The organism is Actinoalloteichus sp. GBA129-24, assembly GCF_001941645.1.
In the GTDB taxonomy this organism is placed as follows: Bacteria; Actinomycetota; Actinomycetes; order Mycobacteriales; family Pseudonocardiaceae; genus Actinoalloteichus_A; species Actinoalloteichus_A fjordicus.
In genome coordinates, this window is record NZ_CP016077.1 from 5,876,821 (window position 1) to 5,992,163 (window position 115,343).

Here is a 115,343-nt window from a genome sequence, read left to right on the forward strand (position 1 = left end):
AGCCTCCACGGGCCGTGGGCGCACCGTCCGCCGCTCTCCGGCCGCCCGCGACGGGCCATGCGGCGAGCCGACGAACACCGAACGGAACGCGGCCCCGGCTCGGCGCCGCCGCCCCGTGGCGGCCCGCCCGCGCCCGCCGCATCCGGTCGCGAACCCCCGGCGGCTCAGCGGGAGCCGAAGGAGTCCCGCAGCCGCGAGAACAGCCCGCCATTCACCCGTCCATTGCCGTTCGCGGCCAGCTCGGACTCCTCGTCGCGCAGCGCGGCGAGTTCCCGCAGCAGGTCGGTCTGCCTGCCGTCGAGCCTCGTCGGCACCACCACCTCGAGGTGGACGTGCAGATCGCCGCGTCCGCTGACCCGGCCGTTGGATCGCAGCCTCGGCATGCCCTGCCCGGTCAGCAGCAGACGAGTGCCCGGCTGAGTCCCGGGCTCGACCCGGATCTCCTCGGTGCCGTCCAGGGTCTCCAGCGGCAGGACGGTGCCCAGCGCGGCGGAGGTCATCGGGATCATCAGGGTGCAGTGCAGGTCGGAGCCGTCGCGCGTGAAGGTGTCGTGCTCGACCTCGTCGACCTCGACGTAGAGATCGCCTGCGGGCCCGCCGCCGACGCCCACCTCGCCCTGAGCGGAGAGCCGCACCCGCATGCCGTCGGCGACGCCCGCCGGGATCTTCACAGTGATCGTGCGGCGCGAGCGCACCCGGCCTTCGCCGCTGCACTGACCGCAGGGGTCGGTGATGACCTCGCCGTAACCCCGACAGGTCGGGCACGGACGCGCCGTGACGACCTGGCCGAGGAACGAGCGCTGCACCGACTGGACCTCGCCGCGACCGGCGCACGTGTCGCAGACCGACGGCGTGGTGTCCTCCTGGCAGCCGGTTCCGGCACAGGTGTCGCAGAGGATGGCCGTGTCGACGGTGATCTCCCGGCTGACGCCGGTGGCGCAGTCCTCCAGGCTCATGCGCAGCTTGATCAGCGCGTCAGAGCCCTGCTGCATCCGGCTGCGCGGTCCTCGACCCGCCGAGGCGCCAGTGCCGCCGAAGAAGGCGTCCATGATGTCGCCGAGCCCGCCGAAGCCCGAGAACGGGTCCGCACCGCCCGATCGGCCGCCGCCGTTCTCCAGCGGATCACCGCCGAGGTCGACCACCTGCCGCTTCTTGGGGTCGGTGAGCACCTCGTATGCCGTGGTCACCTCGCGAAACCGCTGCTGGGCAGCGGGATCGGGGTTGACGTCGGGGTGCAGCTCGCGTGCCAGCTTCCGATAAGCCCGCTTGAGCTGATCCGCGCTGGCGTCCTTGCTCACGCCGAGCAAGCCGTAGTAGTCCCTGGCCACTTTCTCCGGTCCTCCTGCCGCAGCCCGCCCGCCGAACCGCGGCGTTCATTCGCCCGCGCGCCGTCGGCACGCATTCTCATCGTCGATGTCGGGTCCGAGCGGACCCTGCCCTGCCTACATCATGCTCTCTTCGCCGATCGGGCCTTTAGCGCCCGGCCAGGATCTCCCCCACGTACGCCGCGACCGCCCGCACGGCGGCCATCGTCCCCGGATAGTCCATCCGCGTCGGACCCACGACGCCGATCCCGCCGAAGACCGTGCCCCGCGAGCCGTAACCCACCGAGACCACCGACGTGTCCCGCATCTCCATCGCCTCGTTCTCGACGCCGATGCGCACCAGTACCGTTCCCGGGTCCCGCGCCGCCGCCAGCAGGCGCAGGACCACGACCTGTTCCTCCAACGCCTCCAGCACCTGCCGCAGCGAACCGGGGAAGTCCCCGACGTTCCGCGTCAGGTTGGCCGTGCCGCCCAGCAGCAGTCGCTCTTCCGGATGATCGACGAGCGACTCGATCAGCACGCTGCACACCCTGGTCAGGACGTCGCGAAGTTCCGGAGCCGCCTTCTCCGGCAGCTCGGCGACCGAGGCGGAGGCCTCGGGCAGCCGCTGCTCGATCATGGCCGAGTTCAACAGGCCGCGCAGCCGTGCGACGTCCTCGTCACCGATCACGTCGCCGAGGTCGACGATCCGCTGATCCACCCGACCCGTGTCGGTGATCAACACGAGCATGAGGCGTGCCGGGGTGATCCGGACGATCTCCAGGTGTCGGACCGTGGCGCGGGTGAGCGTCGGATACTGCACCACCGCGACCTGCCTGGTGAGCTGGGCCAACAGCCGCACGCTGCGGCGCAGCACGTCGTCCAGGTCCAATGCGCCCTCGAGGAAGCTGTGAATCGCTCGGCGCTCGGCCCCGGACAGCGGCTTGACCTCGCTGAGCCGGTCGACGAAGAGCCGATAGCCCTTGTCCGTCGGCACGCGGCCTGCGCTGGTGTGCGGCTGGGTGATCAGCCCGTCGTCTTCAAGGGCCGCCATGTCGTTGCGCACCGTGGCGCTGGAGACGCCGAGGTTGTGCCGCTCGACGAGGGCCTTGGACCCCACCGGCTCGTGAGTGGAGACGTAGTCGGCGACGATCGCTCGCAACACCTCGAACCGACGATCGTCGGCACTCACCGTCTGACACCTCCGCTCCTCACTCGACTCAAGCCCGCGCGGGGATCGTCTCGATCTCCGCCACTGTCTTGAGTTTACGGTTCGGATGCCGCATTCCCTACCCGTCCGACTAGTGCGGTGCTGGAGGCGTCTCCCGATCCTCCGTCCACGGCGCGCCCGCCTGCGGGCCCCGAGGTTCCCTCGAACCGGTCTCCGGCGCCGATGGCCGCCGCAGGCTGTCAGATCCGACACAGCGGCGCGGCAGCGACGTCGGGCGCGCGGTGTGACGCCTCTCACGGCTCCCGAGGGCTCTGCGGCGGTCCAGGCTCAGCCGAGCAGGCGGTGGACCAGTCCGTCGGCCAGCAGCCTGCCGCGTCGGGTGAGGACGCAGCGCCCGGCGGCCAGTGCGTCGGCCGCCAGCAGTCCGTCGTCCACCGCGAGGAGGGCGGCGCGGCGGCCTGCCTCGTCAAGGATCTCGGTGGACAGCCCGCCGACCAGCCGCAGTTCCAGCAGGACACGCTCCACCCGGCGGGCGTCGACGTCCAGGACCTCGCGTCCCGCGCCCGGGCTGCGACCCGCCGCCAGCACGGCGTTGTAGCGGGCCGGATGCTTCACGTTCCACCAGCGGACGCCCCCGACGTGGCTGTGGGCACCGGGTCCTAGGCCCCACCAGTCGCCGCCGGACCAGTAGCCGATGTTGTGCCTGCACCAGGCGGCCTCGCCTGCTGCCAGGGATGCCCAGTTGGACACCTCGTACCAGCCGAGTCCCGCCGCCGAGAGCACGTCGTCGATCAGCTCGTACCGTCGAGCCAGCACGTCCTCGTCCGGCGCGGGCAACTCGCCTGCCCGCACCCGTCTGGCCAGCGCGGTGCCGTCCTCGACGATGAGCGAGTAGGCCGAGACATGATCGACCCCGGCGGCCGCCACCGCGTCCAGCGAGGCACGCAGATCGTCGTCGCTCTCCCCCGGCGTCCCGTAGATCAGGTCGAGGTTCACGTGCTCGAAGCCCGCCGCCGTCGCCTCCCTGGCGGCCGCCACCGCCCGGCCGGGCGTGTGCGTTCGGTCGAGTACCGCCAGGACGTGCCGAGAGGCGGACTGCATCCCCAGTGACACGCGGGTGAAGCCTGCGGCACGCAGGTCGGCGAAGAACTGCGGCGAGGTCGACTCCGGGTTGGCCTCCGTGGTCACCTCGGCGTCGTCGGCCAGGCCGAACACGCCGTCGATCTCCGACAGCACGGCGCCGAGGACCTCGGCTCCCACCAGCGAGGGAGTTCCGCCGCCGACGAAGACCGTGTCGACCCTCGGTGGCGCGCCGAGGACCTTCGCGGCCAGCTCCAACTCCCGGCGCACACCCTCGGCCCAGGAGTCCTGACCAGCGCCGGAGCCGAGTTCGCCTGCGGTGTAGGTGTTGAAGTCGCAGTAGCCGCATCGGGTCGCGCAGAACGGGACGTGCACGTAGACGCCGAAGGGTCTGCGGCCGAGGCCGTCGAGGGCGGACGCGGGCAGCGCGCCGTCCGCAGGCATCGGCTCCCCGTCGGGAAGTGAGCTGGGCATTCGTCCAGGGTGCCCTGCCGTCCCTGTCGCCCCCGAGGCCGGGCCGGGCAACGGGTCGCAGTCGCCGGAGACGAGGGCGATCGAGGCCCGGCGATGCCGACCCTCGCCCGGGCGATCGGCCGACCCTCCACCGCGGTCTCCGTCCCGGCCGGACCGGCAGCCGCAGGCTGCGCGGCCCCGGCCTGCGGCTGCGCCAGCCTGTGGCGACTCCGGCGGCGGAGGACGCGGGGCGGCCGAGCGGCGCGGCCCCGGCTGTCGCCCGCGGCGACGTCGACCCGGCAGGCGGCAGCACGCGCAGGGCGGACGCTCCGCCGCCGGACGCCCACCCGCCGGGCACCGCAGCCCGAACCCCGCGCCGCTGTCGCGCCTGCGCTGCCTGCACCGGGGCGTCGTCCCAGATCCGTCGTCCCAGATCCGTCGTCCCAGATCGCGCCAACGACGGCATCGCGTCTACGATGCGAATACCAGTCGGCGGACGGGAACGGCCTGAACTGTGACGATCTTCCGCCGCGCGTCTCAGCATCCGGTCAGACCTGGACCGATCTCGGCGTGGCGTGGCAGGCTCGACGGCATGACAGCGCGGCGCATTCGACTCGTGGCACGGCGTCACGTCGATTACAAGCGCGTCGCCAGCGCGCTGTGCCGAGGCGACCGCTAGCTCCGCCGTCGTGTTCCCACCACACTCGGCGCCGAGCGCGCCGACGGGTCACCCACCCCAGCATCGAAGACGGGTAGTCCCCGACCGCAGCGCGGCGCCTCGAACCTCGGAGGTCGCAGCCGATGACTCCCACGCCGCAGACTCCCACGGTGCGCCGCAGGCGCGGTGAAGGGCAGTGGGCTCTCGGTTACCGCGAACCCCTCAATCCCAACGAACGGTCCAAGAAGGACGACAACCCGCTCAACGTGCGGGCCCGGATCGAGTCGATCTACGCTAAGAACGGCTTCGACTCCATCGACCCCGGCGACCTGCGCGGCCGCTTCCGCTGGTGGGGCCTCTACACCCAGCGGCGGCCCGGAATCGACGGCGGCCGCACCGCGATCCTCGAACCCGAGGAGCTCGACGACGAGTACTTCATGCTGCGGGTGCGCGTCGACGGCGGTCTGCTCACGACCGCCCAGCTCCGCGCGATCGGCGAGATCTCGCAGACCTACGCGCGCGACAGCGCCGATCTGACCGACCGGCAGAACATCCAGCTGCACTGGGTCCGGATCGAGGACATGCCCGCGATCTGGTCCACTCTGGAGGCGGTGGGGCTGTCCACCACCGAGGCCTGCGGCGACTGCCCGCGCGTGGTCCTCGGCTCGCCGGTGGCGGGCGTCGCCGACGACGAGATCATCGACGGCACCCCGGCGATCGAGGAGATCACCCGGCGCTACATCGGCGATCCGACGCTGTCCAATCTGCCACGCAAGTTCAAGTCGGCCATCTCCGGCTCGCCCCGCCAGGACGTGGTGCACGAGACGAACTGCGTGTCCTTCGTCGGCGTGGAGCACCCGGAGCACGGGCCGGGCTTCGACCTCTGGGTCGGCGGCGGGCTGTCCACCAACCCGAAGCTGGCCGTCCGGCTGGGCGCCTGGATACCGCTGGACGAGGTGCCGGACGTCTGGCACGGCATCGCCCAGATCTTTCGGGACTACGGCTATCGCAGGCTGCGGCACCGGGCGCGACTGAAGTTCCTCGTCGCCGACTGGGGCGCCGAGCGGTTCCGCGAGGTCCTGGAGCAGCAGTATCTGCGGCGCAGCCTGCTGGACGGCCCGGAGCCGCCGACGCCGGACGCGCATCGCGATCACCTCGGCATCCACCGGCAGCGGGACGGACAGCACTATGTCGGCTTCGCCTCGGCCGCGGGCCGGGTCTCCGGCTCCACGCTCGTCGGGGTGGCGAAGGCGGCCGAGCGGGTCGGATCACGGCGGGTGCGCACCACGGTGCATCAGAACCTGCTGGTCCTGGACGTCCCGGAGGCCGAACTGGCCTCGCTCCAGGAGGAGATGACGAGTCTGGGGCTGCACAGCGATCCCTCGCCGTGGCGGCGGGGCGTGATGGCGTGCACCGGGCTGGAGTTCTGCAAGCTCGCCATCGTCGAGACCAAGGCGCGCGCGATCCGGCTGGTCGAGGAGCTGGAGCAACGGCTGGCTGACGTGCAGGCGGGCATCACCGATCCGGTCACGGTGAACCTCAACGGCTGCCCGAACGCCTGTGCTCGCACGCAGGTCGCCGACATCGGCCTCAAGGGACAGATCGTCACCGACGCCGACGGCGCGCAGGTCGAGGGCTTCCAGGTGCATCTGGGCGGCGGGCTGGGGCTCGACTCCGGCTTCGGCCGCAAGCTGCGCGGCCACAAGGTCACCTCGGAGGAGCTGACCGACTACGTGGAACGGCTGGTGCGCCGGTATCTGGCCGCGCGCCAGGAGGGTGAGCGCTTCGCGCAGTGGGTGCTGCGCGCGGAGGAGGCCGAACTCCGGTGAGCGCCGACACGCCGTTCGAGGCCGTCGGCGGCCAGGGCCGGGCGGTGCCGTTCCACTGCCCGTACTGCGCGGAGGAGGACCTGATTCCCGAGGAGGAGCCCGCTGGCGCCTGGCTCTGCGCGGGCTGTCGGCGGGTGTTCGTCGTCCGCATGGTGGGTCTGCGGCCGCGCGGCGGCGCGGGTCCCTCGGTCGCCGAACAGGACCGGGACGGCCGCTCGCCGGAACCGACCGACACGACGGTCTCGGCGGCGGGCGACTCCGCCGGGCAGGCAGGCACGAACGACACGGAACCGGACCGAGGACAGGCTCGAAGAGAGGCGAGGTCGTCGGGATGAGTGTGGAGACCGAGAGACGAATCGAGCAGGGCAGGCGACTGGCTGCTGAGGGGGCCGAACTGCTTGCCGGATCGGGCGGCGGAGCAGGCGCCGAGGCGACCGCCGCCGAGGCACTGGCCTGGACGGCGCGGACGTTCGGCGCGGAGTGGATCGTCGCCTCGAACATGCAGGACGCGGTATTGATCGACCTGGCGACCAGGGCCCGCCCCGGCGTCGACGTGCTCTTCCTGGAGACCGGCTACCACTTCGCCGAGACGCTGGGCACCCGGGACGCGGTGGCCTCGGTGTATCCGCTGCGGATCGTGGAGGCCACGGCGAGCAGGACGGTCGCCGAGCAGGACGCCGACGAGGGCCCTCGACTGTTCGCGTCGAACCCGGATCGCTGCTGCGCGCTGCGCAAGGTCGAGCCGCTGCGCCGAACGCTGGCCGGGTATCGGGCCTGGGTCACCGGCGTTCGTCGGGTGGAGGCGCCGACCAGGGCGAACACCCCGCTCGTGACGTTCGACGAGCGGCACGGCCTGGTGAAGGTCAATCCGCTGGCGGCGTGGTCGGACGACGACATGGCGCACTACATCGAGGAGAACGGCGTGCTGGTGAACCCACTGGTGTCGGCGGGCTATCCCTCGATCGGCTGTCAGCCGTGCACGAGCAGGCCCGCGCCCGGTGCCGATCCGCGCAGCGGCCGGTGGGCGGGCAGCACCAAGACCGAGTGCGGATTACACGGATGAGGGGGCAGATGAACACCGCACCGACGACCGGGACGACCGCCGAGCCCGAGACGGTGCACGCTCGGGCGGCGACGCCGAACAGGACGCTCTCCGGGCTGGACACGCTGGAGTCCGAGGCGATTCACGTCTTCCGCGAGGTGGCAGGCGAGTTCGACCGGCCGGTGGTGCTGTTCTCCGGCGGCAAGGACTCCACGGTGCTGGTCCACCTGGCCCGCAAGGCGTTCTGGCCCGCGCCGGTGCCCTTCGCCCTGCTGCATGTGGACACCGGCCACAACTTCCCCGAGGTCATCGAGTTCCGGGACCGGCTGGTCGCCGAGCACGGGCTGCGGCTGGAAGTGGCCCACGTCCAGGACTGGATCGACGACGGCAGGCTGACCGAACGGCCCGACGGCACCCGCAACCCGCTCCAGACGGTGCCGCTGCTGGACAGCATCGCCGAGCAGCGGTTCGACGCCGTCTTCGGCGGCGGGCGGCGCGACGAGGAGCGGGCCAGAGCCAAGGAGCGCATCTTCAGCCTGCGCAACGCCTTCGGCCAGTGGGAGCCGCGCCGACAACGCCCGGAGCTGTGGAACCTCTACAACGGCAGGCATCGGCCCGGTGAGCACGTCCGGGTGTTCCCGCTGTCGAACTGGACCGAGCTCGACGTCTGGAACTACATCGAGCGGGAGGGCATCGAGCTGCCCTCGATCTATTACGCACACCGCCGCGAGGTCCACCTCCGCGACGGGATGCTGCTGGCCGCCGGGCCGTGGGGCGGCCCTCGGGCGGACGAGGAGGTCGTCGAGCGCCTCATCCGCTATCGCACGGTGGGCGACGGCTCCTGCACGGGCGCGGTGGAGTCCTCGGCGAGCACGGTCGCCGAGGTGATCGCCGAGGTGGCTGCGAGCAGGCTCACCGAGCGCGGGGCCACCAGGGCCGACGACCGGATGTCGGAGGCCGCGATGGAGGACCGGAAACGAGAGGGCTACTTCTGATGAGCGCCGGCGAGCAGATCGACTCTCTTCGGCTGGCCACGGCGGGCAGCGTCGACGACGGCAAGTCCACGCTGGTCGGCAGGCTGCTGCACGACACGAAGTCGGTGCTGGCGGATCAGCTCGAGGCGGTCCACCGGGTGAGCACGGCGCGCGGTCTGGCCGAGCCGGATCTGTCGCTGCTGGTCGACGGCCTGCGGGCCGAACGGGAACAGGGCATCACCATCGACGTCGCCTACCGGTACTTCGCCACCCCCCGCCGGTCGTTCGTGCTGGCCGACACCCCAGGCCACGTCCAGTACACGCGGAACACCGTCACCGGGGCGTCCACCGCCCAGCTGGCGATCCTGCTGGTGGACGCCCGCCGGGGCGTGGTCGAGCAGACCCGTCGGCACGCCGCCGTGGTGGCGCTGCTGGGCGTCCCGAGACTGGTGCTGGCCGTGAACAAGATCGACCTGATCGACTACGACGAGGCCGCCTTCCGCACCATCAGCGCCGAGTTCGCCGCCCACGCCGCCGCGCTGGGCTATGCCTCCGACGCGGTGGTGTCGATCCCGGTCTCCGCGCTCGTCGGGGACAACGTGGTGACCGCCTCCACCAGAACACCCTGGTACGCGGGCCCGACGCTGCTCGATCACCTGGAGACGGTGCCAGTGGCGCCGGACCCGCACGACGTGCCGTTCCGATTCGCCGTGCAGTACGTGATCCGCCCCCGCACGGCGGAACATCCCGACTATCGCGGTTATGCGGGCCAGGTCGCGGCGGGCGTCATCCGGCCGGGTGACGAGGTGAGTGTGCAGCCTGCCGGGCTGCGCAGCCGCGTGACCCGCATCGACACCTCGGACGGGCCGCTGGACGAGGCGGTGGCTGGCCGGTCGGTGACGCTGCTGCTCGCCGACGAGCTGGACATCGGCCGGGGCGACCTGATCAGCGACGTCGCCGAGGCGCCGCAGGCGGTGACGGAGATCGACACCACGGTGTGCTGGCTGGCGGAGAAGCCGTTGCGACCCGGCGCGCGGGTGCTCGTCAAGCACGGCGCCCGCACGACGCAGGCGGTGGTCTCGGAGCTGGTCGTCCGCTTCGACGAACAGCGGCTGGTGTCGGTGGCCGCCCCCGAGGAGCTGCGGCTCAACGAGATCGGCCGGGTGTCGCTGCGCACGGCCGATCCGCTGCCGGTGGACGACTACGCGATCAGCAGGCGGACCGGGGCGCTGCTGATCATCGACCCCGCCGAGGGGAACACGCTGGCCGCGGGCCTCGTCGGGGTGCCGCTGCGAGCCCTGCAGGAGACGGCGGACGCCGCCGAGCCTGCCGTGCCGGGGCTCCGCGACGAGCCGGTGACGGGTGCTGAACACGCCGATCGGGCGACTGCGAGCCGCTGACAGACACCACATCGGAGACGTGCTCGCCGCCGAACCGTCGGCGGCGAGCCGATTCCACGCCCCTTCGCCGCGAGGGCGAAGGCTTCAACAGGATCAGGGAAGGCTGACAGATGGACCCGTCTCCTCCAGGCCTGCGCCGCGCGGTCTCCGCCGCGCTGGTGGTGCCGATCGCACTGATCCTGTCCGGGTGTTCGCGGCTCGAGCGGGAACCCGCCGAGCAGACCGCCGGAGCCGCCGATCAAGGTCCGGCGGACGTGGTCAACCTCGGGTACTTCCCGAACATCACCCACTGGTCGGCGCTGATCGGCGTCAGCGAGGGCCGTTTCGAGGAGGCGCTGGGCGACACCCGGCTGGAGACCCACACGTTCAACGCGGGTCCGGACGCCGTCAACGGTCTGCTCGGCGACTCCCTCGACATCCAGTTCATCGGCTCCAATCCGCCGTTGAGCGCCTACGAGCAGTCCGACGGCACGCACACCCGGCTGATCGCGGGCGTCACCTCGGGCGGCGCCCAGCTCGTCGTCGCCCCGGAGATCGAGTCGGTCGACGACCTGCGCGGCGGCACGATCGCCACCCCGCAGCTCGCGAACACTCAGGACGTCGCGGCGAAGAAATGGCTGTTCGACAACGACATCGAGCAGGGACCCGGCGCGGATCAGATCGAGGTCTCCAATGTGGACAACGCGGAGACGCTGGCGCTGTTCCGCGACGGCCAGCTGGACGGCGGCTGGCTGCCGGAGCCGTGGTCGTCCCGCCTCGTCATCGAGGCCGACGCCGAGGTGCTGGTGGACGAGCGGGACGAGTGGCCGGACGGCCGCTTCCCCACCACGGTGATCATCGCCCGGACCGAGTTCCTGCGGGCGCACCCGGAGACGGTCGAGGCGATCCTGCGGGCCCACGTCGAGACCGTCCGGTGGGCGCGGGAGAACCCCGAGGAGGCCAAGAACGCCGCGAACGAGGAGCTGGCGCGGCTGACCGGCAACCCGCTGGAGGAGGCCGTGGTGGACCGGGCCTGGGAGAACATCGAGCCGACCTGGGACCCGGACGCCGCAGGCTTCCCGCAGCTCGCGGAGAACTCCGTCGACGCGGGCCTGCTGGACGAGGCACCCGAGTTGACCGCCTTCAGCGACCTGCGGCCGCTCAACCGAGTCCTGGCCGAACTGGGTGAGGAACCGGTCGACGACGCGGGCCTGGACGACGAGTCCTGATCGGAGAAGGATCGAGGAGCAGGCATGACGGTGACGCTCACGGACGAGACGGACCTCGACGCCCACAGTCGACCGGCGGTCTCGGTGTCGAAGGTGGTCAAGCAGTTCGGGCACGGCCAGGACGCGGTGGTGGCCCTGGACGGGGTCGACCTGACGGTGACGCCGGGCGAGTTCGTCTGCCTGCTGGGCGCCTCGGGGTGCGGCAAGACGACGCTGCTCAACCTGCTCGCGCGGCTCGACCAGCCCACCTCGGGGACGGTCACGATCAACACCTCGCGGCCTGCGGTGATGTTCCAGGAGCCCGCGCTGATGCCGTGGCTGACGGCGCGACGCAACGTGGAGCTGCCGCTGCGGCTGGCGGGGATGCGGGCGGCGCCGAGGCGGGCCCGTGCCTCGGAGCTGCTGGAACTGGTGCGGCTGGGCGGGCAGGGGGACAAGCGCCCGCATGAGCTGTCCGGCGGGATGCGGCAGCGAGTTGCCCTGGCCAGGGCGCTGGCCTCCACGGGCCACGCCCCGGACGGGTCGACCGACGGGGTCGTCCCGACCGGCTCAGCAGGCGGGGGCGCGACCTCGGGCACGCCGAACGGCTCCGGGGCGCCGGGGCGAGCGCAGAGCACGGCGGTTCACCGGGACGGCGTCCGCGGGCGCCGGGCAGGCGCGGCCCCGGCGGGATCGGGCAGCGGCCCGGCCCGCCCAGGCCACGACGCGGGCGCCGCCGAGGTCGCGGCGCATCGGCTGCTTCTGATGGACGAGCCCTTCGGCGCCCTGGACGCCATCACCCGCGACGTGCTTCAGGCGGAGCTGCTCCGCGTGTGGCGAGCCACCGGCACCTCGGTGCTGTTCGTCACGCACGACGTGCGGGAGGCGGTCCGGCTGGCCCAGCGGGTCGTGCTGCTGTCCTCGCGGCCGGGTCGGGTCGTGCAGGAGTGGTCCTCCGACGGCAGCGAGACCCTGGTCGAGGAGATCACCGACCGGCTCCGGGAGGTGATCTCCAGCCATGCCCGAGCCTGACATCGACCAACGGCCGGGCCCGTCGGATCGCTCGCCGGTGGAGACGATCGACCTCGGCCGGGTCGGCGCGGGTCTCGACGCCCTCGACACCCCGGCGGAGCGCCGTCCGCCCGCCTGGCGACGGGCCCTGTCCGGGGTGCTGCCGCCGCTCGTGGCCATCGGCCTGCTGCTGGCGATCTGGCAGGGGTTATGGGCGTTGGCGCTGTGGCCGGAGTTCCGACTGCCCGCTCCCGCTGCGGTCGGTACCGAGATCTGGGGCATGGTGCGGACCGGGGAGATCTTCCCGGTGCTGTGGACCTCGCTGCATCGGGCGATCCTCGGCTTCCTGATCGCCGTCGCGGTGGCGACCCCGCTGGGGCTGCTGGTGGCCAGGGTGCGGGTGGTCCGCGCCGCCGTCGGCCCGGTGATCACCGGCCTGCAGAGCCTGCCCTCGGTGGCCTGGGTGCCCGCCGCCGTGCTCTGGTTCGGGCTGACGCCGACGACGATCTTCGCGGTGGTCCTGCTCGGCTCGGTGCCCTCGGTGATCAACGGCCTGGTCGCGGGCGTCGATCAGGTGCCGCCGATCCTGACCAGGGCCGGTCAGGCGATGGGAGCGGGCCGGATCTCCGGCGCCCGCCACATCCTGCTCCCGGCGGCGCTGCCCGGTTACCTGGCGGGCTGCAAACAGGGCTGGGCGTTCTCCTGGCGCTCGCTGATGGCCGCCGAGCTGATCGCGGCCTCGCCGCAGCTCGGCATCGGCCTCGGCCAGACCCTCGAGCAGGCCCGCTCGTTCAACGACATGCCGGGCGTCCTGGCCGCCATCCTGTTGATCCTGCTCGTGGGCGTGAGCGTGGACCTGCTGGTGTTCCGGCCGCTGGAGCGTCGGATACTGCTCGCCAGGGGCCTGTCGGGGGTGGTGTAGTCGAGGCCGTGCCGTCTGGGGACCGGACGCGGCGGGCTGCCCGGCGCTGACGTGTTCGAGGCGGAGACGGCTCGACAGGGTCGACACCGCCAGGTCCGACGCAGAGAAGTCCGACACCGAGAAGTCCGATGCAGAGAAGGCCGAGGCTTGTGAGTCCGACGCTGGTGGCCGTGGCGCACGGCAGCCGAGATCCTCGTTCGCCCGCGACGATCGACAGCCTCGTGGCGGGTCTGCGCCGAGCACGGCCTTCCATGCCGGTGCTGCCCGCCTACCTCGAACTGTCGGCGCCGCCGCTCGACGAGGTGCTCGACGAGGTCGACACGGAGTCGGTGCTAGTGCCCCTGCTGCTGGGCCACGCCTATCACGCCGGGGTGGACATCCCGACCGCCGTCGAGCGGGCCCGCCGCCGTCGACCGTCGCTGCGGGTGGCGGTCGCCGACGTCCTCGGGCCGGATGAGCGGCTGGAGTCGGCGGCGCTGCGCAGGCTGGCCGAGGCGGGCATCCGGCCGGGCACGCCGGAGGTCGGCGTGGTGCTCGCGGGCGCGGGCTCCTCGCAGGAGCAGTCGAACTCCCTGGTGCGTCGGGTGGCCGAAGACTGGGCACGGCACCACGGCTGGGCAGGAGTGGTGCCCGCATTCGCCTCGGCGACCGGCCCCACCGCCGCCGAGGCCGTCGCCGAGCTGCGCGCGGCCGGTGCCGAACGGATCGCGGTCGCCCCGTGGTTCCTCGCCCCAGGACTGCTGCTGAACCGGGTGATCGAGGGGGTCCGGGCCGATGAGCCTGCCGCCGTGCTCGCCGAGCCGATGGGCGCGGCACCGGAGCTGGTCGACCTGGTCCTGGACCGCTACGCGGCGGCGGCTCGCTCGTCAGGCTGAGGCCGGACGGGTGTCACCGGCTCGGATTCCCGCCGTCGCGGCTGCTCGGGGCGGCTGTCGGCTGTCGGCAGGCTGGAGGGGCTCGACGGCTCGGGCACGGCCGAGCAGTCCGAGGTTCAGGGGTAGGCCGCCCACCACGCCTGCGGAGATCGACGAATCGGCGTCCCCGAGTCGCCACGCACTCCTGCCGAGAGCACGTCCCGGTCGCCTAGGGTCGGCCAGATGACCGAGAACCTCGTGCGGCATCGCGTCGCGGACGGCACGGCGACGATCACCCTGGACTCCCCGCACAACCGCAACGCGCTGTCCGCCCGGCTGCGTCGCGAACTGCGTGACCTGCTGATCGCGGACATCGCCGACGAGTCGGTGCGCGTCATCGTGCTCGACCACACCGGCCCGGTGTTCTGCTCCGGCATGGACCTGCGGGAGTCCAGGGGTGCGGGCGCGGCGGATCAGGGCGTGAACGAGTTCCCGGAGCTGCTGGAGCTGATCTGGACCAGCCCCACGCCGGTCGTCGCCCGACTCGCCGGACCGGCGCGGGCAGGCGGGGTCGGCCTCGTGGCCGCCGCCGACATCGCGGTGGCCGCCGACACGGCGACCTTCGCCTTCTCCGAGGTGCGACTCGGAGTGGTGCCCGCCGTCATCTCGGTGACCGTCCTGCCTCGGCTCGCGGCCAGGGCCGCCCACGAGCTGTTCCTCACCGGCGAGACCTTCGACGCCGCGCGGGCCGTCGACATCGGACTGCTGAACTCGGCCGTGGCCGCCGAGGATCTCGACGCCGAGGTCAGCCGGATGACGCGCATGCTGGCGGCGGGCGGACCGGCGGCGCTGGCCGCGACCAAGGCGATGCTGCGCAGCCCTCGATCGGGCCGGCTCACGGAGGAGTTCGCCGACATGCTGGCGCTCTCGGCACGCCACTTCGCAGGAGCGGAGGGGCAGGAGGGCATGCGGGCCTTCGCCGAGAAGCGCCCGCCGTCCTGGGTGCCCGCCGACGGGCCGCCGGGCTCGGCGGCCGGGCGAGGCTGAGCGCCCCGGCGGGACGGCGGCCGGTCGACTTCCCCGATCGGCGCGAGACCGCCGGGATGCAGGCGGCAAGCGAGACGTCGTCTATCAGTCGCGTTCGTCCCGGCAATGTGATCGACATCGAGACTCATCCGAAGTGAACGAGAATCCGGTTACCCGCCGGTAGACCAGCAGGTCAGCAAGGGTCTTCCCCGCGTACGCGGGGGTGTTCCGCGTCAGAGCCCGTCGTCCAGGGCGTCGGCCACGTCTTCCCCGCGTACGCGGGGGTGTTCCAAGGGGGCGGCGGCGATGGTCGATGCACTCCCAGGTCTTCCCCGCGTACGCGGGGGTGTTCCCACGGTGAGCCCGCGCTGCCCGCCATCGCCGATATCTTCCCCGCGTACGCGGGGGTGTTCCCGGCAGCAGGCCCTCCGGAGCACCGTCGACCGGATCTTCCCCGCGTACGCGGGGGTGTCCCCCGCTGCCGCATCCGAAAGTCCGGGCGGGCGACATCTTCCCGGCGTACGCGAGGGTGTTCCTGCAATCCCTGTTCCCGCTGTGGACACTCGGGGCTTCCTCGTGAACGCCGGGTGATCCGACAGGCCGATCCAACGCGAGCCCCTGACCGGCGCGCACGCACCGTGTCGCACCCAGGAACACCGATCCCGTCGGCTACGCCGATACCCGCCCGCCCGGCTCGCCGCCACCGCCCGCCCGCATGACTCGGCAGGCCCGCTCGGTCTGTCGAACCGCCGTCGTATCGGCCGTGTCTCCTACACTGGGTGTCCTAGCGATGACGGAGGGTGGGGTGGCGATGCGTCAGTCGAGGGATCAGCCGGAGCAGGCCGGGGTCGTCCTCCCGGTCGATCCGTCCGAGACACCGGGGCCGTCGGGCGCCGCCGACCCGTCCGACCCGGCCTACGAGCGGGCGTTCGCCGCCTTCCTCGCACACACCGATCAGAAGCGTCAGATGTGGGCGCATCTGGAGTCGATCGTCGCCGATCTGCCGCGTCACGACGTGCTGATCGACGCAGGGGCAGGCGAGGGCGGCACAACGGCGTGGCTGAGCGGCTCGTTCCGGCGGACCATCGCCGTCGAGCCCAACTCCGTGCTCCGGAAGCGGCTGCACATGGTCTGTCCGACCGCGACGGTGCTGCCGAGCCGAATCCTGGAGACCACGCCGGACGCGCGAGGCGACCTGGTGCTCAACTCCCACGTCCTCTACTACATCCCCCGGCCGGAGTGGCCAGCCGTGCTGGCCAGGCTCGCGTCGTGGATCTCCCGACGCGGTGAGCTGATCGTCGTGTTGCAGAACCCGGACAGCAGCGCCATGGGGATGGTCCGCCACCTGACCGGCCATCGCTTCGACCTCACCTCCGCCGCCGAGGAGTTCATCACCGGCGATGCGGGCGGGCGGTGGGTCGTCCGGGTCGAGACGAGCCCGGCGCGGGTACGCGCTCCGGATCTGGAGACCGCCACGACGATCGCCGAGTTCATCCTGGGCATCACGCCCGTGGAGGCACATCCCGAACGCGCCGCAGTGTCGGAGTACGTGCAGGAACACTTCGTCGCCGCCGACGGCTCCTACACCATCGACTGCACCCAGGACTTCCTGCGGCTCAGACGCCCCTGATCGGGCAGGCTGCGGGTCGCCGAGGTCCACCCGGCGGTTCATGGCACGCACGACGGGACGGCGGCCCTGGCGGATTCGGCAGACTCCGCCCCCCGCCTGGGCGTCGGCGCAGCGCCAGCAGGGTGCGGCGACTCGACAATAGCTCGGCGCTCGGGCCTGATCAGCCGGGCTGACGGCCTTGGTTCGACCGGCGATCCACCGCCCGCGACCGTGCCTGCCCGACGTCAGACGCCCGGCGCCCGACCACGACTTCGGGACGAGGAGGTCCCCGTGTCATCAGAGCAGATCATGAGCACGCTGCCCGCGCTCGATCCGGCGGGCGAGGGCTACCAGGAGGCCTTCGCCGCCTACCTTGCACACAGCGACGAGGCGGCGGTGACCAGGCCCCGGCTGGATCGCATCGTCGCGAGTCTGCCGGAGCGGCTGGAGTTCATCGACGTCGGTGCGGGCTTCGGCCGGACGGTGCGCTGGTTCGTCGACTCCTTCGCGCACGTCGTCGCGATCGAGCCGAATCTCGAGCTGCATCACCGGATCACGCTGGCCGCGCCCGATGCCGAGGTGTTGGGGGGCTCGATCCTCACGGCACAGCCCCGCCTGCCCGCCGACCTGGTGCTCTGCTCTCACATCCTCTATTACGTGCCTCGGCAGGACTGGCAGGCCTGCCTGAACCGAATGGCATCCTGGCTGTCCGAAGAGGGCGAACTGGTCGTGCTGCTGCAGAATCCGGACAGCGACCTGATGCGGCTGCTCCACCGGTTCACCGGCAGGCGTTTCGACCTCGCCGAACTGCTCCCCGCCACGCGCGACTCGGGCTGGTCCGTGGTCCTGGACACGGTGCCGTCGATCCTCGCCGCACCGGATCTCGACACGGCATTGATGATCTTCCGCTTCTTCCTCAGCGGCATCACCAGCGTTCCCACCGACGAACGACGCCCGGCCCGGACCCGCGCGGAGCTGACCAGGCAGCTCGACCGGCATCGGCTCGACGACGGCGGCTACCGGATGAGCTGTACCCAGGACGTCCTGCGCCTCCGACGGCGCTGATCACCGTGGGCCTGGGAGGCCTGCGGCATGGGCGGGGCGGGGCGGGGCTGGGGCGGGGCGGAAGCGACATGCCGGGCTGCTCGAGGACACCGGACGGATCACACCAGGTCCGCCGCTCGTCAGATCTCGGCGCCGAGTGTGAGCCCCGGAACGACGAAGCGTGCTCACGGCAACAGCACCGCGGCGACTCGGCTCAGACCTCGACGAAGACGACGGACAGCTTTCGGTCGCCCGGCTCGTCCTGCTCGACGGCGTCGAGCACCGCACGCCGAATCCGAGGGAAGCCCGCCGGATCACGGTCGGCGTAGCCCGCCGGGTCGACCCAGACGAGCCGGTGCTCGCCCTCTTCGAGCCAGGACAGGTCGGTCAGGCAGTCGTAGAGGGCGTCGAGGTTGTGGCCGAAGGTCTCGGGAAAACCGAGCAGGCGCGCGATCGCGTCGATGACCTCGGCGGAGTCCGCCAGTTCTCGACCGTCCAGGACGTGCGGCCAGGCGCCGTCGGCCTGCGCCTGCTCGATCGCCTCGACGACCAGGTCCCAGCTCATCGCTGCACGAGCCAGGCGACGAGGACCAACAGGATCAGTCCGATCAGGACGAGCGTGATGCGACGGGGAGAGTTCACGCCGGGCCTCCCGACGCTCGACGGACACCCGTGTCGATCACTTCGCGGACGTCGTCGGGCTGCGGCGTCCGGCCGCTGCGCCTGGCGAAGAAGGCGGAGACTCGATCGACGCCACGATCGATCAGGAACGCGGCCAGCCAGCACAGCGGCGCCAGAATCAACATGACCAGCGCGAACTGGAGGACGAACGGCGACTGGACGAGCCACAGTTCGACCCCGTCCCACCACCCGGTCATCGAAGACACCACGCCTGCGAGCCTACGCGGTAGGTTCGAAGCATGTTCGCCGTATACGCCAGTGCGCCCGATGTCGACGACCCGCTCACGGGGCTGACCATCGGGGAACGGCCGGAGCCGTCGGTGCCGGAAGGGTGGGTGCGGGTCGACGTGCGGGCGGCCAGCCTGAACATGCACGACGTCTGGACCCTGCGCGGCGTGGGCATCGCGGCCGAGTCCTTTCCGATGATCCTGGGCTGTGACGGCGCGGGCGTGCTGGCCGACGGTACCGAGGTGCTGATCCACCCGGTGATCAACGCGCCGGGCTGGCGGGGCGACGAGACGCTGGATCCGAAGCGGACACTGCTCACCGAGCGTTATCAGGGCACCTTCGCGGACTCGGTGGTCGTGCCTGCGGGCAACGTGGTCCCCAAACCCGCCGAGTTGTCGTTCGTCGAGGCCGCGACGCTGGGCACCGCCTGGCTCACGGCGTACCGGATGCTCTTCGTGCAGGCAGGCGTGCGGCCGGGCCAGACGGTGCTGGTGCAGGGCGCCTCCGGCGGCGTGTCGACGGCGCTCATCCAGCTCGCGAGCGCGGCAGGCGCCCGCGTCTGGGCGACAGGCCGCACCGAGGAGAAGCGTGCGCTGGCGTCGAGCCTCGGTGCCCACGCGACCTTCGAGACCGGCGTCCGACTCCCCGAACGAGTGGACGCGGTCTTCGAGACCGTCGGCAAGGCCACCTGGTCGCATTCGCTGAAGTCGCTCAAGCCGGGCGGCACCGTGGTGGTCGCAGGCGCCACGTCCGGCCCGGACCCGAGCGCCGACCTCCAGCGGGTCTTCTTCCTCCAGCTCCGCGTCCTGGGTTCGACGATGGGCACCAGACAGGAGCTGGTCGATCTCGTGTCGTTCCTGCGCCTGCACGACGTCCGCCCGCAGATCGGGCTGACGCTGCCGTTGGAACAGGCCACGGCAGGCTTCACGGCCATGCTCGGCGGGGAGACGGCAGGAAAGATCGTGTTCACGAGATGAGTCCGGCGCGCGTCGAGGTGATCCGACTGGACGAGACCGTTCACGCGGTGATCGACCTGGCCAGACGCGCGCAGGCCGCAGTGGGACAGCCGGGGGCCGACCGGGCGGCCGGTCATCTGGCCGGCCTCGAACCCGTGCCCGGCCTGCTCACGATGGGGGCGCATCAGCAGGATCGGCTGGTCGGCGTCCTCGTCGGCTGGCCGTGCGGAGCCCGCCCCCTGTGGGCGGCACTGGTGCAGCCTGCCCTGGCGGCCGCCGGGCACACCTCCTGGCTGACCGGCTCCTTCGAGGTCGCGGAGCTGCACGTCGAACCGGAGTTCCACGGCACGGGCGTCGGCACGATGCTGCTCAGGTCGCTGGGCGAACGGATCGAGCAGGACCGGCTCGTGCTGCAGGCCGACGTCACCAACCGACGGGCCCGCGAGTTCTATCGACGACGGGGATTTCGCGTGCTCACCGGCCCGTTCCGCACGGTGAACCGCCGCAGGGCGCTGGTCCTGGGGACCGTGCTCCCGATGCGCTGACCGCGGACGGACTCGGAGCGGCAGCCGGTCGGCGGGCAACGACGACCGCAGAGCGACGCAGCGACGAACGGCGGCGTGTCAGCGCGCCGCGAGGGCCATGCGGCTTCTGACGTCCTCGGCCCAGGGCTCGGGGAGATCGCCAAGGGCCTGGCGCACGTGATCGTCCAGTTCGCGCTTACGGCCGCGCAGCACGCCGAAGACCTCGGCGACGGTCACGCCGTGGTCGGGGGTGCTCAGGATCTCGATCGGCGCCCCGGCCCACACGGCGCCCGGTTCCTCCACCGCGAAGTAGGCGCCCGGCCGACCGTGTTCGGTGAAGCGCTTGATCAGGCTCTGGGCGGACCAGAAGCCCGCGAAGACCCGGCAGGGGATGCGCGGGCCGGTCACGCGGAGGACGGTCTCGCCCACTCGAACCCGCTGGCCGATCACCAGGTCGTTGACGTCGGCGTCCGCGACGCTCAGGTTCTCGCCCGCGTTGCCCGGCACCAGTTCGCGGCCGATCACCGACGACCAGTGTGCGAGATCGTCGACGCCGAAGGCGTACACGGCCTGATAGGAGGCGCCGTGATTCGCCGTGTCCACCACGGTGTCACCCGTGACGCCGCCGAGGGCGACGTGCACTCGGCCGTCCACCGGACGCTTGTCGATGCCGGTGCGACCCAGTTTCCCGGTCCAGTCGCCGGTCCTGACCACGGCGAGGTTGACTGAGCGCACGGTCCCCATGACGGCAACGCTAAAGAGTCGGCAGCCGCGTTGTACAGGGGATTCCGGATGATCGTCCGTCGTCACACCCCCGAAGCGGCCGCTCAGCCGTCGACCGGGGCCGAGCGACGTTCCCTGCCGTGCGCGGCTGTCTCCCACCGGCCCAACGACCGGGTCGGGCCAGGCGGGCGGGCGCTACACCGTGTCTGCTCAGGCCGAGCGGCCGATCTCCGCTCCCCACGCCGCCACCAGCTCGGCGGCGGGGAGTTCACGGGTCTCGTCCGCGCCAAGGCCCGCCCAGGCGGACATCCGCTCCGGGTCCTCGGCGGCGCCCGCCGCAGCGCGCACCGGGGCGGTCAGGTGATGGATCTCCGGGTAGGCCGCCGGGGCGTGCGCGGTCAGCTCGGTCATCATCTCGTTGACCAGGCCGCGCGCGGGCCTGCCGGTGAACGCCCTCGTCAGCGCCGTCCCCCGGCGCTGGGTGAGCGCCGACCGGTGCGCGGTCTTCGTGCCCGCCTCCGGGCTGCGTAGGAACGCCGTGCCGAACTGTCCTGCGCCGGCCCCGGCCGCGAGCACCTCACGGAGCGCCCGGCCGTCGGTGAGGCCGCCTGCCGCGATCAACGGCAGCGTGGTCTGAGCGCGGACCAGTCCGATCAGGTCGAGCAGCGGGTGGGTCGGGCCGCCCGCCTCGGAGCGGCCGTCGTCCACGAAGACCGCTCGGTGGCCGCCCGCCTCGATGCCCTGAAGGCACAGGCCGTCCGTACCCGCCGCGACCGCCTGTCGCGCCTCGTCCGGGCTGGTCACGGTGACGACCACCTGACTGCCGACCCGCTGAAGTCGTCGCACGTCCTGGGCGGCGGGCACGCCGAAGGTGAAGGAGACCACGGGCACCGGCTCGGCGAGCAGCAGCGCCAGCTTGGCGCGGTAGTCGTCGTCGTCCCAGCGGGGTTCGCCCGGCGCGACGCCGAGGGGACGTCCCTGGTCGGCCACCAGCTCGCGAAACGCCGACAGGTCCGCACCGGAGGGCTCGCCGGGCACGAAGAGGTTCACGCCGAACCGGCATCGGCTGAGGCTGCGGACCCGATGAATCTCGGTTTTCACCCGATCGGGCGAAAGATAGCCGGCAGCGAGGAAGCCGAGTCCGCCCGCCTCGCCCACGGCGACGACCAGTTCCGGCGTGCTCACCCCGCCCGCCATCGGCGCCGCGACGATCGGAACACGCAACTCATTCACCACGTCAGCCACCGTAGTCGCAGTTCGGGGGCCGAGGGACGTGCGACCCGACGAGACCCGGAGCACACTGGACACCTTCCGGACCCGCCTCCATCCATGCGAGGGAGCGGAACATGAGAATGAATCAATACCTGCCGGTCGGGCACCCGCTGAACAAGATCTACCGGGTCGGCGCGGGACTGATCGGCGCCGGGCTCATCGTCTTCGGGCTGCTCGGCTTCATCAACCGCCTGACCTTCTTCTCCATCGAGGGCGACCGCGTCCTGGGCCTGTCCAGCAACGGTCTGCTTTCCTTGATCTCGGTGATCGTGGGCGTGATCCTGATCGGCTCGGCCGTCATCGGCGGCGTCGTCGCCTCCACCACGGCCGTCGTCATCGGGCTGTTGTTCCTGTTGTCCGGCCTGGTGAACCTCGCTCTGCTGGAGACCCCGCTCAATCTGCTCGCCTTCGAGATGCAGAACGTGGTGTTCAGCCTCGTGGTCGGGATGCTGCTGCTCTTCCTGGGCCTCTACGGGCGGCTCAGCGGCGGACTGCGGGAGGACAACCCCTTCGTCCGAGCCCGGCACCACGAGGACCCGAGCGTCGACCACAGCGCGGAGGAGACGGCGGAGCGCAGGCGGCTGGCGGAGATCCAGCCGATCGCCGACGCCGAGTACGCCGTGGCCCAGGGCACCGCGACCCCGGAACAGCAGCGGCTGGTGGCCGCCGACGCGCAGGAGCGTGCCGAGATCGCCCGCCGCGAGGCCTACCGCCGATACGAGGACGAGCATGCGGCGGGCACCGTGCCTGCGCAGGAGGAGCGGAAACGGCAGTCGTCTCGACGCGGGTCACGCGGCCGACACCGCAGGCCGCCGACGATCCGCGCCTGATCGGTGCGGCCCGCAGCACACCGACGCGCAGCACACCGACACAGCGTGCAGCGCGAACCGGCGCTGCGGAGTGCCGTGCAGGCAAGGCTCCGCGGCACCCGTCCGGCGGCGAGAAGCACTCGGCCGGGTTCGGATGCAGCGGGATCGGGCATCGGGTCAGGTCGAGCTCGCAGGGTGACGGCTGGACCGCCGATCCCCGCACCGTCGGCGCCCTCGCCGTCCGCTCCCGGCGGGTGCGTGCCCGTGCGGCGCCGCGCTGTCTGCCGACGGATCTGAGGATCGACAGGTAGCGTCGAGGTCGTGCTGGCGCTGATGCAGACGGACCCCACCGGCCTCTCGTCCACGACCGGTCGCCTGATCATGGCCGCAGGCCTGGCGGCGGCGGTCCTCGTCACCGTGTCGGTGTGGTGGCGGAACCGGAACCGCTGAGGCAACGTCCTCGCTCCCTGCCCTGGGCCTCGATGTCGTGGCGGGCGGAGAGCCGTGGCTGCCGCAAGTGGTCGAGAACGTCGACGACTGACCGGCGACGGACGGCATCGAGCGATGTGCGCGTGGCGCCGTCGGCGTTCGACTGCCCACGGCCACCCTGCGGTGCGACTCGGCGGGCGGGCTACGGTGGTAGGGATGCGACACACCGCCTTCCGCTCCGCGATGGCCCAGGAGTTCGGCCGAGTCCGGGCCGAGATGCTGGCCAGAGACCACGTGTTCTCCGAGCTCGGCGGACGCACCGTCAACCAGGCCTTGGAAGCGGGCGTCGAGCCCCGTCAGGCCTGGCGTGCCGTGTGCGACGCCTTCGACATCCCGGCAGAACGGCGCTGAATCGCGCGGTTCAGCTTGTCCCGATGCACCCCGAAGCCTGAGTCACCTGCGCAGTACGAACCTCCGGCACTGATCCTCGCGTTGACCGCCGGATACGACCTGGATCACGCGGTAGGGAATCGGGGTCAGGCACAGAGAACTCCTAGGTCGGAAAGTGTCGGCGCCGCGCACGCGGGGATGGTTCCGCCCGAATCCACGCCATCGTCACCGGAGACGAGTCGGCCCCCGCGCGGGATGGTTCCGCCGGTGTCGGTCGTCGCCGCGCCGCCTGCCGCGTCGGCCCAGCACACGCGGGGTGGTGATCCGTCATCCGACCCCTGCTTGCGTGACCCCGGATCGACGGCTGGGTCTGCTCCCGCACGGAAGTGATCAGACCAGCAACAGTCGGCAACGCCGGGCGGCACGGCGCGGGCAGCGTCGAGAAGGCAACGACGCCGAAGCACCGCAGCGCTGGCAGAAGTACCCGAGAACCCTCAGGTTCCCGGCTGGATGCTCGCCTCGAAGTAGTCGGCCAGCGCGTCGGCGGTGAACTCCTCGGCCTCGGAGCTGTTGGCGAGCACGAAGCCGACGAGGGGCCGATCCGTCACGGTGAACACCAGGATGCCCCGCCCCTCGCTGACGGCGGACTGGTAGCGGCCGTCGAGACCGTTGCCCGCCCAGCGCGCCTCGACCAGGTCGCCCTCGCTGTGGGACAGCCAGGACTCGGCGGTGGCGCCCGCCGCCTCCACCGAGCCCGCATGGTTGTAGGCGAGGGCGTAGCTCTCCGTCGCATGGCTGAACTGGCAGGTGACGATGCTGCTCTCGCCCGAACCGCTCGACTCGGCGTCGCCAGGTCCGCAGTCGTGCCGATCGGGGACCGTGCCCGCGAGCTGACGCAGGCAGGCGGTGAAGCCGTCCTCGTCCGTCTCGGCGCCCGAGGAGCACTCCGCTGCGGTGGGCAGCGCATCGGAACCGAACAGCATGATTCCGCCGACGACGGCGCCCGCCACGAGCACCGCCACGCCGACGATCGCGGAGACCAGTAGACCGGTCCTACGCCGTGGCGCCGGACCGCCCTGCGCGGCGCTCAGCGCGTAGGTCGGGGGGTAGCTGGTGCCCACGCCGTGTGGTCCGCTGTGGCCCGGACCGGGCCTGCCGGGCACCGGATGGCTCGGCCCGGCCTGACTGAGCGCCGGTTGGCCGCCCGTGCTCGGATAGCCGGTCATCGTCGGTTGGGAAGTCGTGGAGTAGGCAGGCTGCGGCACGGTGAATCCACCGCCGGGGACGGGTCTGCCCTCCGGGGGCGTACCGCCTGCGGCAGGTCGGCCGCCGGCAGGCGTGGCGGGCGACGCGGTGAACTGGTCCGGTTCGAAGTCCTGGGTGCGCATGGTCGCGCCGTCTCGCGGAACGTGGTGCGCCCCGAGCGCCACTGCGGTCTCCGGCTGGTCCAGGCTGGTCGCGACGACCTTGGTCTGCTCCGCGATCAGGGTGGCCACCAGCGGGATCCGGCTGGACCCGCCCACGAGGTAGATGCCCGCCAGCGCCTCCGGGGCGATGCCCGCCGCCCGGATCGTCGCCTTGAGCAGTTCGACGCTGCGCAGCATGCTCGGCCGGATCAGCGCCTCCAGCTCTGATCGGGTGACGAGCACGTCCTGGAAGGGGTCCGGCAGCGGGACGTCGGTCTGCGGATGGCGCGACAACGTCTCCTTCGCCGCCTTGACGTCCTCGCGCAGCGCCCGCTGCGCCCGACGATCGTTGGTCGTCTCGGGGCGGAGCAGCCGCTGCCAGCCGCTCGGATCATGCTGGGACACCTGCCTGCCGACGTGTTCCAACAGCACCTGGTCGACGTCGAGTCCGCCGAGGTCGGGCAGCCCGTTCTCCGCGAGGACCACGAAGCCGTTCTGGGTGGCTCCGACCACGGCACAGTCGAAGGTGCCCGCGCCGAGGTCGTACACCGCCAGTGCCTTGCCCGGCGGCAGCGACCGGTCGGGGAAGGAGGCGAAGTGCGCCGCCGCCGCGACCGGCTCCGGCACGAGCACCAGGTCGTCGCCGAGGCCCGCCAGCCGCGCGGCCGCCAGCAGCACGTTCCGTCGCGTCGCACCCCACTGGGCGGGGTGGGTCAGGCGGACCTCGTCGGGGCGCCCGCCGCCGAGCTGTCTGCTGGTCTCCGCCGCCACTCGCATGAGGACGGCGGACATCGCCTCGGTGACCGAGACGACGCTGGTCCCCAGCAGCAATGAGCCCTCGTCGACCCTGCGCTTGGGGTTCGGCTCGTATCGAGCCGGGTCGAGCCGCGCGCGGCGCTCGGCATCCCGCCCGACGACCAGCGTGCCGTCCTCGTCGGCGAAGACGGCCGAGGGCATGGTGGCGGACCCGTCGACCTCGATGACGCGAGGCTCTCGACCGTGTGCGGACAGCACCGCGACGGTGTTCGACGTACCCAGGTCCACGGACAGGACGCGCACTGCACTCTCCTCGACGCTGTGTCGGTGCCCCCGCTGTCGCCTTCGGCGACGAGACGGCCCGTCGTCGGAGGCTACGAGACGGCCGCCGGGTCCGAAAGGATGTCGCACTCGGCGCCGAGCACGGGTCGGGCGAGCACGGGCGATGCGGGGAGGCCCGGTGGAGATGGTGCCATGCCGTCCCGGCGGATTCGGCGGTTTTGCCCTAACCGCGATCTCACCCGACGTCCGAGCCTCGCACCGAGTCGAAGTCGTCGGTGTGCTGGGTGAGGATGGTCCGATGAGCCCAGGCAGTGGCATCGGCGATCCCGCGGGCGCGGATGCGCAGCGGGGGCTCGAGCTGTTCTCCCCCGCCACTCGCGACTGGTTCGGCACCACCTTCCCCGCTCCGACCTCGGCCCAGACCGGTGCCTGGCGGGCCGCGGCACGGGGCGGACACGCCCTGGTGATCGCGCCGACCGGGGCGGGCAAGACCCTCGCCGCCTTCCTCTGGGCGCTGGACCGACTCGCGGTGACCGGGCCGCCCGCCGAGCCTCGGGCTCGGTGCCGGGTGCTCTACGTCTCACCGATGAAGGCCCTGGCGGTCGACGTGGAGCGGAACCTGCGTGGTCCGCTGGCCGGAATCGGTCGCTCTGCGACGCGACTCGGCCTGCCCGCCCCCGACATCACGGTCGGCATGCGGACGGGCGACACCGACTCGGCGACGCGCCGAGGGTTCAACCGCACCCCGCCCGACGTGCTGGTGACCACGCCGGAGTCGCTGTTCCTGCTGGTGACCTCGGCGGCACGCGAGTCGCTGCGGGGTGTGGCGACGGTGATCGTCGACGAGGTGCATGCGGTGGCGGGTGGGAAACGAGGCGCTCATCTCGCCGTGTCGTTGGAGCGGCTGGACGCGCTCCTGGTCCGCCCGGCACAGCGGATCGGTCTGTCGGCAACGGTTCGGCCGGTGGAGGAGATCACGACGTTCCTGGCCGCCGGGGCGCCGGTGGAGGTCGTTCGGCCTGTCCACCCCAAGGAGGTGGCGGTCCGGGTGGAGGTTCCGGTCGCCGACATGTCGCGGCTCGACGAGCAGCAGGCCGAGCCCGTCCCGCCTGCCGCACCGGCGAATCGGCGGCGCGGCGCCGGGCCGGGGTCGAGTCGGCCTGCTGTGGGCGCCGCCGTCGAGGACGCCGAGGAGTCCGGAGCGACATCGAGCGCGAAGGCCCCGGCGGGCGGCGAGGCGGCCGCGGTGCCTGCCGCCGACTCGGTGCCCAGCGCCTCGATCTGGCCCGCAGTGGAGCGGCGGGTGCTCGACCTGGTCCGCGCCCATCGATCCACCATCGTCTTCGTCAACTCTCGGCGGCTCGCCGAGCGGCTCACCGCGCGGCTGAACGAGCTGGTGGCGGAGGAGACCGCAGCGCAGGACGGCGCGCGCCTCGCCGGTCCGGAGCTGGACGGCGAGGGCTTCGCCAGGGTGGACCTCGACCGGCTGTCGGACCTCGACGGGCGGGCGGGCGCCGGTGCGGCAGCCGATCCAGACGCCGCGCTCGGACCTGCCGAACCCGACGACGCGGCCGAAGGCGACGGATCGGCAGGCCCCTCGGCGGAGACGCCGGACGTCGGCGGAGCCACCGACCAGACCTCGGGCCCGCAGACCGGCCCGCCGACGACGGCGCGGACACCCGGAGCGGCGACGGGCGGCCGGGCAGTCGCCGCGCGCCCCGGGAGCGCCGGAGCCGCCCTGGCGGGCGCGGGCAGGCCCGCCGGGCCGGTCCGCTTCCCGGCGGAGGCGGTCGGGCAGTCCGGCGTCGCCACGGGCGCCCCCTCGGTGATCGCCAAGGCCCACCACGGCTCGATGGCGCGGGCGCAGCGCACCGAGGTGGAGGAGGAGCTGAAGGCGGGGATGCTGCCGTGCGTGGTGGCGACGTCCTCGTTGGAGCTGGGGATCGACATGGGCGCGGTGGACCTGGTGATCCAGGTGGAGGCGCCGCCGAGCGTGGCCGCCGGGCTCCAGCGGGTCGGCCGGGCCGGGCACCACGTCGACGCGGTGTCCACCGGGGTGGTGCTGCCGAAGTTCCGAGGCGACCTGGTGTCCTGCGCGATCGTCGCCGAGCGGATGCGCAGCGGCGCCATCGAGGAGATCCGCTTTCCCCGCAACCCGCTGGACGTCCTGGCTCAGCACATCGTGGCGATGGTCGCGATGGAGCCGTGGTCGGTGGCCGAGCTGGCCGCGCTGGTGCGGCGGGCGGCGCCCTTCACCGGGCTGCCCGACTCGGCACTGCACGCGGTCCTGGACATGCTCGCCGGGCGATATCCCAGCGAGGAGTTCGGCGAACTGCGCGCGCGGATCGTCTGGGATCGGACGGCGGACGTGCTGCATGCCAGGCCCGGCGCGCAGCGACTCGCGGTGACCTCCGGCGGCACCATCCCCGATCGAGGACTGTTCACCGTGACCACCCCCGGCGGCGAAGGCGAGCCGGGCGCGCGGGTGGGCGAACTGGACGAGGAGATGGTCTACGAGTCGCGGGTGGGCGACACCTTCCTGCTGGGCACCAGCTCGTGGCGGGTTCAGGAGATCACCCACGACCGGGTCATCGTGACCCCGGCGCCGGGCCTGCCCGCACGGATGCCGTTCTGGAAGGGCGACTCGCCGGGCAGGCCGCTGGAACTGGGCATCGCGCTGGGCGGTTTCGTCCGCGAGATCGTCGCCGCCGACCCCGACTCGGCACGTCGCCGGGCCGAGGCCGCGGGCCTGGACGTCTGGGCCTGCGACAACCTCCTCGCCTACCTCGCCGAGCAGCGCGCGGCCACCGGCCGGGTGCCCGACGACCGCACGGTGCTCCTCGAACGGTTCCGCGACGAGCTGGGCGACTGGCAGTGGGTCCTGCACTCCCCCTTCGGCGACCGCGTCAACGCGCCGTGGGCGCTGTTGATCGCGGCCCGGCTGCGGGACCGGCTCGGCGTCGACCCGCAGCTGGTGCACTCCGACGACGGCATCGTCCTGCGGCTGCCCGCCGAGCTGGCCGAGGAGCACGGCGAGCACACGGTGGCCGCCGAGGACGTCCTCTTCGAGCCCGACGAGGTGGAGCGGCTGGTCAGTCAGGAGGTCGGCTCCTCCGCGCTGTTCGCGGCCCGCTTTCGAGAGTGCGCGGCGCGGTCGCTGCTGCTGCCGCGCTGGGACCCGCGACGGCGCAGCCCGCTGTGGCGGCAGCGACAGCGGTCCGCGCAGCTGCTGACGGTGGCGGCCCGGTACGACCAGTTCCCGGTGATGCTGGAGACGATGCGCGAGTGCCTGCGCGACGTCTACGACCTGCCGGGTCTGGTCACCGTGTTCCGCGACGCCTCGGCTCGGCGGGTCGAGGTCGTCGAGGTCGAGACACGGGCACCGTCGCCCTTCGCTCGCGCGCTGCTGGTCGGGTACGTGGCGATGTTCCTCTACGGCGAGGACGTCCCGCTGGCCGAGCGCAGGGCGGCCGGGCTCACTCTGGACGCGACGCTGCTCGGCGAGCTGCTTGGCTCCGAGGCCGTCCGGGACCTGCTCGATCCGACCGTGCTGGCCGAGGTCGAGGCCGCGTTGCAGCGCACCGACCCGGAGTACCACGTCACCGATGCGGAGGGCGTCGCCGACCTGCTGCGCTTCCTCGGCGACCTGGGCAGCGAGGAGATCATCGCCAGGGGCGGCCTGCTCGACTGGGTGACCGAGCTGGTCACGGCCGGGCGAGCGATCGAGGTGATCGTGGCGGGCGAGCGTCGCTGGATCGCCGTGGAGGACGCCGCCCGCTATCGGGACGCGCTCGGCACGACGCTGCCCGCCGGGCTGCCCGCCGCGCTGCTGACCGCGACCTCCGATGCGCTCGGGGATCTGCTGATCCGGTTCGCCCGGGGCCGGGGGCCGTTCCGCGCGGCGGAGGCGGCGGCTCGGTTCGGACTCGGCGTCGGGCCGGTGACGGATCGGCTGGACCGCCTGCGGGTCAGCGGCAGGCTGGTGCGGGGCGAGCTGCGGCCGGTCGAGGCCGAGACCGCGATCCCCGGTGGTCTCGGCACGCCGACCGAGTACTGCGACGCCGAGGTGTTGCGCAGACTCCGGCGCGGCTCGCTCGCACGGCTCCGGGCGGAGGTCGAACCCGTGGAACCCGCCGCGCTCGGGCGGTTCCTCCCCGACTGGCATGGAGTGCTGCCCGCGCCGCCGCTCCCGGCAGGGCCCGAGGGAACGGCGCCGGGACTCGACGGCACGTCGGTCGGCGCGGACGATTCCGAGGTCGGGGCCGCGCGCCGGGGCCGAGGTGCGGACGGCGGGGGAACGGCGTCCACCGCCCGTTCCAGGGTCGATGCAGCGAGTCCGGACGAGGTGCTGGCGGTGATCGAGCAGCTCGCCGGGGCGCCGCTGCCCGCGAGCGCGGTGGAGTCGATGATCCTGGGCGCCCGGCTGCCGGATTATCGGCCCGCCGCACTCGACGAGTTGACGGCCGCAGGCGAGGTCGTGTGGTGCGGATGCGGCCCACTGGGCGCGGGCGACGGCTGGCTGGCGCTGGCGCCTGCCGACCTCGCCGAACTGATCCTCCCGCCGCCCGCGGCGGAGGATCCGGTGCTGGACACGGACCTGCACCGGGCGCTGCTCACCGCCCTGGCCTCGGGTGGGCTGTTCTTCCGAGGGCTCGTCGAGCGGATCGCCGCGTGGTCCACGGATCGCGGCGAGCCACGGCAGGCCGAGGGCGACCTGGTCACCGCGCTGTGGCAGCTCGTGTGGGCGGGGCTGGTCACCAATGACACCCTCGCGCCGCTGCGTGCCCTGCTCGGCGGCGGCGCGGCGACGCACCGCCCGCGCAGGCAGGCTCCCCGAGGACGGCGCGCGGGTCTGCGCGTCAGCAGGCACGGCAGGCCGATGCTGGGCGCGAGCGGGCCGCCGACCGTCGCGGGCCGCTGGTCGCTGGTGCCGGTCCGGGAGACCGACCCGACCCGGCGGGCCCACGCGCAGGCCGAGGCCCTCCTCGCCCGGCACGGCGTGCTCACCAGGGGCGCGGTGGAGGGCGAGCGCGTACCGGGCGGCTTCGCGGGCGTGTATCGAGTGCTGCGCGCCATGGAGGAGTCCGGGCGGTGCAGGCGAGGCCTGCTCGTCCGAGGTCCCGGCGGCGCGCAGTTCGCGGTGCCGGGTGCCGTGGACGGCCTGCGGGCCTTCTCGCGGGAGGCGGGCCGGCTCGACGGGCGACCGGCCGCATCGGTGCTGGCGGCAGCCGATCCGGCCCAGCCCTACGGCGCGGCGCTGCCGTGGCCCGCATCGATCGGCGCGGGCGGGCATCGGCCGGGGCGCAAGGCGGGGGCGCTGATCGCGCTGGTCGACGGCGAGCCGGTGCTCTACGTGGAGCGCGGCGGGAAGTCCCTGCTGTCGTTCACCGAGGACGAGACCGCACTGCGAACGGCGACGGCGGCGCTGGTCGACGTCGTGCGCTCCGGCCGGACCGAGCCGCTGGTGCTGTCGCGGGCCGACGGGGAGCAGGCATTGGGCTCCCGACTGGCCGCCGTGCTCCAGCAAGCGGGTTTCCGCGCCACGCCGAAGGGCCTGCGGCTGCGTGGGTGAGCAGGCGGCAGGCGGGCGGCACGCGGGCGGCAGGCGACGGCGGCGAACCTGCGTCGACTCGGCGGGGCCTCGCCGTCGCCGGGTGCCTTCGCGGTTCTCCTCGGCCGAAGCGGGCAGCGGGGAGAACGAGTCGATCCGCCCGGATGCCTCGTCACCTGATCCGAGAACGGCTCGGCCGAAGATCGTCTCGCTAGAACGACGGGGCAGGCGTAGCGGCGTGTCCCGAGGCACGGAAGCCGATGCCTCAGTGCGGCGGTCTGCTGCCCAGCATGCCCAGGGCCTCCCCCGCCGAGCAGTTCAGTTCGCCGGGTTGGAGTTGAACGCGGGCCGGCGTCCAGACGGCCGAGTCACCGGGCGCGACCCGCCCCAGCACACAGTCGTCGCCTGCCCGAAACGCCAGCCCGACGGCGCCGTCCGAGGCGGCGAGGTCGCGGGTGGACTCCTCCCCGGTGGACAGCCCGTCGACCACGGCACGGACCTGTTCCTCCGACACGGCCTCCCTCTCGGCCGCCTCGGCCAGGGCGTCGCTCAGGAGATCGGCGAACTCCTCGGGCAGCTCCGGCGTCGGCGGCAGCGGCGGATAGCTGATCGGCTCCGCGTCGGCAGGACAGTCGACCGGAAGCGCCCGGCCGTCCTCATCGTCGTCGCCTGCGAACACCAGTTCGTAGCAGCGGACGACGGTGGCGACCTGGGTCGTCTGTCCCGGCACGATCTGCGGTCGAGGCGCAGCCTCACCACGTCCCTCGGTCCGGATCACCAGCCGCACCGAGGAGGTCTCGCCGTCGCGGGCCTCGTCGAGGGAAAGCAGATCGACGGACTCCGCCGCCCGCCGCCCGTACTCCGCCGCCCGCGTCGCCGAGGAGTGCCGCAGCTCCACGCCCAGCTCTTGGGCGACGGCGAGGGCGGCGTTCTCGGCCGCCGCGTTCGCCCGCGACTCGACAGAGCAGCCTGCGGCCAGCACCGAGGCGCCGAGCACCAGGGCCGCTGCCGTCGTTCGTCGAATCGCTGCGTGCATGGCCTCAGCATCACCGATCCGAGGCAGTGGACACCCGAGACGGACGGAGATGTGACACGGTCGGCATCGGTGGAATCGGTGCCGGACGGCAGCACCGTTCGTCGCGGCAGCCCGAGGGCAGGGCTGTCGACGGGCCGCGCCGAGCCCGGCTCGGGCGGGATCGCCCGCCGTTGACGCGGCGGTCGGGTCGGGCCGTCACCTCCGCCGTCGCTGCCCGTCGCAGGCAGGCACCCGGCCCGGAGCGGCGGGCTGGAACCGCCGCTCCGGACCAGGGCTTCACCGGGTGGCCACGTTCAACAGCACCCAGAGCTGGGCGAGCGCGTCGGCGTCGCCGTCCAGGGTGACCGCCCAGTCCGGCAGCCTGCCCCAGAGCCAGAGGTAGACGGCGAAGGGATCACCGGAGACCGTCGCGTCGACGTCGGGCACCGCGTCCGCCTGCACCGCCCGCACCGTGGTCCCGGCGGCCCCAGCCTGGGTCAGCCAGACCCGCCCCCCGGTCCGCACGGCCACCGTCGCCGGGCGAGAGGCCGTGATGGCCAACTCGCCGAGCCGGTGATCGAACCACAGGGTGAGGACCTCGTCGACGCCGTCCACCGCGATGTCGGTGTCGACGTGATCGCACCGCAGGCCCGCGGCGGCCTGCACGTCGACCCGGTGCACGATCGTCTCGTGGGTCAGCCGTCGCGCCCAGAAGCCGAAGCTGGCGTCGGCGGGCCACCAGGTCGGGCAGCGCTCCTCCGGCCGATGGGCGGACAGCTCGCCCGCCACCTCGGCCAGCCCGGCCCGCAGGTACTCGGCCAGCCGCCGATCGTCACCCTGCCGGGGAATGTGCACCTCGCGAGGCGGGACGGGCGTCCCGTCCGGCGAGCGGGTCCAGTCGGCTGTGGAGCGGTAGACGTCGCCGAGGCGCCGCACCGTCTCGGCGAGAGTCAGCCCCGGGGAGCCGGGGACCGGGCTGTTCCCCGGCGCGCTGCCCACGCAGGACGCGAGCCGCTCGCCGTCGATGGACAGGACGTCGAGGAAACGCTCGTAGTCGATCGCCGTCACCCGCTTCATCGCCTGCCTCCCCACACTGCCGATTCGGCCAGCGCCAGGAACTGGTGGACCTGACGTTCGAGATCATCGGCGTCGCGGACCGACACGACCCGCAGGACACCGGCCTGCACGGCGGCCCGCCGGGCCGAGCAGGACTCGAAGAAGCCCGCCCATTCGGCGAACTCCGGCGCGGCCTGGGAGAGCAGCCACCACACGCTGCGCGGCCTGCTGAGGCCGGGCGCCGGGCGGGTCCTGGTGGCCAGCACCGCCGCGCCTGCCCGCAGGGCGCTCAGATAGGAGTGCAGGAAGCGGTCGTGGTGGCTCACCGCGCGGCAGGACTCGCCCAGCGCGAAGCGGGCCTGGTCGAGAAGAGCGAGCGCCGAGGAGGAGGGCGCGGGAGCAGGCCGCATCGCCGGGACTGTCCGAAGGGGAAGGACCTGATGGGCGGGCCCGGGGTGAATCACGGCGGAGTCGTACTGAACGGACACGGCGGCCTCCGAAGGGAGCTTGCTCGCGAGGACGAGTCGGACTGCATTCGAACTGATGTTCGAACATCCCCACACTAACCCGAGATGCCGACAACGCGCCAGGCGTGATCTGATGAACGGGTGAGCTCGATCGAGCACCCCGGTGTACGCAAGGTCGCGGCGGCACTGGCCGAGGCAGGCCTGCCCGATGCGGCGGAGGGCATTCGCGTCCTGGACGCCGACGTCCGCACGGCCGCCCAGGCCGCCGAGGCGGTGGGCGTCGACGTCGGCGCCATCGCCAACAGCCTGATCTTCGACGCCGACTCGGCACCGCTGCTGGCCCTGACCTCCGGCGCGCACCGCGCCGACACCGCGCTGCTCGCCTCGGCGATCGGCGTCGAGAAGGTCGGCCGAGCGACGCCCGAGTTCGTGCGCACCCATACCGGCCAGGCCATCGGCGGCGTCTCCCCGGTGGGGCATCCCGCGCCGATCACCACGCTGATCGACGCGAGCCTGGCCGATCACCCGGTGATCTGGGCAGCAGGCGGACATCCCAAAGCACTGTTCCCCATCACCTTTGCCGAGCTGGTCGCACTGACCGGCGGCCGGGTGCTGGCCGTCGCCGAAGCGGGGGGCACCAGCAGGTGAGCGCCGCCGCCGCAGCGGGCTGGGAACGCTTCGTCGAGCTGTCCGCCGAGGAGATGCGGCTCAGGCTCACCGAGGCACTCCAGGTCTACGTCACCGCGATGCGTTATCCCCCCAGCGCCATGCACCATCGGGGCCCGACCTGGCTCTCCCACGCCGTCCGCGAGGGCTGGCGCGGCGTCGCGGCCCTCGATCACCGGGGCGCGATGGTCGGGGTGGCCTACGGCTATCGCGGCGCCCCCGGCCAGTGGTGGTACGAACAGGTGAACCACGGGCTGCTCGACACCGGCCACGCCGCGGGCGCCCAGCACTGGCTGCCCGACTACTTCGAGCTGACCGAACTGCACGTGCTGCCCACGGCGCAGGGACACGGCGTCGGCGAGACGCTGCTGCGGATGCTGCTGGACCAGGCCGAGGGGGCCAACGTGCTGCTCTCCACGCCGGAGGGCCCCAGCCGGGCCTGGCGGCTGTACCGCCGTGTCGGCTTCGAGGACGTCCTGCGCAACTACCGCTTCGCGGGCGACCCCCGCCCCTTCGCGGTACTGGGCCGCACCCTGCCGCTGGACTGACGGGCTCCGCAGCCCGGTCGCTCGGTGATCGACTCGATCGCCGATTCTCGGCCTCCGCAGCTCACGCCGCCACCGTGGGACGGCGCTGCGCGTGCCGGGCAGGCAGGGACGGCAACGAGCCGATCAGGACCAGACCGAGAACGGTCTCGCTGGTGTGGGACGACTCCGCGAGTTCGAGATTCCGCGCCGTCAGCACAGCTTGCGGAACAACCCCGCGTGCGCGGGGAGGACCCCCCGACCACGACGTCACCCCCAACCGCGTACGGAACAGCCCCGCGTGCGCGGGGAGGACTGTCCTTCTCCGGAGGAAAGGACTCCGGGGTGCTGGGAACAGCCCCGCGTGCGCGGGGAGGACCAGTCGCATCTCCTCAACGAGCAGTCCGGCCTGGGAACAGCCCCGCGTACGCGGGGAGGACACTTGCTGACCTGGGATCTTACCGGACGGTAACCGGATTCTCATTCACTCCGGATAGGAGAGGAAACCGATCGGCAGGCACGAGGACCAGCCTAGCCACTCACTCGCAATCGCCGAGCGCCCCGGACCCGGACCCGGACCGTCGCGCCCGGGCGCTGCCGGCGGGCAGCCGATTCAGTCCGGTGGGATCGACGGATCGAACGGCTCCGCAGGGGATCTCGCGATCTTTTCCCGTCCGAAGCGAGCCAGGCCGAGGAGCGACGCGGGGACCGGGCCGAACCGACGGTGGCGGCCGTCGCACCGGAGTTCGGCTCTGCCCGGAACTCGCTCCGCCCGGCGTTCGGCTCTGCGCTCGGCGCCCTCGCGGGCGATGACCACGTTCTGCGCTGGTCACCGCCCGCGAGCAGCCCGACCAAGGCGCCCCGGCGACTCCACAGCCGAGGCGACCCGCCTCACAGCTGCGCCAGCTGCTCCCGAAGGTCGTCCAGGCCGAGCGCGCCCATCTCCAGGGCCTGCCGGTGGAAGGCCTTGATGTCGAAGTCCGCGCCGCCTCGCTTCCTGGCGTCGTCCCTTGCCGCCAGCCAGAGCCGCTCGCCGAGCTTGTAGGAGGGCGCCTGGCCCGGCCAGCCGAGGTAGCGGTCGACCTCGTCGTACACGTGGTCTCGGGCCTCGATGGTCCTGGTGAGCATGAACTCCAGGCCCAGCTCCGGCGTCCAGCGCTCGCCCTCGTGGAAGCCGGTGCCCTTCGGGATCTCCAGCTCCAGGTGCATGCCGATGTCGACGATCACCCTGGCCGCCCGCAGCAGCTGGGCGTTGAGCATGCCCATCAGGTCGCCGTCGTCGGAGAGGTAGCCCAACTCGCGCATCAGCCGCTCGGAGTACAGCGCCCAGCCCTCGCCGTGTCCGGACACCCAGCACAGCAGGCGCTGGAACTTGTTGAGGCGCTCCCGCAGATGCACGGCCGTGGCCACCTGGAGGTGATGGCCCGGCACGCCCTCGTGGTAGACGGTGGTGACCTCACGCCAGGTGGCGAAGTCGGCCTGGCCGGTGTTCACCGACCACCACATGCGGCCCGGTCGGGACATGTCGTCGGCGGGGCCGGTGTAGTAGGCGCCGTTGCCGCCGCCGGGCGGGGCGATCCGGCACTCCAGGCTCATCAGCTCGTCGGGGATCTCGAAGTGCACGCCGCGCAGTTCCCGCAGGGCGGCGTCGGAGAGGTTCTGCATCCACTGCTGGAAGGCGTCCTGCCCGGTCACCTGGTAGCGAGGATCGACGTCCAGGGCGGCGGCGGCCTCGGCGAGCGTGGCGCCGGGGCGCACGACGCGGCCCGCGACCTCCTTCATCTCCGTCTCGATGCGGAAGAACTCCTCCCAGCCCCAGGCGTAGGCCTCGGCCAGGTCCAGGCGCGCGCCGATGAAGTAGCGCGACCACAGCTGGTATGCCTCCGGGCCCACGGCGTCCTTGGTCGGTGCCTTCGGGGCGAGGTCGGCACGGAGGAATCGGGCGAAGTCGGCGTAGGCCTGGGCGGCGGCGTCCGCGCCCGCCTGGAGCTCGGTGCGCAGGGTGGCGTTCACGTCCGCCCGGCCGTCGGCGCCGCCGATCAGCGAGCCGAAGAAGGAGTCGACGTCGCCGCCACCCGACCAGGTGTCGCACTGTCCGGCGACCTTCTCAACCTGCCGCAACGCTGCGCAGCGGCCCGCGGCGGCACCCGCACCCAGCGACACGCGCAGTCCCGCGAGCGCGTCGGGAACGGACCGCAGCCGGGCGGCGATGTTCTCCCAGTGCTCCGTGCTCTCGGTGGGCATCAGGTCGAAGACCTCTCGGATCTCCTGCACCGGGCTGGCGATGACGTTCAACGCCGCGGAGTCCAGCCCTGCCTGATGCAGCTCGCTGTCGAGACCGATCCGCTCCTGGAACACGGCCTTGGCGACCCGCTGCGCCGCATCGGCCGGTTCGGCCGCCGCCATCGCCCGCAACGCCGTCGCGGCCAGCTCTCCCCTGGCCGCGAAGCCTTCCGGCGAGTAGTCGGTCAACTTGTCGTCGTATCCCGAGATGCCGATGAAGGTGGCGTCGCTCGGAGCGAGGGAGACGAAGTCGTCCACGAATCGATCGCTGATCTCGTGGACGCCCTTGGCCGGAGGAGGAGTGGAGGACATGCGGGCACGCTACCTGCTTGCTCGTCGGCGGTCGGCAGGTTTTCGTGACGGCCGACGAAGCGGGCGGCAGGGGTGATGCGCCGCGTCTTCCGGCCGGGAAGGAACCGCATCGCGCAGGCCGACACCGTGCCGCCACGGTTAAGACGTCCGTCGGTGCGGCGACCGCCGTCCGCAGTCCCGTCAGTCTCGCCCGCAGGCGTCGAAGCAAGAGTCCGTGCCGCTTCGAACCGTCGGATCTCGCCCCGACGGGTGGTTCGGCGCGAACCGTCCGCATCGGAAGTCCGGTCCGCGACCAGGGCCCTCCCCCCGTCCAGGAGGTGACCCGAGATCCGGCCTCGCGGTGCCGCCGCCGCGTCCATGGCAGGCAGGCCGGGCAGCCCCGGCGAGCGGCCCGCGCGAGCTCAGACGGGCCTCGACGACAGAAAGCGAGACATACTCATACTCTCGAGTGGACGCCCGCGCATCTCGGGCGAGACGCCGGAATCTCCTGCGAAGATGAGCCGGTGGCCCCGCTGATCCCCGTGACGCCCACTCGTCGAAGGGCGTCGGCACTTGCGCTGATTCTGTCGTTCGTCGCCGTGTTCGCCTGCGGCTGCATGCGGCTCGACATCGTGATGGACATCAACGACCAGGACCGCGTCTCGGGGCGATTCGTCGTCGCCGCGCTGCCCACCCGGCCCGACGACGTCGGCCCCGTGATCCAGGTGCCGCCGGGGATGGACCAGCTCATCACCGTCGAGCCGTATGACTCCGACGGGTACGTCGGCACCCTGCTGACCTTCGACAGCCTGACCTTCGAACAGCTCCAGGAGCTGGTCGGCAACGGACCGCAAGCCAGCCGCTACCGCTTCAGCCTGCGACAGATCGGCGAGAACCTGTCGTTCAACACCACGATGGATCTGAGCCAGGTGACCAAGGAGAACGCCGACATCCGCGTCGCCGTCACCTTCCCCGCCGAGGTGGACAACACCAACGGTCGCGCCGAGGGGCGGACCGTGACCTGGCGGCCGCGCGCGGGCGGGCTGAACACTCTGCAGGCATCGCTCCAGCACGGCGGGGCGGGCGACACCTGGATCTGGGGGGCCGTGACGGTCGGCGCTCTGACCGGCAGCGCCTCGGTGCTGGTCGGCATCCTCGCGCTGAACGCCCATCGGTACAGCCGCCGCCTGATCCACCGCTGATCACGGCCCCGGCGAGCGCACGACGGCAGGCCTGCCGGGACGGCGAAGGCGCGCACCCGAGCAGCCGAGAACCCCCCGGCGGAGGCCCCGGACCAGGCGCGACGCGGCCAGTGCCGAGGCGGCCGATCCAGATCCACCCTCCGCGCTGCGCCGTGCCGACGCCGGGAGCACGAAGCCGACGCAACGGCGACGACCCGATCAGCCTCGAAGGACTCCGCAGGTCCCCCGAGGCCGACGGGTCGCCGTGCCTCGGACAGCCCGCTCAGGGCCGGACCGGAAGCAGCCCGAGCCTGGCGACCACCTCCCGCGTCGCCGTCGCCCGATTGAGCGTGTAGAAGTGCAGCGCGTCGACGCCCTCGGCGAGCAGGTTCGAACACAGCTCCGTCACGATCTCGATGCCCTCCGCGCGGAAGGCCGCCGGGTCGTCGGCATGTCGCTCCAGCCTGCGTGCCAGTGCGACGGGCACGTCCGCGCCGGACAGCTCGACGGTCTTGGTCAGCATGCGCTGAGTGGTCAAGGGCATGACACCGGGCAGCAGCGGCACGTCACATCCCCTGGCGGCGAGTCGGTCCCGCAGTCGAAGAAAGTCGTCCGGTTGGAAGAAGAGCTGGGCGATGGCGAAATCGGCGCCCGCGCGGATCTTGCGCACGAGATGGTCGGCGTCGACCTCCAGATCGGCCGATCGAGGATGACCATAGGGAAAGGCCGCCACCCCGACGCAGAACGGCCCCAGCTCGCGGACCAGCCGCACCAGCTCCTCCGCGTAGGTGATGCCCTCGGGATGCGGCACCCATTCGCCCAGCGGGTCGCCGGGCGGGTCGCCGCGCACCGCCAGCACGTTGTGCACGCCGACGGCCGCGTACCAGCCGATGACGTTGCGCAGCTCCGCCAGCGAGTGGTTCACGCCGGTCAGATGTGCCATCGGCACCAGGGTCGTCTCCTGGGCGATGCGCCCAGTGGTTCGGATGGTGCGATCCCGACTGGATCCCCCCGCCCCATAGGTGATGGACACGAAGGCGGGGTCCAACGGCTCCAGCTCTCGAACCGCACGCCAGAGCCTGCGCTCACTCTCATCGTCGCGTGGCGGGAAGAACTCCACGGAGAACACCGGACGTTGCGCTCTCAATCGATCCACGACGGCCGTCATGATTTCCAGACTAAGGGCGTCCACATCGTGAACGACTGGAGGCGCGGACGATGCACACGCGCTTCTCGACTCGATCACGACCCCGCGTGGAGTGACCACGATTACCTTTCGGAGGATGGGCGTCGTGCATTCCTCCCCCCGATCGTTGCGCACCCCCGACGACGACCTTCCCGACCTGGTACGACACGAACTCGTGTCGTTCTTCGAAACCAGGCAGGCCGTGCAGCGGGCGACGGCAGGCGAGTTCGCCGACGCGACGGACTCGCTGATCGAACTCGTGCTGAGCGGGGGGAAACGCCTGCGACCCACCTTCGCCTGGTGGGGCTGGCGGGCGGCGGGCGGCGACCCGACGGGCGCCCAGGCGGGCGCGGTGATCCGCGCCGCGAGCGCCCTGGAGCTGATCCAGGGCTGCGCGCTGGTCCATGACGACCTGATGGACGACTCGCCCCGGCGCCGAGGCCTGCCGACGGTCCACGTCACCTTCGCCGAACGGCATCGGCAGGCGGGCTGGGCCACGGGATCGAACCGGTTCGGGATGGCTGCGGCGGTGCTGCTCGGCGACCTCTCGCTCGCCTGGGCCGACGACATGCTGCGGGAGTCGGGGCTCTCGGCGGCGGCGGCGACCAGGGCGGCCGAGCCCTGGCAGGCGATGCGCACCGAGATGCTCGCGGGCCAGTATCTCGACATGCTCGCGCAGGTACGCGGGGACGAGGACCCGGAGACCGCACTGCGGGTAAACCGGCTCAAGAGCGCGGCCTACACCGTGGAGCGGCCGTTGCACCTCGGCGCGGCGATCGCCGACGCGCCTGCGGCGGTCGTCGCCGGGCTGCGCGGCTTCGGCACGGCCATCGGGGTGGCCTTCCAGCTTCGTGACGACCAGCTCGGCGTCTTCGGCGATCCCGCCGTCACCGGCAAGCCCGCGGGTGACGACCTTCGCGAGGGCAAGCGGACGCTGCTGCTGTCGATCGGGATGCGCCGAGCCGCTGAACGGGTGAACGATTCGGCCTCGGCGATCCTGCGGGCTGCCGTGGGCAATGCCGAGCTGGACGAGGACGGCGTGTCCGCCGCTCGCGCCGTGTTGATCGACCTCGGTGCTGTGGCGGAGGTCGAGAAGGAGATCGACCGGTTGACCGAGCAGGCGCTGACCGAGTTGGCGGCGACGCCGATCGTGTCGGACGCGCGGGAGGGACTCACCAGGCTGGCGGCCAGCGCCACCCGACGTGACCACTGACCGGAGTACCGAACGCCCTCACCCGTTCAGCCGTAGGGTCGACACCCTCGGTGATCATATCGACACTGATGGACACACGATCATGGAATCAGGACTGCGGCAGGCCGAGTGCGACCGGCGGCCTGTGGGACCATGGGGCCGCGATGCGCAGCCCTGACACCTCCCGTACCGCCGCCGTGACGACTTCGGCAGCAGGCCACACCGCACTCAGCCCCCCGAATCACCCGTCGAGAGAACACGCCGTGAGCAACTCGCCCGATCGACTCCGCCTGTTCCGCAGGCTGGCCGTCTTCCGCAGGCTGGTTCCGCTGCGCATCGTGCTGATCGGCGCGACCGGATCGGTGCTGATCGCCCTCGGCGCGGTCGGCGCGGCGGGCGTGCTCAACCACGATCCGCTCCTGGCGGGCTCCGGACTGAGCTGGGTCCGCTTCGGACACGGGCGCGATCTGGCGACCGGCCTGCTCTATCTCGGGCTCGGCCTGCTCGTCTGGGCCTGGGTTCGGCTGGGCCGCGAGGTGCGGATCGAACGAGTCGGCACCCACGGTGTGCTGGCCGCGATCGGCGGCTGGCTGCTGCCGCTGATGTTCACGCCGCCGCTGTTCAGTCGCGACGCCTACAGCTATCTGGCGCAGGGCAACCTCGCCGCGCACGGCATCGATCCCTACGAGATGGGGCCTGCCGCGCTGCCCGGCCCGCTCGCCGACAACGTGAGCTGGGTCTGGCAGAACACGCCCGCTCCGTATGGTCCGCTGTTCATCCTGGTCGCGAAGACGGTGGTGATGATCACCGGGCAGAACCTGATCCTGGGCGTGCTGCTCATGCGTCTGGTGATGGTCCTCGGCCTGGTGCTGATGTGCTGGGCGCTGCCCGGCCTGGCCCGGCATCTCGGCGGACGCGGCGACCAGGCCCTGTGGATGGCGGCGGCGAACCCGCTGATGCTCGTTCACCTGGTCGGCGGGCCGCACAACGACCTGCTCATGGTGGGTCTGCTGGCGGCCGGGGTGCTGGTCACCCTGAATCGCCGCCATGTCTGGGGAATCGTCCTGATCATGCTGGCCGCCGCGATGAAGGCGACCGCGGTGATCGCGCTGCCGTTCATGGTGTGGATCTGGGCGGCGAGGCTGCACGGCTCGGCCCGGTCGCGCTTCCTGCGCGCGGCGGGGGCGACCACGGCGGTGTCGTTGGCGGTGTTCACCGCGTGCACGCTGGTGGCGGGCGTCGATCTCGGCTGGATCAGCGCACTGCAGACGTCCTCGCTCATCGTCAACTGGCTCTCGGTGCCCACGGCGGTGGCGCAGATCGCGCACCTGGTGGCCGGCTGGTTCGTCACCGCCAGTCTGCCCGGTTTCCTCACCGTCACTCGGCTGCTGGGCTTCGTGGCGTTCGCGGGCGTCGCCGTCTGGCAGTGGTGGAAGGCGCGGCACGGCGGCCCCCAGGCCGTCTATCACGCGACGATCACCCTCTTCGCGCTCGCGCTGCTCTCCCCCGCGACACTGCCCTGGTACTTCAGCTGGCCGCTCGCGCTGGCGGCGGCGCTCAAGTGGCCCGGTTCGGCCACCGTGGCGGCGGTCTGCGGTTCGGTGTGGCTGCTGCTGGTGACCTTCCCGAGCGGGGACACCGCGCTCTACTCGTGGTTCTACCTGCTCGGTGCGCTGGGCGTGTCGGTGCTGGCGGCGGTGTCGCTGGTTCGGCCCGACCCGCTGCGGCTGTCGAGCCGAGATCGGGTGGACCGCCCGGTCGGCCTGCCGCCGTCGTCCGACTGAATCGCACGGGGTCGGGGTCGGGGTCGGCGCCCGGCCCCGTTCCGCGCCGATCGTCGGTGAGGCATCGCGCCGGACTCCGAGCGCGCCGGGGATTCTCCTCGGGGCCGGCTCTTGCCGGGCCCGGCATCACGGTGGCAGGGCCGACGGCGAGTGCGCGTCCGGATATCGGCGCCGGAGACGGGACAGCAGCCGCTCGTCGGTGCACTCGACGTCCCAGCTGGTGCTGTCGAACGCCGTCAGCTCGATCGTGGGCACACCGTCGAGGCAGCCGAGGAACCTGCCGTCGATCACCTGCAGATCCGGCGCGGTCAGGGCGAGCAGCTCCAGCGTGCCGATTGCGGGCCCGCCCGAGGCCGCGAACAGGTCGGCGAGTCGAGGGTGTGCCGTGGCCTCCTCGATCCACAGCTGCCAGGTCAGCGCCAGGCCCCGGTCACCGAGGCACACCAGCAGTTCGGCGAGCGGAACGTATCGACCGTCACGCCATGCGGCGAAGGTGATCATCCTGCTGCCCTCGGCTCAGGAATCGACGGCACGGGGCTCGACTGTGGGGTGCGGGGAGCGCACCGCGCCGGAGGCGCGAAAGGCGATACCGCGCCGGAGGCGCGAAAGGCGACACCACGCCGAAGGCGCGAAGACGACACCACGCCGAAGACACCAAAGAACGCACCCACGCCGGAGGCAGGCGGCCCGCACGCGGCCTGCTCCCGACCGGCGGAGACGAGTCAGTCCAGCTCAGAACGCCATGGCCTGAGCGCGACGCCGCACCTCGCGGCCTCGGTTCTCCCGCAGAGCGGTGACCGGCGTCCCCGGCAGGGAGTCGTCCTCGGTGAACATCCACCGCATGATCTCCTCATGGGAGAAGCCACCGTCCTGGAGGACGGTGACGGTCCCCGGCAGGCCCTTGACGATGGTGTCGTCGGTGAGGAACTCGGCGGGGACGACGGCGACGCCGTTGCGCCGCAGCGCCAGCAACAGCCCGTCTCGCAGCATCTGGTGGACTCGGGTGAACGGAACGCCGAGCCGATCGGCGACGTCCGGCAACGGCAGGACCTCCACCTCGGGGCCGAGCACGTCCGGGGCGGTGGGGAACTCACTCACACCGACAACCCTGCCACAGACCGGCTGCGCCGCCCTCCACCGGTGGAGGTGGTGGTCCTCCGTACGATCGCAGGTGTGAACCGACGGGAGGCGCACGTCATCGGCACGACGCTTGAGGGCAGGTACCGGATCGACTCGGTGGTGGCCACTGGCGGGATGTCGGTCGTGTATCGGGGTGTGGACCTTCGGCTGGATCGACCGGTCGCCGTCAAGGTCATGGATCATCGCTTCTCCGGGGACGTGAGCTTCGTCCGGCGTTTCGAGCTGGAGGCCCGGTCGGCGGCCCGCCTACACCACCCGTCCGTGGTGACGGTGCACGATCAGGGCGTCGACCGCTCCCCGTCCGGTGCTCAGGTCTTCCTGGTGATGGAACTCGTCGACGGCGGCACCCTCCGCGACCTGCTGCGCGAGCGGGGGACGCTGCCGCCGGACGTGGCACTGAGCGTGCTCGAGCCGGTGCTCTCGGCACTGGAGTCGGCGCACCGCAACGGCATCGTCCACCGGGACATCAAGCCGGAGAACATCCTGATCAGCCGGGACGGCGTCGTGAAGGTCGCCGACTTCGGGCTGGTCCGCGCCCTGGCCGATGCCAAGACCACCAGCGACAGCATCATCCTCGGCACGGTGGACTACCTCGCCCCGGAGCAGGTCACCACCGGCGAGACCGATGCCAGAGGCGACGTCTACGCGGCGGGCGTGGTGCTCTACGAGCTGCTCACCGGCGTGCCGCCCTTCGCCGGGGACACCCCCTTCTCGACGGCCTACCGTCACGTCAACGATCGCGTTCCGGCACCGAGCGAGCAGGCCGCCGGGCTGCCCGCCGCGCTGGACGAGCTGGTGCTGCGGGCGACCCGTCGGGAGCAGGACGAACGACCCGCCGACGCGGGCGTGCTGTTGCGCGAGCTGCGGGAGACGCGGACCGCGCTGGGACTCGGGGCCGTCGCGGTGCCCGGCGTGACTCCGGCCGCAGGCACCGGCACCGGCACCGGCACTTCGGGCACGGCCGTCTGGCAGGCTCCCGCCGCCGAGACTCCGCCGTCGGACGAGGCCGCCGCGCACGGTGTCGGGGGAATCGGTCCGGCGGATTCGCCCGCCGACCTGGACGCTCCGACCATCCGCACCGTGCTGCCGCCGAGGGGACCGGCAGGCGGGCCTGCCGGACCGGCGGCCGCTCCGGGCGCGGGCGCAGGCCCGAATCCCCGGGCGACCAGGGCCTTCAATCGAGCCGACCTGCCACCGGGACCACAAGAGACCCCGGATGCCGTGCACGCCGCGAACATGGGCGGTCTCGGCGGCGAACGCGGCGATCGGGGTAGACGGGGACGACGCGGACGACCGGGCAGGGACGGGTCCGCCAAGGGCAGCGGGCTGTTCGGACTGACCTCGAAGCGGATGATCGCGCTGGTCGTCGTGCTCGTCCTCGGACTGCTGCTCTGGTGGTGGAACAGCGCCCAGTGGACCTCGGTGCCCGCGCTGGCGGGCCTGGACTCCGCGCGCGCCGAGTCGGCGCTTCGGGAGGCCGATCTGGAGGTCAGGCTCGATCCGACGCCGCACGACGAGATCGAGTCCGGTGAGGTCATCGAGTCCGTGCCGGGTGAGGGCAGGCGACTTCGGCGGGGTGCCGAGGTCCGGCTGCGCGTCTCCACCGGGCAGCCGATCGTGCCCGAGATCGCGGCGGGCAGCACCCAGGACGAGGCCTTCGCGCAGCTCGAGGAGGCCGGACTCGAACCGGTCGTCGATGAGGAGCTTGCCGAGTTCCACGCCGAGGTCGAGGAGGGAGCGGTGATCCGGGTCGATCCCGAGGCAGGCACCGCCCTGCCCATCGACAGCGAGGTGACGGTGATCCTCAGCAAGGGCCCGCCGCCGGTTCCGGTGCCCGACGTCGCGGGCATGGCGCGAGACGACGCCTTCAACACCCTCCGCGAACAGGGCTTCGAACCGGTCGAGCTGGAGGCGGAGTTCTCCGAGGACCTCGACGGCGGCCAGGTGATCCGCACCGATCCCGCCGCCGAGACCATGATCGATCAGCCGGGCACGCAGGTCGGGGTGGTCCTGTCGAATGCGGTCAGCGCGCCGTACGTCACCGGCAGCACCCTGCGGGAGGCGCGCGAGGCCATCGCGGCGCTGAATCTGGAGATCGAGGTCAATCAGTTCTTCGGCGGGGAGAACGCCAGGGTGATCGGTCAGTTCCCGAACCACGGGGCCCGGTTGGCCCCCGGCGACACGATCACCGTGAACACCCTATGACCACCAGCATGTTCAATCCGGGTAAAAACAGCCTGCGCAGCATCTATGCTCAGGCTGACTGGACGACAGTCGAGGCAGGGAGCGCATGATCGGCAACCGGGGTCGCGTCACAGGAAAGATCGGGCCCGGTCTGGTCGGCGAGGTGATGATCAGTATTCGCGGCGGAGTGGAGGCGTTCTACGCCTATCCTGCCGAGGCAGGTGAGGTCATCGAGCCGGGTGAGCAGATCCTGGTCGTGGATCATCAGCCGCCGCGCAGCGTCTATGTGCAGCGCTGGCTCCCTCTCGGCTGATCGTCTCGGTCGGCGGCGAACCATTCGTCGTCGTCTGTGACGTCTACCATTCTGGGGAGCACCACATGCCAGAGGGACTTCTTCTCGTCGCCATCTCAGTGGTGGCGGGAATCCTCGTCTTCGTCATCCTGCTGCGAATGCTATGGAAGGTCGCCGAGCCGAATGAGGCGCTGATCATCTCCGGCCTCGGCACCGGCTCTACGCCCAAGAGCAGGCCGGACAGCATGGGGTTCAAGATCATCACTGGTAAGGGCACCCTGGTGCTGCCCGGTTTCCAGGTGGCGCGCAGGCTGTCGTTGGACACCAATGGCGCGAATCTTCAGGTCTCCTGTGTCACGCAGCAGGGCCTGCCGGTCACGGTCCGCGCCGTGGTGATCTACAAGGTCGGTGACGATTTCGTCTCGATCGCCAATGCGGCGCGGCGATTCCTTGATCGTCAGGACGGCATGAACAGCACCATTCACGAACTGTTCTCCGGACATCTGCGGTCGATCTGCGGTGGACTCACCATCGAGGACCTGATCCACAATCGGGACGCGCTCACGGGTGCCGTTCGGCAGTCCTCTGCCGACGAGATGAGCAAGCTCGGTCTGGTGATCGACTCGCTGCAGATCCAGGAGATCGACGACGAGTCGGGCTACATCCTCAACCTGGGCAAGCCGCACGCCGCCGCCGTCGCCGCCTCCGCGCGGATCGCCGAGGCCGAGCGGGATCAGGAGGCCACCGAGGCCGAGCAGCAGGCGGCGGCGAAGAAGGCCGCGTCGGTGCGCGAGAGCGAGATCCAGCAGGCCGGCTACCAGGCCGAGATGGATCAGGCGCGGGCCAAGAGCAGCCAGTCGGGTCCGCTCGCCGAGGCCAGCGCCCGCCAGGAGGTCGTGGTCCAGGAGACCAGGGCCGCCGAACTGGAGGCCAACCTCTCCGAGCAGCGACTGCTCTCCGAGATCAGCAAGCCCGCCGACGCCAAGGCGTACGAGACGCGGACCGTCGCCGACGCCGAGCGCGACGCCCGGATCGCCAGGGCCCAGGCCGAGGCGAAGGAGACCGAGCTCAAGGCGGCGGCCGACGCGACCAGGGTGAAGACGGCGGCGCAGGCCGAGGCCGAGGCCACCAAGGCACGTGGTTCCGCAGAGGCCGACGCGACACGGGCCACGGGTGAGGCCGAGGCGGCCGCCGCGCGGGCCAAGGGCATGGCGGAGGCCGACGCGGCCAGGGCGAAGGGACTCGCCGAGGCCGAGGGAATCCGGGCCAGGGCGGCAGCACTGGCCGAGAACCAGGAGGCCGTGGTCGCCCAGCAGTTGGCCGAGAACTGGCCCGAGATCGTCGACGCGGGCGCCAAGGCCTTCAGCAACATCGACAATCTGGTGGTGCTCAACGGCGCCGACGGGATGTCGGAGCTGTTCGGCAAGGCGCTGTCCCTCGGCGGCACCGGTCTCGGCCTCGCCAAGACGCTGATGCAGTCGATGCAGAACGAGACCGCCACGGAGACGGCCACCCAGAACGGAACCGTGCACACGATCCCGGTGGAGCGCGACGAGCAGCCCAGCAAGAACTAAAGGCGCGGCCGGCACCGACCGGCCGGACGACATCGACGCGGCGTTCACCGGTCCGGTGAACGCCGCCTCGGCGTTGGTCCCTCGTCGGCGGCCTCCTCGGCGGCCGGGGCTGGTCGTCGGGAGCCCGAAGTCACCACCGCTCATGCGGCGCGGGACGACGCGTTCTGGTCCGCACGCACCAACCCTCGCAGCCCCGGCGACCCCCTCGGCCCGACATCCCGCGGACGTCGGGCCGCGCGGCCCTGCAACCGCTCCTCGCGGGCGAGAACGCCCCGTCGCGGCCTCAGTGCCCCTCCGGAGGCGGCTCCTCCGGGTCCTCCGGTCGTGCCCGGTAGGCGACGGCCGGGTCGTCGTCGGCGGGCGGCTCCGGATCGCGGGACTCCTCCGCCCGCGTGCTGCGGTTCGCCCTCGTCAGGCCCTCCACCTCACTGCTCAGCTCGTCGTCCAGCCGGGCACCGTGCTTGTCGCTTCCCCGTTGCACCATGGTGGTCTCCTCAGCTCGTCTGCTGTCGGTTCCCCGGACCTCTCCTACGCCGGGTCAGGCCCGGGTGCGGCTCTCGGCCCGCAGGCCCGATCGGGCGCAGCGAAGGTCACCGGGGCATCGGGAATCGGAGCACCGCGCCGACGCCGTCTGGCACGGCACTCACCGGGTCGATGACGAACAGGTGAGCGTCGGTCGCGGCGGCGGCCAGGGCCACGGCGGAGTCGACCCGGCCCACGCCGAGGTCGTCGTCCCCGCCGTCGGTGCGGTGCGCGTCTCGGAAGCGGATGTCGGTGACGTCGTCGCCCACGGTCACCTCGCGGTCCATGCCGTCGGAGGGCAGCAGGATCGTGTCGACCGCGCCTGCCTGGAGCGCGGCCACGACTCGTTCCGGCCCGCTCACGGCCAGGCCCTGCCCGGCGGCCAGCTCCGCCTGGAACCGTTCCACCACCTGGCCGGCCTCGTCAGCCAGGAACTCGGCAGCCAAGCGCTGGATCTCCTCGGCCAAGGCCGTCCGGTCGGACCCGGCAGCGCGGCCGCCGTGCTCGGCCTCCACGGCGATCGATTTGCTCCGTGCAGGCAGCGCGGCGAGCACCTCGGTGCGGGCCTGCACCTCCCCCGCGATCACGATCAGCCTGGTGCCGATCTCGGCGGCGGCTCGGTCCACCTCCCTGGCGATCTCGGCGGCGTTGTGCGCGGCGGTGTTCTCGACCCGGCGCTGCACTCGATTCTGCGACCAGCCCAGACCGCGCACCTTGTGCACCGGGCGATCCTCGCCCTCCACGGTTCGATCGGTGCGCCAGCCGCCGTCTCGGACGTGCACCCCGATGTCGGCGCCGATCCGGTCGACGACGGCGACCACCACCGGCTCCTCGGCCGCGACGGCCGCCACCAGCGGGAAGACGTCGGGGACGCGGGAATAGGCGGTGATCGTGTTCTCGGGCGGCTCGGCAATCAGCCGGTCGAGCAGGACCGTGCCGTTCTGTGCCACCACGGCGCGGCCCGCGCGGCCGACGGCCCAGGGCTCCGACTCCAGCGCCTCGTCCACGGCGGACAGCGTGGCCGCGTCCACTCCCCGATCGGCCAGCTCCTCCTCGATCGCCCGCCTTCGCAGCGCGATCGCGCGATAGGCCTCCTCGGTGTCGCGGGTGACGTCGAGATATGCCACCGCGCACGGACCCGACCTCGTGGCGAGTTCTCGCAGCAGGCCCAACTCCATCTCTTCACACTCCCCATCCGGTCATCGACTCTTCGCTCGGACGTTCCTGCTCACATACCCCGATGGAGCGACCACCACACGTGGCGGCGAAGGCGAGGCCTGCGGGGCGCCGGTACGCGACGAATGGACCGGCATCGCAGGGGGTACCCCCGTCGGATGCAGCCGCCGATCCAGGAGGAGCGCGATGAGCGAACGCCACCAGCCCGAGCTGCCGCAGCCCGGCGCCAGTGACCAGGAGCTCCTGTCGGTGTCGGAGGAGCTGGACGAGGACGAGCTCGACGTCGACCCGCTGGAGAAGGGCGTCGAGCCGCCGGAGCGCTGGTCCAGAACGACCGCGACCGGGGTGACGCCACGCGAGATGGTCGAGGGGGAGACGCTCGATCAGCGCCTCGCGGCCGAACAACCGGAGCGGCCGCGTGACGATGCGCCGGACTGGCCGCCCGCCGACGTCCCGATGGAGGATCTCGACACCTCGGTCGACGACGAATCCGTCGACTACCCGCTTGATCAGGGCACGATCAGTCAGGGTGACGTCGATTTGGAGGAGGGGGTCGAACCGGACGAGGGGATGGAGCTCGAACCCTCCGATGCCGGGCCGACCGGCGAGGCCGCCGAGGACTTCCCGGCGTGGCGGGGCGAGCCGTCCGAGACCGCGGAAGAGTCGTCGATCCACCCCGTCGCCGAGCCGGAGTGACCGACCGGGTCGACCCGCTGATCGGCCCGGCCCGCCAGGCCCGCCACAGGCCCGCCTGCGACGCCGAGGGGGACGGCACCGCAGGCGGGCGGCTCTTGCACGCTTTCGTCGAGGTCAGCTCGTGCGCAGGATCTCGCGGAGGACCTGCGGGTAGTCGGTGATCACGCCGTCGACGCCCAGTTCGACCGCCGCACGCATGTCGGACTCCGCATTGACGGTCCAGACGTTGATCTCCAGCCCGAGTGCATGCACCTGATCGACGAGCGCCTGATCGGTCAGCGTGTAGCGGGGGTTGGCCTGCTGTGCCCAGGTGGCCGCCTCGGCCAGCTCGGCGTCCGTGGGACGGGCGCTGAAGAGCAGCCCGACCGGAACCCTCGGCAGCTCGGTGTGGAACTCGCGGGTCTCATCGTGATCGAAGGACTGCACGACCAGCGAGTCGGTGGCCACCGCACGCCGCAGGTAGCCGGGGATCTCCCGAAGCCCGTCGGCCACCGCCTGGCCGAGCCCCTCCTCGCCCTCGCACACCTTCACCTCGAGCAGCAGGTCCGTGCGCGGCCCCAGCGCCCGGATGCCCTCGCGCAGGGTAGGAATCGGCTCGCCTTCGAACTCCGGCGACAGCCAGGAGCCCGCGTCGAGTCGAGCCAGCTCGTCGGTGGTGAAGTCGCTCAGCGCGTAGGACTCGCGATCGGGGAACACCTCCTCGACGTCGGTCGTCCGCTCCAGCGTGCAGTCGTGCAGGAGTACCAGCTCGCCGTCGGCCGTGCGCTGCACGTCCACCTCGACGGAGTCGGCGCCCTGCGCGCGCGCCGTGGTGATCGCCGCGAGGGTGTTCTCGGGGGCGACGCCGGAGGAGCCTCGGTGGGCGATCACGTCGGGCTGTCCGGAGTCGCCCTTCTCGCCGGCCGCAGCGGTTGCGATCGGCGCGGTCAGGCCCGCGACGAGCAGAGAGATCACCAGGGCCGGTCGTGCCGACCGGGCGGAGAGACGCATGGGGGTTCCTTTCGACGAGCCGTCGCGGCGGGGTGCCACCGGAGGTCACCCTGACAGACGCGTTACCGGATCGACACCCCGAAGTCGATCTCCGCCGTTGATCGGCCGTCCCTCCCCGGTCCGTGGTCCGAGCAGGCTGGATCGACGAATCCGCAGGCAGCAGGCCTTCCGCCGCAGGAAGCGGCCTTGGCGGGCTCGTCGCGGCGGGCGGGCGCGGGTCGACATCAGACGTCTCGCAGAGTTCGCGTTCCGGACGATCGGCGTTGGTCGAACGGACGCCGGGCCACGGCTGATCGGACGCCGTGACACCGGATCGGCTGCCGATGCCTGCGGCCGTCCGACGCCGAGACCGGCACCGTGCTCCGGATGTCGAACCCGCCCGCCGCGACCCCGTGCGGCGCGCGGCCTCGGCGCAACTGCGGCGCGAGCGAGCGCGGCCCACCCGGCAGGATTCGATAGCCGGGATGGCAAGTAAACAGACCGGTGAGTCTCTGCGGCCGCACGACTGCGTCCACAGGGGCCAGCCGGGGTGCGCGTCGGGCTGATCGAGCCGCGCCGGTCAGCCGACGAGCGCGGCGACCCTGGTGCGGATCTCGTCCAGCGTGGGCGCGAAGACGTCACCGGGGCACTGCGTGACCGACCAGTCGCGATGCCCGGAGATGGTCGGCACCGTCCTGGACGCGTCGCCGGTCGGACTCGCATAGTGCGTGGTGCCGGTCGGGTCGAGCCCGCACAGCAGGCACAGCGCGGCGAGCGTCTCCACGAGGGCGTCCACCGCCGCCTCGGCGGGCGGCTCCACGGTGAAGTCACCGAGCAGGCAGACACCGATGTTGCCCGCGTTGTGACTCCCGACGTGCCCGGCGAGGACGGAGCGCGCCGCGCCCACCGAGGGAATGCCGTCGAAGACCGGCATCGTGTCCGAGCCGGAGAACCGGCCCTCGTAGACCTGGCCTTCCGGGTCGATCAGCAGGTGGTATCCGAGATCGCCCCAGGCCCGGTCCACCGCGTGAAACCGATAGATGGCCCGGACCGAGGCAGTCCGGTCCGCTTCGAGTTCGATGGCGGAGTGGTGCACGGTCAGACACTGCACCGGATTGAACGTGGCGGGCCAGGTGCGCAGGGACTCGTCGGCTCCCCAGCCCGCGCGGCTGATGGCCTGGAGCGTCGCACCCGGCATCGGCAGCAGCCGGGGGGCCGAGGTGTCGGCGGCGGCGGGTCCCGCAAGCACGGCCACCGGCTCGAACGGACCGACGCCGTCGTCGATCTCCACCTGGAACCCTGTCGCACCCGAGGGGGCGAGCACCAGATCCGACGCCGAGGCGGGCACGTGGTCGGGGGCCTCGGCCGAGGGGCGCAGCGCCTGCCATGGCCCGAGTCTTCCGTTCGTCTCGAACCGGACCCGGCCGATCGTGGTGCGTCCCGACTCGTCGATCCTGGTTCCGGCGTCGGCGGGGAACAACACGCCGACGTGGTCGAAGGCCTCGGGTCGGATGACGGCGTCGGAGTCGGGTTCGAGCCCGGTCCCCGATGTCTGAGCGTCCGGGGCTCCACCGATCGGTGCGGCAGTGACCGGAGCGGCGGCGAACGCGGCTCCCGGCGACCCGACGACCATCCAGGCTCCGACGCTCAGAGCGGCGGTCAGCATCTCGCGGCGAGTGGGCACGGCTCTCCTTCAGGTCGAGAGGTGAAGGCATGTCGTGGTCAGGAAACCCGCGGCGACAGATCGAATCAACTACGACAATTCCTTGTGAATCAATCTCGACGAAAACCCCCTGTCCGAGTGGCAGATATCCACTCGGACAGGGGGTTTCGGATGTTCAACGAGTATGCAAGCGCCTAGTGGTACTCATCAGAACTCATCAGGCGGGCCGAGGCCAGAACGATGCGGCGCCTCCGTCCTCAGAGGCTAGTTCGCGAACGGAATGCGCAATTCGGAGATGAGCCCCTCCGTCGCCGTCGCGGCCACCCGCAGATCGGTCGGTCCCTGGCCGATGGCGTTCCAGACCTCGATCCGCACCGTTCCCGAGTCCAGATCACCAAGACTGCCGCTCTGACTCACCAGAACAGCGCCGGGGCCGTACTCCTCCCAGCCCGCCACCGGATCGGTGGCGAAGTACCCGTAGGTCTCGGCCCGGTCCTGCGTTCCGTCTCCGTCGAGGTCGTAGCTCACGCGAAGCTGCGTGCCGTTGCCGACGATCGCTCCCGCATCGAGGAACAGGGAGAACTCGGTCCTGCCCCCGTCGAACGCGGCGGTCAGTCCGTCGACCTCGTACACCAGCGGCTGATGCGGCGTTCCATCGTGATTGCCGCCCGCCGCCGAGGCGATGACGTCGGTCGCGGCGCCGGTGCCGGGCGTCCGGTTCAGCCCGTTGCCGCCCAGGTAGAGCCTGCCGTCCACGAGGTCGCCGGGCTCACCGGGCTCTTCGGGCTCTTCGGGCTCTTCCGGTTCCTCTGGCTCCTCGGGGCCGCCCCCGCCGCTGCCGGTGGTGGAGGCGAGGCTGCCTGCGGGCACGTCCAGGGTGGCGCCGTCGGAGAAGGTCACCGTCCTGGCCGAGGAGTCGGGGTTGAAGGCGGTGTAGGTCCGCTGCCCGCCCTCAGCGAAGACGGCGTAGTGCGCCGCGTCCGAGGTCACCGAGGCGTCGACGTTGCCGACCTCGGCCAGCGTCGACACCCACTGGTAGGTGTGTGCCTTGGACGAGCCTGCCTCGGGCTCATAGGTCTGCCACTGCGACTCGAACGCGGCCAGTCCCGAGGCCGGGTCCCCCATCGCCTGGTAGGCCCAGTGGATGTCGCGCCATACCTGGGGTTGGCCGCCGATCCGGTCGACCAGCGACTGGTGCATCGCCTGCACGTGCTCGGGCCGGTGGCCGTGGTAGAGCGAGGAGGCGGTGATCGGCAGGTAGTTGATGCCGTAGTGCTCCTCGTCGGAGCCGTCCCACCAGATCCCGTAGTCGCCGCCGTCGCTCCACACCATGCCGACCACGTCGGCCGCGTAGTCCTCGGGGAAGGTGTCCGAGTCCGCGTTCTGCCAGTACGGCGCGACGGTGCTGGCCTGCGTGGTGTGCAGATAGACGCCGAGGTCGCGGATCTCGTCGTCGCCGGTCAGCGAGCCGAAGAGTGCGACCGCACCCGCGAAGTGCATGCCCTCCGAGGACGACTCCTGGTTGTTTCCGGAGCCGAAGCCCGCGTGACCGGACGCCCAGCCGTGTCCCGCATAGGGAGAGAACGCGCGCAGCAGCGGGAACCGGTCATCGGTCCGATCCCAGTTATTGGCGTCCTTGATGACCAGTTTGACCATGCCGCCCCACTGGTCGTCCTCGGCCCAGGCCGGGTCGTACCGGGCGAGGGTGGCTGCGGCGGTGACGAAGTAGCCGAAGTGGAAGTCGTGGTCGTTGAGCTCCTGATCGGCGCCGAAGCTGGCCGGGTAGCCGGTCAGTGCGCCCCACTCCTCGTCATAGCGGAAGAGCGCCGAGTCGCCGGGGCCGGAGTAGGTGAGCCAGTCCTCCATCTTGCCGCGCACCAGGTCGAGCAGCTGGTCTCGGCCCTCGGCGTAGCCGATGGAGTCGGCGATCGGCACGAGCTGCGACAACCTGCCCAGTGCCTTGCCGACCCAGTAGGTGTCGGTCGAGCCGCGCCACGGGTCCTCGTGGTCGATCTCCTCGTCGATGAGCTGACGAAGGCGGTCGTGGTCGGCGGAGTCCACCGTCGGCAGGCTCGGCAGGATTCCGTTGGCGGGCAGCGCGGTGCTGAAGCCCGTGCCCTCGACCACCCGCATCTCGCCGCGCGGCGAGGCGTAGGTCAGGTCCGTCACGTCGGTCGTCGTGTTCTTCCACTGATGCGGGTACAGCGCGACCAGGGTGCCGGTCTGCGATCCTTCCTTCGCCTCGGTCTGCACCTGGAAGTCGGTGGTCAGCGAGGCGCCTGACTCGTCGTAGTCCCAGTTCACGGTGGTGCCGGTGACGAACGAGTAGGCATAGTCCTGGAAGGTGGGCAGGTCGGCCGGATCGGGCAGCACCGCGACGGAGAAGTAGCCGTCGCCGCCCAGGTCGGCGGTGAAGGCGTTGCCGGACTCGCTCCAGCTGGAGTTCGACGGCGCGAACAGCGCGTAGTGGTTGCCGTTGACCGTGGCCCCGACGACGCCGCCTTCCTGGTGCCAGACCTCGGGAGGCGCGCTGAACTCGACGTCGGCCGGTCCGCCGCTGCCCTCCGCGTACACGAAGGGCAGGCCGTGGCCGATGGTGGTCCGCAGCTCACGGGTGCCGTCCGACCAGTACGGGGTCACGGTCCAGTCGCTGTAGGAGTCCACCCGGGTGTCCGGCGAGGCGAGGCCGGAGAGGCCGAGTCTCAGGTCCTCCTGAAAGCTGTACTCGTATTTCGGGGCGGTCCCCACGATGCTCGACGAGCTCGGGTAGCCCACGGCGAGGCCGTCACCCCAGGCGTGGAACGCCAAGGGGTGCGGGAACATGTTCTCGCCGTGCGGGTTGTCCGGCGCGTATCGCTGGAAGATCAGCGAGGACCACCAGTCGTTGGTCGGCGCGGGCCCGGTGAAGTCGTCGGTGACCTTCGGGGAGACCGGCTGCCCCTGGATGTTCGACGGTCCGAGCGCCCCGGCAGGCAGGTCCGTGGTGTAGCTGCCTGCGCCGATCGACACGGTCTCGGCTGATGCCGTGCCCTGCACGAGCACGAGGATTGAGACGGCTAACGCGGATGTGGTCACCGCTGCCAGCCATTTGGGCAACGTCGCCCTGGCCATGGTCCGACCTCCTGGTCGTCGCGATCCCTCGCGGACGATCGACCGTCACGGCCGGGCGAAGGAGATTCGCCTGCGCATGTGATCGTCCGACGGGTTCTCGGGTCTGACTCGCCACCTGCGCCGGCTCTGTGAGAGCGCTCTCTCAGCGAGGTGGGGAAAGTTAACAACGAGATCACGAGCACGGTCAATGGGCCGAACGGCGTAGCCCTGCAACGCCGAGTACGCCGCCGAGGACAGAAGGCCGCCCGGGGACAAACCTCGCGACCAGGCGATTCGTCGCCGATGACGGTCGCCTGCGACACGAACGGAGCAACGCCGAATCCCGACGCACGAGATCACAGATTCGGACTCTTCGGGCGGAATAGGGGCAGAGACGCTACCGAAGACGCCTGCGCGCCGAGGCCGCCCGACAGGAAAGGCCCGGCCGTCGTCGAGCGTCAGCCGAGCCGATCGGACTTGACGGCACCAAGGAACGCACCGAAGGCGACGCGAGAGACGACGAGCGTGCCGCCCGCCCGATTCTTCGTATCGCGGATACCGAGGACGCCCGGAGCCTGACCGACCTCGACGCAGGAATTGGCTCCCGCGCTGCGGCTGGACTTCCGCCACCGGCCGATGTCGTCTCTGATCACGTCATCCCTCCATCTCGGACAGACGCTGCCTGATGAGGCGCAACGATTCCCGCTCACTGAGCACGGTGGCACTCAGGCTAGCGGCAGCTCGCGCGTAGCCCGCCACCTGCGCGGCATCCACGACGAACATCACGCTCAGAAGGCTGTCCAGCGCGACGAGGGGAACGGCCACCGGGAACTCGAAGAGCTGGAACTTGGCTTCGTTCGCCGGTGTCCAACCGGAGTCGGCAGGGATGATCCTGATCGACACGTTGTCCCAGCGCGCGAGGTTGACAAGGTGGCGAAGCTGCCCACGCAGCACCTCATAGCCGCCGATCGGCTGCCGCAGGACTCCCTCGCCGATGATCGCGGTCAGCTGCACCGGCCTGGCACCCTGAAGCACCTCGGCACGCCCGACCCGTAGTTTCACTCGATAGTCGATCTCCGAGGTGGGGACCTCCGCCGCCGTCATGATCGCCCTGGCGTAGTCACCGGTCTGCAACAGACCCGGAACCATCAACGGCGAGACGTCGACGATCCGGCCGGCGGTCCGCTCGTAGTGCAGCAGCGAGTGGATCTCCTTGTCGACCCCCGGGATGCCGGTGGAGAGCTGGCTCGCCGACTGGGCGTCGTCCAGGACACGAAGGACCCGATCCCGCTCCTCGGCCGGAACACCCAGCACCGTCAGGTAGGCGTTCGCGTCCTTCGCGCTCGGCACCCGAGTTCCCTTCTCCCATCGCGCGATCGCGGTCTGCGGAAGGTCGAGCAGTTCGGCGAGCCGTCGCTGACTCATCTTCGGCACTGCTCTGCGGTGCCTGGCCAGCTCGGCGCCCGCAGCCTGGGCCATCGGGTTCAACAATGCTCGCGCCATGCGTGAACTCTACGGAGTGCGACGGCGGTACGACGCACCGCCACGATGGACGGACACGCCGTCGCGGCGGCCCGCCATCGACGACGGATCACCCGATTGAGCACTGTCTGATTGAGTCAGACTCAGACAGACTAAGTCTGACTCAATCGGAAGGGTTCGACTGAACGGGGTGGAAGCATGTCCGGAATCAGTGTCGATGCGTGGGTGAAGCTGGAAGGCGGCTGTCGTGTCTCCGTCGACATCGTCGGCGACGAGGCACAGATTCGATTCGGCGCGGTGCGATCGGACGGGATCGATCTGATCGCGACGGAGGAGGGCTTGGAACAGCTCGTCGAGACCAGCGCGGCGGCGCTGGCCGAGCTGCGGGCGAAGCTGGACGAGTATGAGAAGGCCGAGGCCGCAGCCGAGTCTCCGGCGGCCTGATCGGGCGAAGATCGTCGAGACCCCGCCTGCGGGACCGGGCTCCGCCGGCCGGTCCGGCAGCAGGCAACGGCGGCCCCTTCCGACCCGAAGGGGCCGCGACGACTGTGATCATCGCCCGGCCGGGCGGTCGATCCGCGCTGGACAGGGCCGCGGACTGAGACCACGTCCACGACCAGAACTGCCGGACGTCCGGGGCGGCCCTCCACGGGCCGCTCTCAGACGGCTCGACGGGGGCCTCGGACACGGCGCTTCGTCACGACGGCGACGCTTCGAGGGGCGGGGCGGCCTCGCCGCAAGCCGAGCCGCCCCGAGACCAACCAGGCCCACCCGGACAAGCAGCCGGACCGGTGTCCTGACTTGCGCACCGAACCAGTGAAAATGCACATTACGTACATGACCAGCGTCGAGATGGCCGTGACTGACGCACGTAACGAACTCGGACCAGTGACGAACCGTGTCAGCTACGGCGGCGAAACGGTGTACTTGACCAAGCATGGCCGCAGGGCGGCAGCTTTGGTGCCGGTCGCCGCAGCTGAACTGCTCGAAGACATCGAGGATCTGCTGGACGGCGAGGCCGTCGAAGCCATCCGACGCCGCTTGGCCGACGGCACCGAAGGCACCGTTCCCTTCGTGCGACGTACGGAGCGCCGGGATTCCTGAGTGTCACAGGAGATCACCTTGACTGCTGCGGCAGACAAGTATTTGAAGAGACTTGAGAAGCAACAACGCAAGCACGCCGAGAACATCGAAGACGCCATCGAGGACCCCTCCGAAGATCCCCGCCCGCATGGCTGCACCGCGCTGTCCAGTTACCTGGCGTTCTCCGTATTCGAGTCGGCGACCATCGCCTCTGCTACACCATCGACGATGGGAAGCTGCTGATCCTGATCATCACCATCAGTACGCGGGCCGACGTCTACCAGCTCGTCCGCCGATACTTCGGCCGATGACCACAGAGTGGTACAGCACCGTCACGACCACTCCTTGCCAGGACGAGACGGTGACCCCGCTCTCGGCCAGGGTCGCCGTCTCGTCCTGAAGTACTCCGTCGTGCCGTGATCACGGCTCGCGAACGGAGCATCCGGTCAGGCCCGCAGCATCTCCGCGACCAGGAAGGCCAGTTCCAGGGACTGCTGCGTGTTCAGTCGGGGGTCGCAGGCGGTCTCGTAACGACCCGCGAGGTCGGAGTCGGTGATGTCCTGGGCGCCGCCGAGGCATTCGGTGACGTCCTCGCCGGTGAGTTCGATGTGGATGCCGCCGGGGTGGGTGCCCAGTCCGCGATGCACCTCGAAGAAGCCCTGCACCTCGTCGACGATCCGGTCGAAGTGGCGGGTCTTGTAGCCGGTGCTCGACTCGTGGGTGTTGCCGTGCATCGGGTCGCACTGCCAGATCACCTTGTGCCCGGAGGCGGTGACCTTCTCGACGATCGGCGGGAGGATGTCCCGCACCTTGGCGTTGCCCATCCGGCTGATCAGGGTCAGCCTGCCGGGGATGCCTTCCGGGTTGAGCCGTTCGACGTACTCGACGGCCAGTTCCGGCGTGGTCGTCGGACCGATCTTGAGTCCGATCGGGTTCGCCAGCAGCTCGGCCAGCGCGATGTGCGCGCCGTCGAGCTGCCGGGTGCGGTCGCCGATCCAGAGGAAGTGCGAGGACAGGTCGTACAGCTTGCCGTCGTCGAGCCGCAGCAGTGCGCGCTCGTAGTCCAGCAGCAGCGCCTCGTGGCTGGCGAACAGCTCCACGGTCTGGAGGTTGGAGTCCTGCACGCCGCAGGCCGCCATGAACCGCAGGCCCCGGTCGATCTCGTTGGCGAGCGCCTCGTACCGCTCACCGGCCGGGGAGTTGAGCACGAAGTCCTTGTTCCAGTCGTGCACCTTGGTCAGCCCGGCCATGCCGCCGCCGGTGAGGGCCCGGACCAGGTTCATCGCCGCGCCCGCGTTCGCGTAGGCGCGGATCATCCGAGAGGGATCGGCGACCCTGGCCTCCGGCGAGGCGACCAGCGAGTTGACGATGTCGCCCCGGTAGGACGGCAGGCCCAGCGCGTCGATGCCTGCGGAACGCGGCTTGGCGTACTGACCCGCGATCCGGCCGAGCTTCACGACCGGCATGCTCGCGCCGTAGGTCAGCACCACGGCCATCTGCAGCAGGGTGCGGATGTTCGCCCGGATATGCGGCTCGTTGTTGCTGGCGAAGGTCTCGGCGCAGTCACCGCCCTGCAGGAGGAAGGCCCGGCCCTCGGCGACCTCGCCGAGCTGGGTGCGCAGCCGATCGACCTCGGCGGGGACGGTGATGGGCGGCACGCTCTCCAGCACGGCGCGCACCTTGCCGACCGCCTCCGGGTCGGGCCATTCGGGCTGTTGGGCGGCAGGCTTCGACAACGCCACGTCCAGCCGGTCCCGAAGCTCTGCGGGAAGCGGGGGCAGCGACGGAAGGGTCTCGACCGGTACGTCGACGGTCCATATCACAAGACCCAGCCTAGCGGTCGGACTCGCCGACCTTCGGCGACCATCGTCGCCGCCCAGGGACCGGCGGAGGGCGGCCCGTCGGGCACATCCGACACGCCCATGCGCGATTTCACCGGCCGAAGAGGCAGCAATGACTGCCCGTAGAGGCAAGGCGTGAAGGCGAACAGCGGATTGGCGCACTGCGGTCCTACCATCCCCGATCACGGTTGATCAGGTGTCGTCGTCAATCAGAAGGTGCGGGTGAGGTGGCGGTTCGCGTGCGAAGGCGGAGTGTGATCGTCCACCTGATCCCCGCCGAAACGGTCGGGACCGATCGAATACACCTCGCCGCTACCCGCGACCGGCGACCACCGGTCCGTCCACGCCCCCGACGACCTGGCGAGTTCGAGGTCATGCCTCGTCGTCTGGTTCCGGGCCAGGGTCCAGATCTGAGCGTCATCTGGATGGAACAGAACGCGACGACGCATGGCGAATTCAAGCGGTGCCAGCCTGACGCAACCCGATCAAGGGCGACCTGGCCTCCCCATTCTGCGGCGGGTCACCGCTTTCCCGCTCGTTTCCCGAGAACGCCCCGGGTGATCGGCATCTGATGACTCGCTGCTCCGACTCGTTCTCCGTGGTAGGGCAGCGACAGCACGCAGACGATATCGAAGACACCTTCCCGGTCCCTGGCGTGGGAGAAGGGGTCCAGCAGAAAATGAGGACGGACGATGAGTAATCCTTTGGTGGCTGATGTGGTGGATTCGACGTCGTCGACGTCGGGTCTGTGGCTGGTGGAGTCGGTGAACTCGACCAACACCGCTATTCAGAACGGGGACTGGCTGGAGGCCGGTCTGGGGGTGGCGGATCTGGTGCTGTCCGCGCTGGACCCGTTCGCGACGATCATCTCCAACGGTGTGGGGTGGCTCATCGAACACGTCGGTCCGCTGTCGGATGCCCTGGACGCGTTGGCGGGGAATCCCGACGAGATCCGCTCCCACGCCGACACCTGGTCCAACGTCGCGGGCGAGGTCAACTCCGTCGCCACCGAACTCGGCAACCTCATCCAATCCGACGTCACCACCTGGACCGGTACGGCCGCCGACGCCTACCGGACTCGGGCCGCCGACACCGCCAACCTGATCCTCGCCGCCGGAGCAGCAGCGGGCGGCGCCGCCGAGGGCATCCAGAGGGCGGGCGAGGTCGTCTCGGCCGTGCGTGACGCGGTCCGTGACATCATCGCCGACGTCGTGGGCTCGATGGTCTCGTGGGCGTTACAGGTCCTGTTCACTCTCGGCATCGGGCTGATCTGGGTGGTTCCCAAGGTCGTCGCCAAGGTCGCTCAGACCGCCGCGACCATCGCGCAGCTCATCACCAAGCTCACCACCTCCCTCAACCGGCTCAAGCCGCTGCTCGGCACACTCGGCGACGACTTCGCCACCGCCGCCCGAGGCCTCAAAGCCATCAAGCCCGGCGACAACCACACCCCCCGCGCACTCGACGCACCCACCACCACCCCGTCCACCGCCCGAAGCACCACCCCCGACACCGGACCACCCATCACCGCCGACAACAACCCCGCAGACAGCCCACGACCCGACATCGACATCTCGGGCAGCAGCCCCGACGGAGCGACCGGCACCCGAGGCGCACCCGACATCAGCCCCACCGGCACCCGAAGCCTGCCCGGCGGCAACACCTCGCGCTCACTCGACGACGGCGCCCACGCACTCAGCCCCAGCGCCGCGCGGAGCTTCGACTTCCCACCCATGGCGGATCGCAACCCGACCACCCCGGGACTGGGCGGCCCCTCCACCGCGCCAAGCTCACGACCAGCCGGGGCGCAGTGGAACCACTTCACCGATGGCTTCGTCCGCAACCCCGCCGACCCCACCGGGCCGCCGTTGAGGCGACGATTCCGCCTCGACACGGTGTACTCGAACACGTTGCGGGACAAAAACGGCCGAGTGCTGGGAATCGGGTTCCCGACAAAACCGGAGGACGCGAGAAACCAGCAGAACTGGGCGAACGCGGACCACGGTCACTGGGACCGGAAGAACCTCGAAATCGCCCGCGACCGTCCCCAAGACCGCCCGACCGGGTACTGGGAGCGTACGGCCCCGTGGGCCAATGAGCCGAGTCCTTCCCGCCCGTTCGTCGCGATGGCTCACTCGGGCGGAAACCAGTTCCAGGTCCAGACTCCGACGGGCCCGAACAACCAGATGGAGAATGTCACGGTCACGCCCGAGTCGTACCACAAGATCGTGACCAGTAACCGGGTCTACCAGGACCGCATGGCAGGAAACACGAACCCGCTCCTCATGGTGTCGTGCAACACGGGTTCGCCGGGGAGGGAAGGGGCGTCGAGGTTCGCCAACGCACTACACGAGAGCGGCGACTACCGGTCCGTCTACGCCCCCAACAGCCTGGCGAGCCACGGGGTCATGCCGGACAACAAGGCCGTCATCGCGGTGGATCGCGTCAACGGGATTCCCGCCGGATACAACCGGTTCTAGTCTGGAACGGCAGCGACGGCCTTATTCGCTTCCGGCGGGGGCAGGCACGGGCGGGCGACTGTGGCGGTTCACCACCCGACTGTGCCGGTTGGGATGATGCCGGTTCGCATGCGCGGTGCCTGCCTGCCGAGCAGGCGAGGCGACCACCGGTGAGGCCTGTCCGCTCGACGGACCGACGAGCATCAGAGAGGGATGGACGATGGGTAATCCTTTAGTGGCTGATGTGGTGGACTCGACGACGTCGACGTCGGGTCTGTCGCTGGTGGAGTCGGTGAACTCCACCAACCAGGCCATCGGCAACGGCGACTGGCTCGAAGCAGGACTCGGCACCGCCGATCTGGTGATGTCCGCGCTCGATCCCTTCGCCACCATCATCTCCAACGGCGTCGGCTGGCTCATCGAACACGTCGGACCCCTCTCCGACGCCCTCGACTCCCTCGCAGGCAACCCCGACGAAATCCGCTCCCACGCCGACACCTGGACCAACGTCGCCGACGAAGTCAACTCCGTCTCCACCGAACTCGGCAACCTCATCCAATCCGACGTCACCACCTGGACCGGCGCCGCAGCGGATGCCTACCGCGACCGCGCCACCGACACCGCCAACCTCATCCTCGCCGCCGGAACAGCCGCAGGCGGCGCCGCCGACGGCATCCACAAAGCAGGCGAAGTCGTCACCGCCGTCCGCGATGCCGTCCGCGACATCATCGCCGACGTCGTCGGCTCCATGGTCTCCTGGGCCTTACAGGTCCTCTTCACCCTCGGCATCGGACTCATCTGGGTCATCCCCAAAGTCGTCGCCAAAGTCGCCCAAACCGCCGCCACCATCGCCCAACTCATCACCAAACTCACCACCTCCATGTCCAAACTCACCCCCCTCCTCAAAAAACTCGGCGACGACTTCAGCACCGCCACCAACGGCCTCAAAAACATCAAAACCAGCAACAACCACAACGCCCGCAGCCTCGACGCACCACCCGTCACCCCCAACGGCACCCGAGGCAGCGGCAGCGGCGACACCGGGCCCCCCATCACACCCAACGGCACAGACGGGCCGACCAACAGAGGCGGCGGCGGAGGCGCACCAGGCGTCTCGCCCAGCAACACCACGCCGGACACCTCCCGAGGCGCCCCCGACATCAACACCTCCGGCAGCGTCAATCAGCCCCGGTCGGCCCCCGGCAGCACGATGCCCGGTCTCGGCGGAAACCCGACCACTCCGGCGGCGCCCACCCCCACGCCCGGCCCCTGGGGGGCCAATCCGCCCACCATCACCGGAAAACCGTCGCTGAGCTTCGGCCTCTTCAGCAAGAACTTCTCCGCCGACAAGGTCACCGAGCACACGATCAAGGACAGGTACGGCCGGCCGCTCGGCGTCGGTTTCCCGTCACAGAAGCAAGACGTGAAATCCGATACGATCTGGGGTGCGAAACCAAATCAGGACTGGAAGTTCAAATACGAACAGAGGCCACACGACTCGAAGAATCCGAACGCCACGAAGCCGGCCCCGTGGGCGATCAACTCCCCACTCGGATCGACACCGTTCCCCGCGCTGGCACATGGCAGCAAGGACAAGTTCATCGTCGAGGCCGCGATCGGGCCCGGCGGGGCGAAGATGGACGTCGAACTCTCCGGCGCCGAATATCACAAGCTCCTCAGCAATCACCAGACGTACAAGAACGCCATGAACGGGAATGAGAACCCGCTTCTCCTGGTGTCCTGTGATACCGGATCAGGCAAGGCAGGCAAGGACTTCGCCGATGCACTCGGCAAGAGCAACGACTCGAAGCACGACGTCTATGCGCCGACGACGACGGCGTGGGCCAACGCGACCGCCAGCGGTCCTGGCGGTGCGACCGATCGTCCGCACGCGACGTCAAGCCTCGAGGTCGACGCCGAGAGCAGCAGCGCGCCGGGACGGTTCAACAGATACCCGCATCAATGACGTCCTTCGGCGACAACACCCCGCAGCCCGCCTGACCTGGATGAAGATCGGAGCACAGCACGGTGACCGACAACGAGCCCGCCACAGGCCTGCAGCACTGGGTGGTTCTTCCTTCCCCCAGCTGGCAGCACGTCGAAGGCGAGTCACCGCCGCCGGACGAGATCGTCGGGGCCTGGCCGTACGACGGGCAGGGCGGTTTCGGCGTCTTCGAGCCGAATCCCGGCTATGTGCCCAGTGGTCCCGAGATCCCGACGGACCCCGCCGACGCGGCGATCCGGCTCGCGCTCGGCGGCGATGAATCGGCCACCGGGGAGATCGTGCCGCTGCTGTGGAACGCGGCCTTGGAGACGCCGGTGGCCGACGACGGCACACCGCTGATCGCGACGTCTCCCGACGGCGTGCCTTGTGTGGTGGTCACCACCGCCGCGATCAACCGAGGCCGCGTCGAGGCTCCGCTCTGGCGGCGGGTGACGGCCGGTGAACTCGTCGAACTCCTTCCCCCCGAGACCGATCTGTTCATCAACCCGGACGGCCCCGCCGCGATGCGGCTGGACGCCGTCGCCTTCCGCGAGGGAGCGCCTGCGGGCGAGCAGGCCGCGGGCCTCGGCTCCGCCGACATGTTCGGTCTGCCGGACGGGCCGCGCAGCAGGGCCGTGCCGCAGGACGGCCGGTTCTGCGAATCCGGCCCGGTGGACGTCGTTACCGGGGACGTGATCCTCAGCCAGACCGATCTCGACCTGCCAGGCTGGCTGCCGGTGGTGCTGACCCGCACCCATGTCTCGTCCTACCGGGCAGGCCGCCTCTTCGGCAGTTCCTGGGCGTCCACCCTGGACCAGCGCCTCGAGCACCACGTCAACGGACTCCGGTACTTCTCCCCCGACGGCATGGTGCTGCACTACCCGACGCTGGAGGCGGGCGTGCCCGCCCTGCCGCTGGCGGGCCCCCGACTGCCGCTGACGCTGACGGACAGCGGTGTCCACGTGTTGGGCGATCGGGCGGAGGGCAGGCTGTCGTACTTCGCCGCGGTGCCCGGCAGCGAGGACCGCCTCCCGTTGATCTCCGTCGAGCACCAGAGCGGGCACCACATCGCGATCGAGCACGACGCCCAGGGCATGCCCGCAGCTCTCCGGCACAGTGCGGGTCAACGCGTGTCGATCGACATCGCCGACGGGCGGATCAGCAGGCTGCGACTGCACGCGAACGACGATGCCGAACCACTGACGATCACCCGCTACGGCTACGACGAGGCGGGCAACCTCACCGAGGTGATCAACTCGGCCGGGTCGGCGTACCGGTTCGCCTACGACGCCGAACAGCGCATCACCGGCAGGCAGGACCGGGCCGCGACCTGGTACCGCTACGAATACGACGCCGAAGGCCGCTGTGTCCGCGCTGCCGGGACCGAAGACAGGGCCAGCGCCGTCTTCCATCACGACCGCAGGCAGATGTTCACCGCCGTCACCAACGCAGCGGGCGCGACGAGGGCTTATCAGTACAACGACCTCGGTCAGGTCGTCGCCGTGACCGACGCTCTCGGCAACGCCACCCGCTTCGAGTGGAACCGCCACGATCAGCTGATCACCGACATCGGCCCGCTCGGAAACATCACCCGCCGGGAATGGGATGCGGACGGCAATCTCGTCGCCGTCCTCCACCCCGACGGAGGACGCACCGAGACCGGCTACGACCAACTCGGCAGGCCGGTCCGCGTCACCCGACCGGACGGGGCGAGCCACCACTGGCAGTACGACGGACTCGGCAGGCTCCTGTCAGAGACCGACGCTGCGGGCGCGACGACCGCCTACGACTACGACGAGGTCGAGCGGGTGACGACCATCCGCAACGCCCTCGGCGGTGTGACCCGTCTGCTCCGCGACGCACGCGGCCTGCTGACCGCACGGATCGACGAACTGGGCAACCGGACGAACTACGAACTGGACGCGCTGGGGCGGGTCGTCTCCGCCACCGACGCCGCGGGGAACGTCACCCGCTACGGATGGACCATGGAGAACCTGGCCGCGTGGGTGACCGAGCCCAACGGCCGAACCGAGCGCTGGAGTCACGACGGCGAGGGCAACTGCGTCGAGCACGTCGATGCCCTCGGCCAGGTTCATCGCGCGGAGTACGGGGCGTTCGGCCTGGTGACGGCTCGGATCGCGCCGGACGGCGCCCGCACCGGCTATGACTACGATTCCGAGCTGCAGCTGGTCTCGGTGACCGACCCGGCAGGCCTGACGTGGACCTATGACTACGACGCAGCCGGGAACCTGGTTGCCGAGACGGACTTCGACGGGCGGACGCTGCACTACGGATTCGACGCGGCGGGCCGGATCGTCGCCAAGGCCAATGCAGTCGGCCAGACGATCACCTATGTCCGGAACGCGGCAGGCGACATCATCGAGGAGGTCGCGGACGGGGTCACCACCGTCTACACCCGGGATGCGGCAGGCCGGGTGATCGGCACCAGCAGCCCCGGCGTGCAGACCTCGTTCGAGTACGACGGCCTCGGCAGGGTGATCTCCCAGACCTGCAACGGCGCGACGAGCACCTTCGGCTACGACGCGGTCGGCCGCCGAGTGCGGCGGACCACCCCGGTGGGTCTCGAGAGCGTCTGGAGCTACGACGCGGCAGGCCGCCCGGCAAGCCTGACCGTCGACGGGCACACGATCTCTTTGGAGCACGACGCTTCGGGCGACCAGACCCGCCGGGCCCTCGGCCCGAACGCCACGCTCACCCAGACCTGGGAGGGGAACCAGCGGCTCCGTTCCCAGGCGTTGACGACGGCGATCCTGGTCGACGGCGTGGCCAGGGGGTCGTCGGTCTCGCAGCGTCGCGCCTATCTGTATCAGGCGGACGGCGGGGTCGTCGCGGTGACCGACCAGCTCTCCGGGCCTCGCGAATTCACCCTCGACACCCGCGGGCGGGTCACGGCCGTCGAGGCCTCGGGCTGGACCGAGGCGTACGCCTACGACCACATCGGCAACATCACCCATGCCGACGTCGCCGACACCGACGAGCGGCCGGACGTCGCCGCCATGACCCGAATGCCCTCGACGACCAGTCAGGGACCTCGCACCTACACCGGCACCTTGATCACCCGCGCGGGAAGCGTCGCCTACGAGCACGATGCGCAGGGTCGCGTGGTGGCGCGGAAGGTGACCCGAGACGGCGAGGTCGTCGAGGAATGGCACTACGCCTGGGACTCCTTCGATCGACTCACCGACGTGCTCACCCCGAAGGACGATCACTGGCGCTACCGCTACGACACCGAGGGCAGGCGCATCCGCAAGGAGCGGCGCAGCGTGGGACTGGACGGCCTGGAAGCGGGTACGGTCCTGGAGCGAGTCGACTTCAGCTGGGACGGCGACCGGATCGTCGAACAGATCCACACCGCCCCGAACTCGGACGGCGAGCTGGTCAGCCTGGTCATCGCCTGGGACTGGGAACCGGGCGGCTTCCGCGTCCTGACCCAGTTCGAACGCACCACCGCCGTCGGGCCGGACGCGGCTGAGCAGGACTGGGTGGGCGAACGGTTCCATCACATCGTCACCGACCTGGCCGGCTCCCCCGCAGAACTCGTCGACGAGGACGGCAGCATCGCCTGGCACGCCCATCACACGCTGTGGGGCAGGCATCTCGGCGGGGACGCCGCACCGCCGACGCCGCTGCGTTTCCCCGGTCAGTACCACGACGACGAGTCCGGCCTGCACTACCACCGGCACCGCTACTACGACCCGACCACCGGCCGCTATCTGAGTAAGAATCCGCGCGGGCTCGGACCGGCGCCCAATCCCTACAGCTACGTCGCCAACCCGGTGGTCGCCAGCGACCCGTCGGGCTTGGCAGGCGATCAACAGGGCGGTGAGAACCCGGCTCCCGTCGGCGACCCCCGTGGGCGCACGGGCAGCGGATCGTCCGGCGGCACGGAGATCGTCAGCCTGCCGCAGCGCGCGCCGTCGGTCGGTCCGGATGCGGGCGGCAGGCCCACTCGGCCCACAGCTCCGCAGCTGCTCTGTCTGCCTGCGCACATCACGTCGGACCCGAAGTACGCAGGCTATCTGGGTGCGAGTCCCGACGTCACGGCGTCGAGCCCGAGCTGAATCCGATGCGGCCCTCCGCGCGGCACGAGGGTCGAGCATGATCGGACAGGACGCGTCCCGCAGTGTCCGGACGGCTCGGGTTGATGCGAGCCGTCCGGCCGCAGGACGTCCGGTGAGCGGAGCCTCCGCGGACGGCGCCAGGGTCGGACGGCGCCATGTCGGTAGGCAACGAGCGAACGGGCAGCGTGGTCTGCCCGTTCGGGCAGCCCTGAGTGCGACTGGGCACGGTGTCTGTCGCCACCGGATTCGGATACGGCAGGATCAGCGGCTGCGGGAGGCCGTCGGCGGCGCTCCTGGAGCCACTGAATCGTCCGAGGCCTCGCACAGTGTCGGAGGGAATTCGATGATCCGGCCGCACGCAGACAGGAGTCGGCCGCCTGCCTCTGCCGGTACGGCGGCGACGGGCTCTGACCAGGACTCGGCAGGGCCGATCCGGTCGGCCGATCCTCGGCTCTCCCGCCCTGTTCTGGTTCTCGCCCGCGTGCCACGAGAACACGCCCGGCACGGCCGCCGAGGGCAGCACAGTCCACCGAGGAAATCCGTGTCGTACCCGGCCACGCCGACGGCGGGTGGGCACACCGACGAGGAACGAGCACGACGCGGTGAATGATCACAGGCCCGAGACGACTGCGAATGATCGGCAGAACTGGGTGGTGCTGACGTCGCCGGAGTGGCGACGTCGAGACGACACGACAGCGCCGCCCCCCGAGGCGATCGTGGGTGCGTGGCCGCTCGGCGTGGGCGAAGGTGTGGGTCTGTTCGAGCCGAATCCCGGGTATCAGCCGAGTGGGCCGGAGGTGCCGACTGATCCGGTGGATGCGGCGATCCGGTTGGCGTTGACCGGTGATGTGACGGCGAGCGACCAGATCGTCCCGCTCTTGTGGAACGCCGTTCTGGAGGTTCCGGTGGCACAGGACGGGAGTCCGCTGGTGGCGGCGGCGCCGGACGGCGTGCCCTGTGTCGTCGTGGCGACCGCTGCGGTGAACCGGGCTCGGATCGAGGCGCCGTTGTGGCGTCGGGTGTCGGCGGCGGAGCTGGTGGGCCTGCTACCCGCAGCGACGGACGTGTTGATCAACCCGGACGGCCCGGCGGCCATGCGCCTGCTCGCCGACATCTTCCGCGACGGCCCGCCACCGGATGCGGAGCCTGCGGGACCGGGGATCACCGATCGGCTCGGCATGTGAGGACTGTCGTCGTGGCGAGTTCCCCCTTGCCTGCGGCCGCAAGGGCACTCAGTCTCGCCGCCGATCGTCGAGGCCGTCGCCGGCCTGAACGTCCTCGATGTCGGGTCGGGTCGGATCGGATCGACCGGGGCGCCGCTCCCCCTGAGCGGGCCGTGCCGTCGTCGCCGCTGCCCCGATCGCTTCCCTGGATCGCACCCATGACCAGCCCTGCCGGGCCGACGACACCCGGCGCGGTTCTCGTCCGAGGTGGCGGGGACGACACACACCACACGTACGACATTGACGGCATGTCCTGATCCGTTGCGGGTGAGACGTGTCTATTCGGGAGATGGGGATGGACGATGGGTAATCCTTTAGTGGCTGATGTGGTGGACTCGACGACGTCGACGTCGGGTCTGTCGCTGGTGGAGTCGGTGAACTCCACCAACCAGGCCATCGGCAACGGCGACTGGCTCGAAGCAGGACTCGGCACCGCCGATCTGGTGATGTCCGCGCTCGATCCCTTCGCCACCATCATCTCCAACGGCGTCGGCTGGCTCATCGAACACGTCGGACCCCTCTCCGACGCCCTCGACTCCCTCGCAGGCAACCCCGACGAAATCCGCTCCCACGCCGACACCTGGACCAACGTCGCCGACGAAGTCAACTCCGTCTCCACCGAACTCGGCAACCTCATCCAATCCGACGTCACCACCTGGACCGGCGCCGCAGCGGATGCCTACCGCGACCGCGCCACCGACACCGCCAACCTCATCCTCGCCGCCGGAACAGCCGCAGGCGGCGCCGCCGACGGCATCCACAAAGCAGGCGAAGTCGTCACCGCCGTCCGCGATGCCGTCCGCGACATCATCGCCGACGTCGTCGGCTCCATGGTCTCCTGGGCCTTACAGGTCCTCTTCACCCTCGGCATCGGACTCATCTGGGTCATCCCCAAAGTCGTCGCCAAAGTCGCCCAAACCGCCGCCACCATCGCCCAACTCATCACCAAACTCACCACCTCCATGTCCAAACTCACCCCCCTCCTCAAAAAACTCGGCGACGACTTCAGCACCGCCACCAACGGCCTCAAAAACATCAAAACCAGCAACAACCACAACGCCCGCAGCCTCGACGCACCACCCGTCACCCCCAACGGCACCCGAGGCAGCGGCGGCGGCAGCGGGACGACGGGCGATCCGAACAACTTCCAGGGCACGTCACGGTCCGCACCCACGTCGAACATGCCGGGTCTGGGGGGTTCCTCGAGCACTCCCGGCGGCCCGAACATCACCAGTTCGTCGAACACTCCCGGCAGCTCGAACACCCCGGGCGGCTCGAACGCTCCCGGCTCGTCGAACACTCCTGGCAGCTCGAACGCCGGGCCGTGGGGCTCGAACCCACCGACGATCGAGGGCAAACCGAGCTGGGGATTCGGCTTCTGGAACAAGAAGTTCTCCGCCGACCTGGTCACCCAGTACCCCGTGGTGGGTCCGACCGGAAAACCGATCGGCGTCGGATTCCCCTCGCAATCCGGGGACATCAAGGGCGATCAGGACTGGGGCAAGATGTCGAATCCGAACTGGAAGCAGCAGTACTTCCAGGATGTCGGCAACACGGGCGATTTCAGGAAGATGACCCCGCAGAATGCTCCGTGGGCGGCCGACCCCACCGTGAATCCTTTCGTCGCACTCGCCCACGGCGGCAAGGACAAGTTCATCGTCGAGGCCGCGATCGGGCCCGGCGGGGCGAAGATGGACGTCGAACTCTCCGGCGCCGAATATCACAAGCTCATGACCAGCAACCGGACTTACCAGGACGCGATGAACGGCAACAACAATCCCTTGGTCCTCGGCTCGTGCGAGGTCGGAGGGGGCCGGGCGAGCCAGGAGTTCGCGGACGCGCTGAAAGCCAGCAGTGACAACAAGCACGACGTCTACGCGCCCACCACGACGTTGTTCACGGGCCGGTTGGCCGACAAGAACGATCCCACGCTGGGCGACGCGGTCTTCTCCCTGGACGATGCGGCCCCGGGCAAGCCGGGAGTCTTCAAGGAGCACAAGCACGCGTAGCGAGGCGCGAGCGAGGAACCGATTCGACGCGGGCCACGCTGGTCTCGGGCCTGCACGCCGGTGGCGAGGGAACGAAGGGGTGACGTCGTACTCGCCACCGGCATCACCTCGACCCGGCACGCCCCTGTCGTGACCCGCCCGCTCCGCCGATTCGACGGACGTCCGCCGCGACACCCCGTCCGCCGACCCGCCTCCGCCCGGCCGCGCATCGTCCGGCGGCCGAGCGGGGAGCAGCGGGCGGGGCAGGCGGACCGGCACAGGACCGCGTCGGCGCCTCGGGTGAACGATCCGCCTAGCCGAACCGGCCGAGCCGGTGGCGCCCGCCGATCGACAGCGCTCGGTCACGAAGACATGTCGGGTCGATGCAGGCAGCCAGGCTGCGCACAGCTGCGGCACCGGCGGCCGAACCTCGTCGGCGCTACGTCCGCGCAACCCCGTGGTCGGAGCAGGACGTCGATCTGTGGATCGTCGACGACCCGACATGACGGAGTGCCACCTTTGACCAACTGAGAGTGCGCGCTTCTCGTCGATTACTCCAGAGAGTAGCATCTTGCTACTGGCTGTCACTGCGATGCCGTGCCGGCCCGCCTCGTCTCGCGCTCTCCGGAGGTCCCGGCCTTGACGTCATCCGAGTTCAACCCGGTGCAGAGTCACGCGAGGGCTGCCGACGACGAGGTCACCCGTCGCCGTCTCGGCACGCTCGCGCAGGTGCGGGCCATGGAGCAGCCACGATGAGCAATCCGCTCGTGGCCGACGTGGTGGACTCGACGACGTCGACGTCCGGCCTGTCCCTGGTGGAGTCGGTCAACTCCACCAACACCGCCATTCAGAACGGCGACTGGCTCGAGGCAGGACTCGGCACCGCCGACCTCGTCATGTCCGCACTCGACCCCTTCGCCGCGATCATCTCCAACGGCGTCGGCTGGCTCATCGAACACGTCGGTCCGCTGTCCGACGCCCTGGACGCGCTGGCCGGGAACCCCGACGAGATCCGCTCCCACGCCGACACCTGGTCCAACGTCGCGGGCGAGGTCAACTCCGTCGCCACCGAACTCGGGAACCTCATCAAGACCGACGTCTCCACCTGGACGGGTGCGGCCGCCGACGCCTACCGGACTCGGGCCGCCGACACCGCCAACCTGATCCTCGCCGCCGGAGCAGCCGCAGGCGGCGCCGCCGACGGCATCCAGAAAGCAGGCGAGGTCGTCTCCGCCGTCCGCGATGCCGTCCGCGACATCATCGCCGACGTCGTCGGCTCCCTCGTCTCCTGGGCACTCCAAGTCCTGTTCACCCTCGGCATCGGACTGATCTGGGTCGTCCCCAAAGTCGTCGCCAAAGTCGCCCAGACCGCCGCGACCATCGCCCAGCTCACCACGAAACTCGTCGCCTCGATGTGCAGGCTCGCACCGCTGCTCAGGAAGCTCGGCGACGACTTCGCCTGCGCAGGCAAGGACCTCAAGCGCATCAGGACCGGTGAGAACCATGACGCCCGGAGCAGCGGGCATGCACCAGAGATCGGCACCAGCAGCAGCCGAGACTCGGGCGAGAGGTCTCATCCGGTGAAAGCCGAGCCGTCTGCGGGCAGTTCGGCGGCCAGGAGCGACGGCGCGGGCGACGGCACTCGTGGTCTCGCCGGCGACGCCCTGCCGTCGACGACCGAGCGCCCGGGCGCACCGGCGCTTCAGACCGAGGGCAACCGCCCGCAGAACCCGTTCGCGACCGGCACGGACGCCGACAACCGCAACTGTGTGACCGACCCGGTCGACGTCGGCACCGGCGAGGTCCTGCTCACCGAACTCGACCTGGAGCTGCCAGACCCGTTTCCGCTGCTGCTCATGCGCACGCACGTCTCCGGTTACCGGGCGGGCCGCCGGTTCGGCTCGAACTGGGCGGCCACCGTCGACCAGCGGCTGGAGGTCGACGACGAAGGCGTCTGCTTCCTGAGTGAGGACGGCATGATCCTCGTCTACCCACACCCGCGAGGGGACGCCCCGAGCGATCCAGTGGCAGGTCCACGCCACCCGCTGTCCCGGCGGCAGGACGGCAGTTACACCGTCGAGATGGCAGGCAGGACGCTGTGGTTCGGCACCCGCTCCCCTGGTGCTCCGGGAGTGGTCGAGCTGGATGCCGTCACCGGCTCCTCAGGCAGCCGGATCGACGTCGAACGCCGCGCCCAAGCCCTGGTGCTCACCCACTCCGCAGGCTACCGGGTCACCCTGCACATCACCCACGACCGCGTCACCGAGCTGCACGTGCTCGGCCGTGAGAACACCGCCGAGCCTGCCGACGTGCTCGTCCTGCGCTACGGCTACGACGACCGGGGCAGGCTGGCCGAGCTGATCAACTCCTCCGGGCTGGCCACCCGGTTCGACTATGACGATGCGGGCAGGCTCACCGGCTGGCGGGACCGTACCGGCACCCGGTATCGCTACGAGTACGACATCGAGGGGCGCTGTGTGCGCACCGTCGGCCCGGACGGCAGGCTGAGCAGCGCGTTCTCTTATGACGCCGACCGCCGCACCACCGCGTTCACCGACTCGCTCGGCGCGGTCACCGTCTACCAGCTCAACGAGCGATACCAGACGGTCCGGCAGACCGATCCGCTCGGCCACACCACGGTGTCCACCTGGGACTCGCGGCACCGGCTGCTCGCTCGCACCGATCCATTGGGCCACACCACCCGCTTCGAATACCGTTCCGACGGCTCCCCGAGCGTGGTCGTCCGGCCGGACGGCAGCCGAGTGGCGGTCCGGTGCGGCGCCGAACTGGACATCGAAGTGGTTCAGGACGGCAGGGTCTGGCGGCGCAGCTATGCGGGAGCCGACCGGCCGGACCCCTTCCTCACTCCGCTCGGCGTGTCCACCGCGATCGGGCTGCCGGCAGGCACGCCAGGCCCTGCCGCGGTGGGCGGCGGTGCCGGGGCGGGCGGCGCAGCCCCGGTGCCGCGCGACATGTTCGGGCGCCCGACGATGGTGCCGGACCCTGCGGGCACGCTGGCACAGGCAGGGTGGACCGTCGAGGGCAGGCTGGGTTGGCGAGCTGCCTCTGCAGGCCGCGAACAGTGGCGTTACGACCCGGAGGGCAACGAGGTCGAGTACCGCGACTCGGCGGGACACACTCGACGCAGGAGCTACGGCCCGTTCGGACTGCTGGTCGCCGAGATCGACCCCACCGGCGCGCGTACCGAGTACGTGCACGACACCGAGTCACGACTGATCGCGGTCACCAACGCACTCGGGCAGACCTGGCACTACGCCTACGACCCGGTCGGCAGGCTCATCGAGTCGGTCGACTTCGACGGCAGGCCCTCGCGATTCGACTACGACCCGGCAGGCAGGCTGGTCAGGACCGTCGTCGCCACCGGCGAGGCGGTGGAGTACCGGTATGACGTGCTCGGCAACGTGGTCGAACAGCACACCGCCGCAGGCATCACCACCTTCGGCTACGACCCGGTGGGCGAACTCGTGTTCGCGACCGCCCCCGGCACCGAACTCACCATCACCCGAGACGAGCGTGGCCGAGTCACCTCGCAGACCGTCAACGGCCGCACGGTCGCCTTCGACTACGACGAGACCGCCCGGGTCGTCCGCCGTCGCACACCATCCGGAATCCAGTGTCGAACGCGGTACGCCGAGGACGGCGAGCCGGTGGCGTTGGACGTCGACGGGCACCCCGTGAACTTCCGGGTGCTCGCCGCCGGAACGGTCCGGCCGGGCACCGGCCACCAGCTCGACGCCAACGGTCGAATCACCGAGGTCACCTCGCCCGACGACGTGGAGCGCTACCGGTACGACGCGCTGGGCAACCTCACCACCTCCCCGCTGGCCGGGCTGCACCGATACGCGGGCACCACACTGGTACAGGCCGGGGCCACCGGTTACCGGCACGACGCACTGGGCAGGCTGGTGCACCGAATCCAGCGTCTCCCGGCCGGCATGCGGGAATGGCACTACGTCTGGGGGCCGCAAGATCGCCTGCTCGGGGTGGCCACTCCCGACGGCACCCGCTGGCGGTATCACTACGACCCGCTCGGCCGCCGGATCGCCAAACAGCGCCTGGACTCCTCGGGGGCAGTGGCCGAGCTGGTCGAGTTCGTCTGGGACGGCCCGGTGCTCATCGAGGAGATCCGCACGGACAGCACAGGCAGCCGCACCACGACCTGGGCGCACGGCCCGACGGACGATCGTCCGCTGGCGCAGGTGGAGACCTCGGCGCAGGCGGGAGTACGGCGCTTCTTCACGATCCACACCGATCGGGTGGGCACGCCGGTCGAACTGCGCGACACCGGGGGCGCCACCGCCTGGCGCGCCCACCACACGCTGTGGGGTGCGCCCCTGGCAAACGCCCCTCGCTTCCCCGCCCACACCCCGCTGCGGTTTCCCGGGCAGTACCACGACCCCGAGAGCGGTTTGAACTACAACGTCTTCCGCTACTACGACCCGGTGACGGCGCGGTACATCAGCCAGGACCCGCTAGGGCTGGCGCCCTCGGTGAACCCGGTCGCCTACGTGCCCAACCCGCTCGTCGCCGCAGACCCGCTCGGCCTGACCTGCTCCTCGCCCACCACGAGCCGCTCTCCGACACCGGCGACCCCTGGCGCCGGGATCGCCCCGCAGCTGGTGACCAGCAGCGGATCGAGGGGGGTGAGCAAGAGCAGGTTCAACCACCCCGACCACGCGATCTCCGCCCCGGATCTGGACCAGGCCGCGAAGGACTATCTGAACAGCAGCGACAAGAAGCGCGCATCCGAGGCGATGGGAGAACAAGGCGCTCTGACCTACCTTCGAGAGCGCACGGGGCAGAAGATCGATGGTCTGCACACGGCCACCGCCGCCACCCCGCACGATCTGCCCACCAACCCGGGACAGGCCTGGTCGCACGCGGTTCGGTTCGACAAGGGGGGTTCGGGTGTCACCGACGTAGCCCACTGGGACGGCAGGACGCTGCACGTGATCGAGGCCAAGGGAGGGACCTCGGCGCTGAACACCAGGGAACAGGCCTTCTTCCACAAGGACATCACTGGTGAGGACGCGCACAGGTTCCTGACCGAGAGCCAGGCCGCGAAACCCGCGTGGCAGCGAATGTCGAGTTCGTCCGAGATCGACGCCGTCAAGAACCAGGACTACACGGCGGGCGACCCGATCCCTGCAGTGTTCAAGGACCGCAACACCGGTGCCGCACCGAATCTGATGCAGGGCGGATCGGGCTACCTGACCGATGTCGCGCACGCCATGAAGAACTCATCGCTCACCGACGGCCGCAATCTGCTGGGCGAACAGATCCTGCAGCACCAGAACTCGAGGACCATCGACTACGTCCCGGTGCGGACACAGGTCTCCGACGGGGGGAGCCCGACCGTGACGGCGGGTTAGGGACGCGCTAGGGCAGAGATAGGTGCCGGGTATGCCGTATGGCGGTGAACGAGATTCCGAGGGTTTTTCAGGACGGCCAGCCCTCGGAATCTCGCGCCTCCGCCTGGCTGGGGTGCGCATCTCTCCGGACTAGGGCGGAAAACTTGCCTTAATCAAGAGTGCCGATCAGACACCTACGGACCGGGTTTAGTCTAGACGAACGAATACACTCTCCCCCAAGCAGATCCATATACAGGATATGAGCTGAATCGCTCCGTCGACGACCGTAGACCGATCTTCGCGGACCCGACCTGCAGAATTTATCAGACCTCGCCCGACGTGGAATCGGAAGCCACTTCGACGGTCACGAACGCAGGATTCGCTGAGCATCCGGGACCCCCTGAATCTTCTGATACAGAATCACGTACCCGTGAAGGACCGTGAGCTGCCAACCAGGAGGGAGGACGTCAATTATCGCCTCGAACACATCCTCAGCCGATGCATCGGAGCGAATAGACACAATCTCCCCATAGGGGCCACCTAGCACGTCAGTAGATTTAATCCGAGCGCTCTCATATCGAAACACGTAAGGAAGATGCGCCTTCAACTCGACCAGCAGGTCAGCCAATGCCAGACCACCAGAAAGCTCACCACAAGGCCAGTCTAAACGCACCGGGTACTTCGCATCAAAGCTTTCGACGTTCAGTCGAGTCGTGTCCCGCTCTTTCCCAGGGTCATTGGATCCAAATCCTCCGCTATTCCAGGATGCTCGACCCGCCTCGCGGTTTCGATTAATAAGCATGGTTTCCGGAGTCACCACGGGAAGATCGGACTCGACATAAAGACAAGTGAACGACACATCGTCCAGGAAGATACCTCTTCTTCCCGACAATTTGCGCCGATGCTTCTCCAACCGCGAGGGAAGAGAATTGGCCTTGCCCACATAAACGACCTCGCCATGATGACGCAGCTGATATACACCTGCGCGAGGATCTAGAGCGTCTACGTGTTCAGACGTCAACGGAGCTGGCTCTAGCTGCTCGATCGACTCCAGCAGTTGGTCCCCCAAAGCTTTCATAATGCTGAGACGAAACTCGGCACTGTTCGCCATCCCCAACGTCCTCTCCATCACCCCTGGTCCACCGGGAGCCTACCGCCCATGACCCGCATCACACCACCGCGTGAACCACGCAACTCGAACTGGTGTTCTAGCCACCGCCGCCTTCCGCTGAGCAGTCCCCGCGGTAGGGTTCGGCCATGACCAGGATGGCAGCTTCCCGCCAACAGGGCAGGTCACGCCCTACGCCGACGGAAATCGGCACCAGCATTGAGCTATTCACTGGCGGTGGGGGACTCGCGCAGGCCATGCACAACGCCGGCTTCCGACACCTCCTCTGCAACGAGTCCGCGAAGCGCGCATGCGAGACCCTCCGGGAGAACGGAGCCATCGACTGGTCGACGGGGCTCAACCAAGACCGATCGATCAACGACTCATGGCCGCTGATCGAAGGAGACATCCGCGAACTCGTCGACGGGGGACGGTTTGAGAAGAGCGTCTTCAAGAATTTGGAGGGGAAGGTGGACGTCGTAGCGGGAGGGCCACCGTGCCAACCCTTCAGCCTCGGCGGGGTCCACAAAGGCGACGAAGACGCTCGAAACATGTTCCCTGAGCTGTTTCGAGTTGTTCGCGAGACAAGACCGAAGGCGATTGTCTGCGAGAATGTCCGAGGACTACTTCGCCCAAGCTTCAATGACTATTTCAAGTACATCTTGAATGAGCTTCGCGCCCCATTCGAAGAACGAGATGACTCAGAAGAATGGTCAGACCACAACGGCAGACTGCTTGACATACTAAAACACGATCCCAGCGACCCGTCGGAGCGCTATTCGGTCTACCCAATCACAGTCAACGCCGCAGACTACGGCGTCCCACAGGTTCGAAACCGAATCATTATCGTCGCATTTCGCAATGACCTGGCGGTCGACTGGAAGACGCCTATATCGACCCATTCAGAAGCGAGCTTGTGGGAAGATCAGGACCCGGAATCTGGAGGATATTGGGACAGGCACGGTACTTCGCCAAGCACCCATCATCTGGAGAGGTTCCGCCGGCCGAGCAGTCTGGACTTGGAGGAAGCAAGGACCCGGCTGCCATGGCGAACTCTTCGTGACGCATTGAGCTACGCACCGGAAGACCTGGCGGGGACACTGGAGGGTATTCAGCCACACCCGCTGCCGGAGATTGCCCCCGGAGAAAGCCACCCGCACTTCTTCCACCACATCGGCTGGCCCGGGGCACGGATATATAAGGGCCACACGCCAAATCTTCTAGACCGTCCCGCGAAGACCGTGAAAGCAGGAGTGCATGGCGTTCCCGGTGGGGAGAATGTGCTACTCAAGGACGATGGAACCCACCGGTACATGACCGTCCGCGAAGTGGCTCGGGCAATGACCTTTCCGGATCAATGGCTTCTATCTGGGCCTCGAACTGAACAAATGCGACAGTTGGGCAATGCCGTTCCTGTACGACTTGGGGAGGTATTCGCCCGTGCTGTGGCCGAAGCGCTGTACCCCATGACTGCGATGCGCGCGGCCGTCTCGTGAGCGGTGACTCGGGCTGGCGCGGCGCCCCGCAGTCAGAGGACGCCTGGCGACCGGCTCCCGACCAGTCCCCGGTCGAACGGGCATTGGAACAGGATCTCGCCGCACGTGGCAGGCACGTGCGGGTGATCAAGCTGCCTGATGGGCGGACGACACGTGGGTCAATCGAACTGAAACAGAGTGGGAGACGTGTCTATGCCTACCTACGCTTTTACACCGAAGGACGAACTCACTGTCGATACGTCGGCCGAGTCGATGGTGAGACTCGGCAGGAGAACCTCGCAGCAGCCTGGCACATCGTGATGAGAAAAAGTCTGCTCGTCTGGAATGGCTTCACTGGCAACGAATCCCGCGCCGAGACGTGACTGCCGCCTCAACCCGATCGGCGGCGGCAATTGGGTTCTCGTGCTCCCATATTCGGATCACCAGCCATCCCGCCTCCGTCAGCAATACGTCCGTCTCCCGATCTCGGCGCTGATTCGCAGCGATCTTGTCCGACCAGAACTGAGAGTTCCGTCGCGAGGGCCGGTGATGATCAGGGCACCCATGCCAGAAACAACCGTCCACCATCACCGAGAGCCGAGCAGGCCCGAAGACGATGTCCGCCCGCCGGCGGAGTGCTGGCACCGGCCTGCGGTCGACCCTATAACGCAGCCCTCGTCGATGCAGCTCGGTGCGTAACCGTAGTTCTGGAGTCGTGTCGCGGCTGCGTACCTGCTTCATACGAGCACTCACGACCGGGTCGACGTCCGCCATCCCCTTAGTCGTAACGTCGGCTCTCATACGACCGAGCCTAGTTGTGGCGGCCGACGGTCCTCGTACAGCCTCCAGTGTGAACGGGCTCAACCGACGACCGCGTTCTGCAGGCCGATTGCGAGCCAATGGGCCCCCGATCCCACCGTCTCGGCGCGTCTCGGCGGGCGGGGGTGAGCCCACGTCGCCGGACGCGCCAAGTGGGGTGGATCAGCCGAAGAAGACCTCGGCCTCGGCGTACCGCGAGGCCGGGACGGTCTTGAGTTCGGCGGTGGCCTCGGCCAGCTTGACCCGGACGATGTCGGTGCCGCGCAGGGCGACCATCACGCCGAAGTCGGAGTCGTGCACCGCGTCGATGGCGTGCAGGCCGAAGCGGGTGGCCAGCACCCGGTCGTAGGCCGTCGGGGTGCCGCCGCGCTGGACGTGGCCGAGGACGACCGCCCGCGACTCCTTGCCGGTCCTGGTGGCGATCTCCTCCGCCAGCCAGTTGCCGACGCCGCCGAGGCGGACGTGGCCGAACGCGTCCTTCTCGCCGTGGCTGAGCACGGCCTCGCCGCCCTTGGGCACCGCGCCCTCGGCGACGACGATGATCGGGGCGTACTCCCGCTCGAAGCGCCGCTCGACCCAGCCGACGACCTGGTCGATGTCGAACTCGCGCTCCGGGGTCAGGATCACGTTCGCGCCACCGGCCAGGCCGGAGTGCAGCGCGATCCAGCCCGCGTGACGGCCCATGACCTCCACGACCAGCGCGCGGTGGTGGGACTCCGCCGTGGTCCGCAGTCGGTCGATGGCCTCGGTGGCGATGTGGACCGCCGTGTCGAAGCCGAAGGTGTAGTCGGTGGCGTTGAGGTCGTTGTCGATCGTCTTCGGGACGCCGACGACGCCGATGCCGTCGTCGGTCAGCCGCTTCGCCACGCCGAGGGTGTCCTCGCCGCCGATCGCGACCAGCGCGTCGACACCCTGGTCGGCCAACGTCGCGCGGATGGCGTCGACACCGCCCTCGACCTTGTACGGGTTGGTCCTGGAGGAGCCCAGGATGGTCCCGCCCCTGGTGAGGATGTCCTCCACCTGGTCGAGCCCGAGCGGCTTGGTCAGTCCCTCGATCGGGCCTCTCCAACCGTTGCGGAACCCGACGAATTCGTGCCCGTAGACCTCGACGCCCTTGCGGACCACCGCACGGATGACCGCGTTCAGACCCGGACAGTCGCCGCCGCCGGTGAGCACACCGATGCGCATCTTCTCGTCTCGCCTCCTGTGTCAGCCTCGCCGGTCGGACCGACCGGCCTCGCCGTGCCCGACCGTTCTCCGACCTACCGGCAGCGCCACGCCCGAGCGTCCGCAGTGAAGAACAGGGGCGCCGTGAGCCTGCCACGAACTGGATCGGTGCAGCAATGGGGGTGGACCATCCGACCCCGCATCGACATGATCGACGCCTGCGGCCAGGCCGGATTCGTCGGCCGTCGATCTAGTGGGACGGCGATGCCGAAGAGCCCGCCGCGGCGTTGCGCTCCTCCCAGTGTCGCTGGATGACGCGCCAGCGGGCCAGATTGTGGCGGGCGTCGGCCAGCGCGTCGTGCGCGTCCAACGGGGCGGGCGGCAGGGTGGGTCTACCGACGTCCTCCCAGCGCTGTCGCAGTTCGCGGGTGAACCGGGGCACGGGGCGCGGCAGCGCGGGCATGGCACCCCAGAGCTGGGCGAGTGCGACGTGGTCGTAGGCGGCGAACCACGCCCACAACTCGATGTCCTCCCCCGGCTCGCGCAGGTACTCCAGCAGGTTCCGGCGGATCGCATCGCGGCTCTGCCAGGCCCGGTCCGCAGGCGGGGGAAGCTTGGGCAGTACGTTGCGCCGCACCCACTGGCCTGCCCTGTCCGGGTCGAACTCGGTGGACACCGCATAGAACTCGCGGCCCTGCTCGTCGACTGCCCCGATCGAGACCAGCTCGATCGTCGTGCCGTCCTCGATGAACTCGCAGTCGTAGAAGTAACGCACCGAACCACCCTAAGGGTCGGCGTCGTCCGGGCGAGGCGCGCGCCTGCCGTGCCGCCGTGATTCGCGCGGAGAAGAGCAAGATCGCGCCCGGCGGTGGACGAGGTCCACGAACGGCTCCTCGGGCCGTGCAGACGGTGTGGGCCCGGAGTGAGGCCTCGTCCCCATCCCGTCCCGCATGCCGAAGGGCCTCGCCGTCCGAGTGGATGCGGGAGGCCCCTTCCGTGGCCAGCGCGGGCCGGTCAGCGCGGAAGTGCGGCGTCCCGCCCGGTGGTGCCCGCCCGCAGCCGATCGACCCCGCCGAGGCGCGGCGTCACGCGCGGCATCGGATCACGGCCACCTCGCACGGGGCAGGCGACCGGTGGGTTGCGGGATGGCTCCGGGCGGCACTCCGCCAGGGACGCGGTTCGCGTTCGGGGCGGTCGGGTCGCCGAGACCTGGGCTGCCGGTCAGCCCGCCTTGGACTCCGGAAGCCGATCGCCCGTCTGCCGGGTCTTCGTCGCGGCGTCGACCTCGCCGGAGAGCTCGGCCTTGGCCTTGGTGGCGTAGACGTCGACGTACTCCTGGCCGGACAGCTCCATCAGGGCGTACATGATCTCGTCGGTGATCGATCGCTCGACGAACCGGTCACCGGCCAGACCCTCGTAGCGGGAGAAGTCCAGCGGCTTCCCGACGACGATCCTGATCGGGTAGGGCCGCCACATCTTGGAGCCGATCGGGTTGGCCTTGTCCGTGCCGAAGACCACCACGGGGATCACCGGGACCTCCGACTCCAGCGCCATGCGCGCCACACCCGTCTTGCCCTTGTACAGCCTGCCGTCCGGGGAGCGGGTGCCCTCGGGGTAGATGCCGAGCAGCCTGCCCTCCTTGAGCAGTCGCACGGCCGTGTTCATCGTCGCCTGCGCCGCCGAGCCGCCGGAGCGATCGATGGGCACCTGCCCGATCGAGGTGAAGAACAGCTTCTTCAGCCGTCCCTTGATCCCCTTGCCGGTGAAGTACTCCCGCTTGGCGAGGAAGGTCACCCGCCGAGGGATCTTCAACGGCATGAAGAAGGAATCGGCCACCGCCACGTGGTTACCCGCGAGGATCGCCCCGCCTTGCTGCGGAATGTTTTCGGCACCCTCGATCCGAGGCCGAAAGAACAACCGCATTAGGGGTCCCAAGAAGATGTGCTTCATCAACCAGTAGACCACTGACCGCGCGCCTCCCTAACGACCACCGCTCGGCGGACCAGCCTGCGGGCATCGCCGACCAAGAGTACGGACCACACCACCGGTCGCACAACGTGAGCGTCTGTGATAGCGGCGAGACTCGACCGTCCGTCAGGCGGGCTTTCCTCCCGCAGGTCCGGTGAGCGTGGCACGATGGCGCTGCCGCTTCTCTGCGGTGTCGATCACGGATGCGAGGGAGGCGACGGTGCCCGTGATGGCCGGTGCCGAGCCGTTCAGTCACGACGCCTCCGGTGAGATCGGTGTCCTGCTCTGCCATGGCTTCACAGGGTCGCCGCAGAGCATGCGGCCCTGGGCGCGACATCTCGCCGAGGCCGGGTTCAGCGTGCGATCGCCGCTGCTCCCGGGCCATGGAACACACTGGCGTGAGCTGAACCGAACTCGCTGGCAGGACTGGTACGACTGTGATGCCGATGCGTTCGACGAGCTGCGCTCCCGCTGCGACTCGGTCTTCGTCTTCGGCCAGTCGATGGGCGGGACGCTCGCGTTGCGACTCGCCCAGCAACGCGGCGCCCAGGTCGCCGGGGTGATGTTGGTCAACCCGTCGGTGATGTCCTTGCGCAAGGGGATCGCCGCGCTGCCGGTGCTGTCCAGGGTGTGGCCTTCGCTACCCGGCATCGCCGGGGGCATCGCCAAGCCGGATGTGGCGGAGATCGCCTACGACCGCCTCCCGCTCCGGGCGATGGCGAGTCTGGCGCAGCTGTGGCGGCTGGTCCGAGCCGACCTGCCGGTGGTCACTGCGCCCATGGTGCTGTGCACCTCGCCAGCCGACCCGGTCGTGGAGCCGGTGAACTCGCAGATCATCGCCGACGGCGTTCGCAGCGCGGACCTCGTGCAGATGCCGCTGCCCGACAGCTCCCACGTCGCGACGCTCGATCATGACGCCCCGCAGATCTTCGCGCGCAGTGTCGAGTTCGTGAGACGAGTGGCCGACGAACGAGCCGGGAGCCGGTCATGACACGCGGCATGGGCAGCGCAGACGGGCCCGAGGACATCGACGCCGCGTTCGCCGAGATCGTGGCGGGCCTGAAGCGCGAGTCGGATGCGGTGCCGAGCTGGCCGCAGGACGAGCAGGCCGATGCGGAGCGCGGCGGCCAGCGCGCTCGCCGAGCCGAGCGCGAGGAGCGTCCCGCCCGCGAGAAGCACGTCGAGCCGGAACCCGCGCCCGAGCCCACCCCGCCGCCGGTCGAGCCGGTCCCGGACGAGGGCCACTTCGAGCCGCCGGAGCCGCCGCCGCTGCCTCGGCTGCGACGAAGCACCATCGGTGCGCTGGTGATGTTCGCGGTGGGTCTGATCCTGCTCGTCGTCCCCGGCGTGATCGGCCTCACCAGACAGGTCGGCCTGCCCCTCGGCCTGCTGATCATCAGCGGCGGAGTGGGCTGGCTGGTGTATCGCATGCGGCAGGGGCCGCCGCCGGACTCCGGTTGGCACGACGGGGCACAGATCTAGTCGGCGGGACGGACCAGGGGTCCCCGCCGGGAGTGCCGCCGAAAGGGCTTCAGATCGGACTCTCCGCGCCGAGCGTCCCGAGGCAGGGGATCTCAACGCGGACGGCTTCGACGCGGGCCGACCCGAGCGACAGGCGCCGCAGTGGAGCCCCAGCCGCCGAGAGCCCGGCCTCGTGGGCATCGGCCGTCGGTGTCTTTCGAGGCCGCCGCTAGCCCGTCTGCTCGACGTGGTCCCTGGCCAGCTCGGCGGCGCCGACGATGCCCGCGAGATCACCCAGTTCCCCGAGCTGAATCCGCGCGGCAGGGCGGAATCCCGCGCCGGTCATCGCCTCGGCGTGCCGGGCCCTGGCCCGGTCGAGGAACAGTTCGGCCGAGGCCGACACCCCGCCGCCCAACACGATGACCTCCGGGTCGTAGACGTCGGAGACCAGCGCCAGGCCGCTGCCCAGCCAGTGGGCGAACTCGGCCATCGCCGCCAGCGCGATCTCGTCGCCGTCCCGCGCCGCCTCGGCCACCCGCTGCCCGGTGAGCCGGGCGGGATCGTCGGCGATCTCGGTCAGGGTCGAGACGACGTCGGCCCGTTCAGCCAGCAGTTCGCGGGCCCTGGTCGCCAACGCCGTGCCGCTCGTGTAGCGCTCCCAGCAGCCCGACTTCCCGCACGGACAGGGCCGCCCTTCCGGCACGACGATGAGATGGCCGAGTTCCGGCGCGACGCCGAACGATCCGCGAAACAGCTGCCCGTCGATCAACAGGGCGGCGCCGATGCCCGTGCCGATCGCCACGAGCACCGCGACGCCCACCCCGCGCGCCGCGCCGAAGCGATGCTCGCCCAGCGCCGCCGCATTGACATCGTGTTCCAACACGACCGGCAGGCCGGTCCGTCGCGAGATCCGCTCGGCGCCCGCCGCCAGGCGAGGTGGGGTGCGAACCGCACCGAGGCACGATCGTCGCTGACGAAACCCGCGACGGCGAGTCCGACCGAGGCCACCTCGTGATCACGCATCAGCCGGTGGACGGTGTCCACCACGGCGTCGTCGAGCCGCTTCTCCTCGGCAGGCGTCCCGGTGCGCTCGATGCGCAGCACCGTGCCGTGCTCGTCGACCACTCCGGCTCGGACGCTCGTGCCGCCGACGTCCATGCCGATCGTCAGCAACGGTGCGTCCGCTCGACGCCGATGCGCTGCACGCGCTCCGACTCCTCAGCCGGCACCTGCCCCGGCCGCGCCGAGGCCGCCGTCGACTGGACGGTCCGTTCTCGGCGGGTCGACTGCGGCTGATCAGGATCGTCTCGGTCGGCGGGGGCCTGCCGGTCGACCCTGATGGGGCGAACTCTCGACGAACTCGGCTGTGCCGTCGAGGTCGGGTCCGCTCCGGCGGCGGCGGTGGACCGGCCGAAAGCCGCAAAGGCAGCGGCGACTCGATCCACGACGGCCAGGTCGTCGCGCGGAGCGCTGTCGTCGGCACCGCTGCGGGCAGCGACCGGACTACCGCTGGCGGAGGCGGCATCGCCGCCGTCCCGAGCAGCGGCGTCCCCACCGCCGCAGGCACCGGACTCGGCAGGCCGGGGCCGGTCGTCGTCATCGGGTTCGGCGCGGTCCGCCGCCGATCCGGCGGGCTCGGACGCACCAGAGGTCTGGCCGTTCGACTCGGCGGACGTCGGCCCGTTCGACTCGGCACCGGCGGCCGGTTCGTGCACCATCGCGCGCACGGCGTCGAGCAGGCTCATCGCCTGCTCGGCGAGCCGGAGGCCGAGTTCGGGGCGCTCGCCCCGGAACAGTCCGATCGCGGCGCACAACGGACACCAGCCGCAACTGTTCGACGGAGCCTCCGCCGCGCCCCCGACCCGCGAGCCGTCGCCTGCCGGGGTGCCCGGAGCAGCGGCTTCATCCTCGGCCGTCGGTCGGGCGGAGTCCTCGCTCGCCGCCCCGGCGAACCCGGAGTGTCCGGCTGCCCGGCCCTCGTCCGTCGACGCCGCTCGGCGGGCATCCCGGTCCGACGCAGGTGCCTCGGCAGCGTTCCGTTCTCCGTGGTGCGCGGGCGCGCCGTGATCGACTGCGCCACCGTGATCCGCCGCCCCACGGTGAGCAGCGCCCCCGTGGTGATCGGCCCCGTGGTGATCGGCCCCGTGATGATCGGTCCCGGCGCTCGGCTCGTCCGCCGCCGCCCTGGCGCGCAGGGCGAGCAGCACCGGCTGGGCGCGATCGTGCAGCAGCTCCAGAGTTCGACGCAGTTCGGTCCCGAGGTCGCGAGCAGCGTCGCCTGCCCGCCCCGACGAGCCCCCCGGCTCAGTCACGGTCGATCACCGCATCCACAGTGCCGGGTCGGGCTGGAAACGGACGGTCACGCCGTCGTCGTCCGCGCTGGCGCCGGAGACGACACAGCGGCGCAGCACCGAGGGCAGGGCGACGAGCCGCCTGCGGCCGTCCACGGTCACCACCAGCTCGTCACCTGCCCTGGCCAGGTCGAGACGATCCTCGGCAGACAGGGGCAGCGCGATGGTCAGCAGGTACTCGCCGTCCGGCGTGGCGGGTCGCCGCACCGACAGCAGCGGACGGTCGGGCGCCCTGCGCAGCGGGTCGCGCTCGCCGTAGAGGTCGTCGGCGACGACCAGCAGCGCCGAGGCGCCCACCGGCTCCCCGGCCCGATGCCCTGCGGTCCAGACGGGCACGGCGGTCTCCCGCCGCACCTCGTCCAGCACGGCCTGCTGCTCGGCTCGGCGGGTCCGCAGCCAGTCGGCTGCCACGCCGCGATCCGCACCAGGATCGGGTACCAGCCGGTTGACCAGCAGGGCGTCCACCGCGATGCCCTGGAGGGTGAGCGCGGTGACCGTGCGTCGGGTCTCGGCGGCGACGACGCGCTCCGGCGTCAAGACCAGCCGGACGCCGGTCACGTCGCGGTCGGTGAGCAGGGCCCGCAGGCCCTCCAGCCTGCCCGCGAGATCGCCGAGCCCGCTCGCGAGGGCATCCCACTTGTCGAGGCTGCCGCCCGCGAGGGTGCCCAGCAGTCCGCGCACCGCGCGGCGATGTGCGGGGAAGAGTCGTTCGAGATAGCCGGCCAGTGCCTCCGGCAGGGCCAGCAGTCGCAGCGTCTCCGCGGTGGGGCCGCAGTCGACGATCACCGTCTCCCAGGGGCCCGCCTGCGCGATCCTGGCGACCTCGGTGAGCGCGAGCAGCTCCTCGATGCCGGGAAGCACGGTCAGCTCCTCGGCGTCCAGCTCGTCGAGGCCCGCCCCGGCGAGCATCGTCCGCAGGTGATCGCGCAGCGTCCGCCACGCCTGATCGACGAGTCCCCTGGTCTCGATGTGCCCCGCGAACAGCCCGGAGTCCACCTCCACCGGCTCGTCGCCGAGGGCGAGGCCGAACGCGTCGCCCAGCGAGTGCGCCGGATCGGTGGAGACGACCAGGGTCTTGACCCCGTCCCGAGCCAGCCGGGCGGCGGTCGCGGCGGCCAGGGTGGTCTTGCCGACCCCGCCCTTGCCGGTGAACAGCAGCAGGCGCACGTTCTCGTCTACTCCGGTCGAGCCGGCGAGGAACCGCCCTCGACCCGACGCTTGAGCTCCTTCAGCGCCGTGTCCATCACGACCTTCTCCGCCTTGCGCTTGAAGAGGCCGATCATCGGGATGGTCAGGTCGACCGACAGCGTGTAGGTCACCGTCGTCGGGCCGTCCGGGCCCTTCGGGTCGAGCCGGTAGCTGCCGCGCTGCGCCTTCTGCATCTGGCCCTCCACGAGGACCCAGCTCACCGAGAGGCCGTCGGCGGCCCATTCATAGGCCAGCGCGTACTTGTCCTTGAGGACGCCCGCGTCCAGGGAGAACCGGACCTGGCGGGCCCGTCCGTCGTCGTCCTCGGCGAGGACCTCCGTGCTCTTGAGATTGCCCGCCCACTCGGGGTAGGCCGTGAAATCCGCGATGACCCCCATGATGCGGTTGGCGGGTGCATCGATCACGAGGGACTGGGTGGACTCGTCGGCCATGTCAGGCAGGCTACCGTGTCGTAAGTCCCCGCCGGTGACGATGCTCCGTGTCCAGGGCCCCCCGTCGGTGACCATGCTCCGTGTCCAGGGCCCCCGTCGGTGACCATGCTCCGGGGTCGGGGCCCAGTGGGTGACGATGCTCGTGGCGGCTCACCACTGGAGCACGTACGGGACCCCGGTCTGCTGGAAGTGACCGACGTTGACGCATTCCGTGCCGTCGACACGCATTCGCGGGGCCAGCGGCTGATGGACGTGTCCGAAGACCGACCAACGCGGCCGATGCTCCCGCAGTGCCCGCCGAATCCCGTCCGAGCCGAGTTCACTGTGCCGGGCGACGACGTCGTAACAGAGTTCCGGCACCGACGGCGGGATGTGGGTGCAGAGGAGGTCGACCGCGCCCAGCCCGGCGATCGCGGCGTCGAAGTCCGCCGCCGACCGCAGGTACGGCTTCCACGGCGAGCCGGGACGGGCTCGGACGCCCGGCGGGAAGAGCGCGCCGCCGACGAAGCCGACGCGCATCCCGTCGAGTTCGACCGTCTGACCGTCGAGCACCGTCACGTTCGGCCCGGCGAACTCCGACCACAGTTCGGGATTGTCGACGTTTCCCGGCGTCGCGAACGTCGGGACGGTCATGGCGGCGAAGAGCCGGGCGTACTGCTCGCGGACGGCGGCGTCGACCTTGGCCGCCGCGTCGTCCAGGCCTGCCCACAGCGAGCGGATGTAGGCGCCAGCCTCACCGGTCGGCGAGCGGCGCAGCTCGCCGAAGCGCGCCACCCGCTCGGCGCCGAACAGGGCGCCGAAGATTCCGTTCCCGGGTTCCAGATAGTCGACGAAGTCGAGCAGGTCGCCGAGGACGATGAGGGCGTCGGCCCCTTCGCCGGCCTTGGCCAGACCCTCGACGTTGCCGTGCACGTCGGACACCACATGAACCCGCACTCGGCCGAACCTACCGGTCGCCGGGGCCGGTGCGGAGTCCAACGGGCCTGCGGTGCTCCGTGATCGGCGCGCGGCGGCGACGTCGGTCAGGGCTGCACGGGCGGTCCGCCCGGCACCCGCCCCGCCTCCAGCCTGCACTTGAGGTCGAGGGCGGCCCGGCGACCGACGACACGCCAGCGGCGGGCCAGTCGGCCGAGCGCGACCACGCCGGGCGAACGCGGCCTGCCGTCCGGGCCGAGCGGGTCGGCTCGGAGGTAGTAGTGCAGGACGGTCCCGTCGAGCACCGGTTCCAGCCAGATCTCCATGGTGCCGTGCACTGGTCCGCTCACCGTCCAGCAGCGGCCCTTGATGCCTCGGTCGGCGTAGACCCGAAGGTTCAGCTCCGGCCAGTACCGCGCAGCGAACGCGGGGTCGGCCACCTCGGCGGAGACGACGCGCGGCGGCACCGCGAGGAAGGTGTCGTCGGCGAGATCCAACACGTGCATGACCCACGAGCCTGCCAGTGCCGGGCGGTCAGACGACACCGGGCCTGTTCCCCCGACGGGTGGTTGGTTAGGTTGCTGTCCGTGACAGTCTCACCAGGAGGTACCGGTGCGTGAGTTCAGTGTCCCCGCCTCCACCACGGTCTCCGCCGAGGAGAACCTCACCGACATGGTGTGGGCCAACGCGGATCGCTTCGCGGGCACCGTCAGCTTCCGCCGCCGGGTGGAGGGCACCTGGATCGACGTGACGGCGGCCGACTTCGCCGCGCAGGTCATGTCGGTGGCGAAGGGACTGATCGCGGCCGGTTTAGAGCCGGGTGACCGGATCGCGTTGATGTCACGCACCCGCTACGAATGGAGTCTGCTGGACTTCGCGATCTGGGCGGCGGGCGCGGTCAGCGTCCCGATCTACGAGACGTCCTCCGCCGACCAGGTCGAATGGCTGCTCGCGGACTCGCAGGCCAAGGCGGTGATCGTGGAGGACGCCGATCACCGGCGCCGCGTCGACGCCGTGGTCGACCTGCTGCCCGAGGTCCGCCACGTCTGGCAGATCGAGGGGCCCGACGGACAGACCGGCGCGGCGGGGGCGGTGGACGAGCTGACCGCGTTGGGCGGTGCGATCCCCAACGCGCGGGTTCGGGCCCGCAGCCGCGCCGTCGGCGCCGACGACCTCGCGACGCTGATCTACACCTCGGGGACCACCGGCCGCGCCAAGGGCTGCGAGCTGACCCACCGGAATCTCCTCGCCGAGGTCCGCGCCGACATCACCGCCTACCCGAAACTGTTGGAGCCGGGGAACTCGGTGTTGATGTTCCTGCCGATGGCGCACGTACTCGCCAGGGCGATCGCGATCTGCGCCGTGTACGCCAGGACCACGCTCGGCCACACCAGCCAGATCGCGAGCCTGGTCAGCGACCTGGGCACCTTCCGGCCGACGTTCGTGCTGACCGTGCCCCGCGTCTTCGAGAAGGTCCATGCGAAGGCCAGGGCCCAGGCCCACGACAGTGGTCGAGGCAGCGTGTTCGACGCGGCCGAGAAGACCGCGATCGCCTACAGCAGGGCGCGCGAGGCGAGCGGCCCCTCGATCGGGCTGCGCGTGCGACACGCGATGTTCGACCGGCTGGTGTACCGACGACTGCGCGCCGCGCTCGGCGGGCGCTGTGTGGCGGCCGTCTCCGGCGGTGCGCCGCTGAGCGAGCGGCTGACGCACTTCTTCCGGGGCGTGGGCATCCCCGTCCTCGAAGGCTACGGACTGACCGAGACCACTGCCGCCGCCTGCGTGAACACCCTGGACGCCGCGCGAATCGGCACGGTGGGCAGGCCGGTGGCGGGCACGACGGTACGCATCGCCGACGACGGCGAGGTGCTGATCAAGGGGGAGATCGTCACCCGCGGCTACTGGAACGACGCGGCGGCCACGGCGCAGGCCATGCCCGACGGCTGGTTCCACACCGGCGACCTCGGCGAACTTGATTCGGCAGGCTTCCTACGGATCACCGGCCGCAAGAAGGAGATCATCGTGACGGCGGGCGGCAAGAACGTCGCACCCGCCGCGCTGGAGGATCGGGTCCGGGAGCATCCGCTGGTCAGCCACTGCATGCTGGTCGGCGACCGACGCCCGTTCATCGGCGCGCTGATCACGCTGGACGACGAGGCGCTGGCAGGCTGGCGGGCCCGTCGGGGACTCGGCAACGCGAGTTCCGCCGCTCGTGCCGACGATCCTGACCTGCTCCGCGAGCTGCAGCGGGCCGTGGACGCGGCGAACGAGTCCGTGTCCACGACGGAGTCGATCAAGCGATTCCGGGTGCTCGACGAGGACTTCACCGAGGCAGGCGGCGATCTGACGCCCAGCTTGAAGCTGCGCAGGAACGTCATCGTTCAGAGCCGCGCCGTGGACATCGAGTCGATCTACCAGACCTGAACACGATCCGAGGGCGAGCCTCGATCTGCGGGGGACGGGCGTCGCGGGGGTCCGCCCCCCGTAACAGCACAGTAGGAAACGAAGAAGGGCTCTTTCTCGATCGGGCCGGAGCGCAGTCCGTCCAGTCCGGGGCGCGGCGCCGCAGGCGGAGACGGGCGCCGGGCCGAACGCGATCGGTGTCCCCCGCACGGTCGAAGTCCCCGGCAGACGATTATCCTGCCGCGGTGCCGCCGGTGATCGAATCCTGCGCCTGCGCAGACCCCGGAGATCGGCGTCGCCGGGAGATCCGGTGCCTGCCGAGGCTCAGCCGTCGAGCAGCCGCGCCAGCCGCGTGGCGAGGTCGGTCCAGCGCCAGTGTCGGGAGACCCAGTCGCGGCCTGCCCTGCCGATCGCCGCAGCCCGCTCCGGATCGGCGAGCAGCCCGCCCACCTGATCGGCGACGGCCGCGACGTCCGTCCCGTCGACGACTGAGCCGGTGACGCCGTCCAGGACGGTCTCCGGTGCGCCGCCCGACCGGCCTGCCACCACCGGCAGCCCGGTCGCCGAGGCCTCCAGGAAGACGATGCCGAGTCCCTCGACGTCGAGGCCGCCGCCCCTGGTCCGGCAGGGCATCGCGAAGACGTCTCCGGCGGCGTAGTGCGCGGGCAGCTCCTCCCACGGCACCGAGCCGGTGAGGATCACATGGCCCGCCACCCCTCGGTCCAGCGCCAGCTTGTGCAGCCGATCGCGGTACGGGCCGCCGCCGACGATCAACAGCGCCGCGTCGGGCACCTGCCGACGGATCTGCGGCAAGGCCCGGATCAACATGTCCTGGCCCTTGCGCGGCACGAGCCGGGAGACGCAGACCACCACCGGGCGGTCGCCGAGCCCGTGTCGACGCCGGATGTCGACTCTGGCGGCGGGATCGGGTCGGAAGGTCTGCGTGTCCACCCCGGAGGGCAGGTGCTCCAGCACCGCACCGGGGCCGAAGGCCGAGGAGAACCGTCCTCGGGTGTACCGACTGACGAAGGTCACGACGTCGGACGACGCGCCGATCCGCCGCAGCGCCGACCGCGCACCGGGCAGCATCGACCAGCCGACCTCGTGGCCGTGCGTGCTGGCCACCACTCGCCGCGCGCCCGCCTCCCGCAGCCACGGACCGAGCAGCGCCAGCGGGGCCGCCGCACCGAACCACACCGTGTCGCACTTCCCGGCGCGCAGGACGTCGCGGGCCCGGCTCAGGACATCGCCGGTCGGCAGCATCAGGCTCGTCGGGTGCCGCACCACCTCGAAGGGCTGGGCCGCGTCGAAGTCGACATGCGAACCGGCCCGCCCCTCCCAGGAGGGCGCGTAGACGGTCAGCTCCTGCGCGGGCAGCCTGGTCGCGAAGGCGTGCAGATACGCCTGGATGCCGCCGGGACGCGGCGGGAAGTCGTTGGTCACCAAGAGGGTCCGACGCACCGGACCGAGACTAATGCGCGTCGGCCCGTAGTCCTCGGTGGGGCGGCGATCTCGAGAGTGGTGAGCGCGTCCGCGCCCCTGGCCGTGCATCGATGAAGCCGACCGGTCCGCGCTGGCAGACCCCGCTCTCGACGACGGCCGAGGCCGCGCGGCGGCTTTCGACGTCCCGCCCGGCGGCGGACACCATGTCCGCCTCAGCCGAACTCGTCCGCCAGCATGCTCCGCCAGTCGGCGAGCAGCGCCGTCCGGCCGAGCCCGAACTCGGACCGCAGCACGCGGTCGACGTCGTCCTCGGCCCACTCGCCCTGGATCGCCAGCCGCCGGTACAGGTTGACCACCCTGGTCTCGCCGTAGCGGGTGGCGAGGAAGTCGAGCAACGACCACGAGGTCTGATAGGCGAGGTCGAGCCGCCTGCCGCCCTCGTGGAACTCGCCGTCTGCGGGGAGCGCAGGCACCGCGAGCGGCGGCGTCGGGGGCGGCTGCCCGGTCCCCGGCGCCGATCCCTCCACGTCGGCGGCAGGCGAGCCCGAGATCAGCTCGTGCAGGTCGGGGGCGATCTGTCGGGGAGACAGCCCGCTGTCCCGGTAGCCGACGTAGTCGGCGAAGCCCTCCAGGAGCCACATCGGCGCTCCGGGGGCGGTCTGGCCCCTGGCCGCGACGTGGGTGACCTCGTGGCGCAGCACGACGCGCAGCGCCGTGTCGGACAGCCGGGCCGCCGACGTCGGATTCACCACGACGCGCTGCCCGGTGGCCCGGCCGGTGGCGGTGTCGACGGTGTCGGCGACCGCGAGGGCCGCGATGTCCTCCAGCGAGAAGACGTGACCGGCCTGCGCGTGGAACTCCTCGCTGGAGGCAGGCAGCAGCACGGCGGCCTGGCGGGACCAGTCCGTGCCCCAGACCTCGCTGACCGACCGGACGGCGTCGTCGAGTTCGTCGGCCACCCTGCGCGTCAACGCCGCGTTCTCCGGATGGCCGAGCACCAGACCGGAGCGGACCCGAAGCACCAGGCACGGGCCGTAAGACCAGGGGCCGCGCCAGGTCCGGCGGCCCTGCGACTCCAGGCCGGTGTCGGAGTTGACGTACCACTGTGCGCCGCGCCGAACGAAGAGGAACGCCATCGGCTTCCCGGTGCTCTCCTCGTCGACCCCGGCCAGGGCGTACCGCAGCTCCACCTCGGGCGCGGCGACCGCGTCCGGCCCGGAACGGACGGCGGGCGGCGGCGGCATCAGCGCGGCCGGGCGGACGAGCCGATAACTCCACTCGGCCAACGGGACGTCGGCCAGATTGGCGAACATCTCCCGTTCGGACCGCCGGAACTCGGGGTCCGCCGCCGGGTCCACCGTGGCCAGGAACGCCTGTTCGTCGCGGTCCAGCACCGCTCTGGCCCGTCGATCCAGCAGCCGGGCGACGGCTTCGTCGTCCGCCGTCAGATTCGCCGCGTCGGCGGCGGAGCCGGACGGCTCGCCCGTCATCGAACGCGATCGGAAGGGCAGCGGCGGGGGCGAGGCCGTCACGCTCGCCGCTTCCGCACGGCCGTCGAGCCGGTGGTCGTCGAGCCGATCGGCCCTAGGCAGCGTAATGAGGGCCAGCGCCGTCACCAGCACAGCGGTGATCGCGGCTGCCGCCCAACTGCGGGACCGCGACATCCCCGACACGATTCAGGATCTTAGAGCCTGCCTCGGATCGCCGCGCCTGTTGCGGCGAGGGTCACCTGACGCGACGCGGGCCCGCCGGGTCGACGACGGGCGATGGCGGGCGGGCGGCGGGCGACGGCAGGCGCAGGCGGCAGGCGCAGCAGGCACGAAGGCGGGACGCCGTCCCCACACGACAGAACGGCCTGGCTCACCGATGATCTTCCGGTGAGCCAGGCCGTCGAAGGTCTAGCCGTGCCTGTCTGTCGATCTGGTCTTCAGGCCACGCGTCGCATCGCAACGATCGGGCTGTTGGAGCCCCGGTCGATCGGAACGACCTTCACGTTCTGCCCGGTGGTCGGGGCGTGCACGACGTTGCCGTTGCCGACGTACATGCCGATGTGGTGCACCGACGGGTTTCCGTAGGCGATCAGGTCGCCGGGAGCCAGCTGGGCGCGGGAGACCGCGGTCCCGGTGGATGCCTGGGCGGCGCTGTTCCTGGGCAGCGACACGCCGACCTGGTTGTAGGCCCACTGCATCAGGCCGGAGCAGTCGAAGGTGCCGGGGCCGGTGGCCCCGTACACGTAGGGCATTCCGACCCGTGTGAGCGCGGCCTGCACCGCTGCGGAGCCGGTGCCGGTGCCGGGGGGCACCTGGTAGTCCGTCTCACCCTCGTCCGCGCCGGAGCCCTGGTCGTACTCGGCCTGCTCCTCTGCGGTGAGGTCGTCGATGTGCGCCTGGACCTCGGCGATCTGCGCGTCCATCTCGGTCCTGCGCTCATCGATCTCGGTGCGCAGTTCCTCGGCCTCGGCGGCCGCCTCGGCCGCTGCGGTCTCCGCCTCGGATGCCGATGCCTCGGCCTCCTCGGCCTGCCGGACCACGGCGGTCAGCCGATCGAGCGACTCGGCGTTCCCGCTGGCGAGCACGTCCAGCGCGGAGAGCTGGTCGAGGAAGGCCTGCGGGTCCTCGGCGACCAGTAGTGCGGAGAGCTTGTTGAATCGAGCGCCCTGATACGAGGCGTTGGCGAGCTCGTCCACGTTGCCGCGGAACAGCTCCTCATCCCCTCGTGCCTGCTCTGCCGACTCCTGGGACTGCTCGAAGGCGGCGGTCGCCTCCTCCAGCTCCGCCTCTCGGGCGGCCAGGTCGTCGTTGGCGCGGTGCCATTCCTCGGTCAGCCGCACGGCCTCGTGATCGAGTTCTTCGAGCTGAGCCACCGCGTCTGATTTGTTGTCGGGAAGTTCCTGGGCCATCACCGGCGCGGGGACGAGGCTGACTGCCATAGCCACCACGGTCGCCGCCAGTGCCCCACGCATCGTTCTTCTCATTCGATGCGACGCCACGTCGTGAGCAACTCCTTCGTACTTCTCGAACCGCCTACCGGACGGTCGATCAACGGTCGATGTTCGTCGATCTTCGACCGACATCCCCGCATGATCAGCTGTTGGACTCCGGTTCGGCTCCCCGACGTGCCGATTCGGCGGTGACCTGCGGAGTCGCCCTCTGTAGACAACTGCCCGCCGCGAGGTCTCGGATAGGTTACGAGTAGTGAGCTGCGTAGTCCACTGCCCAGAAGGAAAAGTTGTGAACGAGTGCACAAGGTCTCGAAAGGGTTAGTTGCGATCACGGTGTGTTCACCAATTCGCGATCACGCGACCTGCTGTTCCCGCTCCAGTGGGAACAAACAGTAAGCATCAGGCACACGGAAGGCAGCTGTGTGCGATCTATCACCCGAGGTCTCGCGCGAACACTGTAACGCCGGCTCAGATCCGCCCCAGCCGAGCCAGGAGTATCGCCGAGGGCACCGGATGCGCGCCTCTGCGGCGGACGGAGTCGGCCACCGCGCGGTCAGAGGTCGCCACCACGACCGGTCTGCCCTCCGGCTCCGCCGCCACCAGTGCGCGGATCACGTCGTCGGCCGACACGCCGGGATCACTGAACAGCACTCGGGTCCCCCGGCTCACCACCGTCGGCACCGACACGACGTCCGCGCCGTCGAACACCACCGTCACCTCGGCGCCGGTCCGAGCGGCGAGGGCGCCGAGCTGCTGGGCCAGCCGCTCCCGCTGCGCCGCCAAGGTCAGCTCGGGATACCCGGTCTTGGTCACGTTGTAGCCGTCTACCACCAGATGCACGGCGGGCAGGGCGAGCAGCCGGTCCAACGCGGCCGGGTCCTCCACCCGGCCGCCCTTCCCCAGCGAGGCGCTCGCTCCACTCACCAGGTCTGCGGGCCGGGGGCCGCCACCGCCCCCGATCGCCAGCTCGCGTCGCAGGCCGGTCACCGCACCGTCGAGGGTGTCCACCAGCAACGCGAGCCGGACCTCGTCCGCCTGTCTGGCCTCGCGAGCGGACTGCCTGGCCACCTCGGCGTCGGCCAGGGCACGCCGTGCCCTGGCCCGCTCGGCCTCGGCCCGATCACGTTCGCGGTCCCGCTGCTCGGTCAACTCCCGCACCGCCTCGTCAGCGGCCGCCCGCACCTGCTCCGCCTCGGTCAACGCGGCTGCGGCGGCGTCCTTGGCCTGTCTCAGTCGCACGCCCTGCTCGCGGAGTCTGCGACGCAGCCGGTCCAGCTCCTCCTCTGACTCGGTCCTGGCCAGCTCGACGGCCGCCCGCACCGCGCCGTTCTCCGCGCGCAGTCGATCCAGCTCGGCGGTCAGGCGCTCCGCCCTGGCCACCGCAGTGTCCCGTTCGGACCGAAGCTGTGCGTCCTCGGCGCGCCGCGCCACCACCCGCACCCGCTCGGCGGCCTGATCACCGCCCGCCAACAGCGCCCCGACGGCCCGGGTGACCGGGTCGTCGGACTCGGTGTCGATCAAGGCCGGGTGATGCTGTCCCGCCCACACGAAGACGGCAGAACGAAACGCCGTGGAGGCCCGCAGCTCGGCCAGCAGCGGCGCCCTGCCGAAGCGGGCCCGCTTGCCGGGGGTGAACTTCGCGACCGACCGCAGCGGACGCGGGATCTCCGCCATGGCGAGCCCGCCGAGTGCGGCGGCGGCCACCTCCGCGAGACGCACGCGAATCAGCTCGGGCAGTCCCTCCCAATCCACCGTCGACTCCCCCGCCGACGACTCCCCCGCCGACGGCTCCCCCACCGACGACTCCTCCGACGGCGACCGCTCCGACGGCGACCGCTCCGGTGCGCCCGCAGAGTCCGTGGCAGCCGCCGCGCCCGGTGTCTCCGCGATGTCCGGTCCGGACCGGACCTCCGCCGTCGCCGATGCCCAGGGCTCGACGCGCTCGCCGTCGTCGGGCACGTCCGTCGGTTCGTCTCCCCCCACCGGGCCGGGTTCCTGCGCCCGGTCCGACGCGACCGTCAGGCCGAACTCGTCGTACTCGACGGCCCTCGACGGTCCGGCGGAGCGGGCGGACTCCTCGGTCCCGGCCGTGAGCACGGGCCCGTCCGCTGAGGACGACTCTCGCCGTCCGCCGGGCTCGTCGGCGACGGCCTCGTCACGAGCCGGGCCGTCGCCGGTGGGCACGTCGCCGCCCGAGGCGTCGACCGACTCGGCGTGGTCTGCCGATCCCGGCGGTTCGGCAGGCTCCGCGCGGTCGGGGAGTTCGGCGCCGTCGTCGGCCGCCGAGTCGCCCTGTCGCGGGGACCCGACGCCGGAACCCGGCTCGTCCGAACCGGCCGGTGAACTCAACTTCGGCATCTCGTCAGGTTAGAGCCTGCCCGGCGTCCTCGTTTTCCTGCTACGGCTGCATCGGCGCGGCGACCTGCTGCGTTGCGCATCCAGGCGACGATCACGCCTGCGACCCCGTCCCAGCCCGCCCCGCGAGTGCGCCGAAGGAGTGATGACGGCGACCGCGCGAGCCGACGGCGACCGGCCACACGAGACATCGGTGTCCGGCCCCCCGGTTAGCCTGCCCGCGATGACCGACGTGGCAGGGCCCCCGGAGCTTCAGCTCACCTTCGACGAACTCGGCACGCCGCTGCGTGCCGTCACGTTCGTCGTAGTGGACCTGGAGACCACCGGCGGCAGCAGTCGGGGCGACGCCATCACCGAGATCGGCGCCGTGAAGGTCCGAGGCGGTCAGGTGATCGGCGAGTTCGCCACCCTGGTCAACCCGGGCCGGGGCATTCCGCCGATGATCATGTCGCTGACGGGCATCACCGACGCGATGGTGACCGAGGCACCCCGCATCGAGTCCGTCCTGCCCGCCTTCCTCGAGTTCGCCGCAGGCTGCGTGCTCGTCGCCCACAACGCCCCCTTCGACGTCGGATTCCTGCGCGCGGCAGCGGAAGAACTCGGCCATCCCTGGCCCAAGCCCACCGTGCTGTGTACGGTCCGGCTCGCCCGCCGGGTGCTGCGCAGGGACGAGGCGCCCAACGTCAAGCTCGCCAGTCTCGCCCGGCTGTTCCGTTCCCCGACCACGCCCAGCCACCGGGCGCTGACCGATGCCCGCGCCACCGTCGACGTCCTGCACGGACTGCTCGAACGAGTCGGACCCGTCGGCGTCCAGTCGCTCGAGGAGCTGCTCGGCTATCTGCCGGAGGTGAGCACCGCACAGCGCCGCAAGCGGCAGCTCGCGGCCGACCTGCCGCACGCCCCCGGTGTCTACCTGTTCCGGGGTCCCCGCGAGGAGGTGCTGTACGTGGGCACCGCCGTCGACCTGCGACGTCGAGTCCGGCAGTACTTCACCGCGGGCGAGACGCGGGCGCGTGTCCGCGAGATGGTGGGGATCGCCGAGCGCGTCGATGCCGTCGAGTGCGCCCACTCGCTGGAGGCGGAGGTACGGGAACTGCGGCTGCTCGCCGCGCACCGCCCGCGCTACAACCGCCGTTCCACCACCCCACATCGCGCGTGGTGGATCGTGTTGACCGACGAGGCCTTCCCCCGGCTGTCGGTCGTCCGGCGGGCCCGTGACGGCGCCATGGGCCCGTTTCGCACCCGGCGGGCGGCCGAGGACACGGTGGAGACGCTGCACGAGGGCAGCGCGGTGCGACGGTGCGCCGAGCGGATTCCGGCGCGCGACCAACGAGGCAGACCGTGCACTCTCGCCGAGATCGGCCGCTGCGCCGCGCCCTGCGCCGGACGACAGAGCATCGAGGACTACGCACCGGCCGTGATCGAGGTCGCGGAACTGTTCGCGGGTGCACGGGCCGCGGTGCTGGAACGGCTCGACGACCGGCTGGGCGAGCTGGCCGAACAGCAGCGCTTCGAGGACGCGGCACGACATCGGGACCGACTGGCCACCCTGGTGCGGGCCCTGGACCGAGGTCAGCGGCTCGCCGCCCTGGCCTCGGTCGGCGAACTCGTGGCGGCGCGGCCCGACGGCGCGGGCGGCTGGCATCTCGCCGTCATCCGGTACGGCAGGCTGGCCTCGGCGGGCACCGCTCGACGCGGGGTCGCACCGATGCCGGTGGTCGGGATGCTGCGCGCGAGCGCCGAGACCGTACTGCCGGAGCCTGGCCCGCTGCGGGGCGCGACGGCCGACGAGGTGATCGTGATCCGCCGCTGGCTCACGACCGGCGGCACTCGACTCGTGGACTCCGACGTGCCGTGGGCCGAGCCCGCGGGCGGTGCGGGCCGCTGGCAGCAGTGGGTGGCCAAGGCCGACGCAGGTCGGGCCGGTTACGCAGCGGCGGACTGACCAGCCGCCCCGGCCCGCGCGCCGACTGCCCACCGTGATCTCGTCCTGGGAGCCGCGCCCCGATCGCCTGCGGCGCCGCTCGACTACCATCGCCACAGTTTCCGCCGGACTTCGGGAGGTTCCTTTCGTGATCACCGCGTTCGTGCTCGTCAACGCCGTCGCCGACCGCATTCCTGAAGCCGCCCAGGAGATCGCCGACATCGACGGCGTGGACGAGGTGTACTCCTGCTCCGGCGAGGTCGATCTCGTCGTCCTCGTCCGGGTCGCCGAACACGCCGACCTCGCGGCACTGATCCCCGGCCGCATCGGCAAGGTCGACGGCGTGCTCAACACGGACACCCACATCGCGTTCCGCTCCTACTCCCGCCGCGACGCCGAGGAGTCCTTCTCGATCGGCTCGGACGACGCGGGCTGAGCCGCAGCGGGCGGAGCCTGTCGGCAGCCGCTCCACCGGGCGCCGCGACCGACGGCCGCCCGCAGCTGCGGGGACGTCGCTGGTCGACAGGCCGGACACGGGCCGCTCCGACCACCCGCACCGTGACACGAGACAGGGCCCGGAACCAGTCGGTCGGTTCCGGGCCCTGTCGTCGTAGTCAGGCGTCGCGTCAGCCGCGCGGCTGCTCCGGCGTGTCGCCGTCCTCGCCCTTCGGCTCGACACCGCGCGCGGCGGAGTCGTCCGATTCGGCCGGGCCGAGCAGATGCCTGTCTTCGCTCTCGGCCTTCGTCACCGCCGCCGTCTCCTCGGCCGGGTCGGGGGTGAGCAGGCTGCCGCGCACCGGGCTGCCCGCCGCCCCGAGCTCGTTCATCCGCTTGGGAACGGCAGCGCCCTGGTAGTCCAGCGGCACCGGGTGGCCGTGCTCGTCCACCTGGCCCAGCGGCTGGTGGACCTCGATGAACTCGCCGTGCGGCAGCCGCTTGATGATGCCGGTCTCGATGCCGTGCTCCAGCACCTCGCGGTCGGCCCGTTGCAACCCGATGCAGATCCGGTAGGTGATGTAGTACGCGATCGGCGGGAAGAACAGCACGCCGAGTCTGCCGACCCAGGTCATCGCGTTCAACGAGATGTCGAACTGCTCCGCGATGATGTCGTTGGCGCCGGTGAACATCAGGACCCCGAAGAAGGCCAGCGCCATCGCGCCGAGGCTGGTGCGCACCGGAACGTCGCGGGGCCGCTGCAACAGGTTGTGGTACGCGTCGTCCTTGGTGAAGGCCTTCTCGATCCACGGATAGGCACCGGCGAGCGTGAAGATCAGCCCCATGCCGAGCACGGCAGGGAAGAACGCGGCAGGCACCAGATAATTGCCCAGATACAACTCCCAGGACGGCCAGATCCTGGTCATGCCGTCCAGCCAGATCACGTACCAGTCCGGCTGCGAGCCCGCGCTGATCTGCGAGGCGTTGTACGGGCCGATGTTCCAGATCGCGTTGATCTGGAAGATGCCGCCCATGATCGCCAGCACACCGGCGACGACGGCGAAGAAGCCGCCCGCCTTGAGGGCGAACACCGGCATGATCCGCACGCCGACGACGTTGGTCTCCTTGCGACCGACGCCGGGGAACTGCGTGTGCTTCTGGTACCAGACCAGTCCGAGGTGGACCGCGATCAGACCGAGGATCAGGCCGGGCAGCAGCAGGATGTGCAGCGTGTAGAACCGAGGGATGATCTCGGTTCCCGGATACTCCCCGCCGAAGATCGCCCAGTTGGCCCAGGTGCCGATCACCGGGATCGACATCGTGATGCCGGAGACGATCCGCAGGCCCGTGCCCGAGAGCAGGTCGTCGGGCAGCGAGTAGCCGGTCAGGCCCTCGAAGAAGCCCATGATGAAGAGCAGGATGCCGATGACCCAGTTGACCTCACGCGGCTTGCGGAACGCACCGGTGAAGAACACCCGCAGCATGTGGACCACGATCGCGGCCATGAACAGCAGCGCGGCCCAGTGGTGCACCTGACGGGCGAACAGGCCGCCTCGGACCTCGAAGGAGATGTCCAGTGTCGAGGCATAGGCGCGGGACATCTCGATGCCCCGCATGTTCTCCAGGCTGCCCTGGTACTCGACGTGCGCCATCGACGGGTCGAAGAACAACGCGAGGTACGTGCCGGTGAGCAGCAGCACGATGAAGCTGTACAACGCGATCTCGCCGAGCATGAAGGACCAGTGCGTCGGGAAGACCTTGTTGAGCTGCTTGCGGATGCCCCTGGACATGTGAAAACGATCGTCGGCCCAGGTCGCCGCCCCTGCCGCCGCACGCACCCCGATGCTCTTGGGCTTCGTCGGCGTGGTGATCGAGCTCATGACTTACGCTCCCAGAAGCCAGGGCCCACGGCCTCGATGAAGTCGCTGCGCGCCACCAGGAAGCCGTCCTCGTCGATGTCGATCGGCAGCTGCGGCAGCGAGCGGGTCGCCGGACCGAAGACGGGCTTGGCGTAGGTGTTCACCACGTCGAACTGCGACTGGTGGCACGGACAGAGCAGGCGACCCGTCTGCTGCTCGAACAGCGAGGTCGGGCAGCCGAGGTGGGTGCAGATCTTCGAGTAGGCGTAGTAGTCGCCGTAGTTGAAGTCTTCCTGCCCCTTGCGCTTGACCGGCTCCGATCCGGGACGAAGCCGGATGAGCATCACGGGGTTGTCGGAACGACGCAGCGCGTAGTACAGCGCGTCGTGGTCGCCGCGCTCGGACTCTCGGAACGGGAAGACCGTCTCGAAGCCGCCCGCCTGGATGTCCTCGGGACGAACCAGCGAGACCTCGCCGGGGTCGCCGGTGTCGCGACGAAGGTAGACCTTCTCGTTGTCGCTCGTGTGCATCCAGCCGGTGTGCCACAGCGAATCCGGCGTCTCACCCTCGGCCCATGGGTTCTTGACCAGACCGCCCAGGGCGAAGACGCCGACGCCGAGGCCGAAGACACCCGCGCCGAAACCTGCCGACCGCTTGATCATGGACCGGCGGGCGATGCCGCTGCGCTGGCCCGCGTCCGCGAGCAGTGCGGCGGTCGTCTTCTTGTCGATCTCCTCGGAGCCGCCGTTGTGCCGCTGCTGAACGGCCTCTTCCTCCGGCACGAACTTCTTCGCGTAGGAGATCACTCCGACGCCGATCGCGAGCACCGACAGACCGAGGGTGGCCCCGATCAGCGGCGTGTACAGCGAGTAGACGAAGTGCCCCTCGGCGAACGGGCTCTGATACTCGTTCGGCCAGAACAGGTAGAGCCCGAGGAAGGCGAGGCCGGACAGGCCTGCGAGCAGGAACCAGCCCGCCACCTGGCGTTCGGCGCGCTTCTCGGCGCGCGTCCCCTTGACCGGGAACCGGTCCTGATACTTGACGAGCTCGACGTCGTCGAGCTCGGTGCCGAGGCGAACGAGTTCTTCCCGACTCAGCTCCGCGAGCTCGGCGTCGCTGGGGACGCCCTTGCTCGGCTCGCTCATTGCTTGGCTCCGATCCAGAGGGAGACGCCGACCAGCGCCGCAATCCCGACCACGAAGACGACGACACCCTCGACGGCGGGACCGAACCCGCCGAGTGACAGGCCGCCCGGGTTGTTGTTGCCGTCGGTGACGGACTTGACGAAGGCGATGATGTCCTCCTTCTCCGTCGGCGTCAGCTGCCGATCGGAGAAGACCGGCATGTTCTGCGGGCCGGTGAGCATCGCGGTGTAGATCTCGTCCTCGCTGACCCCGTCGAGGTTCGGCGCGAACTTGCCGGAGGACAGTGCCCCGCCCCGACCGGTGAAGTTGTGGCAGGAGGCACAGTTGAGCCGGAACAGCTCGCCACCGCGCGCGACGTTGTCACCTCGCAGCTCGGCGCCGCGCGCCTCCGGAGTCTCGGGACCGCCGCCGTTGGCCTGGATGTAGGCCCCCAACGCCTCGATCTCGCCGGAGTCGTACACGGAGGGCTTGCGCAGTGCCTGGGCATCCTGGCGCATCATCGGCATCCGGCCCGTGGAGACCTGGAAGTGCACGGCCGCCTCGCCGACGCCGATCAGGCTGGGGCCGCGGTCCTGCACACCCTCCAGGTTGGAGCCATGGCAGGTGATGCAGGCGTTGTTGTAGAGCTCCTCGCCCTGCCGTGCCAGTTCGGCCTGCTCGGTGGCCTGCGCGACGTGCGGCTTCGGCATGAAGGCGGTGTAGAGCGCGCCGGCTGCCGCCAGTGCCACACCCAGCGCCAGCACGCCCGAGATCCGCCGTCGCAGCTTGGAGCGGAAGGTGCTCCGCGGCTTGTCTGTGGTGGTCATGTGTGCTGCACAACCCTTGCTGTCGAGTTCCGGCTTCTAGTCGATCGGCGTCAGGGGACCAGGTAGATGACGGCGAACAGCCCGATCCACACGATGTCGACGAAGTGCCAGTAGTAGGACACGACGATCGCCGAGGTCGCCTGGGCAGGCGTGAACTTACTCATCTTGGTGCGCATGAGCAGGAACACGAACGCGATGAGACCACCGATGACGTGCAAGCCGTGGAACCCGGTCGTCATGTAGAAGACGGTGCCGAAGGGCGAGGACGAGATCGTGGTGTCGTGCGCGGTCATCAGCGTGTAGTACTCACCTGCCTGGCCGGCGACGAAGATCGTGCCGAGCACCAGGGTGAGGAGATACCACCGGCGCAGGCCGAAGACGTCGCCCCGCTCCGCAGCGAACACACCGAGCTGGCAGGTCCACGAGGACGCCACGAGGATGATCGTGAAGGGCAGCGCATATCCGAGGTTCAACTCGGACGGCTCCGGCGGCCACGGGCCGTCGTGCTGCGCCCTCACCGTGAAGTACATCGCGAAGAGGCCGGCGAAGAACATGAGTTCGCTCGACAACCACACGATCGTGCCGACGCTGACCATGTTCGGTCGGTTCAGCGAATGCACCCGCTGGGCGATGGGAGGCGATGCCGTTGTCACGCGACGCATTATTACTTGCGAGAACTCCGGATGTCGTGCCGGGTCCTCCTCGGGCGCGGCGATCACCGTGAACGAGCAGGCGAGCACCGAGGAAGAGATGAGGTGAGGGTGCTGTTCGACGGCGTGCTCCGGTGGTGGGAACGGCTCCGATCGCGGCGGCGGGCCAGGCGGATTCCGCCGCTCGACGTGGACGATCCCCGGCTGGTCGTGGTGGTCGAGGCCTTCGATCCCGCCGAGGCCGACTCGGCCGCCCTGGCCAGGTCCGAGCGCTGGGACGCCGAGCGGCAGGCGGTGCTGCGCCATCATCTGCGGCTGCCTGCCGCCTCGCGGGCTCAGGCGGCCGATCTCCTGGCCGAGGAGGGCTGGCTGCTCCGCGAGCAGGCCGGTCACCCGGTGGGCGAGGACGCCTCGGCATCGACGGCCGAGGCTCCCGCGAGCCAGGCGGCGCCGGGCGACCTCGTCGCGCTGGAGGCCGTGCGGGTCCAACTGCTCGATGCGCTGCACTGCGCACAGGCACGATCTCGGATGGCGGGGCTCGCCGCGCGGCTCGGCGGCGACGCCCTCGGGTGGGACGCCCTGCAGGTGTGACCCGGCCAGCGGCTAGCATCAGGGCCAGTGAACGACCGATGTCGCCGGAGGGTTCTGCGCAGATGAGCACGAGCATCACGACCATCCTGGTGTTCAGCCACCGCGCTGAGGTCCGCGAGGCGATCATGACGGCCGTCGGACGCCGTCCCGCCGTCGACGTCGGCCGGGTGCGCTACCTGGAGGCCGACGGGATCGCCGCCGTCCTGTCCATCGTCGACGAGGGACAGGCCGACCTGTTGATCCTCGACGGCGAAGCGCAGCCGACCGGTGGCATGGGCATCTCACGCCAGCTCAAGAACGAGATCGACGACTGCCCTCCCGTCGTCGTCGTCGTCCGCCGCAAGGACGACCGATGGCTGGCGACCTGGTCGCAGGCCGACGCGGTGCTCGTGCACCCGCTCGACCCGCTGGCCGCAGCGGAGACCGTGGCCGAGGTGCTGCGGTCCACCAGGCTCCCCGTCACGAACGGCTGAAACGGATCTCGGCATGCATGAGGGCGCAGGACCGACCCCGCACACCTGGCCTGCGCTGCTCACGCGGCTGGTCACCGGGCACGATCTGAGCACCGAGAACACCGCCTGGGCCATGAATCAGGTGATGACCGGCCAGGCGACTGCCGCCCAGATCGCGGGATTCGCGGTGGCGCTGCGAGCCAAGGGCGAGACGCCGAGCGAGATCCGGGGCATGGCCGAGGCCATGCTGGCTCATGCCCGGCTGATCGATCTGGACGTGCGGGCGATGGACGTCGTCGGCACCGGCGGCGACCGGTCCAACAGCGTCAACATCTCCACGATGACCGCCCTGGTCGTCGCGGCGGCGGGTGTGCCGGTGGTCAAGCACGGCAACCGGGCGTCGTCGTCCAGCTGTGGCACCGCCGACGTGCTCGAGGCCCTGGGCGTCGTCATCGACCTGCCGCCCTCGGGCGTGCGGTCCTCGGTGATCGAGCTGGGGATCGGCTTCTGCTTCGCTCCCGTCTTCCACCCGGCCTACGCGCGCGCGGCGGGCCCGAGGCGGGAGATCGGCATCCGCACCGCCTTCAACCTGCTCGGCCCGCTGACCAATCCCGGCAGGCCGAAGGGCGGTCTCATCGGCTGCGCCGACGCGCGGATGGCGCCGGTGATGGCACAGGTCTTCGCCGATCGCGGCCAGTCGGTGCTGGTGGTGCGGGGAGACGACGGCCTCGACGAGCTGACCACCACGACGACCTCGACGGCCTGGGTGGTGCATGACGGCCTGGTCCGGCAGGTGACGGTGGACCCGACGGTGCTGGGCATCTCCCTGGCGAGCGCCGAGGATCTCCGAGGCGGCGACGCCGAGCACAATGCCGCCGTCGTCCGCGATCTGGTGGCGGGCAGACCCGGCCCGGTCCGCGACGCGGTGCTGCTCAACGCGGCCGGTGCGCTGGCCGCCCATGCAGGCTTCGAAGGGGACCTCGATCAGGTGCTTCGCGCCGGGCTGACCGAAGCCGCCAAGGCCGTCGACTCCGGCGCGGCAGGCGACCTGTTGAACCGCTGGGCCGCGCGATCCGTCGAGATCCGCGACGAACTCGCCCGCTGAGGCCGCCTCGAACCGCGCTGACGGAGTCGTTCTCGACCTGCATCGGCGTGGCAGGCTGACCGACGACTCCCCGCCGAGCCGATCTCGGCCTCGCCGGTCTTCGGTGTGAACCGACCTCGTGTCGAGCGGGCACACCGACGGAGGACGACTCGGCGAGACCGGCATCGGCAGGACTGACCACGGTTGCCTGCGACGGTCTCGGGCGGCGCGGCGGCCGTCGTCACGCAGCCGTCGTCGCGCAGGTGTCGCCGCCGCCGTTGCGATGACCCACGAGCAGGCCGATGCCTGCCGGCTCGATCGGCGGGACTCCGGTGCCGTCGCTGAGGGGGCCGTCCCGAGGCGGGCGGTCCGGATTCGGCGAATCACGGGGCCTGTTCGCTCCCGAGATCGTCGAGGGACTTGCGGCCTCGACTCGAAGACTCGGCCCGATCCGCCCCTGACCGCCAGACCGGTCTGTGCCGCCGCCTGCCCCTGATCGGGACGGATCTCAGAGCCTGTCTTGATCCCCCTGGAGTCGTGAGCGGGGATCAGCGTGGATGAGCTGCCAGGCGGAGGACGGAGGCATGACGGAGCCATGTCGACTGCCGACAACGCCGCAGCTCGCCGCTGCCTGCCCCGCGCAACAGGAAAGTGGGGATCAAAGACAGGCTCTCAGACCGGCGCCGCGCCATCGCTCGTCTCCGGGCCGCTCAGGCACCGTCCCGGCCCGCACAGCTCGACCGGCTGCCCGGACACGTCGCCCGTCGACGCGAGAAGCCGCCCCGGCAGGACCGGGACGGGCTTCTCCCGTGACATCGGGCGGCGGCGCCGGGACCGTCTCCCCAAGAGGATCACCGACCGCGCCTGCCACGCCGCGTTAGGAGTGCTTCGCTCTCGGGTCAGTGGCTCTGCGGCGCGCGGTGGTACTCGAAGAGCAGGCCGCCGATGGTGATGAGCACGATAATCGTGGCGGCGATCAGCATCCAGATGTGGAAGAACGCCAACGCCAGCCCGGTGAGCGCGCAGCCCGCCGCGAGGCCGAACGGCCAGTAGCTGCCGGGGCTGAAGAAGCCGAGCTCGCCTGCGCCGTCGCTGACCTCCGCCTCCGGGTCGTCCTCCGGACGCATCTCCATCCGCCGAGAGACGAACCGAAAGTAGGTGCCCACCAGCAGGGCGAGCCCGCCGGTGAGGACCAGGGCGACGGTGCCGACCGGCTCCCCCGACCAGAATCCGTAGACGACCGCGACGACGAAGGCGAACACCGCCGTGCCCTCGAAGATCCCCGCCTCGACCTTCATCGAGTCCTCACTCTCAGTACTCCTGCGTTCCGACCGGGTCCTGCGGCAATCAGTTCTGCTCGCGAGTGCTGGCCTCGCGTGCGGTGCGGTCGGTGTTGAACGGGTGAGTCGTGACCGCCTCCGGCGCACACAGCTCGCCACAGTCCATCTCGGTCAGCGCCTCGGAGGCCGTGTACAGGTCGCCGGTCACCGGGTTGTCCTGCACTCGCAGGCCCATGAACTCGTCGTACAGGTCGCCGGGCAGCGCACGTACCTCGAAGTTCATCATCGAGTGATAGGTGCCGCACAGTTCGGCGCATCGACCGACGAACGCGCCGGGCTCGTCGATCACGTTCTGGAACACGTTGTCCTGGTTGTTCTTCTCCGGGTGCGGGAACGTGTCGCGCTTGAAGTGGAACTCCGGGACGAAGAACGAGTGGATCACGTCGTTGGACCGCACCTCGTACTGGATGACCTGGTCCGTCGGGACCACCAGCAGGGGGATCTCGTCGCTGCTGCCGAGGGTGCTCACCGGGTCGCCGTCGGGCGTCGTCTCGTCCAGGTGACGGAACTCCCAGTTCCACTGGAAGGCGACCACCTCGACGGTGACGTCGGGTTCCTCCTCCTGCGCGAGCACATAGTTCTGCGTCGTCGCGGTGAAGTAGAAGAGGACGGTCACCATCACCAGCGGGATGACGGTGTACACCAGCTCCAACGGAACGTTGTACTGCGTCTGGCGCGGCATCTCCTCACCGCGCTTGCGGTGGAACGCCACCGACCAGAGGATCAGGCCCCAGACCAGGACGCCGACCAGCAGCGCCGCGATCACCGACCACGTCCACAGATTCCGCATCTGATCGGCCTGCGGAGTGACTCCCTCCGGCCAGCCGAACCGAAGCACATCGTTCGCGGAGCAGCCGGTGGTTGCCAGGGCTACCAGGCCGAACGATCCACCTAGCTTCGCCAGCCGCGTTGCCTTCTGGCCCACTGCTCGACGCCTCCTTGATCAGGCTCACCGCCTCGGCGACATCTCGAGGGACGCCATCGAGGTCGACACTTCAGCCGTGCCGCCGCATTCCGAGCGGAAGAGTAGCCCAGCAACTTGTGACCGGCCGCTTCGGGGTGAGTCGACAGCACGTCGGCCGGGCCGGGTCATACTGATCCGGAGGCGAGAAGACAAGCAGGGACGGAAGGTGCGCGAGTAGCGTGTGTGGCCTATTGGGACTGGTCTGCCCGACCGAGAACGACGCCATGGCGGCTCGCGCCTCCGTAGGCAGAGCGCTGACCTGTCAGCGGCACAGAGGACCGGACGAGTCGGAGACCTGGCAGCGGGATGAGGCCGTGTTCGGCTTCAACCGACTCTCGATCATCGACGTCGAGCGTTCGCATCAGCCGCTGACCTGGGGTCCGCCGGAGTCGCCCGACCGGTACACCATCATCTTCAACGGCGAGATCTACAACTATCTCGAACTGCGCGCCGAGCTGGCGCAGCGCCACGGCGCCCGGTTCACCACCGACGGCGACACCGAGTCGATCGTGGCCGCGTATCACTACCTCGGCCAGTCGATGATCAGCCGCCTGCGAGGAATGTTCGCGTTCCTGATCTGGGACTCCGAGAAGCAGCTGATCTTCGGCGGCCGCGATCCCTTCGGCATCAAGCCGCTCTACTACGCGGCAGGACCGCACGGCGTCGCGTTCTCCAGCGAGAAGAAGAGCCTGCTCGACCTGTCCGGGACGCTGGGCCAACAGCCCGCCCTGAACCGCAGCGGCCTTCAGTACTACCTGACCCTCCAGTACGTCCCCGAGCCCGCCACGCTGCACCACGGCATCCGCCGGATCGAGTCCGGCACGTCGTTCACCGTGGAGCCCGGCGGGCAGCCCGTCATGCAGCGCTACTTCTCCCCGACGTTCACCCCGAGGCCGGTGACCGGACCCACCGAGCAGTCGCGGCTGTACCAGGGGATCACCGACGTCATGCGGGACTCGGTGGCCAAGCACATGCGGGCCGACGTCACCGTCGGCGCGTTCCTCTCCGGCGGCATCGACTCGACCGCCATCGCCGCCCTGGCCAAGGAGCACAACCCCGACCTGATCACCTTCACCACCGGGTTCGAGCGCCAGGGCTACTCGGAGGTCGACGTGGCCGCCGAGTCCGCCGCCGCCCTCGGGGTGAAGCACGTCGTCCGCACCGTCTCCCCCGAGGAGATGATGGAGCACCTGCCGCTGATCGTCTGGTACCTGGACGACCCGGTGGCCGACCCGGCCCTGGTGCCGCTGTGGTTCATCGCTCGCGAGGCACGTCAGCACGTCAAGGTGGTGCTCTCCGGCGAGGGGGCCGACGAGCTGTTCGGCGGCTACACGATCTATCGGGAGCCGCTGTCGCTGGCGCCGTTCGACCGGGTGCCGGGCGGGCTGCGGCGGATCATGGGCAAGGTGTCCACCCGCATCCCCGAGGGCGTGCGCGGCAAGGACCTGCTCCGCCGAGGCGCGCTGTCCCTGGAGGAGCGCTACTACGGCAACGCCCGGATCTTCCGGGACGACCAGCTCCGCCGAGTGCTCAACACCTTCGACCCGGCCGTGTCGCACACCGACATCACCGCCCGCGCCTACCGCGAGTCGGAGGGCTGGGACCCGGTCACGCGGATGCAGTACGTGGACATGTTCACCTGGCTGCGGGGCGACATCCTGGCCAAGGCGGACAAGGTCACGATGGCCAACTCGCTGGAACTGCGGGTGCCGTTCCTGGACACCGAGGTCTTCAAGGTCGCCGCGCAGATCCCGCAGTCGGAGAAGATCACCAAGGAGACAACCAAGTTCGCGCTGCGGCAGGCGCTGCGCGACGTCGTCCCCGCCCACGTCCTCAATCGACGCAAGCTCGGCTTCCCGGTGCCGCTGCGGCTCTGGCTCAAGGACGAGATGTACGGCTGGGCCCGCGACATCATCCAGCGCTCCGACACCGCCGCGCTGATCGACAAGAATGCCGCGCTGGTCCTCCTCGAGGAGCACAAGGCCGGCACGCTGGACCACAGCAGGCGGATCTGGGCCCTGCTGGTGTTCATGATCTGGCACGGCATCTTCATCGAGAACCGGATCAACCCGACCATCCCCGAGCCGCATTACCCGGTGAAGCTGTAGCCCTGGTGGTGGGGCGACGCGGACTGAGCTGATGCCCGCCAACAGAGCGGAGGGACGAGACGGCCCACCGGGCGGTGTATCGAGCACCGGTGGGCCGTCGGCCTCGGCGGGTCAACCGTCGGGCTGTGGCTGGTGCGCTCCGGATCGGGCGCCTCGGGACATCTGCGTTCCAGTCCCGCGACGGCCTCCTCCCATGGGACGAGATCAGCCGGATCTCTGCCGACGTCCGCAGCCCGTCGCGCGCAGTACTCGTCTTCGACGCGCTCGTAGTCCTCGGCGACGTCGGCGGGCCGATGAGCGCCGCGATCCGCCGTCCCCGACGAGGTCAGGTACCCGAACTCGCCGTCGGACACCGCAGCGAGAAGCTCCGACAGCCGATGGCGGGCATCGCCGACGGAGACCTCGATGACCTCGCTCCCGTCGCCGCCGTCGGTCTGCGGCGTTGGCTCCGCGTTCCTGGTCCACCTTGTACACCCTGGGCGGGTGCGAACGGCCTGCGGATCGGCCGTGTCGAGGACCACGGCGGATGAGGCGGCGGTCACGAGACACGGGTGGGTGCAGCCGCAGGCTCAGGCTCCCATGCCTTCTCGGCGTGCGGTCGCCTAGTGACGCAGCGACCGCAGGAAGGCAGCCCACCGCGCAGGGCCCAGCACCAGCATCGGGCCGTCGGAGTGTTTGGAGTCGCGGATGCCGACGGCGTGCGGCTGGTGTGCGACCTCGACGCACTGGCCCCCGCTGGAACCGCTGCGAGACGAGGTGCGCCAACGGGCCCTGCTGAAGTCGGAAGCGGCCATCGTCGTACCTCTTTCGGTCGCGGTCAACGGTAGGTGTCGGCGACCTTACCGATCAGCTCCCGAGACTCGACAGGGTCGAGCGCGGCGGAGCGCAGCCTGCCGAAGGTGACGCTGTAGGTGTTGATGTCCTTGCGATCCTCCGGATAGGTCGCGCCAACCACGTCCTCCAGGTAGACGACCGTGCCATTGGGCTCGGGCAGCCGCAGCAGGGTGAAGGACGAAGCCACCGCGATCCGATTCGGCCGGTCGAAGGGCAGCACCCGCAGCTCGACGTCGGGCAGTTCGGAAACCCGACGGAGGTGGTCGAGCTGTCCGGCCATGATCTCCCGGCTGCCCTGGACGCGGAGCAACGCGGCCTCGCTGAGCACCACGTCGAGCCGCATCGGGGCAGGCCGCTTCCGTGTCACCACGGTCTGCCGGTTCATCCTGATCCGCACCTGTCGATTCACCTCGTCCGGATCGGCGTCGGGTTCCCAGGCCAGGATCACCGACCGGGCATACTCCTCGGTCTGGACCAACCCGGTGACGATCTCTGATTCGTAGACTCGGGCACCCGTCGCCGCGCTCTCCAGCACCACGAATCGGCGGAACCAGTCCGGCACCGCATCCCGATGGGTCCGCCCCGCACGTCCCCTCGGGAGGATCTGCACCAGGCTCAAGAGCTCGTCCCACTGCCTGCGCGGCGCCCCATACAGTTCGAGCAATGCCTGCAACTCGTCGCGGCGGATGGCCTGCTTGCCGTTCTCGATCTTGCTGAGTTTGGACTGCTGGCAGCCGACCACGGCCGCAGCCTCGTCATGGGTGAACCCCGCCTCGTCCCGAAGACGACGCAGTTCGAGGCCCATCTGAATCAGCTTCACCCTCGGATCACCCGGCAAGACCATGACACATCCTCACATTTTTCGCGGACCGCGCCGAACGATATGCAGTCTGCCCAACCAGTCGAGATTTCCCTATCCTCTTCACCATATCGAGTGATTTCAAATGGACTTATCCTCGTTAGATTGGCGGCTACCTTCACCACGAGGAAAGAGAACGTGATGAATCAAGGACTCCACGCGGGCGACCCGACCGGGGCGATGCCGTCGAGCGTGCACCCGACAGAGGAGGAG

The 115,343-nt window shown here is 70.3% G+C and carries 94 protein-coding genes, 1 pseudogene and 1 CRISPR repeat array (1 of these 96 running past the window's edge); of the genes and pseudogenes, 48 read left to right on the forward strand and 47 right to left on the reverse strand.

Going from position 1 to position 115,343, the window contains the following annotated elements:
- Nucleotides 1–164 precede the first annotated feature (164 nt).
- The 3 genes from dnaJ to hemW all read right to left on the reverse strand — a co-directional run bounded on the left by dnaJ (nt 165) and on the right by hemW (nt 4,029).
- Nucleotides 165–1,328, reverse strand: a complete 1,164-nt coding sequence (gene dnaJ / locus UA75_RS25200) for a molecular chaperone DnaJ (protein ID WP_075742371.1) — start codon at nt 1,326–1,328, stop codon at nt 165–167.
- 145 nt (nt 1,329–1,473) lie between these two features.
- Nucleotides 1,474–2,496: a heat-inducible transcriptional repressor HrcA gene (gene hrcA / locus UA75_RS25205; protein WP_075742372.1), complete on the reverse strand. Its 1,023-nt coding sequence runs from the start codon at nt 2,494–2,496 to the stop codon at nt 1,474–1,476.
- Between the two features lie 306 nt (nt 2,497–2,802).
- Nucleotides 2,803–4,029: a radical SAM family heme chaperone HemW gene (hemW, locus tag UA75_RS25210; RefSeq protein ID WP_075742373.1), complete on the reverse strand. Its 1,227-nt coding sequence runs from the start codon at nt 4,027–4,029 to the stop codon at nt 2,803–2,805.
- A 780-nt stretch (nt 4,030–4,809) separates the two neighbouring features.
- On the opposite strand from hemW, the gene UA75_RS25215 reads away from it, so the two are divergent.
- The 12 genes from UA75_RS25215 (at nt 4,810) to UA75_RS25275 (ending at nt 17,585) form a co-directional block, all read left to right on the forward strand.
- On the forward strand, nt 4,810–6,495 hold the full coding sequence (locus tag UA75_RS25215) for a nitrite/sulfite reductase (protein ID WP_075742374.1): 1,686 nt from the start codon (nt 4,810–4,812) through the stop codon (nt 6,493–6,495).
- Nucleotides 6,492–6,830 carry a hypothetical protein gene (locus UA75_RS34140; RefSeq protein ID WP_075742375.1) on the forward strand — a complete coding sequence of 113 codons (339 nt, stop codon included), beginning with the start codon at nt 6,492–6,494 and terminating at the stop codon, nt 6,828–6,830. The genes UA75_RS25215 and UA75_RS34140 overlap by 4 nt, the downstream gene beginning before the upstream one ends.
- Entirely contained in the window at nt 6,827–7,558 is a 732-nt protein-coding gene (locus tag UA75_RS25225) for a phosphoadenylyl-sulfate reductase (protein ID WP_083683591.1), read from the forward strand. The genes UA75_RS34140 and UA75_RS25225 overlap by 4 nt, the downstream gene beginning before the upstream one ends.
- 8 nt (nt 7,559–7,566) lie before the next feature.
- Complete coding sequence (gene cysD / locus UA75_RS25230) at nt 7,567–8,532, forward strand: sulfate adenylyltransferase subunit CysD (RefSeq protein WP_083683592.1); 966 nt, start codon at nt 7,567–7,569, stop codon at nt 8,530–8,532.
- The gene (locus UA75_RS25235; protein ID WP_083683594.1) at nt 8,532–9,911 is read left to right on the forward strand and encodes a sulfate adenylyltransferase subunit 1; all 1,380 of its coding nucleotides are present in this window, start codon (nt 8,532–8,534) and stop codon (nt 9,909–9,911) included. Before cysD ends, UA75_RS25235 begins: the two co-directional genes overlap by 1 nt.
- Nucleotides 9,912–10,021: 110 nt before the next feature.
- Complete coding sequence (locus UA75_RS25240; RefSeq protein WP_075742376.1) at nt 10,022–11,119, forward strand: ABC transporter substrate-binding protein; 1,098 nt, start codon at nt 10,022–10,024, stop codon at nt 11,117–11,119.
- 24 nt (nt 11,120–11,143) lie between these two features.
- A complete protein-coding gene (locus UA75_RS34760) occupies nt 11,144–12,130 on the forward strand; it encodes an ABC transporter ATP-binding protein (protein WP_232237429.1) in 987 nt (328 codons plus the stop codon).
- Entirely contained in the window at nt 12,117–13,031 is a 915-nt protein-coding gene (locus UA75_RS25255) for an ABC transporter permease (protein WP_075742377.1), read from the forward strand. Before UA75_RS34760 ends, UA75_RS25255 begins: the two co-directional genes overlap by 14 nt.
- 149 nt (nt 13,032–13,180) lie before the next feature.
- Nucleotides 13,181–13,906, forward strand: coding sequence for a sirohydrochlorin chelatase (locus tag UA75_RS25260; RefSeq protein WP_232237430.1), 726 nt, complete (start codon nt 13,181–13,183; stop codon nt 13,904–13,906).
- Nucleotides 13,907–14,128: 222 nt separating this feature from the next.
- A complete protein-coding gene (locus tag UA75_RS25265) occupies nt 14,129–14,932 on the forward strand; it encodes an enoyl-CoA hydratase-related protein (RefSeq protein ID WP_075742379.1) in 804 nt (267 codons plus the stop codon).
- Between the two features lie 181 nt (nt 14,933–15,113).
- Nucleotides 15,114–15,447: direct repeats of the CRISPR family, unit length 28 nt; unit sequence GTCTTCCCCGCGTACGCGGGGGTGTTCC.
- Between the two features lie 254 nt (nt 15,448–15,701).
- Nucleotides 15,702–16,541, forward strand: coding sequence for a class I SAM-dependent methyltransferase (locus UA75_RS25270; RefSeq protein WP_075765566.1), 840 nt, complete (start codon nt 15,702–15,704; stop codon nt 16,539–16,541).
- Between the two features lie 270 nt (nt 16,542–16,811).
- Nucleotides 16,812–17,585, forward strand: coding sequence for a class I SAM-dependent methyltransferase (locus tag UA75_RS25275; protein ID WP_157434426.1), 774 nt, complete (start codon nt 16,812–16,814; stop codon nt 17,583–17,585).
- A 193-nt stretch (nt 17,586–17,778) separates the two neighbouring features.
- Here UA75_RS25275 and UA75_RS25280 read toward each other — a convergent pair whose 3' ends face one another.
- Together UA75_RS25280 and UA75_RS25285 are read right to left on the reverse strand one after the other, a co-directional pair.
- Nucleotides 17,779–18,129 carry a barstar family protein gene (locus tag UA75_RS25280; RefSeq protein WP_075742382.1) on the reverse strand — a complete coding sequence of 117 codons (351 nt, stop codon included), beginning with the start codon at nt 18,127–18,129 and terminating at the stop codon, nt 17,779–17,781.
- A gap of 73 nt (nt 18,130–18,202) precedes the next feature.
- A complete protein-coding gene (locus UA75_RS25285) occupies nt 18,203–18,454 on the reverse strand; it encodes a hypothetical protein (RefSeq protein ID WP_157434427.1) in 252 nt (83 codons plus the stop codon).
- Between the two features lie 30 nt (nt 18,455–18,484).
- Between UA75_RS25285 and UA75_RS25290 the strand changes: the two genes are divergently transcribed.
- Entirely contained in the window at nt 18,485–19,450 is a 966-nt protein-coding gene (locus tag UA75_RS25290) for a zinc-binding dehydrogenase (RefSeq protein WP_075742383.1), read from the forward strand.
- On the forward strand, nt 19,447–19,974 hold the full coding sequence (locus tag UA75_RS25295; protein ID WP_075742384.1) for a GNAT family N-acetyltransferase: 528 nt from the start codon (nt 19,447–19,449) through the stop codon (nt 19,972–19,974). The genes UA75_RS25290 and UA75_RS25295 overlap by 4 nt, the downstream gene beginning before the upstream one ends.
- A gap of 78 nt (nt 19,975–20,052) precedes the next feature.
- Here the strand turns inward: UA75_RS25295 and UA75_RS25300 are convergent, their stop codons facing one another.
- Both UA75_RS25300 and UA75_RS25305 read right to left on the reverse strand, forming a co-directional pair.
- Nucleotides 20,053–20,697, reverse strand: a complete 645-nt coding sequence (locus UA75_RS25300) for an MOSC domain-containing protein (RefSeq protein WP_075742385.1) — start codon at nt 20,695–20,697, stop codon at nt 20,053–20,055.
- A gap of 189 nt (nt 20,698–20,886) precedes the next feature.
- Nucleotides 20,887–21,912, reverse strand: a complete 1,026-nt coding sequence (locus UA75_RS25305; RefSeq protein ID WP_075744197.1) for an NAD(P)H-dependent flavin oxidoreductase — start codon at nt 21,910–21,912, stop codon at nt 20,887–20,889.
- A 110-nt stretch (nt 21,913–22,022) separates the two neighbouring features.
- On the opposite strand from UA75_RS25305, the gene UA75_RS25310 reads away from it, so the two are divergent.
- From UA75_RS25310 to UA75_RS25315, 3 genes are all read left to right on the forward strand, one after another.
- On the forward strand, nt 22,023–22,778 hold the full coding sequence (locus UA75_RS25310) for a DUF4383 domain-containing protein (RefSeq protein WP_075742386.1): 756 nt from the start codon (nt 22,023–22,025) through the stop codon (nt 22,776–22,778).
- 300 nt (nt 22,779–23,078) lie between these two features.
- Nucleotides 23,079–23,207 (forward strand): hypothetical protein, encoded by a 129-nt coding sequence (locus tag UA75_RS34985; RefSeq protein WP_257787487.1) that lies wholly within the window; start codon nt 23,079–23,081, stop codon nt 23,205–23,207.
- A gap of 195 nt (nt 23,208–23,402) precedes the next feature.
- Nucleotides 23,403–23,597: a DUF3046 domain-containing protein gene (locus UA75_RS25315; protein WP_075742387.1), complete on the forward strand. Its 195-nt coding sequence runs from the start codon at nt 23,403–23,405 to the stop codon at nt 23,595–23,597.
- Between the two features lie 473 nt (nt 23,598–24,070).
- Here UA75_RS25315 and UA75_RS25320 read toward each other — a convergent pair whose 3' ends face one another.
- Complete coding sequence (locus UA75_RS25320; RefSeq protein ID WP_075742388.1) at nt 24,071–26,041, reverse strand: Hsp70 family protein; 1,971 nt, start codon at nt 26,039–26,041, stop codon at nt 24,071–24,073.
- 277 nt (nt 26,042–26,318) lie between these two features.
- Between UA75_RS25320 and UA75_RS25325 the strand changes: the two genes are divergently transcribed.
- The gene (locus UA75_RS25325) at nt 26,319–31,592 is read left to right on the forward strand and encodes a DEAD/DEAH box helicase (RefSeq protein ID WP_075742389.1); all 5,274 of its coding nucleotides are present in this window, start codon (nt 26,319–26,321) and stop codon (nt 31,590–31,592) included.
- Between the two features lie 244 nt (nt 31,593–31,836).
- On the opposite strand, the gene UA75_RS25330 is transcribed toward UA75_RS25325, so the two are convergent.
- From UA75_RS25330 to UA75_RS25345, 3 genes are all read right to left on the reverse strand, one after another.
- Nucleotides 31,837–32,607, reverse strand: coding sequence for a hypothetical protein (locus tag UA75_RS25330; RefSeq protein WP_075742390.1), 771 nt, complete (start codon nt 32,605–32,607; stop codon nt 31,837–31,839).
- A 276-nt stretch (nt 32,608–32,883) separates the two neighbouring features.
- Complete coding sequence (locus UA75_RS25340; protein WP_075742392.1) at nt 32,884–33,663, reverse strand: maleylpyruvate isomerase N-terminal domain-containing protein; 780 nt, start codon at nt 33,661–33,663, stop codon at nt 32,884–32,886.
- Entirely contained in the window at nt 33,660–34,052 is a 393-nt protein-coding gene (locus tag UA75_RS25345) for an SAV_6107 family HEPN domain-containing protein (protein ID WP_075744198.1), read from the reverse strand. The genes UA75_RS25340 and UA75_RS25345 overlap by 4 nt, the downstream gene beginning before the upstream one ends.
- Nucleotides 34,053–34,250: 198 nt before the next feature.
- Between UA75_RS25345 and UA75_RS25350 the strand changes: the two genes are divergently transcribed.
- Nucleotides 34,251–34,757 carry a YbaK/EbsC family protein gene (locus tag UA75_RS25350; RefSeq protein ID WP_075742393.1) on the forward strand — a complete coding sequence of 169 codons (507 nt, stop codon included), beginning with the start codon at nt 34,251–34,253 and terminating at the stop codon, nt 34,755–34,757.
- Between the two features lie 53 nt (nt 34,758–34,810).
- On the forward strand, nt 34,811–35,323 hold the full coding sequence (locus UA75_RS25355) for a GNAT family N-acetyltransferase (RefSeq protein ID WP_075744199.1): 513 nt from the start codon (nt 34,811–34,813) through the stop codon (nt 35,321–35,323).
- A gap of 867 nt (nt 35,324–36,190) precedes the next feature.
- Here the strand turns inward: UA75_RS25355 and UA75_RS25360 are convergent.
- Nucleotides 36,191–37,894 carry a DUF885 domain-containing protein gene (locus tag UA75_RS25360; RefSeq protein WP_075742394.1) on the reverse strand — a complete coding sequence of 568 codons (1,704 nt, stop codon included), beginning with the start codon at nt 37,892–37,894 and terminating at the stop codon, nt 36,191–36,193.
- A 596-nt stretch (nt 37,895–38,490) separates the two neighbouring features.
- Here UA75_RS25360 and UA75_RS25365 point away from each other — a divergent pair.
- Entirely contained in the window at nt 38,491–39,075 is a 585-nt protein-coding gene (locus tag UA75_RS25365; RefSeq protein WP_157434429.1) for a DUF3153 domain-containing protein, read from the forward strand.
- A 262-nt stretch (nt 39,076–39,337) separates the two neighbouring features.
- Here the strand turns inward: UA75_RS25365 and metF are convergent, their stop codons facing one another.
- The gene (metF, locus tag UA75_RS25370; protein ID WP_075742396.1) at nt 39,338–40,222 is read right to left on the reverse strand and encodes a methylenetetrahydrofolate reductase [NAD(P)H]; all 885 of its coding nucleotides are present in this window, start codon (nt 40,220–40,222) and stop codon (nt 39,338–39,340) included.
- 115 nt (nt 40,223–40,337) lie between these two features.
- Between metF and UA75_RS25375 the strand changes: the two genes are divergently transcribed.
- Together UA75_RS25375 and mptB are read left to right on the forward strand one after the other, a co-directional pair.
- Complete coding sequence (locus UA75_RS25375; protein WP_075742397.1) at nt 40,338–41,453, forward strand: polyprenyl synthetase family protein; 1,116 nt, start codon at nt 40,338–40,340, stop codon at nt 41,451–41,453.
- Between the two features lie 143 nt (nt 41,454–41,596).
- Entirely contained in the window at nt 41,597–43,216 is a 1,620-nt protein-coding gene (gene mptB / locus UA75_RS25380) for a polyprenol phosphomannose-dependent alpha 1,6 mannosyltransferase MptB (RefSeq protein ID WP_083684152.1), read from the forward strand.
- A gap of 126 nt (nt 43,217–43,342) precedes the next feature.
- Here the strand turns inward: mptB and UA75_RS25385 are convergent, their stop codons facing one another.
- Both UA75_RS25385 and UA75_RS25390 read right to left on the reverse strand, forming a co-directional pair.
- Nucleotides 43,343–43,717, reverse strand: a complete 375-nt coding sequence (locus UA75_RS25385; protein ID WP_075742398.1) for a hypothetical protein — start codon at nt 43,715–43,717, stop codon at nt 43,343–43,345.
- Nucleotides 43,718–43,948: 231 nt separating this feature from the next.
- Nucleotides 43,949–44,314 carry an Rv2175c family DNA-binding protein gene (locus tag UA75_RS25390; protein ID WP_198042855.1) on the reverse strand — a complete coding sequence of 122 codons (366 nt, stop codon included), beginning with the start codon at nt 44,312–44,314 and terminating at the stop codon, nt 43,949–43,951.
- Nucleotides 44,315–44,389: 75 nt separating this feature from the next.
- On the opposite strand from UA75_RS25390, the gene UA75_RS25395 reads away from it, so the two are divergent.
- From UA75_RS25395 to UA75_RS25405, 3 genes are all read left to right on the forward strand, one after another.
- A complete protein-coding gene (locus tag UA75_RS25395) occupies nt 44,390–46,561 on the forward strand; it encodes a Stk1 family PASTA domain-containing Ser/Thr kinase (protein WP_075765574.1) in 2,172 nt (723 codons plus the stop codon).
- Nucleotides 46,562–46,646: 85 nt separating this feature from the next.
- On the forward strand, nt 46,647–46,853 hold the full coding sequence (locus tag UA75_RS25400; RefSeq protein ID WP_075742400.1) for a hypothetical protein: 207 nt from the start codon (nt 46,647–46,649) through the stop codon (nt 46,851–46,853).
- 65 nt (nt 46,854–46,918) lie between these two features.
- Nucleotides 46,919–48,406, forward strand: coding sequence for a flotillin family protein (locus tag UA75_RS25405; protein WP_075742401.1), 1,488 nt, complete (start codon nt 46,919–46,921; stop codon nt 48,404–48,406).
- A gap of 283 nt (nt 48,407–48,689) precedes the next feature.
- Here the strand turns inward: UA75_RS25405 and UA75_RS25410 are convergent, their stop codons facing one another.
- Together UA75_RS25410 and UA75_RS25415 are read right to left on the reverse strand one after the other, a co-directional pair.
- Nucleotides 48,690–48,887, reverse strand: coding sequence for a hypothetical protein (locus UA75_RS25410; RefSeq protein ID WP_075744202.1), 198 nt, complete (start codon nt 48,885–48,887; stop codon nt 48,690–48,692).
- Between the two features lie 109 nt (nt 48,888–48,996).
- Nucleotides 48,997–50,106: a Vms1/Ankzf1 family peptidyl-tRNA hydrolase gene (locus UA75_RS25415; protein ID WP_075742402.1), complete on the reverse strand. Its 1,110-nt coding sequence runs from the start codon at nt 50,104–50,106 to the stop codon at nt 48,997–48,999.
- Between the two features lie 184 nt (nt 50,107–50,290).
- Here UA75_RS25415 and UA75_RS25420 point away from each other — a divergent pair, with 184 nt between their 5' ends.
- Nucleotides 50,291–50,800, forward strand: coding sequence for a hypothetical protein (locus UA75_RS25420; protein WP_075742403.1), 510 nt, complete (start codon nt 50,291–50,293; stop codon nt 50,798–50,800).
- A gap of 114 nt (nt 50,801–50,914) precedes the next feature.
- On the opposite strand, the gene UA75_RS25425 is transcribed toward UA75_RS25420, so the two are convergent.
- The 5 genes from UA75_RS25425 to UA75_RS25445 form a co-directional block, all read right to left on the reverse strand.
- Nucleotides 50,915–51,790, reverse strand: coding sequence for a glycerophosphodiester phosphodiesterase (locus UA75_RS25425; protein WP_075742404.1), 876 nt, complete (start codon nt 51,788–51,790; stop codon nt 50,915–50,917).
- Between the two features lie 559 nt (nt 51,791–52,349).
- Entirely contained in the window at nt 52,350–53,453 is a 1,104-nt protein-coding gene (locus tag UA75_RS25430) for a peptidoglycan recognition family protein (RefSeq protein ID WP_157434430.1), read from the reverse strand.
- Nucleotides 53,454–53,696: 243 nt separating this feature from the next.
- The gene (locus tag UA75_RS25435; protein WP_083683599.1) at nt 53,697–56,543 is read right to left on the reverse strand and encodes a glycosyl hydrolase; all 2,847 of its coding nucleotides are present in this window, start codon (nt 56,541–56,543) and stop codon (nt 53,697–53,699) included.
- A 437-nt stretch (nt 56,544–56,980) separates the two neighbouring features.
- On the reverse strand, nt 56,981–57,175 hold the full coding sequence (locus UA75_RS25440; RefSeq protein WP_075742406.1) for a DUF397 domain-containing protein: 195 nt from the start codon (nt 57,173–57,175) through the stop codon (nt 56,981–56,983).
- Nucleotide 57,176: 1 nt separating this feature from the next.
- Nucleotides 57,177–58,025: a helix-turn-helix domain-containing protein gene (locus UA75_RS25445; protein ID WP_083683600.1), complete on the reverse strand. Its 849-nt coding sequence runs from the start codon at nt 58,023–58,025 to the stop codon at nt 57,177–57,179.
- Between the two features lie 177 nt (nt 58,026–58,202).
- On the opposite strand from UA75_RS25445, the gene UA75_RS25450 reads away from it, so the two are divergent.
- The 4 genes from UA75_RS25450 to UA75_RS35230 all read left to right on the forward strand — a co-directional run bounded on the left by UA75_RS25450 (nt 58,203) and on the right by UA75_RS35230 (nt 59,398).
- Nucleotides 58,203–58,448, forward strand: a complete 246-nt coding sequence (locus UA75_RS25450) for a hypothetical protein (RefSeq protein WP_075742408.1) — start codon at nt 58,203–58,205, stop codon at nt 58,446–58,448.
- 393 nt (nt 58,449–58,841) lie between these two features.
- Nucleotides 58,842–59,108 carry a type II toxin-antitoxin system prevent-host-death family antitoxin gene (locus UA75_RS25455; protein ID WP_075742409.1) on the forward strand — a complete coding sequence of 89 codons (267 nt, stop codon included), beginning with the start codon at nt 58,842–58,844 and terminating at the stop codon, nt 59,106–59,108.
- Nucleotides 59,109–59,330 (forward strand): hypothetical protein, encoded by a 222-nt coding sequence (locus tag UA75_RS34765; RefSeq protein WP_232237434.1) that lies wholly within the window; start codon nt 59,109–59,111, stop codon nt 59,328–59,330.
- Nucleotides 59,276–59,398, forward strand: a complete 123-nt coding sequence (locus UA75_RS35230; protein WP_404800000.1) for a type II toxin-antitoxin system RelE/ParE family toxin — start codon at nt 59,276–59,278, stop codon at nt 59,396–59,398. The genes UA75_RS34765 and UA75_RS35230 overlap by 55 nt, the downstream gene beginning before the upstream one ends.
- Before the next feature lie 135 nt (nt 59,399–59,533).
- Here the strand turns inward: UA75_RS35230 and UA75_RS25465 are convergent, their stop codons facing one another.
- Nucleotides 59,534–60,910, reverse strand: a complete 1,377-nt coding sequence (locus tag UA75_RS25465; protein WP_075742410.1) for a class II 3-deoxy-7-phosphoheptulonate synthase — start codon at nt 60,908–60,910, stop codon at nt 59,534–59,536.
- Nucleotides 60,911–61,620: 710 nt separating this feature from the next.
- Between UA75_RS25465 and UA75_RS25475 the strand changes: the two genes are divergently transcribed.
- From UA75_RS25475 to UA75_RS25505, 6 genes are all read left to right on the forward strand, one after another.
- Nucleotides 61,621–63,405, forward strand: coding sequence for a WXG100 family type VII secretion target (locus UA75_RS25475; RefSeq protein WP_157434432.1), 1,785 nt, complete (start codon nt 61,621–61,623; stop codon nt 63,403–63,405).
- 271 nt (nt 63,406–63,676) lie between these two features.
- Entirely contained in the window at nt 63,677–65,350 is a 1,674-nt protein-coding gene (locus UA75_RS25480) for a putative T7SS-secreted protein (RefSeq protein ID WP_157434433.1), read from the forward strand.
- A gap of 62 nt (nt 65,351–65,412) precedes the next feature.
- Nucleotides 65,413–69,450: a type VII secretion system-associated protein gene (locus UA75_RS25485; RefSeq protein WP_075742414.1), complete on the forward strand. Its 4,038-nt coding sequence runs from the start codon at nt 65,413–65,415 to the stop codon at nt 69,448–69,450.
- 602 nt (nt 69,451–70,052) lie between these two features.
- Complete coding sequence (locus UA75_RS25495; protein ID WP_198044208.1) at nt 70,053–70,634, forward strand: type VII secretion system-associated protein; 582 nt, start codon at nt 70,053–70,055, stop codon at nt 70,632–70,634.
- 341 nt (nt 70,635–70,975) lie between these two features.
- The gene (locus tag UA75_RS25500; RefSeq protein ID WP_157434435.1) at nt 70,976–72,682 is read left to right on the forward strand and encodes a putative T7SS-secreted protein; all 1,707 of its coding nucleotides are present in this window, start codon (nt 70,976–70,978) and stop codon (nt 72,680–72,682) included.
- 731 nt (nt 72,683–73,413) lie between these two features.
- The gene (locus UA75_RS25505) at nt 73,414–78,054 is read left to right on the forward strand and encodes an RHS repeat-associated core domain-containing protein (protein WP_075742418.1); all 4,641 of its coding nucleotides are present in this window, start codon (nt 73,414–73,416) and stop codon (nt 78,052–78,054) included.
- A 343-nt stretch (nt 78,055–78,397) separates the two neighbouring features.
- On the opposite strand, the gene UA75_RS33440 is transcribed toward UA75_RS25505, so the two are convergent.
- On the reverse strand, nt 78,398–79,144 hold the full coding sequence (locus tag UA75_RS33440; protein WP_157434436.1) for a GIY-YIG nuclease family protein: 747 nt from the start codon (nt 79,142–79,144) through the stop codon (nt 78,398–78,400).
- Nucleotides 79,145–79,290: 146 nt separating this feature from the next.
- Between UA75_RS33440 and UA75_RS25510 the strand changes: the two genes are divergently transcribed.
- On the forward strand, nt 79,291–80,637 hold the full coding sequence (locus UA75_RS25510) for a DNA cytosine methyltransferase (protein ID WP_083683605.1): 1,347 nt from the start codon (nt 79,291–79,293) through the stop codon (nt 80,635–80,637).
- A 330-nt stretch (nt 80,638–80,967) separates the two neighbouring features.
- Here UA75_RS25510 and UA75_RS25515 read toward each other — a convergent pair whose 3' ends face one another.
- The 4 genes from UA75_RS25515 to UA75_RS25530 form a co-directional block, all read right to left on the reverse strand.
- Nucleotides 80,968–81,417, reverse strand: coding sequence for a very short patch repair endonuclease (locus tag UA75_RS25515; RefSeq protein ID WP_318533266.1), 450 nt, complete (start codon nt 81,415–81,417; stop codon nt 80,968–80,970).
- A gap of 180 nt (nt 81,418–81,597) precedes the next feature.
- Nucleotides 81,598–82,623, reverse strand: a complete 1,026-nt coding sequence (locus UA75_RS25520) for a 6-phosphofructokinase (protein WP_075742420.1) — start codon at nt 82,621–82,623, stop codon at nt 81,598–81,600.
- Between the two features lie 229 nt (nt 82,624–82,852).
- Nucleotides 82,853–83,377, reverse strand: a complete 525-nt coding sequence (locus UA75_RS25525) for a polyadenylate-specific 3'-exoribonuclease AS (protein WP_075742421.1) — start codon at nt 83,375–83,377, stop codon at nt 82,853–82,855.
- A gap of 446 nt (nt 83,378–83,823) precedes the next feature.
- Complete coding sequence (locus UA75_RS25530; RefSeq protein WP_075742422.1) at nt 83,824–84,567, reverse strand: lysophospholipid acyltransferase family protein; 744 nt, start codon at nt 84,565–84,567, stop codon at nt 83,824–83,826.
- Nucleotides 84,568–84,790: 223 nt separating this feature from the next.
- On the opposite strand from UA75_RS25530, the gene UA75_RS25535 reads away from it, so the two are divergent.
- Both UA75_RS25535 and UA75_RS25540 read left to right on the forward strand, forming a co-directional pair.
- Nucleotides 84,791–85,561 carry an alpha/beta hydrolase gene (locus UA75_RS25535; RefSeq protein WP_075744205.1) on the forward strand — a complete coding sequence of 257 codons (771 nt, stop codon included), beginning with the start codon at nt 84,791–84,793 and terminating at the stop codon, nt 85,559–85,561.
- Nucleotides 85,558–86,052: a hypothetical protein gene (locus tag UA75_RS25540; RefSeq protein WP_075742423.1), complete on the forward strand. Its 495-nt coding sequence runs from the start codon at nt 85,558–85,560 to the stop codon at nt 86,050–86,052. Before UA75_RS25535 ends, UA75_RS25540 begins: the two co-directional genes overlap by 4 nt.
- A gap of 208 nt (nt 86,053–86,260) precedes the next feature.
- Here UA75_RS25540 and UA75_RS25545 read toward each other — a convergent pair.
- From UA75_RS25545 to UA75_RS25570, 6 genes and pseudogenes are all read right to left on the reverse strand, one after another.
- Nucleotides 86,261–87,189: pseudogene (locus tag UA75_RS25545) on the reverse strand (ROK family protein).
- 8 nt (nt 87,190–87,197) lie between these two features.
- A complete protein-coding gene (locus UA75_RS25550; RefSeq protein WP_075742424.1) occupies nt 87,198–88,343 on the reverse strand; it encodes a hypothetical protein in 1,146 nt (381 codons plus the stop codon).
- 6 nt (nt 88,344–88,349) lie between these two features.
- Entirely contained in the window at nt 88,350–89,549 is a 1,200-nt protein-coding gene (locus tag UA75_RS25555; protein ID WP_075742425.1) for an ArsA family ATPase, read from the reverse strand.
- Nucleotides 89,550–89,557: 8 nt separating this feature from the next.
- Entirely contained in the window at nt 89,558–90,022 is a 465-nt protein-coding gene (locus UA75_RS25560) for an SRPBCC family protein (protein ID WP_075742426.1), read from the reverse strand.
- A gap of 150 nt (nt 90,023–90,172) precedes the next feature.
- Entirely contained in the window at nt 90,173–90,958 is a 786-nt protein-coding gene (locus UA75_RS25565; protein ID WP_075744206.1) for a metallophosphoesterase family protein, read from the reverse strand.
- Nucleotides 90,959–91,044: 86 nt separating this feature from the next.
- Nucleotides 91,045–91,443: a hypothetical protein gene (locus UA75_RS25570; protein WP_075742427.1), complete on the reverse strand. Its 399-nt coding sequence runs from the start codon at nt 91,441–91,443 to the stop codon at nt 91,045–91,047.
- A 106-nt stretch (nt 91,444–91,549) separates the two neighbouring features.
- On the opposite strand from UA75_RS25570, the gene UA75_RS25575 reads away from it, so the two are divergent.
- Nucleotides 91,550–93,361 (forward strand): AMP-dependent synthetase/ligase, encoded by a 1,812-nt coding sequence (locus UA75_RS25575; protein WP_075742428.1) that lies wholly within the window; start codon nt 91,550–91,552, stop codon nt 93,359–93,361.
- A gap of 303 nt (nt 93,362–93,664) precedes the next feature.
- On the opposite strand, the gene UA75_RS25580 is transcribed toward UA75_RS25575, so the two are convergent.
- From UA75_RS25580 to UA75_RS34145, 4 genes are all read right to left on the reverse strand, one after another.
- Nucleotides 93,665–94,801 (reverse strand): glycosyltransferase family 4 protein, encoded by a 1,137-nt coding sequence (locus tag UA75_RS25580; protein WP_075742429.1) that lies wholly within the window; start codon nt 94,799–94,801, stop codon nt 93,665–93,667.
- 194 nt (nt 94,802–94,995) lie between these two features.
- Nucleotides 94,996–96,447: a basic secretory protein-like protein gene (locus tag UA75_RS25585; RefSeq protein WP_075742430.1), complete on the reverse strand. Its 1,452-nt coding sequence runs from the start codon at nt 96,445–96,447 to the stop codon at nt 94,996–94,998.
- 263 nt (nt 96,448–96,710) lie between these two features.
- A complete protein-coding gene (locus tag UA75_RS25590; protein WP_232237446.1) occupies nt 96,711–97,712 on the reverse strand; it encodes an NlpC/P60 family protein in 1,002 nt (333 codons plus the stop codon).
- A gap of 480 nt (nt 97,713–98,192) precedes the next feature.
- A complete protein-coding gene (locus UA75_RS34145; RefSeq protein WP_232237874.1) occupies nt 98,193–99,521 on the reverse strand; it encodes an NYN domain-containing protein in 1,329 nt (442 codons plus the stop codon).
- 781 nt (nt 99,522–100,302) lie between these two features.
- Between UA75_RS34145 and UA75_RS25600 the strand changes: the two genes are divergently transcribed.
- Together UA75_RS25600 and UA75_RS25605 are read left to right on the forward strand one after the other, a co-directional pair.
- A complete protein-coding gene (locus UA75_RS25600; protein ID WP_075744208.1) occupies nt 100,303–102,024 on the forward strand; it encodes a DEDD exonuclease domain-containing protein in 1,722 nt (573 codons plus the stop codon).
- Nucleotides 102,025–102,151: 127 nt separating this feature from the next.
- Nucleotides 102,152–102,439, forward strand: coding sequence for an Lrp/AsnC family transcriptional regulator (locus UA75_RS25605; RefSeq protein WP_075742432.1), 288 nt, complete (start codon nt 102,152–102,154; stop codon nt 102,437–102,439).
- A 190-nt stretch (nt 102,440–102,629) separates the two neighbouring features.
- Here UA75_RS25605 and UA75_RS25615 read toward each other — a convergent pair whose 3' ends face one another.
- Genes UA75_RS25615 through UA75_RS25630 form a run of 4 tightly spaced genes read right to left on the reverse strand, consistent with a single transcriptional unit; the run spans nt 102,630 to nt 106,910 of the window.
- Nucleotides 102,630–104,318, reverse strand: a complete 1,689-nt coding sequence (locus UA75_RS25615; RefSeq protein WP_083690907.1) for a cytochrome b — start codon at nt 104,316–104,318, stop codon at nt 102,630–102,632.
- Nucleotides 104,315–105,442, reverse strand: a complete 1,128-nt coding sequence (locus tag UA75_RS25620) for a ubiquinol-cytochrome c reductase iron-sulfur subunit (RefSeq protein ID WP_075742434.1) — start codon at nt 105,440–105,442, stop codon at nt 104,315–104,317. Before UA75_RS25620 ends, UA75_RS25615 begins: the two co-directional genes overlap by 4 nt.
- Nucleotides 105,439–106,248: a c-type cytochrome gene (locus UA75_RS25625; protein WP_075742435.1), complete on the reverse strand. Its 810-nt coding sequence runs from the start codon at nt 106,246–106,248 to the stop codon at nt 105,439–105,441. Before UA75_RS25625 ends, UA75_RS25620 begins: the two co-directional genes overlap by 4 nt.
- Before the next feature lie 50 nt (nt 106,249–106,298).
- Nucleotides 106,299–106,910, reverse strand: coding sequence for a heme-copper oxidase subunit III (locus UA75_RS25630; protein ID WP_075744209.1), 612 nt, complete (start codon nt 106,908–106,910; stop codon nt 106,299–106,301).
- A 93-nt stretch (nt 106,911–107,003) separates the two neighbouring features.
- On the opposite strand from UA75_RS25630, the gene UA75_RS25635 reads away from it, so the two are divergent.
- The 3 genes from UA75_RS25635 to trpD all read left to right on the forward strand — a co-directional run bounded on the left by UA75_RS25635 (nt 107,004) and on the right by trpD (nt 109,046).
- Nucleotides 107,004–107,489, forward strand: a complete 486-nt coding sequence (locus UA75_RS25635; protein ID WP_404799950.1) for a hypothetical protein — start codon at nt 107,004–107,006, stop codon at nt 107,487–107,489.
- Nucleotides 107,490–107,551: 62 nt separating this feature from the next.
- Nucleotides 107,552–107,962, forward strand: a complete 411-nt coding sequence (locus tag UA75_RS25640; protein WP_075744211.1) for a hypothetical protein — start codon at nt 107,552–107,554, stop codon at nt 107,960–107,962.
- A gap of 13 nt (nt 107,963–107,975) precedes the next feature.
- The gene (gene trpD / locus UA75_RS25645; RefSeq protein WP_075742436.1) at nt 107,976–109,046 is read left to right on the forward strand and encodes an anthranilate phosphoribosyltransferase; all 1,071 of its coding nucleotides are present in this window, start codon (nt 107,976–107,978) and stop codon (nt 109,044–109,046) included.
- Between the two features lie 878 nt (nt 109,047–109,924).
- Here the strand turns inward: trpD and UA75_RS25650 are convergent.
- Together UA75_RS25650 and coxB are read right to left on the reverse strand one after the other, a co-directional pair.
- Nucleotides 109,925–110,323, reverse strand: a complete 399-nt coding sequence (locus UA75_RS25650) for a cytochrome c oxidase subunit 4 (RefSeq protein ID WP_075742437.1) — start codon at nt 110,321–110,323, stop codon at nt 109,925–109,927.
- A 49-nt stretch (nt 110,324–110,372) separates the two neighbouring features.
- Nucleotides 110,373–111,290: a cytochrome c oxidase subunit II gene (gene coxB / locus UA75_RS25655; protein WP_075742438.1), complete on the reverse strand. Its 918-nt coding sequence runs from the start codon at nt 111,288–111,290 to the stop codon at nt 110,373–110,375.
- 218 nt (nt 111,291–111,508) lie between these two features.
- On the opposite strand from coxB, the gene asnB reads away from it, so the two are divergent.
- Nucleotides 111,509–113,437 (forward strand): asparagine synthase (glutamine-hydrolyzing), encoded by a 1,929-nt coding sequence (gene asnB / locus UA75_RS25660; protein ID WP_075742439.1) that lies wholly within the window; start codon nt 111,509–111,511, stop codon nt 113,435–113,437.
- Here the strand turns inward: asnB and UA75_RS33450 are convergent.
- Genes UA75_RS33450 through UA75_RS25675 form a run of 3 tightly spaced genes read right to left on the reverse strand, consistent with a single transcriptional unit; the run spans nt 113,419 to nt 115,115 of the window.
- Complete coding sequence (locus UA75_RS33450; RefSeq protein WP_157434437.1) at nt 113,419–113,979, reverse strand: hypothetical protein; 561 nt, start codon at nt 113,977–113,979, stop codon at nt 113,419–113,421. The genes asnB and UA75_RS33450 overlap by 19 nt on opposite strands.
- A gap of 60 nt (nt 113,980–114,039) precedes the next feature.
- Complete coding sequence (locus UA75_RS25670; RefSeq protein WP_075742441.1) at nt 114,040–114,231, reverse strand: DUF397 domain-containing protein; 192 nt, start codon at nt 114,229–114,231, stop codon at nt 114,040–114,042.
- A 23-nt stretch (nt 114,232–114,254) separates the two neighbouring features.
- The gene (locus UA75_RS25675) at nt 114,255–115,115 is read right to left on the reverse strand and encodes a helix-turn-helix domain-containing protein (RefSeq protein WP_075742442.1); all 861 of its coding nucleotides are present in this window, start codon (nt 115,113–115,115) and stop codon (nt 114,255–114,257) included.
- A 90-nt stretch (nt 115,116–115,205) separates the two neighbouring features.
- Between UA75_RS25675 and UA75_RS25680 the strand changes: the two genes are divergently transcribed.
- Nucleotides 115,206–115,343: the start of a hypothetical protein gene (locus UA75_RS25680; RefSeq protein ID WP_157434438.1), read on the forward strand. 408 nt of this gene lie beyond the right edge of the window; 138 of the gene's 546 nt are visible here — the first part of the coding sequence; it begins with the start codon at nt 115,206–115,208; the stop codon falls past the right edge of the window.

Coding starts and splice junctions, on each gene's coding strand:
- UA75_RS25360 (WP_075742394.1), bottom strand. CDS start 37,894: ATGTCCTCCACTCCTCCTCCGGCCAAGGGCGTCCACGAGATCAGCGAT.
- UA75_RS25385 (WP_075742398.1), bottom strand. CDS start 43,717: ATGATCACCTTCGCCGCATGGCGTGACGGTCGATACGTTCCGCTCGCC.
- UA75_RS25500 (WP_157434435.1), top strand. CDS start 70,976: ATGGGTAATCCTTTAGTGGCTGATGTGGTGGACTCGACGACGTCGACG.
- UA75_RS25455 (WP_075742409.1), top strand. CDS start 58,842: ATGACCAGCGTCGAGATGGCCGTGACTGACGCACGTAACGAACTCGGA.
- UA75_RS25445 (WP_083683600.1), bottom strand. CDS start 58,025: ATGGCGCGAGCATTGTTGAACCCGATGGCCCAGGCTGCGGGCGCCGAG.
- UA75_RS25215 (WP_075742374.1), top strand. CDS start 4,810: ATGACTCCCACGCCGCAGACTCCCACGGTGCGCCGCAGGCGCGGTGAA.
- UA75_RS25270 (WP_075765566.1), top strand. CDS start 15,702: ATGACGGAGGGTGGGGTGGCGATGCGTCAGTCGAGGGATCAGCCGGAG.
- UA75_RS25590 (WP_232237446.1), bottom strand. CDS start 97,712: ATGGCAGTCAGCCTCGTCCCCGCGCCGGTGATGGCCCAGGAACTTCCC.
- UA75_RS25600 (WP_075744208.1), top strand. CDS start 100,303: ATGACCGACGTGGCAGGGCCCCCGGAGCTTCAGCTCACCTTCGACGAA.
- UA75_RS25375 (WP_075742397.1), top strand. CDS start 40,338: ATGGGCGTCGTGCATTCCTCCCCCCGATCGTTGCGCACCCCCGACGAC.
- UA75_RS25255 (WP_075742377.1), top strand. CDS start 12,117: ATGCCCGAGCCTGACATCGACCAACGGCCGGGCCCGTCGGATCGCTCG.
- UA75_RS25405 (WP_075742401.1), top strand. CDS start 46,919: ATGCCAGAGGGACTTCTTCTCGTCGCCATCTCAGTGGTGGCGGGAATC.
- UA75_RS25625 (WP_075742435.1), bottom strand. CDS start 106,248: ATGACCACCACAGACAAGCCGCGGAGCACCTTCCGCTCCAAGCTGCGA.
- UA75_RS25675 (WP_075742442.1), bottom strand. CDS start 115,115: ATGGTCTTGCCGGGTGATCCGAGGGTGAAGCTGATTCAGATGGGCCTC.
- UA75_RS33440 (WP_157434436.1), bottom strand. CDS start 79,144: ATGGCGAACAGTGCCGAGTTTCGTCTCAGCATTATGAAAGCTTTGGGG.
- UA75_RS25585 (WP_075742430.1), bottom strand. CDS start 96,447: ATGTCGCGGTCCCGCAGTTGGGCGGCAGCCGCGATCACCGCTGTGCTG.
- UA75_RS25300 (WP_075742385.1), bottom strand. CDS start 20,697: ATGGGGACCGTGCGCTCAGTCAACCTCGCCGTGGTCAGGACCGGCGAC.
- UA75_RS25280 (WP_075742382.1), bottom strand. CDS start 18,129: ATGAGCTGGGACCTGGTCGTCGAGGCGATCGAGCAGGCGCAGGCCGAC.
- UA75_RS25515 (WP_318533266.1), bottom strand. CDS start 81,417: ATGAGAGCCGACGTTACGACTAAGGGGATGGCGGACGTCGACCCGGTC.
- UA75_RS25540 (WP_075742423.1), top strand. CDS start 85,558: ATGACACGCGGCATGGGCAGCGCAGACGGGCCCGAGGACATCGACGCC.
- UA75_RS25420 (WP_075742403.1), top strand. CDS start 50,291: ATGAGCGAACGCCACCAGCCCGAGCTGCCGCAGCCCGGCGCCAGTGAC.
- UA75_RS25505 (WP_075742418.1), top strand. CDS start 73,414: ATGAGCAATCCGCTCGTGGCCGACGTGGTGGACTCGACGACGTCGACG.
- UA75_RS25330 (WP_075742390.1), bottom strand. CDS start 32,607: ATGCACGCAGCGATTCGACGAACGACGGCAGCGGCCCTGGTGCTCGGC.
- UA75_RS25240 (WP_075742376.1), top strand. CDS start 10,022: ATGGACCCGTCTCCTCCAGGCCTGCGCCGCGCGGTCTCCGCCGCGCTG.
- UA75_RS25560 (WP_075742426.1), bottom strand. CDS start 90,022: ATGGCCGACGAGTCCACCCAGTCCCTCGTGATCGATGCACCCGCCAAC.
- UA75_RS25310 (WP_075742386.1), top strand. CDS start 22,023: ATGAGAATGAATCAATACCTGCCGGTCGGGCACCCGCTGAACAAGATC.
- UA75_RS25290 (WP_075742383.1), top strand. CDS start 18,485: ATGTTCGCCGTATACGCCAGTGCGCCCGATGTCGACGACCCGCTCACG.
- UA75_RS25475 (WP_157434432.1), top strand. CDS start 61,621: ATGAGTAATCCTTTGGTGGCTGATGTGGTGGATTCGACGTCGTCGACG.
- UA75_RS25340 (WP_075742392.1), bottom strand. CDS start 33,663: ATGAAGCGGGTGACGGCGATCGACTACGAGCGTTTCCTCGACGTCCTG.
- UA75_RS25570 (WP_075742427.1), bottom strand. CDS start 91,443: ATGCACGTGTTGGATCTCGCCGACGACACCTTCCTCGCGGTGCCGCCG.
- UA75_RS25510 (WP_083683605.1), top strand. CDS start 79,291: ATGACCAGGATGGCAGCTTCCCGCCAACAGGGCAGGTCACGCCCTACG.
- UA75_RS25295 (WP_075742384.1), top strand. CDS start 19,447: ATGAGTCCGGCGCGCGTCGAGGTGATCCGACTGGACGAGACCGTTCAC.
- UA75_RS25265 (WP_075742379.1), top strand. CDS start 14,129: ATGACCGAGAACCTCGTGCGGCATCGCGTCGCGGACGGCACGGCGACG.
- UA75_RS34760 (WP_232237429.1), top strand. CDS start 11,144: ATGACGGTGACGCTCACGGACGAGACGGACCTCGACGCCCACAGTCGA.
- mptB (WP_083684152.1), top strand. CDS start 41,597: ATGCGCAGCCCTGACACCTCCCGTACCGCCGCCGTGACGACTTCGGCA.
- UA75_RS25325 (WP_075742389.1), top strand. CDS start 26,319: ATGAGCCCAGGCAGTGGCATCGGCGATCCCGCGGGCGCGGATGCGCAG.
- metF (WP_075742396.1), bottom strand. CDS start 40,222: ATGACGGCCGTCGTGGATCGATTGAGAGCGCAACGTCCGGTGTTCTCC.
- cysD (WP_083683592.1), top strand. CDS start 7,567: ATGAACACCGCACCGACGACCGGGACGACCGCCGAGCCCGAGACGGTG.
- UA75_RS25415 (WP_075742402.1), bottom strand. CDS start 50,106: ATGGAGTTGGGCCTGCTGCGAGAACTCGCCACGAGGTCGGGTCCGTGC.
- UA75_RS25400 (WP_075742400.1), top strand. CDS start 46,647: ATGATCGGCAACCGGGGTCGCGTCACAGGAAAGATCGGGCCCGGTCTG.
- UA75_RS25615 (WP_083690907.1), bottom strand. CDS start 104,318: ATGAGCTCGATCACCACGCCGACGAAGCCCAAGAGCATCGGGGTGCGT.
- UA75_RS25520 (WP_075742420.1), bottom strand. CDS start 82,623: ATGCGCATCGGTGTGCTCACCGGCGGCGGCGACTGTCCGGGTCTGAAC.
- UA75_RS25620 (WP_075742434.1), bottom strand. CDS start 105,442: ATGAGCGAGCCGAGCAAGGGCGTCCCCAGCGACGCCGAGCTCGCGGAG.
- UA75_RS25425 (WP_075742404.1), bottom strand. CDS start 51,790: ATGCGTCTCTCCGCCCGGTCGGCACGACCGGCCCTGGTGATCTCTCTG.
- UA75_RS25435 (WP_083683599.1), bottom strand. CDS start 56,543: ATGGCCAGGGCGACGTTGCCCAAATGGCTGGCAGCGGTGACCACATCC.
- hemW (WP_075742373.1), bottom strand. CDS start 4,029: ATGCCCAGCTCACTTCCCGACGGGGAGCCGATGCCTGCGGACGGCGCG.
- UA75_RS25355 (WP_075744199.1), top strand. CDS start 34,811: ATGCGGCTCAGGCTCACCGAGGCACTCCAGGTCTACGTCACCGCGATG.
- UA75_RS25650 (WP_075742437.1), bottom strand. CDS start 110,323: ATGAAGGTCGAGGCGGGGATCTTCGAGGGCACGGCGGTGTTCGCCTTC.
- UA75_RS25640 (WP_075744211.1), top strand. CDS start 107,552: ATGAGCACGAGCATCACGACCATCCTGGTGTTCAGCCACCGCGCTGAG.
- UA75_RS25450 (WP_075742408.1), top strand. CDS start 58,203: ATGTCCGGAATCAGTGTCGATGCGTGGGTGAAGCTGGAAGGCGGCTGT.
- UA75_RS25225 (WP_083683591.1), top strand. CDS start 6,827: ATGAGTGTGGAGACCGAGAGACGAATCGAGCAGGGCAGGCGACTGGCT.
- UA75_RS25365 (WP_157434429.1), top strand. CDS start 38,491: ATGCGGCTCGACATCGTGATGGACATCAACGACCAGGACCGCGTCTCG.
- UA75_RS25670 (WP_075742441.1), bottom strand. CDS start 114,231: ATGGCCGCTTCCGACTTCAGCAGGGCCCGTTGGCGCACCTCGTCTCGC.
- UA75_RS25235 (WP_083683594.1), top strand. CDS start 8,532: ATGAGCGCCGGCGAGCAGATCGACTCTCTTCGGCTGGCCACGGCGGGC.
- UA75_RS25345 (WP_075744198.1), bottom strand. CDS start 34,052: ATGCGGCCTGCTCCCGCGCCCTCCTCCTCGGCGCTCGCTCTTCTCGAC.
- UA75_RS25315 (WP_075742387.1), top strand. CDS start 23,403: ATGCGACACACCGCCTTCCGCTCCGCGATGGCCCAGGAGTTCGGCCGA.
- trpD (WP_075742436.1), top strand. CDS start 107,976: ATGCATGAGGGCGCAGGACCGACCCCGCACACCTGGCCTGCGCTGCTC.
- UA75_RS25630 (WP_075744209.1), bottom strand. CDS start 106,910: ATGCGTCGCGTGACAACGGCATCGCCTCCCATCGCCCAGCGGGTGCAT.